The sequence below is a fragment of the Stenotrophomonas sp. AC248 genome, assembly GCF_979258185.1.
On record NZ_OZ409840.1, the window covers coordinates 1 to 115343 of the forward strand.

Annotated in this window: 95 protein-coding genes and 1 pseudogene (1 of these 96 running past the window's edge); 60 read left to right on the forward strand and 36 right to left on the reverse strand. The window is 68.0% G+C overall.

From position 1 onward, the window contains the following. The 5 genes from ACZ0AE_RS00005 to ACZ0AE_RS00025 all read left to right on the forward strand — a co-directional run. A partial coding sequence (locus tag ACZ0AE_RS00005) for a type VI secretion system Vgr family protein (protein ID WP_463600076.1) occupies positions 1–2461 on the forward strand: 2461 nt, incomplete at its 5' end. After that, the gene (locus ACZ0AE_RS00010) at positions 2458–3363 is read left to right on the forward strand and encodes a hypothetical protein (protein ID WP_463600077.1); all 906 of its coding nucleotides are present in this window, start codon (positions 2458–2460) and stop codon (positions 3361–3363) included. The genes ACZ0AE_RS00005 and ACZ0AE_RS00010, both read left to right, overlap by 4 nt. A gap of 10 nt (positions 3364–3373) precedes the next feature. Next, complete coding sequence (locus ACZ0AE_RS00015; protein ID WP_463600078.1) at positions 3374–6124, forward strand: T6SS effector BTH_I2691 family protein; 2751 nt, start codon at positions 3374–3376, stop codon at positions 6122–6124. Between the two features lie 2 nt (positions 6125–6126). Beyond that, positions 6127–7197, forward strand: a complete 1071-nt coding sequence (locus ACZ0AE_RS00020) for a DUF6708 domain-containing protein (RefSeq protein WP_463600079.1) — start codon at positions 6127–6129, stop codon at positions 7195–7197. A 179-nt stretch (positions 7198–7376) separates the two neighbouring features. Then, positions 7377–8363 carry a hypothetical protein gene (locus ACZ0AE_RS00025; RefSeq protein ID WP_463600080.1) on the forward strand — a complete coding sequence of 329 codons (987 nt, stop codon included), beginning with the start codon at positions 7377–7379 and terminating at the stop codon, positions 8361–8363. Positions 8364–8598: 235 nt separating this feature from the next. On the opposite strand, the gene ACZ0AE_RS00030 is transcribed toward ACZ0AE_RS00025, so the two are convergent. After that, on the reverse strand, positions 8599–9591 hold the full coding sequence (locus ACZ0AE_RS00030; RefSeq protein ID WP_463600081.1) for a patatin-like phospholipase family protein: 993 nt from the start codon (positions 9589–9591) through the stop codon (positions 8599–8601). Positions 9592–9708: 117 nt separating this feature from the next. Further along, positions 9709–10734, reverse strand: a complete 1026-nt coding sequence (locus tag ACZ0AE_RS00035) for a TIGR00266 family protein (RefSeq protein WP_463600082.1) — start codon at positions 10732–10734, stop codon at positions 9709–9711. 224 nt (positions 10735–10958) lie between these two features. Between ACZ0AE_RS00035 and ACZ0AE_RS00040 the strand changes: the two genes are divergently transcribed. Next, entirely contained in the window at positions 10959–13226 is a 2268-nt protein-coding gene (locus ACZ0AE_RS00040; protein WP_448132648.1) for a TonB-dependent receptor, read from the forward strand. Positions 13227–13341: 115 nt separating this feature from the next. On the opposite strand, the gene ACZ0AE_RS00045 is transcribed toward ACZ0AE_RS00040, so the two are convergent. Next, positions 13342–14187: an acid phosphatase gene (locus ACZ0AE_RS00045; RefSeq protein ID WP_447591157.1), complete on the reverse strand. Its 846-nt coding sequence runs from the start codon at positions 14185–14187 to the stop codon at positions 13342–13344. Positions 14188–14445: 258 nt separating this feature from the next. On the opposite strand from ACZ0AE_RS00045, the gene ACZ0AE_RS00050 reads away from it, so the two are divergent. Together ACZ0AE_RS00050 and ACZ0AE_RS00055 are read left to right on the forward strand one after the other, a co-directional pair. Beyond that, on the forward strand, positions 14446–15327 hold the full coding sequence (locus ACZ0AE_RS00050) for a lipase family protein (RefSeq protein ID WP_369970012.1): 882 nt from the start codon (positions 14446–14448) through the stop codon (positions 15325–15327). A 10-nt stretch (positions 15328–15337) separates the two neighbouring features. Beyond that, a complete protein-coding gene (locus tag ACZ0AE_RS00055; protein ID WP_463600083.1) occupies positions 15338–16543 on the forward strand; it encodes a DUF4785 domain-containing protein in 1206 nt (401 codons plus the stop codon). A 183-nt stretch (positions 16544–16726) separates the two neighbouring features. Here ACZ0AE_RS00055 and ACZ0AE_RS00060 read toward each other — a convergent pair whose 3' ends face one another. Beyond that, positions 16727–17557, reverse strand: a complete 831-nt coding sequence (locus tag ACZ0AE_RS00060; RefSeq protein WP_447591161.1) for an ABC transporter ATP-binding protein — start codon at positions 17555–17557, stop codon at positions 16727–16729. A 149-nt stretch (positions 17558–17706) separates the two neighbouring features. On the opposite strand from ACZ0AE_RS00060, the gene ACZ0AE_RS00065 reads away from it, so the two are divergent. From ACZ0AE_RS00065 to ACZ0AE_RS00095, 7 genes are all read left to right on the forward strand, one after another. Further along, a complete protein-coding gene (locus ACZ0AE_RS00065; protein ID WP_038691435.1) occupies positions 17707–18909 on the forward strand; it encodes a DesA family fatty acid desaturase in 1203 nt (400 codons plus the stop codon). A gap of 72 nt (positions 18910–18981) precedes the next feature. Further along, complete coding sequence (locus tag ACZ0AE_RS00070; protein ID WP_463602035.1) at positions 18982–19281, forward strand: EF-hand domain-containing protein; 300 nt, start codon at positions 18982–18984, stop codon at positions 19279–19281. A 45-nt stretch (positions 19282–19326) separates the two neighbouring features. Next, positions 19327–19947: a hypothetical protein gene (locus ACZ0AE_RS00075; RefSeq protein ID WP_463600084.1), complete on the forward strand. Its 621-nt coding sequence runs from the start codon at positions 19327–19329 to the stop codon at positions 19945–19947. Between the two features lie 36 nt (positions 19948–19983). Continuing rightward, positions 19984–20796: a bifunctional DNA-formamidopyrimidine glycosylase/DNA-(apurinic or apyrimidinic site) lyase gene (mutM, locus tag ACZ0AE_RS00080; protein ID WP_463600085.1), complete on the forward strand. Its 813-nt coding sequence runs from the start codon at positions 19984–19986 to the stop codon at positions 20794–20796. A gap of 65 nt (positions 20797–20861) precedes the next feature. Next, positions 20862–21425, forward strand: coding sequence for an ECF-type sigma factor (locus ACZ0AE_RS00085; protein WP_038691429.1), 564 nt, complete (start codon positions 20862–20864; stop codon positions 21423–21425). Between the two features lie 67 nt (positions 21426–21492). Further along, the gene (locus ACZ0AE_RS00090) at positions 21493–24324 is read left to right on the forward strand and encodes a protein kinase domain-containing protein (RefSeq protein WP_463600086.1); all 2832 of its coding nucleotides are present in this window, start codon (positions 21493–21495) and stop codon (positions 24322–24324) included. 95 nt (positions 24325–24419) lie between these two features. Beyond that, complete coding sequence (locus ACZ0AE_RS00095) at positions 24420–26021, forward strand: OpgD/OpgG family glucan biosynthesis protein (protein ID WP_038691425.1); 1602 nt, start codon at positions 24420–24422, stop codon at positions 26019–26021. 51 nt (positions 26022–26072) lie between these two features. Here ACZ0AE_RS00095 and ACZ0AE_RS00100 read toward each other — a convergent pair whose 3' ends face one another. Then, positions 26073–26693: a thymidine kinase gene (locus tag ACZ0AE_RS00100; protein ID WP_038691423.1), complete on the reverse strand. Its 621-nt coding sequence runs from the start codon at positions 26691–26693 to the stop codon at positions 26073–26075. A 130-nt stretch (positions 26694–26823) separates the two neighbouring features. On the opposite strand from ACZ0AE_RS00100, the gene ACZ0AE_RS00105 reads away from it, so the two are divergent. The 4 genes from ACZ0AE_RS00105 to ACZ0AE_RS00120 all read left to right on the forward strand — a co-directional run bounded on the left by ACZ0AE_RS00105 (position 26824) and on the right by ACZ0AE_RS00120 (position 30835). Then, positions 26824–28800: a UvrD-helicase domain-containing protein gene (locus tag ACZ0AE_RS00105; protein ID WP_038691421.1), complete on the forward strand. Its 1977-nt coding sequence runs from the start codon at positions 26824–26826 to the stop codon at positions 28798–28800. Positions 28801–28924: 124 nt separating this feature from the next. Further along, positions 28925–29632 (forward strand): DUF3592 domain-containing protein, encoded by a 708-nt coding sequence (locus ACZ0AE_RS00110; protein WP_463600087.1) that lies wholly within the window; start codon positions 28925–28927, stop codon positions 29630–29632. Between the two features lie 91 nt (positions 29633–29723). After that, on the forward strand, positions 29724–30224 hold the full coding sequence (locus ACZ0AE_RS00115) for a DUF3592 domain-containing protein (protein WP_463600088.1): 501 nt from the start codon (positions 29724–29726) through the stop codon (positions 30222–30224). A gap of 77 nt (positions 30225–30301) precedes the next feature. After that, positions 30302–30835 (forward strand): GNAT family N-acetyltransferase, encoded by a 534-nt coding sequence (locus ACZ0AE_RS00120; RefSeq protein WP_038691419.1) that lies wholly within the window; start codon positions 30302–30304, stop codon positions 30833–30835. Positions 30836–30895: 60 nt separating this feature from the next. Here the strand turns inward: ACZ0AE_RS00120 and ACZ0AE_RS00125 are convergent. Then, positions 30896–31552 (reverse strand): annotated as a pseudogene (locus ACZ0AE_RS00125) (YceH family protein); the annotation flags it as partial. Positions 31553–31663: 111 nt separating this feature from the next. On the opposite strand from ACZ0AE_RS00125, the gene ACZ0AE_RS00130 reads away from it, so the two are divergent. The 5 genes from ACZ0AE_RS00130 (at position 31664) to plsB (ending at position 38336) form a co-directional block, all read left to right on the forward strand. After that, the gene (locus ACZ0AE_RS00130) at positions 31664–32593 is read left to right on the forward strand and encodes a 5'-nucleotidase, lipoprotein e(P4) family (protein WP_463600089.1); all 930 of its coding nucleotides are present in this window, start codon (positions 31664–31666) and stop codon (positions 32591–32593) included. Further along, entirely contained in the window at positions 32590–33321 is a 732-nt protein-coding gene (gene pyrF, locus ACZ0AE_RS00135) for an orotidine-5'-phosphate decarboxylase (RefSeq protein WP_463600090.1), read from the forward strand. Before ACZ0AE_RS00130 ends, pyrF begins: the two co-directional genes overlap by 4 nt. A gap of 264 nt (positions 33322–33585) precedes the next feature. Further along, positions 33586–34413: a S1 family peptidase gene (locus ACZ0AE_RS00140; RefSeq protein ID WP_448132662.1), complete on the forward strand. Its 828-nt coding sequence runs from the start codon at positions 33586–33588 to the stop codon at positions 34411–34413. Positions 34414–34656: 243 nt separating this feature from the next. After that, positions 34657–35634 carry a hypothetical protein gene (locus tag ACZ0AE_RS00145; protein WP_038691411.1) on the forward strand — a complete coding sequence of 326 codons (978 nt, stop codon included), beginning with the start codon at positions 34657–34659 and terminating at the stop codon, positions 35632–35634. Then, a complete protein-coding gene (gene plsB / locus ACZ0AE_RS00150; protein ID WP_463600091.1) occupies positions 35634–38336 on the forward strand; it encodes a glycerol-3-phosphate 1-O-acyltransferase PlsB in 2703 nt (900 codons plus the stop codon). Before ACZ0AE_RS00145 ends, plsB begins: the two co-directional genes overlap by 1 nt. Positions 38337–38477: 141 nt before the next feature. On the opposite strand, the gene ACZ0AE_RS00155 is transcribed toward plsB, so the two are convergent. Continuing rightward, positions 38478–38681 carry a YdcH family protein gene (locus ACZ0AE_RS00155; RefSeq protein WP_038691406.1) on the reverse strand — a complete coding sequence of 68 codons (204 nt, stop codon included), beginning with the start codon at positions 38679–38681 and terminating at the stop codon, positions 38478–38480. 96 nt (positions 38682–38777) lie between these two features. Here ACZ0AE_RS00155 and ttcA point away from each other — a divergent pair, with 96 nt between their 5' ends. The 3 genes from ttcA to ACZ0AE_RS00170 all read left to right on the forward strand — a co-directional run bounded on the left by ttcA (position 38778) and on the right by ACZ0AE_RS00170 (position 41684). Beyond that, the gene (gene ttcA / locus ACZ0AE_RS00160) at positions 38778–39692 is read left to right on the forward strand and encodes a tRNA 2-thiocytidine(32) synthetase TtcA (protein WP_038691404.1); all 915 of its coding nucleotides are present in this window, start codon (positions 38778–38780) and stop codon (positions 39690–39692) included. 46 nt (positions 39693–39738) lie between these two features. Further along, positions 39739–40644, forward strand: a complete 906-nt coding sequence (locus tag ACZ0AE_RS00165; protein WP_038691402.1) for a recombination-associated protein RdgC — start codon at positions 39739–39741, stop codon at positions 40642–40644. A 251-nt stretch (positions 40645–40895) separates the two neighbouring features. Further along, complete coding sequence (locus ACZ0AE_RS00170) at positions 40896–41684, forward strand: M48 family metallopeptidase (protein ID WP_447591185.1); 789 nt, start codon at positions 40896–40898, stop codon at positions 41682–41684. 159 nt (positions 41685–41843) lie between these two features. On the opposite strand, the gene ACZ0AE_RS00175 is transcribed toward ACZ0AE_RS00170, so the two are convergent. Further along, positions 41844–42716 (reverse strand): methylglyoxal synthase, encoded by an 873-nt coding sequence (locus tag ACZ0AE_RS00175; RefSeq protein ID WP_463600092.1) that lies wholly within the window; start codon positions 42714–42716, stop codon positions 41844–41846. A gap of 164 nt (positions 42717–42880) precedes the next feature. Between ACZ0AE_RS00175 and ACZ0AE_RS00180 the strand changes: the two genes are divergently transcribed. Further along, positions 42881–43171, forward strand: a complete 291-nt coding sequence (locus ACZ0AE_RS00180; protein ID WP_051598943.1) for a hypothetical protein — start codon at positions 42881–42883, stop codon at positions 43169–43171. 102 nt (positions 43172–43273) lie between these two features. On the opposite strand, the gene ACZ0AE_RS00185 is transcribed toward ACZ0AE_RS00180, so the two are convergent. From ACZ0AE_RS00185 to ACZ0AE_RS00195, 3 genes are all read right to left on the reverse strand, one after another. After that, positions 43274–44719: an FAD-dependent oxidoreductase gene (locus ACZ0AE_RS00185; RefSeq protein WP_463600093.1), complete on the reverse strand. Its 1446-nt coding sequence runs from the start codon at positions 44717–44719 to the stop codon at positions 43274–43276. Between the two features lie 125 nt (positions 44720–44844). Continuing rightward, positions 44845–49299 (reverse strand): glutamate synthase large subunit, encoded by a 4455-nt coding sequence (gene gltB, locus ACZ0AE_RS00190; protein WP_463600094.1) that lies wholly within the window; start codon positions 49297–49299, stop codon positions 44845–44847. A gap of 177 nt (positions 49300–49476) precedes the next feature. Then, entirely contained in the window at positions 49477–49878 is a 402-nt protein-coding gene (locus tag ACZ0AE_RS00195; protein WP_081797291.1) for an I78 family peptidase inhibitor, read from the reverse strand. Between the two features lie 136 nt (positions 49879–50014). On the opposite strand from ACZ0AE_RS00195, the gene ACZ0AE_RS00200 reads away from it, so the two are divergent. Beyond that, entirely contained in the window at positions 50015–51079 is a 1065-nt protein-coding gene (locus tag ACZ0AE_RS00200; RefSeq protein WP_463600095.1) for a DNA topoisomerase IB, read from the forward strand. Positions 51080–51088: 9 nt separating this feature from the next. Here the strand turns inward: ACZ0AE_RS00200 and ACZ0AE_RS00205 are convergent, their stop codons facing one another. Beyond that, complete coding sequence (locus tag ACZ0AE_RS00205; protein WP_463600096.1) at positions 51089–51430, reverse strand: hypothetical protein; 342 nt, start codon at positions 51428–51430, stop codon at positions 51089–51091. 157 nt (positions 51431–51587) lie between these two features. Here ACZ0AE_RS00205 and ACZ0AE_RS00210 point away from each other — a divergent pair, with 157 nt between their 5' ends. Together ACZ0AE_RS00210 and ACZ0AE_RS00215 are read left to right on the forward strand one after the other, a co-directional pair. After that, positions 51588–52697, forward strand: coding sequence for an SDR family oxidoreductase (locus ACZ0AE_RS00210; RefSeq protein WP_463600097.1), 1110 nt, complete (start codon positions 51588–51590; stop codon positions 52695–52697). A gap of 96 nt (positions 52698–52793) precedes the next feature. After that, positions 52794–53189: a hypothetical protein gene (locus ACZ0AE_RS00215; protein WP_447591196.1), complete on the forward strand. Its 396-nt coding sequence runs from the start codon at positions 52794–52796 to the stop codon at positions 53187–53189. Here ACZ0AE_RS00215 and ACZ0AE_RS00220 read toward each other — a convergent pair. Further along, positions 53126–54280 (reverse strand): serine hydrolase domain-containing protein, encoded by a 1155-nt coding sequence (locus tag ACZ0AE_RS00220; protein ID WP_463600098.1) that lies wholly within the window; start codon positions 54278–54280, stop codon positions 53126–53128. The genes ACZ0AE_RS00215 and ACZ0AE_RS00220 overlap by 64 nt on opposite strands. Positions 54281–54482: 202 nt before the next feature. Here ACZ0AE_RS00220 and ACZ0AE_RS00225 point away from each other — a divergent pair, with 202 nt between their 5' ends. Together ACZ0AE_RS00225 and ACZ0AE_RS00230 are read left to right on the forward strand one after the other, a co-directional pair. Beyond that, a complete protein-coding gene (locus tag ACZ0AE_RS00225; RefSeq protein ID WP_038691382.1) occupies positions 54483–54869 on the forward strand; it encodes a BlaI/MecI/CopY family transcriptional regulator in 387 nt (128 codons plus the stop codon). 15 nt (positions 54870–54884) lie between these two features. Then, entirely contained in the window at positions 54885–56675 is a 1791-nt protein-coding gene (locus ACZ0AE_RS00230) for a M56 family metallopeptidase (RefSeq protein ID WP_463600099.1), read from the forward strand. A gap of 60 nt (positions 56676–56735) precedes the next feature. Here the strand turns inward: ACZ0AE_RS00230 and ACZ0AE_RS00235 are convergent, their stop codons facing one another. The 4 genes from ACZ0AE_RS00235 to ACZ0AE_RS00250 form a co-directional block, all read right to left on the reverse strand. Further along, positions 56736–57056, reverse strand: coding sequence for an I78 family peptidase inhibitor (locus tag ACZ0AE_RS00235; protein ID WP_448132673.1), 321 nt, complete (start codon positions 57054–57056; stop codon positions 56736–56738). A gap of 79 nt (positions 57057–57135) precedes the next feature. Beyond that, positions 57136–58023, reverse strand: coding sequence for a ribonuclease H-like domain-containing protein (locus tag ACZ0AE_RS00240; protein WP_463600100.1), 888 nt, complete (start codon positions 58021–58023; stop codon positions 57136–57138). A gap of 226 nt (positions 58024–58249) precedes the next feature. Then, positions 58250–60730, reverse strand: coding sequence for a DEAD/DEAH box helicase (locus ACZ0AE_RS00245; RefSeq protein ID WP_463600101.1), 2481 nt, complete (start codon positions 60728–60730; stop codon positions 58250–58252). 184 nt (positions 60731–60914) lie between these two features. Next, the gene (locus ACZ0AE_RS00250; protein WP_463600102.1) at positions 60915–63050 is read right to left on the reverse strand and encodes an IgaA/UmoB family intracellular growth attenuator; all 2136 of its coding nucleotides are present in this window, start codon (positions 63048–63050) and stop codon (positions 60915–60917) included. Positions 63051–63266: 216 nt separating this feature from the next. On the opposite strand from ACZ0AE_RS00250, the gene ACZ0AE_RS00255 reads away from it, so the two are divergent. After that, positions 63267–63713 (forward strand): hypothetical protein, encoded by a 447-nt coding sequence (locus ACZ0AE_RS00255; protein ID WP_463600103.1) that lies wholly within the window; start codon positions 63267–63269, stop codon positions 63711–63713. A 38-nt stretch (positions 63714–63751) separates the two neighbouring features. Next, complete coding sequence (locus tag ACZ0AE_RS00260; protein ID WP_463600104.1) at positions 63752–64429, forward strand: hypothetical protein; 678 nt, start codon at positions 63752–63754, stop codon at positions 64427–64429. Positions 64430–64489: 60 nt separating this feature from the next. Here ACZ0AE_RS00260 and ACZ0AE_RS00265 read toward each other — a convergent pair whose 3' ends face one another. From ACZ0AE_RS00265 to ACZ0AE_RS00320, 12 genes are all read right to left on the reverse strand, one after another. Next, positions 64490–64906: a hypothetical protein gene (locus ACZ0AE_RS00265; RefSeq protein WP_463602122.1), complete on the reverse strand. Its 417-nt coding sequence runs from the start codon at positions 64904–64906 to the stop codon at positions 64490–64492. Beyond that, the gene (locus tag ACZ0AE_RS00270; RefSeq protein WP_463600105.1) at positions 64848–66692 is read right to left on the reverse strand and encodes an IgaA/UmoB family intracellular growth attenuator; all 1845 of its coding nucleotides are present in this window, start codon (positions 66690–66692) and stop codon (positions 64848–64850) included. The genes ACZ0AE_RS00265 and ACZ0AE_RS00270 overlap by 59 nt, the downstream gene beginning before the upstream one ends. Before the next feature lie 240 nt (positions 66693–66932). Beyond that, positions 66933–67262: a hypothetical protein gene (locus ACZ0AE_RS00275; protein WP_448132678.1), complete on the reverse strand. Its 330-nt coding sequence runs from the start codon at positions 67260–67262 to the stop codon at positions 66933–66935. Positions 67263–67379: 117 nt separating this feature from the next. Continuing rightward, positions 67380–69206, reverse strand: a complete 1827-nt coding sequence (locus tag ACZ0AE_RS00280; protein WP_463600106.1) for a hypothetical protein — start codon at positions 69204–69206, stop codon at positions 67380–67382. Beyond that, positions 69203–71380 carry a hypothetical protein gene (locus ACZ0AE_RS00285; protein ID WP_463602036.1) on the reverse strand — a complete coding sequence of 726 codons (2178 nt, stop codon included), beginning with the start codon at positions 71378–71380 and terminating at the stop codon, positions 69203–69205. The genes ACZ0AE_RS00280 and ACZ0AE_RS00285 overlap by 4 nt, the downstream gene beginning before the upstream one ends. Beyond that, a complete protein-coding gene (locus tag ACZ0AE_RS00290; RefSeq protein ID WP_463602037.1) occupies positions 71380–72501 on the reverse strand; it encodes a BatA domain-containing protein in 1122 nt (373 codons plus the stop codon). Before ACZ0AE_RS00290 ends, ACZ0AE_RS00285 begins: the two co-directional genes overlap by 1 nt. A gap of 2 nt (positions 72502–72503) precedes the next feature. Beyond that, entirely contained in the window at positions 72504–73400 is an 897-nt protein-coding gene (locus ACZ0AE_RS00295; protein ID WP_447591210.1) for a DUF58 domain-containing protein, read from the reverse strand. A 7-nt stretch (positions 73401–73407) separates the two neighbouring features. Beyond that, complete coding sequence (locus tag ACZ0AE_RS00300; protein ID WP_463600107.1) at positions 73408–74391, reverse strand: AAA family ATPase; 984 nt, start codon at positions 74389–74391, stop codon at positions 73408–73410. A gap of 61 nt (positions 74392–74452) precedes the next feature. Then, complete coding sequence (locus tag ACZ0AE_RS00305; protein WP_463600108.1) at positions 74453–75154, reverse strand: DUF4159 domain-containing protein; 702 nt, start codon at positions 75152–75154, stop codon at positions 74453–74455. Between the two features lie 7 nt (positions 75155–75161). Continuing rightward, positions 75162–76496, reverse strand: a complete 1335-nt coding sequence (locus ACZ0AE_RS00310) for a TldD/PmbA family protein (protein WP_463600109.1) — start codon at positions 76494–76496, stop codon at positions 75162–75164. Positions 76497–76517: 21 nt separating this feature from the next. After that, positions 76518–78152: a TldD/PmbA family protein gene (locus tag ACZ0AE_RS00315; protein WP_038691354.1), complete on the reverse strand. Its 1635-nt coding sequence runs from the start codon at positions 78150–78152 to the stop codon at positions 76518–76520. A 134-nt stretch (positions 78153–78286) separates the two neighbouring features. Continuing rightward, positions 78287–79915 carry a TldD/PmbA family protein gene (locus tag ACZ0AE_RS00320; RefSeq protein WP_038691353.1) on the reverse strand — a complete coding sequence of 543 codons (1629 nt, stop codon included), beginning with the start codon at positions 79913–79915 and terminating at the stop codon, positions 78287–78289. Between the two features lie 142 nt (positions 79916–80057). Here ACZ0AE_RS00320 and ACZ0AE_RS00325 point away from each other — a divergent pair, with 142 nt between their 5' ends. Next, positions 80058–80678: a DUF938 domain-containing protein gene (locus ACZ0AE_RS00325; protein ID WP_463600110.1), complete on the forward strand. Its 621-nt coding sequence runs from the start codon at positions 80058–80060 to the stop codon at positions 80676–80678. Here ACZ0AE_RS00325 and ACZ0AE_RS00330 read toward each other — a convergent pair whose 3' ends face one another. The 3 genes from ACZ0AE_RS00330 to ACZ0AE_RS00340 all read right to left on the reverse strand — a co-directional run bounded on the left by ACZ0AE_RS00330 (position 80679) and on the right by ACZ0AE_RS00340 (position 86247). Continuing rightward, positions 80679–82004 carry a type II toxin-antitoxin system HipA family toxin gene (locus ACZ0AE_RS00330; RefSeq protein WP_463600111.1) on the reverse strand — a complete coding sequence of 442 codons (1326 nt, stop codon included), beginning with the start codon at positions 82002–82004 and terminating at the stop codon, positions 80679–80681. It lies immediately after the preceding gene. A gap of 2 nt (positions 82005–82006) precedes the next feature. Then, positions 82007–82264: a helix-turn-helix domain-containing protein gene (locus ACZ0AE_RS00335; RefSeq protein WP_137191396.1), complete on the reverse strand. Its 258-nt coding sequence runs from the start codon at positions 82262–82264 to the stop codon at positions 82007–82009. Between the two features lie 281 nt (positions 82265–82545). Then, the gene (locus ACZ0AE_RS00340; RefSeq protein ID WP_463600112.1) at positions 82546–86247 is read right to left on the reverse strand and encodes an indolepyruvate ferredoxin oxidoreductase family protein; all 3702 of its coding nucleotides are present in this window, start codon (positions 86245–86247) and stop codon (positions 82546–82548) included. A gap of 194 nt (positions 86248–86441) precedes the next feature. Between ACZ0AE_RS00340 and ACZ0AE_RS00345 the strand changes: the two genes are divergently transcribed. Then, on the forward strand, positions 86442–87071 hold the full coding sequence (locus ACZ0AE_RS00345; RefSeq protein ID WP_463602038.1) for a tetratricopeptide repeat protein: 630 nt from the start codon (positions 86442–86444) through the stop codon (positions 87069–87071). 104 nt (positions 87072–87175) lie between these two features. Further along, entirely contained in the window at positions 87176–88090 is a 915-nt protein-coding gene (locus ACZ0AE_RS00350; protein WP_463600113.1) for an AEC family transporter, read from the forward strand. Between the two features lie 430 nt (positions 88091–88520). Here ACZ0AE_RS00350 and ACZ0AE_RS00355 read toward each other — a convergent pair whose 3' ends face one another. Continuing rightward, positions 88521–90005: an AAA family ATPase gene (locus ACZ0AE_RS00355; protein ID WP_448132685.1), complete on the reverse strand. Its 1485-nt coding sequence runs from the start codon at positions 90003–90005 to the stop codon at positions 88521–88523. A 130-nt stretch (positions 90006–90135) separates the two neighbouring features. Here ACZ0AE_RS00355 and ACZ0AE_RS00360 point away from each other — a divergent pair, with 130 nt between their 5' ends. From ACZ0AE_RS00360 to ACZ0AE_RS00400, 9 genes are all read left to right on the forward strand, one after another. Then, a complete protein-coding gene (locus ACZ0AE_RS00360; RefSeq protein ID WP_463600114.1) occupies positions 90136–90768 on the forward strand; it encodes a ParA family protein in 633 nt (210 codons plus the stop codon). 17 nt (positions 90769–90785) lie between these two features. After that, a complete protein-coding gene (locus ACZ0AE_RS00365) occupies positions 90786–91262 on the forward strand; it encodes a SixA phosphatase family protein (RefSeq protein ID WP_038691340.1) in 477 nt (158 codons plus the stop codon). 3 nt (positions 91263–91265) lie between these two features. Then, positions 91266–91856 (forward strand): YceI family protein, encoded by a 591-nt coding sequence (locus ACZ0AE_RS00370; RefSeq protein WP_354283197.1) that lies wholly within the window; start codon positions 91266–91268, stop codon positions 91854–91856. After that, positions 91853–93907: a phospholipase D family protein gene (locus tag ACZ0AE_RS00375; protein ID WP_463600115.1), complete on the forward strand. Its 2055-nt coding sequence runs from the start codon at positions 91853–91855 to the stop codon at positions 93905–93907. The genes ACZ0AE_RS00370 and ACZ0AE_RS00375 overlap by 4 nt, the downstream gene beginning before the upstream one ends. A gap of 25 nt (positions 93908–93932) precedes the next feature. Further along, positions 93933–94370: a hotdog fold thioesterase gene (locus ACZ0AE_RS00380; RefSeq protein WP_428711521.1), complete on the forward strand. Its 438-nt coding sequence runs from the start codon at positions 93933–93935 to the stop codon at positions 94368–94370. Positions 94371–94551: 181 nt separating this feature from the next. Continuing rightward, positions 94552–95343, forward strand: coding sequence for a lysophospholipid acyltransferase family protein (locus ACZ0AE_RS00385; RefSeq protein ID WP_038691332.1), 792 nt, complete (start codon positions 94552–94554; stop codon positions 95341–95343). Positions 95344–95399: 56 nt separating this feature from the next. Next, positions 95400–96389 carry a YheT family hydrolase gene (locus ACZ0AE_RS00390; protein WP_463602039.1) on the forward strand — a complete coding sequence of 330 codons (990 nt, stop codon included), beginning with the start codon at positions 95400–95402 and terminating at the stop codon, positions 96387–96389. Between the two features lie 58 nt (positions 96390–96447). Then, complete coding sequence (locus ACZ0AE_RS00395) at positions 96448–98517, forward strand: tetratricopeptide repeat protein (RefSeq protein WP_463600116.1); 2070 nt, start codon at positions 96448–96450, stop codon at positions 98515–98517. Between the two features lie 10 nt (positions 98518–98527). After that, positions 98528–99139 (forward strand): YbhB/YbcL family Raf kinase inhibitor-like protein, encoded by a 612-nt coding sequence (locus tag ACZ0AE_RS00400; RefSeq protein WP_448132689.1) that lies wholly within the window; start codon positions 98528–98530, stop codon positions 99137–99139. Between the two features lie 239 nt (positions 99140–99378). On the opposite strand, the gene ACZ0AE_RS00405 is transcribed toward ACZ0AE_RS00400, so the two are convergent. Further along, positions 99379–100218: an META domain-containing protein gene (locus ACZ0AE_RS00405; RefSeq protein WP_448132690.1), complete on the reverse strand. Its 840-nt coding sequence runs from the start codon at positions 100216–100218 to the stop codon at positions 99379–99381. A 72-nt stretch (positions 100219–100290) separates the two neighbouring features. Next, on the reverse strand, positions 100291–101085 hold the full coding sequence (locus ACZ0AE_RS00410; RefSeq protein WP_463602040.1) for an undecaprenyl-diphosphate phosphatase: 795 nt from the start codon (positions 101083–101085) through the stop codon (positions 100291–100293). A 221-nt stretch (positions 101086–101306) separates the two neighbouring features. Between ACZ0AE_RS00410 and glnA the strand changes: the two genes are divergently transcribed. The 12 genes from glnA (at position 101307) to ACZ0AE_RS00470 (ending at position 114006) form a co-directional block, all read left to right on the forward strand. Next, positions 101307–102716, forward strand: a complete 1410-nt coding sequence (glnA, locus tag ACZ0AE_RS00415; protein WP_038691327.1) for a type I glutamate--ammonia ligase — start codon at positions 101307–101309, stop codon at positions 102714–102716. 437 nt (positions 102717–103153) lie between these two features. After that, positions 103154–103492, forward strand: a complete 339-nt coding sequence (locus ACZ0AE_RS00420; RefSeq protein WP_026070924.1) for a P-II family nitrogen regulator — start codon at positions 103154–103156, stop codon at positions 103490–103492. An 18-nt stretch (positions 103493–103510) separates the two neighbouring features. Then, positions 103511–104947: an ammonium transporter gene (locus tag ACZ0AE_RS00425; RefSeq protein WP_463600117.1), complete on the forward strand. Its 1437-nt coding sequence runs from the start codon at positions 103511–103513 to the stop codon at positions 104945–104947. A gap of 272 nt (positions 104948–105219) precedes the next feature. Next, on the forward strand, positions 105220–105960 hold the full coding sequence (locus ACZ0AE_RS00430) for an N-acetylmuramoyl-L-alanine amidase (RefSeq protein WP_463600118.1): 741 nt from the start codon (positions 105220–105222) through the stop codon (positions 105958–105960). A gap of 321 nt (positions 105961–106281) precedes the next feature. Next, on the forward strand, positions 106282–107433 hold the full coding sequence (gene mltA, locus ACZ0AE_RS00435; RefSeq protein ID WP_463600119.1) for a murein transglycosylase A: 1152 nt from the start codon (positions 106282–106284) through the stop codon (positions 107431–107433). Between the two features lie 92 nt (positions 107434–107525). Then, the gene (locus ACZ0AE_RS00440) at positions 107526–108431 is read left to right on the forward strand and encodes an NAD(P)/FAD-dependent oxidoreductase (protein WP_463600120.1); all 906 of its coding nucleotides are present in this window, start codon (positions 107526–107528) and stop codon (positions 108429–108431) included. Between the two features lie 81 nt (positions 108432–108512). Further along, positions 108513–108863, forward strand: coding sequence for a VOC family protein (locus ACZ0AE_RS00445; RefSeq protein ID WP_463600121.1), 351 nt, complete (start codon positions 108513–108515; stop codon positions 108861–108863). Between the two features lie 6 nt (positions 108864–108869). Further along, a complete protein-coding gene (locus ACZ0AE_RS00450; RefSeq protein WP_463600122.1) occupies positions 108870–109352 on the forward strand; it encodes a hypothetical protein in 483 nt (160 codons plus the stop codon). A gap of 797 nt (positions 109353–110149) precedes the next feature. Continuing rightward, positions 110150–111223 carry a two-component system sensor histidine kinase NtrB gene (locus ACZ0AE_RS00455; RefSeq protein ID WP_463600123.1) on the forward strand — a complete coding sequence of 358 codons (1074 nt, stop codon included), beginning with the start codon at positions 110150–110152 and terminating at the stop codon, positions 111221–111223. Beyond that, positions 111213–112661 carry a nitrogen regulation protein NR(I) gene (gene ntrC, locus ACZ0AE_RS00460; RefSeq protein WP_463600124.1) on the forward strand — a complete coding sequence of 483 codons (1449 nt, stop codon included), beginning with the start codon at positions 111213–111215 and terminating at the stop codon, positions 112659–112661. The genes ACZ0AE_RS00455 and ntrC overlap by 11 nt, the downstream gene beginning before the upstream one ends. 92 nt (positions 112662–112753) lie before the next feature. Further along, a complete protein-coding gene (locus ACZ0AE_RS00465) occupies positions 112754–113320 on the forward strand; it encodes a superoxide dismutase family protein (protein WP_038691308.1) in 567 nt (188 codons plus the stop codon). Between the two features lie 50 nt (positions 113321–113370). After that, positions 113371–114006 (forward strand): superoxide dismutase family protein, encoded by a 636-nt coding sequence (locus ACZ0AE_RS00470; protein ID WP_038691306.1) that lies wholly within the window; start codon positions 113371–113373, stop codon positions 114004–114006. A gap of 134 nt (positions 114007–114140) precedes the next feature. On the opposite strand, the gene ACZ0AE_RS00475 is transcribed toward ACZ0AE_RS00470, so the two are convergent. After that, the gene (locus ACZ0AE_RS00475) at positions 114141–115028 is read right to left on the reverse strand and encodes a hypothetical protein (RefSeq protein ID WP_038691305.1); all 888 of its coding nucleotides are present in this window, start codon (positions 115026–115028) and stop codon (positions 114141–114143) included. A gap of 92 nt (positions 115029–115120) precedes the next feature. Between ACZ0AE_RS00475 and ACZ0AE_RS00480 the strand changes: the two genes are divergently transcribed. After that, on the forward strand, positions 115121–115343 hold the beginning of the coding sequence (locus tag ACZ0AE_RS00480) for an acetyl-CoA C-acetyltransferase (RefSeq protein ID WP_123731054.1). The gene runs 1073 nt beyond the window's last position; the window shows 223 of its 1296 coding nt (coding positions 1–223); its start codon is at positions 115121–115123; its stop codon lies beyond the right edge, outside the window.

Here is a 115343-nt window from a genome sequence, read left to right on the forward strand (position 1 = left end):
GCGCCCCTTCCATGGACGCATCACTGCTGTCGAACGCATCGGCAGCAATGGCGGGCTGGCGCGCTATCGCCTGCGCCTGCAGCCCTGGCTGGCGTTCCTGGGCCAGCGCGTGGACAGCTACGTGTTCCATGACGCCAGCGTGGTCGACATCGTCGAAAACGTCTTCGCCGACTACAGCGGCCTGGTCCCGGCATGGCGCTGGGACCTGACCAATCGCAGCCTCTACGCCAGGCGCAGCCTGACCACGCAGTATCAGGAAACCGACCTGGCCTTCGTGCAGCGCCTGCTGGCCGAAGAGGGCATCTATTACTGGTTCGAGCATGCGGGCGAGCCGGCCAGTGCGTCGTTGGGTGCGCATACCTTGGTACTGGCCGACCACCAGCATGCGGCCGCGCAGCTGGGGCCGGTTCGCTTCCATCGCGGGGATGCGTCCGAACGCTCTGACAGCGTGCAGCAGTGGTCGGTGTCGAAACGTTGGTGTACTGCGAAGGTGACCCGTACTACCTGGGACCATCGCAGTCTTGAACTGCGGCACGCCAGTGCCGAAGCACTGACGCCCTATGAGGGCATCGGTGAGGACGCCGACACCTGTGGCCCGTACGGCTGGCAGGACAACACCCGTGGCCAGCGCCGCGCCCAACAGCATCTGGATGCGCTGCGCGTGCGCGCGCACACGATTGAAGGGCAGGGCAAGTGGCGGCGGCTCACCCCCGGGGCGCAGTTCCAGTTGGGCCAGCATCCGGGCGTGGATGCCGGCACCGCCTTCCTGTGCCTGTCGGTGCAGCACCAGGCGCGCAACAACTTCGAGGCCGATGTGTTCGACGCACTGGAGCAGCAGCTTGGGCCGGCCGCGCAGGCGCCACTCAGCTTGCCGGGCGCTTTGACGGGCTTGTCCGTGACCAACACCGCGCCGGACCTCACCACCACCTTCTACGACAACCGCTTCGTCGCTATCCCGGCCGACGTGGTGTACCGCCCGCAGACCGAGGACGGCCACGGCACGCGTTTGCATCCGCGCCCGTCGATCACCGGCACGCTCAGCGCCATCGTGGTCAGCGACGGCGAGCCGCTGCAGTCCGATCGCGACCACCGGATCAAGGTGCAGTTCCCGTGGCAGCGCGGCGGTACATCGAGCACCGGCTTGGCCCATCCCGGCGGTGACGACAACGCCCCGGCCAACGGCGGTGCCTGGACCTGGGTGCGCGTGATGACCCCCTGGGCCGGCGACAACTGGGGCGGCGTGGTGCTGCCCCGTCGCGGCCAGGAAGTGCTGGTGGCCTTCCTTGAGGGTGACATCGATCGCCCGGTCGTGGTCGGCGCGGTGTACAACGGCCGCGGCCAGACCGACGCGGCCCATAACCAGGTCGCCAGCGGCGGTGCCAACGCCACCGGCAATGCGCCGGCGTGGTTCCACGGCAACGAGCACGCTGCTGTCTACACCGGCTTCAAGAGCCAGGCGCTGGCCGACAGCCAGGGCGGGCAGGGCGGTTACCAGCAGATGCGCCTGGATGACACGCCCGGCCAGGGCCGCGCGCAGCTTTCCACCACCCAGCACGCCACCACGCTGACACTGGGTCACCTGAAGGGCGGCGAAGACAACGTGCGCGAAACCGAGCGCGGCTTCGGCGCGGAACTTTCCACGCAGGCCTTCGGGTCCCTGCGTGCCGGGCAAGGCTTGCTGCTCAGCACCGAGCCTGGCGAACTCCAGCTGGCCGCCAACCAGGCACTGACCCAACTGCAGGAAAGTGCCGAGCTGCTGCAATCGCTCAACGAATCGGCAGTGAACCAGCAGGCGCAACTCCCCGAGGAACCGACCAAGTTGCAGGCCCACGACGCGCTGGAACAACTGCAGGAAAGCCTGCGCGCCACCCAGAGCGGCAGCGCAGCGGGCAGCATCAGCGGCGGCGACGGCGATGCCCCGGGCTGGGACAAGCCGGTGCTGATGGGCAGCGGCGTGGCCGGTGTGATGAGCCTGACCCCGGCTGATCAGGTCTGGGTCAGCGGCACGCACACCACGCTGGCCTCGGGCGTGGCGCTGAACTGGCTGAGCCAGGGCTCGATCACGATGGCGGTGGCCGGCGGGCTGGTCCTGTACACCGCCGGCGCCGAGCCGAAACCCGAAAGTCCGAATCAGGAACGTGGGATTGCGCTGCACGCCGCGCAGGGCAAGGTCAGTGCGCGCGCGCACAAGAACCAGGCAATCCTGGCGGCCAAGACCAACGTGAAGATCGCCAGTACCCAGGCCGATGTGCAGCTCTCGGCGCCAAGCAAGCATTTGCTGGCGACGGCGGCCGGTGCTTACATCCGGATCGAGGGCGACAACATCGAGCTGGGCGCGCCCGGGAAGGTGGAGTTCAAGGGGGCGCAGCGGGAATGGGCAGACGCCGCATCAGAGGCCTGCGAAGTTGACATCAGTGCCGGCCAGCTTGGTGGCTGCGAATTCAAGGACAATGTCGGATGACCCGGGAAGGCGAACGATCAACCGATCGGTCTGAGGCAAGGGCAATCGCAGATACCTGCTACTTGCTGCGCCACGCCGAGCATGAGGCAGGCCAACTGTATGTAGTCCTCGATGCCACTGTTGGAACCAGCTCCCTCTTCCATGCCAGGCCAAAGGAAGAGCGGTTGGAGATCCGCGTTGAGGGCTTCGGTAAGGCGGCGCTTCACATACTGATGGTTGGTTCCGGTCAGGAAGAAATGCTCAGAGCGTCGGTTGAGCAGTACCGGCTGGCACGAAGGGAGCACCGTCGATCCCAAGTAGCTGCATGGGTCAACACGCCACTGGGTATCGATCACGTGGGTATGACGCTGCGTAGGCTGCTGGAGAACGAGAAGCGCAGTGGCTCGAAGGACCCCGTGCGATGCCTTGACTCCATGTCAATTCCGCACTGGCCCCACGCATTGTCCGAGCAGCAGCGACACATGCTCTCGCGCTCACTGCCAATGATTGCGTGCCTGAGCCTCAACGCAGACCTCAGCTGGATATTGCTGCCCGATGTCGACAAAGATTCGCTGCAGATGCATGCGCGCGGCGCAATGAAGCAGCACAGCGTCTCACTCGTGAACGAGGCCGCCAAGGTGCTGCAGCGAATTGGCGTGCACGATATTGATCTTGAAAGAGCTCACCTCTTTGCAGAATCCATCAATGCAAATGTGCGCAGACGCAACATCCTGGATCGAACGATCCTGTTGGCGCACGACATGCTTCTGGATTGCGATTTTCATTCGTCGCCGACCATCAGACTACTGCTTGACGAGACACCGGAGCACGAGATGGCGTTGGCACAGAAGATCGGCGAGCTGGGTGAGTTGGAGTTGGAACGCATCAGGGACGAAATGTCTGGCCAGCAGGGAGCACGCTGAAGTGTGGTCGATGAAAAACAAGATAGCCGCGTCAGCCGTTAAATCGGTATCGCCGTGCGAACAGGGAAGCTGCAAGAACTGCGACAAACCAGGTCTGCTTGTTCATCCTTTCCGCTACTCCGCGTTCTGCAGCGATGAAGAATCAATCCTGGAGAGGATCCCGGCGCTTAGACCGTCGTCGGGTGACTCGCTCCCGGAGCTGACTCAAAGCAAGTATGCGCTACGAATGATGAGAGAGGGATACATCTATGTCGTACTTGTGCGCAACGGCCTGAAGTACATCGATAGCTACTATGTGAGACCCAGTGGCCGCTTGATGCGATTCCGGGAGACGCCGCCAGAACGGAAGACATCCGATATGGCGTGTCAGAGAATGGCCAACTCGCCGAACGCACTGATGGTCGCCATCGATGCGCCAGAAGAAGTCAGCATGACCTACTGGTTGTTCACCCCGGATCCGTTGTCCAACAATAAGGAACAGGAGCTGTTGTCAACGGCCGAGGAGCTTCTTTCATCCGGGTCTCTGCAAGGGTTCAGTCCTCAAAAATGGATCAACCAGCGGGAAAGCGAGCAGTACATGTTGTCCCCTGCAACGATCTCGTACTTTGTACTTGAGTACATGGTTGCGAGTCAGATTGCGGGCTATTCGGTTGGCCAAGTCCCGATGATCAGAGCACTTGACGAACAGCCCTTTCCTGCTTTGTGCGACTCGCAGGATCCACCGCTGCCACCGGCTTTCACGGCGGATCAGCTTGGGCCGTTCTATCAGTCTCGACTGAACGCTTCTCTGCCAGTGCTCAGGGAATCAGTTGAAATGCTTCGAAGTCAGGATGGGCTAGGGATTGCTCTCCAAGATCCAATTGGCATCACTCAAGAGCTGAACGCGTGGCGGAATCGGGCCATGGAGGGACTTGAGGAGTGGATGCATACCGTTGATAAGTTCGGCGTGGACAATCAATGGAAGTATCTAGCCGCACGTCAGTACGCTGACATTCGGGAGGGTGTACTCGCTGGGCGCATACGAGTGGCAGAGAAAAATGCTGTCGATGCGTCAAACCATCATATAGATCAGACGCTGCGAGAGCTGGAGGCGCTGAGGGGACAGCAAGGCACACTAGATCCAGGCGCTGTAATTGAAGCTGGCAAGATGATGCGTGACCAAGATCCACTTGGGATCCGCAGAGCTGCCATTGAAGAAGCGCGAATCAAGACGCTTGAGAGCTTCAAGAGAATGGAATTAGCGCTTGATGGCAACCAAAACTCGATCCTTTGGGAATTCGAGACCCTTGCCGGTCCCTGCGAAGTGGCCATGAGATTGCGCGCCTCGGATCACCTGCTCTGGCTCGCGACCACCATGTTCAAGGCAGCATTGCGCTTCTACGACAAGAATGACTTGACCTATGGCTGGGCATTCGCGGTGCAGATTGGATTGTCCACCAACGGCATGGAGGCTGATGAGACGTCGAGTCAGGTCATAGATGAGTGGTGGAGTGAGCTTGGCGCGCGCAGAGCGAAGAATGAGCATTCGGATGAACTGAACTTCGCCTGGCGGGTCTTCACGCTCAATCAGATTTCGCTGGAAGAGCATGTTACGGCTGCTCTTGCAGATCAAAGCGCCCTCCAGGATGAGGAGGAGGTCTGGGAGACAATTGCAGCGACCAATGAGGCTGCCGGCAAGGCGGTAGAACTATTCGACAAGGCAAATGCAGCTCTTCGGGCGTGTGAAGAAGCGGGCCAGGTTGCATGGTTCAAGCGTAGTCTGCTCGGCGTCTCAATGTCGTGGTACGCGCAATGGGGACGTGTTCTTTACAGAACGGCAACAACCTCAAAGTTTGATCAGGTATACATGAATGTGCTGATCAAGCTGATGCAGTTGCGGATGGGAGCCAGTGGTCAACATGTTCCAGTTGAGGGACACCTTTTTAGCGCTTCACCCGGGCTTTCCGCACAGTTCTGGCGGGGACAAATGACCAAGGCGATTCGCAGAGGCGTAGAGGCCGAGCTCTCCAAAGGGCGTGCCGGTGGTGTGTATCGAGCTCGAGTCATGTTGATGGCATCAGCATTTGAATCAGTCAACCTAATCGTCAAGGGCAGACGATTGAGCGCAAACGACGTTACGTTGAGGGAGGGGGCGGAGTTCATCGCATCAGGGGTCGCTCTCACTGGTGGTGTGTTGGCCCTGCTGGAGGAGGCGTCGAGCTGGATAAGAAGCGGCTACGGGCCACGATCCTTGATGGGCGGGCAGTTTCAAGTATGGGGTGGGAGACTAGGCATCTACGGCGGCTTCCTTTCGGGGAGCGCTGGTATTGCAATGGCTGTTCTGGACGCGGGGTCGCTCAATGAACGGTTGAGGAAGGAAGATTACGCTCTGGCTGCCGCGTATGGCGCGAGATCCATTGTCTCAGGAACCGCTGCCTTGCTCGGGATCACCATCAGCTTCGCGGGGGCTGCGCCATTTCTCCACGCTCTAATGGTGAATTCGCGCGTGGGCTACATGCGTACCATTCTTAGTATTTCTAGTAGCTTGGCGGCGAGGTTGTACGCACGGCAAGCGCTTATTCTAATGCTTAGGGTGTGGGGGGCTCGCCTTGGTTGGGCCGCAGTCGCACTAACGGTTGTAATTACTTTTATGAGTCTTGATGATTTCAAAATTTGGTGCGAGAAGAGCATTTTCAGAATTGATAAGAAGGGCAGGGGCTACCCCAATAAGGAAGCAGAGATCCTAGCGATTTTGCGTCTAACAAATAATGACGAAGAGTAGAAATGTATCTTCTTGAGATGCTGTACTGGAAATCGAAGACGTCTGAAGATGTCGCCTCGTCGCTTCGCACGGTGGAGCGGGAGGGCGCGGGTTACCCCAATATCGGGCAAAGAGCTGAAGTGCCGCCAGCTGACGGATTCGCGTTTTTTAGTGTTGGCGAGAACTTCATTGACGTTCAGGGTGCTTGGCAGGAAGACAAGCGTGGATTGGTTACGTTCCTGTTCCTTGGTGTGATGGTCGTGCTCCAGTACTACTTTCTCATAGGAGCCGTCGTCCCAGGAGCCAGGAGTCTTGCCTCCGGATTTGGCGCTCTTGGCAACCCCTTGCGTGCCGATGGGTATATATTCATATCCATTATAATATTGATGTGGGCATTCGCTAATATTATATTCTTTAGAACATGTTGGCGGTGGATCCGTCTGGAGATATTTGTCCAGCGCAGAATAATTGCGAGATTCAATAGGGTTACTCGGCAGGTGTATATCAACAGGCCAGCTTATGCAGGGGGGCTCGTGACGCTGCCTTGGGATGCCACCATTGCCGAAGCATCTGGTGGCGATGCTGCTTCTCCGGCCGGTGGGACACTCGCAATGGTCTGGCCAGCCAGCTACAGCGGTTCTGGTTTTGACGACTACTGTCTGATTGGTGGGACCCTCCCAGATCGCGCCAGTGCAGAGGCACTGTGGGAGTACATTCGGCTGTTCATGGAGGAAGGGCCAGACGCGGTACCTCGTCCCGCGCGTCTGAGATCTACATTCCCCTGGCCGTGGGATTCGGTCCGCTCCACATTGAGTTTCCTTGTCCCGTCATGGCGCACAGGCGACAAGGGGCTTTTGCTCACGTTCGCGCTGATCTTGTCGCCCCTGCTGCTGCTCCACAGCATCTGCCATTGGCTCTCGCTGCTTCTGTGCTGGCCTACATGGTGGCCCAGGATCATTCGTCGCGCCGGACTGCCCGGTGCGCCCGTGCCGAAGCTGACTACTGCAGATGACTACGGCCCGGAGATGGCCGCGAAGCTCAGAGCGTCGGCGCTCAAGGTCGTCGACAACAACAGTGCTTCATCAGGACCCTAGCTTCGCTTTGGGTGAGATGGCTAGAGCGCACCTTCTCACTGCAAATGAAGGACGGATCTACAGGGAAGGTATAACTCGACCATCAACGGCGGAAGGCCAGTTTTGTGAAAGAAATTGTTGCAAACGAGTCTGTTGAGTTGGTTGACTTCTCATCCCCTGTTCGTGGGCGGGAGGGGGTCATGTACCCATTGAAACACTGGCGTCCAGAGGAGGTGGATCTCGACTTTGTCATGGACATCGGTGAGGGAGAGCTTGTCGTTGCGCCTAACCTGACAATGCTCTCTGGAGCCAAGGGTGGCGCTCTCTGGATGATTGGTGTCATTTTACTGGTTGATGCTGTTTTTATGCACATAATGATCAAGTTCATTGCGCTGCATAATGACTACGTAGCAGCCGCTATCCCTGGTGCGTTTATCTGCATAAGCATTCCATTTTGTATATGGATACTAAGTTCCATCAGATACAAAAGTCGCATTGAGCCAGTGCTGTTCAATCGGGAAGACGGGACGGTACAGCACTACGGTGCTGACCGTGTCACAACGTTGGATTGGGTAAATCTGAAGCCTTTCATACGCATCGTGCGGGCCGTTGGAACGGCAGGTGGTGCTCAGGTACAACTGCTCATCCTCGCGGAGTTTGACAGCACCTCGCGCAGGGTTGGAAGGGAGGTTGTAGTAGGCCGAGGGGACGTTGTCAGTGCTGGTTCGCTGAGATACGGGTTCCTTGAGGCATACATGGGCAAAACTCTTGAAGCGCTACCCGCGTTCCGATTGGCGTCGCTTCATATGAGCTGGATGCAGCGCATCGCGTCAAGCATCTGGATGGTCCCCGCGTTGGGTGCCAGCTGGCTTGGGGAGAGACCTTGGTCAGGCTGGATAGCGCTGGGCACCATCATCAACACCGTTATTGCGCTTCCTCTGCTGGCTGCTGAGATTGTGGCTGCAAAGATCTCGCTTGGACCCCACGGTGAAGCCGCGTTGGGGCCTTGGAAAAAGCGATTCGCAGCGCTTCCGGAGGAGTCCAAGCTGCGGACACTTGCGCGTCATCGCGGTGGCATGTTCGCACCGGCCAGACGCTGGCTGTTCGCTTCGATAGCGATCGGATGTGTGTTCTGGCTGGCCGTAGGTGCGTTCTGGGTGATGCTGATCACCTCTAAAACGTCCTAGAACCATTTGGAGCATGTTGAGGACCATGACGCATGCCGCGATTAAGACATCGGGTACGCGGCACCGGTTGCACCGTCCAGGCCTCGTTCAATGGCACCTATCGGAACCGGCACTTTGCCGCCGGGTCCGACGGATTGAACGCGGCGAGCGGCAGTGCAGCGTAGGCAGGGGCCGGTGCGATTGCGTCGTTTGGGGGGAGAGCAGCCGGGCAGAGCCCGGCGCTACAGAACCTTGATCAGCACTTTTCCTTGCGCCCCATCAGCCGGCCCACGCGCGACGGTTCATCGCACTTGGGCTTCGGCGGCGGCGGCGCTACCGCAGCCGCACGGGCCCGTTGCAGTTGCTGCACCTTCGCGCGGATCTGCGGCATCGCCGCCATCGCGGCTTTCTCGCCTTCCAGGATCGCGTAGCCGCGCTGGCTGAAATCGGCTGCGCCGATCTCCAGCACCTTGGGGCGGATGATGATGTCCGCGCGGGCCAGTTCCTGCTCGCCCAGGCGCTGGCCCATGATCGAGATGGACTGGTTGACGATGCCCAGCATCCCGGTCGGCGACTTGCCGCTGGCCTTGCTGGAAATGTCCACGGCGATGACGAAGTCCGCGCCCAGCTGGCGCGCGGCATCCACCGGCACCGGGCTGACCACGCCGCCGTCGACGAAGCTGTTCTTGCCGATCTTCACCGGCTCGAATACGCCGGGGATGCTGCTGGACGCACGTACCGCCTGGCCCACGTTGCCGCGCACGAACACGGCGCGGTCGCCGGTGTCCAGGTTGGTGGCCACGGCCGCGAACGGCTTCTGCAGTTTTTCGGCGGGGCGGTTGCCCACCTGCGCGTTCACGTAGTCCTGCAGCTTCTGGCCCTGCACCAGGCCGCCGGAGAACAGGCGCACGTCGCGGATGCTGGCTTCGTCCAGGGCCACGGCCTTGGACTGCATCTGGAACGCGTCCATGCCGCTGGCGTACAACGCGCCGACCACGCTGCCGGCGCTGGTGCCGGCCACCACCACCGGCTCGAAGCCGTTGGCTTCCAGCATCTTGATCACGCCGATATGCGCAAAGCCCTTGGCCGCGCCGCCGCCCAGGGCGATGCCGATCTTGACCGGCTTGGCCTGCACCACCGGGGTGGCCACCGGTGGCGGGGTCGGGCGCACGGGGTCACCGCCGCAGCCGGCGAGCAGGCCGAGAGCGGCAACAGACAGCGTCAGGCGAATACGGTGCAGTGATTTCATCGGCGTGGCAGAAAGTGAATGGGCATCGAGGGCGTCAGCATACCGGTACTGCCGGCCGTTGGTCGGCAATGGCAGGGCGCCGGTTTATATCGGGTTGCCGGCCACCGGCCAGCCCCCTCAGAACCGGTTGTCGCCGTCCAGGATCCGGCCGATGCCGCCCAGCACCGAACCCTCGCCACGGCTCTGCCCGCCGGCCTGGGGCGCGGCCATCCACATGCGCCCGGCCAGGCGCGAGAACGGCAGCGACTGCAGCCACACCTTGCCCGGGCCGGTCAGTGTGGCCAGGAACACGCCTTCGCCGCCGAACACCATGCTCTTGATGCCGGCCACGCGGCGCACGTCCATGTCCACGCTGGCGTGGTAGGCCACGATGCAGCCGGTGTCCACGTCCAGCCGCTGGCCGGCGGCCAGTTCCCGCTCTACCACGCAGCCGCCGGCATGCACGAACACCCAGCCGTCGCCCTCCAGCTTCTGCATGATGAAGCCCTCGCCGCCGAACAGGCCGGTCATGATCTTGCGCTGGAACTGCACGCCGATCTGCACGCCGCGCGCGCCGGCCAGGAAGCTGTCCTTCTGGCAGATCAGGCGGCCGCCGTGCTGGTCCAGCTTCATCGGCAGCACCGTGCCGGGGTAGGGCGCGGCGAAGGCGACCTTGGCCTTGCCCTGGCCGGTGTGCGTGTACAGGGTGGCGAACAGGCTTTCACCGGTGAGCACGCGCTTTCCGGCGCTCATCAGCTTGTCCATGAAGCCGCCGCCCTGGCCGCTGTGCGAGCCGTCGCCGAACACGGTGTCCATCTGCACCGCGGCGTCCTTGAACATCAGGGCGCCCGCCTCGGCGATGGCGCTTTCGCCCGGGTCCAGCTCGATCTCCACGAACTGCATTTCATGGCCGACGATGCGGAACTCGATGTCGTCGGCGCGCTGGCTGCGGCCACCGGGGCCGGGCAGCGGTGGCGGCGCGCCCTGCGGGGCGACGCTGCCGGCCAGCAGCTCGGGCACCTCGCCGATTGCCATCCAGCCGCTCATGCCCTCGCACCAGACCAATGCCCGCGGGTTTAGGTGAGCGTACTGGCGGGCGGCGGCATCGTCGAGGGGACCGGTGCGGTCGGCCTGGCCGGACGTATGGAAATACCACTGGGTCATGGCGGTGTGCCTGGCAGACGGAGGAGGGAGCCAGTCTAGAGCGGCCAGGTAGCAGCCCGAGTGGGCCGGAAGTCGTGACCGGCGTCGGAAAGCGCGATCTGCCTTCACATCCGGGTGGCCGGATCTTGGTAATGAATGACCGGAATTTGCGACGCTGTTGCTGTACTGCAACAATTGTCTGGTAGCGCCGGTCCACCACCCCTCCCAACACAGCCTAAAACGCCATGTTCCCGAACCGCACTGCCCACGGCCGGTTTCCGTCCGTGCACCCGCTCGTCATCGCCCTTGCCGCCCTGCTGCCATTGACGGCCGCAGCCCAGGACGCCCCCGCCACCAAGGATCCGGTCGCCCTCGACACCCTGCAGGTGACGGCCCAGCGCCGTGTGGAAAACGCCAAGGACGTCCCGGTGTCGATCTCGGCCATCCAGGGCGAGAAGCTCGACGTGCTCGGTTCGGCCGGCGACGACATCCGCTTCCTCTCCGCGCGCGTGCCCAGCCTGAACATCGAATCGTCCTACGGGCGTGCCTTCCCGCGCTTCTACATCCGCGGCCTGGGCAATACCGACTTCGATCTCAATGCCTCCCAGCCGGTCTCGCTGGTGTATGACGACGTGGTGCAGGAAAGCCCGCTGCTGAAGGGTTTCCCGCTGTTCGACCTGGCCGGTGTGGAAGTGCTGCGCGGCCCGCAGGGCACGCTGTTCGGGCGCAACACCCCGGCCGGCGTGGTCAAGTTCGATTCGGCGCGCCCGTCGCAGGACGCTGACGGTTACGTCAAGGTGGCCTACGGCAGCTACAACACCTGGAACACGCAGGGCGCCTACGGCGGCCCGCTGACCGACCGCTGGTCGGCACGCGTGTCGGCGCTGTACCAGCGCCGCGATGACTGGGTGACCAATACCCGCGCCAATGCACCGGCGCAGGGCTTTGAAGGCTACGACGAAGCCGCCGCCCGCCTGCAGTTCCTGTACGAAGGCGACGACCTCGAAGCGCTGTTCAACGTGCACAAGCGCAAGCTCAACGGCACCGCGCGCCTGTTCCGCGCCAACATCCTCAAGCCGGGCACCAACCAGCTGGTCGAGAACTTCGACCGCGACGAGGTCTCCACCGACGGCCAGAACTTCTCGGAACTGGAAACCTGGGGCGCCAGCGCGCGCCTGAAGTGGGACCTGGGCCGGGTGACGCTGCACTCGATCACCGGCTATGAAACCGCCGAATCGCTCAACCACGGCGACATCGACGGCGGCTACGGCGCCAGCTTCCTCGGCGCGGGCAACTATGGCCCGGGCAACATCCCGTTCGCCTCCGAGTCGGCCGATGGCCTGCCGCACCACCGCCAGTGGACCCAGGAATTCCGCATCGAATCCAACGAATGGGGCCGCTTCGACTGGCAGGCGGGGCTGTTCTACTTCGATGAAGACGTCACCATCGACAGCTTCAACTACGACTCGCTGGCCCCGGGCAACCCGCAGAACGGCCATGCCGTGCAGAGCCAGCGCAACAAGGCCTGGGCGGCGTTCGTGTCCGGCGATTTCGACGTGACCGAGCGCTTCAAGCTGCGCGGTGGCGTGCGTTACACGCAGGACAAGAAGGACTTCAGCGCCAGCGTGCTGCAGGCCGTGCCGTTCGGTACGCCGGTCAGCGGCCCGTACCTGGCCAACACCGACGTCAACGACGTCAGCTGGGACCTGAGCGGCGTCTACCAGATCACCGACAACCTCAACGCCTATGCACGCGTGGCCAAGGGCTTCCGTGCGCCGTCGATCCAGGGCCGTCTGGCCTTCGGTGGCGTCTCCCAGGCCGACTCGGAAAAGGTGATTTCCTATGAAGCCGGCATCAAGGCCGACCTGTTCGACCGTCGTGCGCGCCTGGGCTTCAACGTGTTCCGCTACAACGTCGATGGCCAGCAGCTGATCGCGGTGGGCGGCAGCAACAACACCGCCACCCTGCTCAACGCCGACAAGACCCTGGGCCAGGGCGTGGAACTGGACTTCGAGGCCTACCTCACCGACCACGTGCTGCTCACCCTGGGCAGCAGCTACAACGACACCGAGATCAAGGACCGCGACCTGGCGGTGGCGATCTGCGGTGGCGGCTGCACCATCACCGACCCGACCACGGTCATCGACGGTTCCACCTACGCACTGGTCAACGGCAATTCGCTGCCGCAGGCGCCGAAGTGGATCCACAACCTGACCCTGCGCGCCGGTTTCCCGATCAACGACGCCAGCGAGCTGTACGTGTACACCGACTGGGCTTACCGCAGTGAAGTGAACTTCTTCCTGTACGAGTCGCCGGAGTTCCGCAGCCGTTCGTCGCTGGAAGGTGGCCTGCGCCTGGGCTACAACTGGGATTACGGCCAGTACGACGTGGCCGTGTACGGCCGCAACCTGACCGACCAGGTGCGCGTGGTGGGCGCGATCGACTTCAACAACCTCACCGGCTTCCTCAACGAACCGCGCACGTTCGGCGTGGAGTTCACCGCGAAGTTCTGAGGGTAGGTACCTACCGTTGGTGGGTACGCACGGCAAACGAAAACGGCGCGGAGAGATCCGCGCCGTTTTCCGTCATACGCGGTAGAGCCGACCGTTGGTCGGCTGCCCAACGCGCCTACAACGCGCTCTCAGGCCGCACCTTCAACACCGCTTCCTCGGCCGCGCAATCGCGGCTGGAATGCAGCCCGGCCTTGCGTGCCGCGGCGATCTCCTTGCGCGCAGCCAGCAGATCTTTATTGAACGCGGCATTGTCATGCAGCCGTGCGACCGCCGCCGCGCCCATGAAGCGCCCTTCCAGAATGTCGCTCTGCCAGTGCACGTTGCACACCAGGCGGCTCTCGCCGTAGTTGCGGCCACGCAGCTGGATTGCATCGGCGCGCTCGGGGGCGATCTCCGACAGGATCAAGGCCCACGCCCAGCCGATGGACGTATGGCCGGACGGGTACGAGCCATTGCCGCGCAGCCCTTCTTCATCGTCGGGCGTGCAGGTGGGTTCGCCGTTGACCATGAACGGGCGCGCGCGCTGGTAGTGCTTCTTGGCGGTGCGCGTAGCCGAGCTGGCATCGATCCGGCTGCGCTCCAGCAGGCGGTACAGCGCGGGCGTCTTTACCGCGTCCACGTCCATGTCGATGGCGCAGGAGAACTGGTTGGCACCGGCCGGGAAGCCGAGCTCGGCATCGATATGGGCCTGCGCGAAGCGGGGGCTGCCACGCAGCGCGCGGGCTTCACGGCTGACCTGTTCGTCCAGCGCGAAGCCTGCCGAACCGGCCGTCGGCGGCGCCGGCACCAGCGCCAGGCTGGCTGGCACCGCGTCGGCCTGCAGGTAACCCACCGCCTTGGTCGTGACCGATGCCTCCACGGCCGTGGTGCGCGGTGCGCCGGTGGTCGTACAGCCGGCCAGGGCCACCAGCACGGCAACGGTCAGCAGGGGGCGCAGGACGGGGGCGGCAGACGACGACATCGGCAGGACTCGCAAAGGGGGAGCCGGCATGATCGCAGCTTCACCCGGCCGCGACAGTGGCCGTTGGTCATGCGGCCAGATCCGGCACGCCCGGCAGTCGGATGACGGAAACCCGCTACTGGTTCACGGAATTGGGCCGCCGCGCGACATAGCTTCGGCGCAGGCGCCATCACTCGTCATATCTCTATGGATAGATGCACTGCATGGCAACGCGGTAGCGCCGGTCATCAGGGGGATCACCTGCAAGGGAGCAAACGGATGCGAAGCAACGCGGGATGGACGGGCGGTGGACTCGCCCTGGGATTGATGCTGGCGTGCGGCACCACGCACGCGGCCGATGTGGTGGGCGTGGCGTTCGTGCACGGCACCGGCAAGCAGACCGACGCACGTACGGACTACTGGCAGCCGGGCATCATCGACACCGTGCGCCAGGGGCTGCCCAACAGCAGCAACTACACGGTCATCAACTGCGATTTCGAGCAGTACATGTGGAAGCCCGAGGCGGCTGGTTGCCTCGCCGGGCAGCTGACCACCTTCATCAACACCAAGGGCATCACCAAGCTGGTGGTGATCACCCACTCCAACGGCGGCAACGTGGTGCGCTGGATCCTGTCCAACCCCACCTACGACAGCCGCTACCCGAAGATCATCCAGACCATCGGCAAGGTCACCGCACTGGCACCGTCGTCGGCCGGTACGCCGCTGGCCGATGCCGCGCTGAACGGCAATACCTTCGAGACCTCGGTGGGCTGGCTGCTGGGCTACAAGAGCGACGCCGTGCGCCAGCAGCAGGTGGGCCACATGGCCACCTACAACGCGCAGAACCTGTATGGCACCGCCGGACGCCCGGCGCTGCCGAAGCCGTTCCGCGCGGTGGTCGGCTCGGATGTGGAGTCGGCGGTGTGGGACAGCAACAGCTACTGCGGCGGGTATGCGCAGAACGTGGGGCTGGAGTTCACCCAGAACTGGTTGAACAGCTGTTCGGACGGGTTCCTGGAGTGCAGCAGCCAGAAGGCTGCCGGCACGCTGTGGTTCACCGACAAGGCGCGCACCCAGGGCGCCGAGCCGCTGAGCCACAACCAGAGCCGCCGCGAGTGCTTCGGCCTGGGCACGATCCTGCGCAACGACCTGACCCTGTGAGGAGCACGCCATGACTTCAAGACTGACGATTGCCGCCGCTGTTGCCGCGGCGCTGGTGGCCCTCCCGCTGCACGCCGCGCAGCCGCTGCTGGCCCGCAGCAGCGACCCGCTGGCGCCGCGCGTGGAAAGCGCGCCCCTGCAGGCCGACGGCATCGAGCGGGCCCCGGTGAGTTTTGCCTGGGCATTGGACCCCGCCGCGACGTTGACCGCGCCTGCGCCTTTCGTGGCCACCAGCCGCAGCTACTGGGAAATGGTGGACGCGGCCACCCTGCAACGCGGCCTGGACCTGCCGCTGACCGCACCGGATGCGGTGATCCAGGTCAGCCCGGCGCCGGGTGCCCGCGCGCTGGCACCGCAGCAGTGGCAGGTGCGCGACCCGGCCGGCACGCTGGCGGTGGACAAGGTGGTGGATGACCAGCAGCTGCGTGCGGCCGGCATGGCGGTGGGGCAGGGCAGCGCCATGGTGCGAACCGGGCGCAGTGCCGCGGTGGGTACCTATCGCCTGCAGAGCGCCCAGGCGCAGGGCCGCTACGTGGTGCAGGTGCTGGAACCCAACAGCACGGTGGCGCTGAAGCTGCAGGCCAGCCGCCAGCAGGTGCTGGCCGGTGGCAGCGTGGAGCTGAGCGCGCGGTTGGTGGATGACCGCGGCACGGCCACGCTGGCCGGCGCCACGGCGGCCGCGCGCACCCTGCCGGCCGGTGGAGAGGCGTTGCTGGTGGCCCCGGATGGCCGCAGCTGGCCGGTGCCGCTGGTGGCCGGCAAGGACGGCCTGCGCGCACGCGTGACGATCCCGCAGGACATCGGCCCGGTGCAGGGGCTGTGGGAACTGCAGGCCTTCGTCAGCGCCAACGGGGTACAGCGTGATGGCAAGGTGGCCTTCGCGGTGGCCCAGCCCACCGCGCGCTTCACCGGCCAAGCTGACGTGGACCTCGCCCGCCGCACGGTGACGTTGCCGCTGCAGATTGGTGCGCCCGGTCGCTACGAGGCGCGCGGCACGCTGTACGCCACCGGCCCGGACGGCCAGCTGCGGCCGGTGGCGCAGGCGCACAGCGCGGCGTGGTTCGACCGCGCCGGCCCGGGCGCCATCGCGCTGCCCTTCGCCAGCGTGGCGTTGCCGCGCGGGTATACAGCCCCGTTCGAGCTGCGCGACCTGCAGCTGCAGGACCAGGGACGGATGGCACCGATCGAGTCACGCGCGGTGGCGTTGAAGTTCTAGGCAAGGCGGGCGACGGAGGCGATACCCTCCGTCGCCCGGCGGTAGAGCCACCCCATGGGTGGCTGCCTTTCATCGGGCACCCGTGCACCGCCAGCCACGCATGGCGTGGCTCTACCATTGGGGGCGCGGACACGGTACCCGTCACGCGCCAAGGTAGCGCCACCCCATGGGTGGCTGCGCGACCTATCCGGCGAACGCGCTCAGCCGGCCCTCGTGCTCCACCACCTGGATCGGGCCGCCGAACACTTCCGACAGCGGCGCGTCGCGCAGCAGGTTGTCGCGCGGCCCATCGGCGATGATCCGGCCACCGCGCAGCAGCACCACCCGCGCGATCTCAGGAATGACCTCCTCGATGTGGTGGGTCACCAGCACCAGGGTGATGCCTTCGGCGGCCAGCCGGCGCATGGTGGCGATCAGGTGCTGGCGGGCGATCAGGTCCAGCCCGGTGGACGGCTCGTCCAGCAGCAGCGCCTGCGGCCGGTTGACCAGCGCCCGGGCGATCAGCACGCGCCGGGTTTCACCGGCCGACAGCTCGGCATACCCCCGCGGCAGCAGCGCCAGCGCACCGGTCAGAGCCAGGGTTTCACGCACGCGCTGGCGCATGTCCTCGGTGACCTCGCGGAAGGCCGGCACCACGAAGCTGGCGAAGAAGCCCGACAGCACCGCTTCCTCCACGGTCAGCCCGGGCATGTCGGCCAGGTTGCTGCTCAGATCGCCGGTGACGATGCCCAGCTGCGAGCGCAGCCGGTCCACCTGCCAGCGGTTCTGGCCCAGCACCCGCACCGCCACGCTGCCATCGGCATGCGCCAGCGGGTACAGCTCGCGGGTGATCAGCTTGATGAAGGACGACTTGCCGCAGCCGTTGGGGCCCAGCAGCGCGGTGTGCTGGCCCTGGGCGATGCGCAGGCTGAGGTCGTGCAGAACCCGGACCTGGCCGCGGATCACGCAGGCACGGTCCAGCTCGATCAGGGGGACGTTGGCGGCCAGGGGCGCCGAAGAGGCTGCGACTGTCATGAATGCGGGGGCATGCTCACGAAGGAGGAAAACAACTGAATGACTGCGCAAAAATCGCACCAGACGGATGAAGTTTGCAACTGCAGGCCCCATCATGTCCGAAGGTGTACCTGTTCCCTTGCTGGCCGTTCGCGGCCCGGAGTCCTGCGATGCTCGATACGCTCCTCAACTTCCTGACCGGCGGTGTCGTCGGCCTCGGCTGGTGGGGCATGGCACTGGTGCTGCTGGTGTTCACCCAGCTCACCATCTTCGCCGTCACCCTGTACCTGCATCGCAGCCAGGCGCACCGTGGCGTGGATTTCCACCCGGTCATCGCGCATTTCTTCCGCTTCTGGACCTGGCTCACCACCTCCATGATCACCAAGGAGTGGGTGGCCATCCATCGCAAGCACCACGCCAAGGTGGAAACCGACGAAGACCCGCACAGCCCGGTCACCAAGGGCATCGGCATGGTGTTCTGGCGTGGCGTGGAGCTCTACCGCGAAGCCCGCGCGATGCGCGCGGACATCGAGCAGTACGGCCGCGGCGCACCGGACGACTGGATCGAACGCAAGCTCTACACCCCGCACGCCAACCTCGGCCCGGTCGCGCTGCTGGCCATCAACAGCCTGCTGTTCGGCCTGCCGGGCGTTGCCCTGTGGGCGATCCAGATGGCGTGGATCCCGTTCTGGGCCGCCGGCGTGGTCAATGGCCTGGGCCACTGGTGGGGCTACCGCAACTTTGAATCGGCCGACACCTCCACCAACCTGACCCCCTGGGCGTTCTGGATCGGCGGTGAAGAGCTGCACAACAACCACCACGCCTTCCCCAGCTCGGCCCGCTTCTCGATGCGCCGCTGGGAGTTCGACATCGGCTGGGCCGCCATCCGCGGCCTGCAGGCACTGCGCCTGGCCAAGGTGCTGCGCGTGGCTCCGTCCATGGACGTACGCCCGAACATCGCCGTGCCGGATGCCGAAACCCTGAAGGCGCTGCTGTCGCACCGCTTCCAGGCCATGACCGACTACCAGCGCAATGTGTTCGTGCCGGCCCTGCGCGAAGAGGCGGCGATGGCCGGCGCCAAGCTGCGCAAGCTGCTGCCGCGCCGCATGCGCCGCGGGCTGGTCAACGACGGCCGCTGGCTCAAGCCGGACTGCCGCGCCCAGCTCAGCACCTGGGTCGAGCAGCGCCCGCGCATCCGCGTGCTGGTCGAACACCGCGCGCGCCTGGCGGCCCTGCTGGAAGCGCGTGGCAACGATGCCGCCGAGCGCCTGAAGCTGCTGCAGGCGTGGTGCCACGAGGCCGAGGCCAGCGGCATCGCCGCGCTGCAGGCCTACGCCGCCCGCCTGAAGGGCTACGCGCTGACGGCGCACTGACCGGTGCGCCCTGGCGTGATGAACCGTGGAAAACGCCGCCTCGTGCGGCGTTTTTCCTGCGTGGCCCTGCTGATGGCCGCCGGCATGGCGCAGGCGCAGGTGGCAGACACCGGCAGCTACCTGAAGCGCATGGATGCCGACGGCGATGGCCGGGTCAGCGTCGAGGAATACGTGCAGTGGATGATGTATGCCTTCGAGCGCATGGACCGCAACGGCGACGGCGTGCTCAGCGCCGATGAACTGCCCGGCGGCAAGGGCGCCCCGATCACCAAGGAACAACAGCGGCAGACCCTGATGCAGCGCTTCCACAAGCAGGACGCCAACGGCGACGGGTACCTGAGTGCGAAGGAACTGGCCGCGCCGCCGCGGTGAGCGTGGTCTGGCCACCAGGTGAAGCGTTGGGCGATCATGCTCGGCATGGACGATCTGATCGACGAATGGTGTGAATTCTGCGCGGGACGCAGCGAACAGGAAACGTGGTACTTCTCGGGCCTGCTGCAGGGCGTTACCGAGGCGGCGGTCCTGACGCAGGTGTTCGCATCCTTTCCTCACGCCGATGCCCTGGAGGCGCGCGCCTTGGACGTGCTCCAGGCCGGTCGCTGGGGCAATCATCTCTACCTCCAGCCCGCCCACGAAGGCAATGCACAGGCCCGAGCCACCGCCGCGCGTGCGTGGCTGGACGAACTGGCGCGCGTTGCCGGCGCGAATGGCGAACCGGCGTTGCAGGCAACGCTGCTCAGCGTCCCGGTTGTCAGCACATCGTCCGACCGACTGGAAGCGGCTCGGTCCACGTCCGAACCGTCGGCCTACCTGCACGATGTGATCTGCGAGGTAGTGAGGAATGCGCGCAGGCTGGACACCGCGCAGGTCGCCGCACTGGACGAGGCGCTGTACCACGTCGCTTCGGATCTGTACCTGGGCTGGTACATCTCGCAGCCGCTGGCACCTGACGCCATCGATTTCGCGCCCTATCTGGCGCTCTGGCGTTTGGGGGGATGTAGCGCGCTGGTCGAGGATGCATTCCTGGTCCAGGAGTGAACGGAGCGCATGCGACTCGTTGAGTAGAATTTCCCCATGCCTGAACTGCCCGAAGTAGAAACCACCCGCCGCGGCCTGGCCCCGCACCTGGAAGGCCGCCGCGTGCATGGCGTGATCCTGCGCCGGCCGGACCTGCGCTGGCCCATTCCCGATGAGATCGGCGCGCTGCTGCCCGGGCAGGCGATCGAGGGCGTGCGCCGCCGCGCCAAGTACCTGCTGCTGGATACCGCCATTGGCAGCGCCCTGCTGCACCTGGGCATGTCCGGCAGCCTGCGCGTGCTGCCCGGCGATACCCCCGTGCGCGCGCACGACCACGTCGACATCAGCCTGGACAACGGGCGCCTGCTGCGCTTCAACGACCCGCGCCGGTTCGGCAGCCTGCTGTGGCAGCCGGCCGGGGAAACCCATGCACTGCTGGCGGGGCTGGGCCCGGAGCCGCTGGAGGAGGCCTTCAACGGCGATTACCTGTTCCAGCGCAGCCGGGGGCGCAAGGCACCGGTGAAGACCTTCCTGATGGACCAGGGCATCGTGGTCGGGGTGGGCAACATCTACGCCGCCGAAAGCCTGTTCATGGCCGGCATCAACCCGCTGCGCGAGGCCGGGAAGATCTCGCGCGGGCGCTACCAGCGCCTGGCCGATGCCGTGAAGCAGATCCTGGCCTACGCCATCACCCGCGGCGGCACCACCCTGCGCGATTTCATCAACCCGGACGGGGCGCCGGGCTATTTCGAGCAGGAACTGCTGGTCTACGGCCGTGAAGGCGAGCCCTGTCGCAACTGCGGCCGGCTGCTGCGGCACGCCACCATCGGCCAGCGCGCCAGCGTCTGGTGCGGCTACTGCCAGCGCTGAACCCTCGCACGCCCGTCGCCTTGGCGGCGGTATAGTCCGCCCAACGTCACCGGCGGGGGTGTGCGATGGACGAAGCACCGGATATCACCGTATGGCTGGATTCAGCCCGCGCGGGCGACCGCGCCGCCCTGGACCGGGTGCTGACCCTGCTCTACCAGGAGCTGCACAGCATGGCCCGGCGCCAGTTGGCCGGCCAGCAGGGGCGCACGCTGGATGCCACCTCGCTGGTCCACGAGTCCTACCTGAAGCTGCTCGGCGCACGCGGTGCGGCCCGTTTCGAAGACCGCGCGCACTTTTTCGCCTATGCCGCCTCGGCCATGCGCAGCGTGGTGGTGGATTACGCGCGCAACCGGCTGGCGCGCAAACGCGGGGGAGACCTCAAACGGGTGGACCTGCCCGAGAACAGCAGCAGCGGCGTGCGCCTGGATGAAGACCTGCTGGCGCTGGACGTGGCCCTGGCCCGGCTGCAGGCCGTGGACGGCCACCTGGCCAAGGTGGTGGAGCTGCGCTATTTCGCCGGGCTGTCCGAACAGGAGATCGCCGATCTGTGCCAGCGCTCGGAGCGCAGCATCCGCCGCGACTGGCAGAAGGCGCGCATGTTCCTGCTGGCCTCGGTGCGCGACGACTGAACGCGGCGGGCAATGACGGTCCCGCGTGGCGGCGCGGGCGGTGGTACATCGTTCGGGGAGCAGATCGATGGAAGCGTCGCGCTGGCGGCAGGTGTCTTCGCTGCTGGACCAACTGCTGGAACTTGCCGACGGGCCGCGTGCGCAGCGGCTGGCGCAGCTGCGCCTGGCCGATCCGACGCTGGCCGACGACCTGGAACGCCTGCTGGAACACGAGCGCGACAGCCACGAGTTCATGGCCCAGCCGTTGTGGACCGCCGCCCCGCAGGACAGCCGCGCCGGCACCCTGATCGGGCCCTACCGGTTGTTGCGCGCGCTGGGCGAGGGCGGCATGGGCGAGGTCTGGCTGGCCGAACGCGCCGATGGCCTGTACCAGCGCCAGGTGGCCCTCAAGCTGCTGCGCAGTGGCTATGCCGACCCCGGCCTGCGCCAGCGCTTCAGCCGCGAGCGCGAGATCCTGGCGCGGCTGCAGCACCCCAACCTGGCCGAACTGCTTGATGCCGGCGTCGATCTGCAGGGCCAGCCTTACCTGGCGCTGGCGTATGTGGAAGGTGAGCCGATCACCGACTACTGCCAGCAGTTGCAGCTGCCGCTGGAACGCCGCCTGCAGCTGATGCTGCAGGTGTGCGCGGTGGTCACCCACGCGCACGCCAACCTGATCGTGCACCGCGACCTGAAGCCCTCCAACATCCTGGTCACCGCCCACGGTGAAGTGAAGCTGCTCGACTTCGGCATCGCCAAGCTGCTTGACGACCCGGAGGCGCGCGACAACGCGCAGCATCCGGCCACCGAGGCGCGCGCGTTCACCCTCCACTATGCCGCCCCCGAACAGGTGCGCGGCGAACCGGTCACCACGCTCACCGATGTGTACTCGCTGGGCGTGGTGCTGTTTGAAGTGATCACCGGGCGCAAGCCCTACCGGTTGCGCCGGCACAGCGATGCCGAATGGGAGCGCTCGATCCTGGAGGTGACCGCACCGCGCGCCTCGGCGGTGGTGCTGCGCGGCAGCGCCGGGAGCTCGCCCACGCTGGCCGATCGGCGGCTGGCCCGGCGCCTGCGCGGTGATCTGGACACCATCCTGCTCAAGGCCCTGCAGAAGGAACCGGCACAGCGCTATGCCTCGGCCGAAGCGCTGGCGCAGGACCTGCGCCGCTTCCTGGAGGGCCGGCCCATCCATGCGCGGCCGCAGCGCACCCTGTACCGCCTGCGCAAGTACATCGGCCGGCACCGCTGGGGCGTGGCGGTGGGCTCGCTGGGGGCCGTGGCGCTGGCTGGCCTGGCGGTGGTGGCGCTGTGGCAGATGCAGCAGGCACGGCGCGAAATCGCCCGCGCCCAGGCCATGCAGGAATTCACCGTGGGCCTGTTCGACCGCGCCGCCGGCGTGCGCCATGGCAGCTTCGACGTGCGCCAGCTGCTGGCCACCGGGCAGCAGCGCGGCGAAGCCGAGCTGGCCGACCAGCCGTTGTCGCTGGCCGATCTGCAGGGCGTGATCGGACGCCTGCGGATCGGCATGGGCGACTATCAACTTGCGCTGCAGACGCTGGACCGCCAGCGCGCACTGCTGGAGCAGGCGGGCGAGGTGCCACCCCCGTTGCAGCTGGAAGCGGTGACCCAGCGCGGACGCGCGCTGCGCATGCTGGGCCGCTCGCGCGAGTGCGTGGCGCACATGACCCCGATGCAGTCGCTGGCCGCGCAACAGCGCAGCGCGCTGCCCGGCCTGGTGGCCGAGTACCACGCCCAGCTGGGCCGCTGCCAGCAGCTGTTGGGCTACCGCGATGAGGCGCGCGCGGCCTTCGCGCTGTCGCTGGCCGTGCGCCGCGACGTCCTGCACGACACCGCCGGCACCGCCGAGAGCCTGTCCGACCTGGCCGCGCTGGACAGTGACGACGGCCGCCCGCAGGCGGCCCTGGCCGGCTACCAGCAGGCGCTGCAGCTGCTGCAGCTGCGGCCCGGCGAGCGCCAACCGCAGCTGATCGTCCTGCGCCGCCACCTGGGCGAAACCCTCGCCGCGCAGGGTGACCTGGCGGCCGCCGAGCAGACCCTGCACATCGCCTGGTCCGATGCGGTCAGCCTGTATGGGCCGGACCACCCGGAGACTTTGTCGATCCGGCGCCTGCGTGGCGTGCTGGCCCTGCAGCGCGGTGACCTGCGCCAGGCGGACGCGACCCTGCAGCAGGTCCATCGCCTGACCCGGCTGGCGCTGGGCGAGCAGCACCGCGACACCGGCCTGAGCTGGCACGCGCTGGGCCTGCTGGCGCTGGAGCGCGGTGACAGCAATGAGGCCGTGGTCGATTTCGAGCATGCCGTGGCGATCTGGCGGCAACCGGACTGCGTGCGGTTGCTGCCGCAGGGCCTGTACGACTACGGCAGTGCCCTGGCCCAGGCCGGGCGCTGGCAGGCCGGGTTGGCCGCCCTGCATGAAGGCCGCCAATGGCAGGCCGCGCAACGCGGCGACCACGATCCGTCGGTGCAGCAGGCCGACCTGCGGATGGCCGAGATCACCAGTGCCTACGGCGACCCGCGCCAGGCCGGCGACCAGCTGGCGCAGTTGATGCTGCGCCACCGGCAGGGCGGTGCCGAGGCCATGGCCGGGCAACAGGCCCTGCAGCTGGCCTGGGGCCGCAACCTGGCCCGCATGGGGCAGGACGTGGAGGCCGAGCGCGTGCTGTTGGCGGTGGCCGACAGCCGCGCGCCGGACCCGGCCAGCACCGCCGTGCGCTGGCAGGCGCGCACCCGCCTGGCCGCGCTGCACTGCGCGCAGGCGCCGCTGCGTAGCCGCGAGGCGCTGCTGCGGCTGCAGGGCGAGGCCCGGGTGCAGTGGCCGCAGGGCGGGGCCGCGCTGCGCGACATCGACCAGGCGCTGCAGGCCTGCGCCACCGCCACGCTGGCTACCACCCGCTGAGCGGCGGGCTGGCTGAACGCCACGCGCGCGCCACCTCGGCGATTTAACGTTCGCCTGCCTATGATGGCCGGCCCTTTCCTGCCAGTGCTGCCTGCATGCAACGTCGCGACTTCATCCGCAATGCCTCCCTGGCCTTGGCCGCGATCGGCTTCCCGGCGCTGCCGGCCTGCGCCGCGCAGGGCAGCCAGGTGGGCCTGCGCCGGCTCGGCCAGCCGCAGCCGTTCGATTTCGCCACCCTCAAGGGCCAGGCGCGCGCGCTGTCGCAGGCCGCCTACCAGACCCACAAGCGCACGTTGCCCGGGCCGCTGGAAGCGTTGGACTGGGACCAGTACCAGTCCATCAGCTACCGCCAGGACCATGCGCTGTGGGCCGACAAGCCCGGCAAGTACCAGGCCAAGTTCTTCCACCTGGGCCTCTACTTCCATTCCCCGGTGCGCATGTTCGACGTGGTCGACGGCACCGCGCAGGAGCTGGCCTACGACCCGGCCGCGTTCGATTACGGCAAGAGCGGGCTGAAGGGCAGCCACCTGCCGGCCGACCTGGGGTTTGCCGGCTTCCGGCTCAACACCCGCCAGGACACCAACCGTGATTTCGCCGCGTTCCTGGGCGCCAGCTATTTCCGCGCCGTGGGCAAGGAGGGCCAGTACGGCCAGTCGGCGCGTGGCCTGGCCATCGACACCGGCATGGGCAAGCCCGAGGAATTCCCGGACTTCATCGCCTATTACCTGGAACAGCCGGCGGCCGACTCCAACACCCTGGTTGTCTATGCGCTGCTGGACTCGCCCAGCGTGGCCGGCGCGTACCGGTTTGCGATCACCAACGGCGACACCCTGCTGATGGACATCGACTGCGCCCTGTACCCGCGCAAGGCCATCGAGCGGTTGGGCATCGCCCCGTGCACCAGCATGTACCAGGTGGGCGAAAACGACCGCCGCATGGCCTGGGACTGGCGCCCGGAAATCCACGATACCGACGGCCTGTCGATGTGGACCGGCAGCGGCGAGTGGATCTGGCGCCCGCTGTGCAACCCGCACAACCTGCGCTTCAACATGTTCGTGGACAACAACCCGCGCGGCTTCGGCCTGCTGCAGCGCGACCGCAACTTCGACCACTACCAGGACGACGGGGTGTTCTACGAGAAGCGCCCCTGCCTGTGGGTGGAACCGAAGGGCCAGTGGGGCAAGGGCTCGGTGCAGCTGGTCGAGATCCCCACGGTGGATGAAACCTTCGACAACATCGTGGCGTTCTGGAACCCGGAGGCCAAGCCGCAGCCGGGCCAGGAGCTGTTGCTGGGCTACCGCCTGTACTGGGGCGCGCAGCCGCCGGCCCGCACGCCGCTGGCGCATTGCGTGGACAGCCGCACCGGGTTGGGCGGGGTGATCGGCAAGAAGCGGGCGTACTTCTCGTGGCGCTTCGCGGTGGATTTCGAAGGCGGCGAGCTGGCCGCGCTGATCGACAAGGGCGAGGTGGAAGCGGTGGTCCAGGCCAGCCGAGGCCGCGTGGAGATCGTGTCGGCGCGCCCGCTGCGCGAGATCAAGGGTTACCGCGCCATGTTCGACCTGGTCCCGCCGGACGATTCCACCGACCAGATCGACATCCGCCTGTACCTGCGCAGCGGCGGCAAGACCCTGACCGAAACCTGGCTGTACCAGTACAGCCCGCCGCCGAAGGGCGCGCCGGAGCGCACGCTGTACTGAGGGGCAGGCGAACCGTTCCAGACGTAGCGCCGGGCTCTGCCCGGCTGCTGCTCACATCGGCAACTGCGCCTGGGCCGGTTCGATCTTGCCCTCGCCCCGCGTGATCTTCTTGAACTCGGCCCGGCTCACCGACACGTAGCGCTCGTTGCCGCCAATCTCCACCTGCGGGCCGTCCTGCACCGCATGGCCGTGCTCGTCCACCCGCACGGTCATGGTGGCCTTCTTGCCGCTGTGGCAGATCGTCTTGATCTCCTGCATCTCGTCGGCCCAGGCCAGCAGGTACTGGCTGCCTTCGAACAGCTCGCCGCGGAAATCGGTGCGCAGCCCGTAGCACAGCACCGGAATGCGCAGCTGGTCGACCACCTCGCTGAGCTGCCAGACCTGGCTGCGGCTCAGGAACTGCGCCTCGTCGACCAGCACGCAGCCGAGCTTCCCGTGGGCGTCCAGGTCCTGCGCAATCAGTCGCTGCAGGTCGGTGTCGCGGTCGAAGGCCACGCCGTCGGCCTTCAGCCCGATCCGTGAAGCCACCACGCCCCGCCCGGCGCGGTCGTCCAGGCGCGGGGTCAGGATGGCCACGCGCATGCCCCGTTCCCGGTAGTTGTGCGCCGACTGCAGCAGCGTGGTGGTCTTGCCGGCGTTCATCGCCGAATAATAGAAATAGAGCTTGGCCATCGGCCAATTCTAGACGCCCGGCCGGCTCCCGTGGCTGCCCGGCGGGGCCGGCGGACGCAATCGTCCGCCGCGGCCGGGCCCTCCGACCCGGCCGGGCGGCCCGGTACAATGCTCCTCCCCCGGAGATGGCATGCACGGTCTCAATCCCCCCCAAAGCGCTGCAGTGCTGCACTGCGAAGGTCCTCTACTGGTGCTCGCCGGCGCCGGCAGCGGCAAGACGCGCGTGATCGTGGAAAAGATCGCCCAGCTGATCGCGACCAAGCGCTACCCCGCGCGGCGCATCGCGGCGATCACCTTCACCAACAAGTCGGCCAAGGAAATGCGCGAGCGCGTGGCCAAGCGCCTGCACGGCGGGGATGCCGAGGACGTCACCATCTGCACCTTCCACGCGCTGGGGCTGAAGTTCCTGCAGATCGAGCACGCCGCGGTGGGGCTCAAGCGCGGCTTCTCGATCTTCGATGCGGACGACGCCACCTCGCAGGTCAAGGACCTGATGTACGGCGCCAAACCCGACGACATCGAGGACGTGAAGAACCTGATCTCGCGCGCCAAGAACGCCGGCCTGTCGCCCGAACAGGCCATGGCGGCGGCGCGCAGCACCCGCGAGAAGGAAGCGGCCAGTGTCTATGAGCGCTACCAGCTGCGCCTGACCGCGTTCAACGCGGTCGACTTCGACGACCTGATCCGGCTGCCGGTGCAGGTGCTGGAAGAGAACCCGGAGATCGCCGTGGCCTGGCGCGAGCGCATCGGCTACCTGCTGGTCGACGAATGCCAGGACACCAACGATGCGCAGTACCGGCTGCTCAAGCAGCTGGCCGGCAGCAAGGGCAACTTCACCTGCGTGGGCGACGATGACCAGTCGATCTACGCCTGGCGTGGCGCCAACCCGGAAAACCTGCAGCAGATGGCGCGCGACTACCCGGCGCTGGAAATCATCAAGCTGGAGCAGAACTACCGCTGCTCCAACCGCGTGCTGCGCGCGGCCAACGCGCTCATCGCCAACAACCCGCACGAGCATCTGAAGAAGCTGTGGAGCGACCAGGCCGACGGCGAGCGCATCCGCGTGTGGGAGTGCCGCAACAGCGAGCACGAAGCGGAGAAAGTAGCCGCCGAGATCTCCTTCCTGGCGACGTCGAAGAAGATTCCGTGGAGCGATTTCTGCATCCTGTTCCGCGGCAATTTCCAGTCGCGGCCGCTGGAAAAAGCGCTGCAGCTGGTGCGCGCGCCGTACCACATCACCGGCGGTACCGCGTTCCTGGAACGCCAGGAAGTCAAGGACACGCTGTCCTGGCTGCGCCTGCTGGTGAACCCCGACGACGATACGGCGTTCATGCGTGCGGTGCAGTCGCCCAAGCGCGAAGTGGGTGCCGGCACCCTGGCCAAACTGGCTGAACTTGCCTCGGAGAAAGAGCTGCCGATGGCGCACGCGGCCGAAGCCATTGGCGCGTTGTCGCAGCTGCCACCGCGCGCGGCCAACGGCCTGAGCCGCTTCACCGACATCCTGCGCGACCTGCGCGCGGAGATGCCCAAGCTCAGTTCCGGCGACCTGGTGCGCAAGCTGGTGAAGGAATCCGGGCTGGTCTCCGAACTGCGCAGCGCGTGCAAGGAAGAGTCGGTCTACCAGCGCCGGCTGGGCAACCTGGAAGAGCTGGCGCAGTGGTTCGAAGGCGGCCCGCGCGGCGCCACCACCGCCGACCTGGCCGCGCAGCTGGCGCTGTTGTCGCGCAACGACAAGGACGACGGCGGCAACCAGGTGCGGATGATGACCATGCACGCCTCCAAGGGCCTGGAATTCCCGTACGTGTTCATCATCGGCTGCGAGGATGGCGTGCTGCCGCACCAGGTCAGCCTGGACGAAGGCAACCTGCAGGAAGAACGGCGCCTGCTGTACGTGGGCATCACCCGCGCCAAGGTGCAGCTGTGGATGAGCTACAGCAAGCTCACCCGCAAGTTCGGCGAGCACGTGCGGCTCAAGCCCAGCCGGTTCTTCGACGAGATTCCGGCCGAGGAAATGCAGCGCGACGGCGCCGATCCCGTCGCCGACGCCGCGCGCAAGAAAGAGCGCGCCAGCGCCGGGTTGGCGGCGATCCAGGCGTTGTTTGACTGAGCCTTACTGAAAAAACCTGCCACGATAATGTGAAATGACCGGCCCTGACGGTTTCAGCCTTGATTCGTCAGCACATCTGGATTAACTTGCGCGCCCTCAATCTGCTGCTGCGTAATACATCCTGTTGAATAAACTGCCTGCTGTATTCAAAATCACATTCCTGGGGATTGGCCTGGTGATACTAGCCATCGCCGCATTCACCTATGCCGATACGCGGCGCTTCATGGCCTCGGCAATTGCGGTGCAAGGGACGGTGGTTGGTGCGCAGGCTGTTCGCGTACAGCGCGAGAAATCCCAGCGTTCCGACGTGAAGTACATTCACTACATACGCTTCGTCACAGCCGAAGGCCAGCGGTTGGTTTTCAGATCCGAGCCGCGCACGACGCGCCTGGATGCTGGTAAGACGGTTGATATTCTGTATCAACCCGACGACCCAACCAATGCCCTGTCGAGAGAATTCACTTCGCCGTGGGCTATCACCGGGTGGCTGGTATTCATGGGTGGCGTGTTCGCGTCGTTAGGAGGCACGATTTTCTTTCTGGAAGCACGAACCAGTCGCAGGAAAGATCATCTCAAGCGTCACGGCGTCACGGTGAAGGCTGCGTTCAAATCTCTAGATATCAATCGAGGACTGACAGTTAACGGAGAGCATCCGTTCAACATCATCTGCGCCTGGCGCGATCCCGCCACGTCAAAGCTGCATGCGTTCCGTAGCGGAAGCATATGGGGTGATCCATCTCCGTATCTCCGTGGAGGCGAGCTGGATGTTCACATTGCACCGGGTAATGCACGGAAGTACCACGTCGACCTTTCATTTCTGCCAGGGCATTGATCGACCGCATATCATTCGCCGTGCCGTGTGCACATCCCCTGTTTCAGCGCCGGCGCGTAACGCCCGTCGCTCCTCTGCGTAGTTCCAAGCCATGCCCCCTGTTGTGAAATGCGTCATCCTTCCGTTCTTCGCCCTTCCCTTCCTGCTCGGCGGGGCCGTCGTGAGTCTGTTGGCGGCGTCGGCACTTGTGGATGCTCTTGATTTCGCCCGGAAGTCCACGACTGCACCCGGGACGGTTATTGCGATTCAGCAGAGCCAGAAGCTCATTGAGCTGGAGGGATTTCCCGCGCGCGAAGCCACGATGCACCGTCCTGTCATTCGCTTCCAGGGCGTCGACGGCGCGCCGATCGAATTCGCTTCATCGTTTGCAAGTGGCTCACCCCGGTACGAGGTGGGTGACACGGTGGACGTGCGCTATGTGCCCGGTGACTCCACCCGTGCGGAAGTCAGCAGCTTCTTCCGGCAATGGGGCCCCCCCATGACGCTGGCGGCGATTGGCGTGTTTCTTTGCCTGTTCTCCGGCTTTGTCTATTGGCTCTGTTCGCGCCTGTGGTCCAGATGGTTTGGGCAACGCCGCCAGATTGAGCGATAGAGCCGACCAACGGTCGGCTCTACCGTGTTCGGGGCGCGCATTGCACAATCGGCGTATCGCCTTCCACCGGTACCCGCATGTCCGCCGTGATCCAGACCGAACGCCTGCACCTGCGCCTGATCGATCCCGATCACGATGCGGCCGACATGCTGGCCCTGCTCAACGAGCCGGGCTTCATCCGCAATATCGCCGACCGCGGCGTGCGCACCCTGGCGCAGGCGCGCGACTACACCGCCGAGCGCGTGCTGGGCAGTTACACCCTCAATGGTTTCGGCATGTACGCGATCATCCGCCGCAGCGACGGCGCGTGGCTGGGCAATGCCGGACTGGTGCGCCGCGACGGCTTGCCCGCGCCCGACATCGGCTACGCACTGCTGGCCCAGTACGAGGGCAACGGGTACGCCTTCGAAGCCGCGCGCGGGGTGATGCACTACGCCCGCGACGTGCTGGGCCATACCGATCTGTACGGCATCGTGTCGCCGGACAACCTGCGTTCGGCTGCGCTGCTGCGCAAGCTGGGCATGGAAGACCGCGGCGACCTGCTGCTGCCGCCACCGCACGGCGGGGATGTAGTGCTGCTGTTCGCCACCCCGGGCGCCCCGGCCCCCTGACGCCGACAACCGGGCACGCAACACAGGGTAGAGCCGACCGTTGGTCGGCTGCCCCTCACCCCCCAACTGCGCGCGCAACTCCGCCAACTGCGCCTGCAACTCCGCCACCGTGGCCTCCAGCTGCTGCACGCGCGCTTCCAGCGCCGGGCTGCCACCGCCACCGCTCGACGAAGACCCCTTGTAGCTCTCCGCCAACGCCTGCACGTCCACCGGGCCACCCAGCAGGTGCATGTACCGGTCCTCGCGCTGACCGCTGGCGCGCGGCAGCTGCACCGCCATACCGCGCTGGATCATGCGTTCGATGTGGTGGCGCACTTCCTCGGCGTCCTGGAACTGGAACAGGCGCTCGCTGCGGGTGAGCAGCTCGTTCACCGTCTGCGGGCCGCGCAGCAGCAACAGGCCCACGATGGCCAGCTGTTGCCGGGTCAGATCCAACGCACTGCCGGCGCGGTGCTCGTAGCGCTCGGCCCGCGAGGAGAACTGCTGGCGCGCCAGGCCCAGGCTTTCCAGCTGGCGCAGCGCGTGGTGCACATCACCGGCCGACAGCGCCATCACCGGCTCGCGCGCGGTCTTCTGGTTGGCGGCCACCTGGGCGGCATTGACCGTCAGCGGGTAGGCGTCCGGGGTGGTCGCCTCCTTCTCGATCAGGCAGCCCAGGGCGCGGGCCTGGGCCGCGCTCAGCACGGGCAGGGCGGGGGTCTGGGTGTCGTCGGTCATGGCGCGCTCCGGGGTGTTTCAGGGGCGTGCAGCATAGCCGAGCCCCGCCGATGGCATGAACCGGGCCGGACAAGCCGGTAAACTGGCGCGACTTTGTTGCTGGTGACCCCGATGCGTCGTACTGCTGCTGTTTCCCTGTCCGTGCTTGCCTGCGCCGTGATGGCGTTGAGTGCCTGCAAGCGCACCGAAGCCCCGGCCGATGCCGCCCCGCCGGCCGCCGCTGCGGCCCCCGCCGGCGCGCCCGCTGCCAGCGCCGATGCCGCCGTGTCGGCCAACGACAACCTCAACGCGGTGCTGTGGATGCAGCGCGCGCAGGAATACCGGGCCATCACCGAGCAGACCTACCGCGCCGCCGCCGACCACCTGGACAAGGCGCTGAAGGAACCCAACTGGGACGCGCTGGTGTCCGAAGAGCGCGGCAACGCCGCCAAGGGCCTGAAGCCGGCCGTGGTGCTGGACGTGGATGAAACCGTGCTGGACAACTCGCCCTACCAGGCGCGCCTGGTGCGCGACGGCAAGGAATACGACGAGATGACCTGGGACCAGTGGGTGGCCGAAAAGAAGGCCAAGGCGATCCCCGGCGTGGTCGATTTCGCCAAGGCCGCCAATGCCAAGGGCGTGACCCTGCTGTACATCTCCAACCGCGCCGTGCACCTCAAGGAGGCCACCCTGGCCAACCTGCGCGCCGAAGGCCTGCCGGTGGCCGACGACAGCGTGTTCCTGGGCCTGGGCACCGTGGTGGAAGGCTGCGAGCAGGCCGGAAGCGAGAAGAACTGCCGCCGCCGCCTGGCCGGCCAGAAGTACCGCGTGCTGATGCAGTTCGGCGACCAGCTGGGCGACTTCGTGGAAGTCACCGCCAACACCAACGACGGTCGCGACGCACTGCTGCAGCAGTACCACGACTGGTTCGGCGAGCGCTGGTGGATGCTGCCCAACCCGACCTACGGCGGCTTCGAGCCGGCGCAGTTCAACAACGACTACAGCCAGTCGCGCCAGGCCCGCCACCACGCCAAGCGCGCCGCGCTGGACTACGCGCCGTGAGCCGCGCCCCGCTGCCGCTGCGCGATGACGAGCGCCTGATCTTCGCGCTCGATGTGCCGGGCCGCGACGAAGCGCTGGCGTGGGTGGACCGGCTGGGCGACAGCGTGTCGTTCTACAAGATCGGCATGGAACTGCTCGCCTCCGGCGAGTACTTCCAGGTGCTCGAGACGCTGGCCGCGCGCAACAAGCGCGTGTTCGTCGACCTGAAGTTCTTCGATATCCCGGCCACCGCCGCGGCGGTGATCAAGCGCCTGTCGCAGTGGCCGGTGAGCTACGCCACCATCCATGGCTGGCACCCGGCCATGATGGCGGCCTGTGCGGCCGCCAACGGCAGCGACATGCGCCTGCTCGCGGTCACCGTGCTGACCTCGATGGGCCATGAGGACCTGCGCGGCATGGGCATCGACCGCGAACCGGTGGACGTGGTGGTCGAGCGTGCACTGGCCGCCCAGGCAGCCGGCATCGACGGCGTCATCGCCTCCGGGCAGGAAGCCGGGCCGATCCGCGCCGCCACCGGTGCCGGTTTCTCCATCGTGTGCCCGGGCATCCGCCCCGGCGGCCCGGTGGGCGACGACCAGAAGCGCACCGTGGGCGTGGCCCAGGCGTTCGCCGACGGCGCCGATGCCATCGTGGTGGGCCGCCCGATCCGCCTGGCCAGCGACCCGCGTGCCGCCGCCGAGGCCATCCAGCTGGAAATCGCCACCGCCTGGCGCGCCCGCCAGGCCTGAGCCCGCGTGCCCGCCCGACCCGTCGCCGCGACGTTGTGCGGCGGGTGGGCGACCACCCGCCGGGCACGCCGCACGTGCGATGGCGGCATGACCCCCGAACAACGCCGACGGCCTTCCCGGACGCCGCGCCCACGCATCAGGAAACGCCGCACTCCCGGTGAACTGGGATTACGCACCCGTTCCGCTGCCCCTCCCTGCGATGGAATCGATCCTGCCGGTGCATTCCTGCCCGGCCTGTTTCCATCAACGCAATGGAGGTGCCGCATGCATGTCTTCCCCCGACTGGCCCTGGCCGCCGGTTTCCTTGCCCTGTCCCTTGCCGCACACGCAGCACCCGCGCTGCCCGGTGGCGAGCCCGTGCGCCCGCTGATCATCGGCGGCGAAGACGCACTGCCTGGGCAATATCCGTTCATGGTCAGCCTGCAGCGGCTGGATTTCGGCGACTCCGACCACACCCGGCACTGGTGCGGCGGCACGCTGATTTCCCCGTCCTGGGTCCTCACCGCCGCCCACTGCGTCGAGGGTGCCCAGCCCGCCGGGTATGCGGTGCTCGGCGGCGCCACGACGCTGGACGCCACGGCCCGCGAACGGCCGTCCAACATCCGCGCCATCCACGTGCATCCCGCGTTCGACAGCAACACCCTGGTCAATGACGTGGCGCTGATCCAGCTGCGCGAACCCCTGGCCGGCGTCACCCCGGCGCAGATGCTGGAGGGCAGTGATGCCGGTTACCTGCGGGCCGGGCGCCGGTTCGATGTGATCGGTTGGGGCGACACCGGGCTGGAGGGCGACGCTGCCTCGCCCACCGTGCTGCAGACCGTCAAAACGCCGTTCGTGTCGTTCCGCACCTGTCGGCAGGCCTATCCCGGGCTGCAGGCGGGTGCGGTCATCTGCGCCGGGGAAGAAGGTATCGACAGCTGCCAGGGCGACTCGGGCGGGCCGTTGCTGGTGCAGCGGCGCGGCGCCTGGACGGTGCTGGGCGTGGTCAGCTGGGGGCAGGGCTGCGCCCAGGCCGGCTACCCGGGCGTGTACGCGCGGCTGGGCGATGGCTACATCAAGGACTTCATCGCCGCGACCTGGCTGGGGGACTGACACCGGCGGGAAACACGCGGCGCGGTACTGTGGGCCGATGTACCGTGGCAGTGGGAGGGCGACGCAGCGGCGTCGCCCTCCCGCGTGTTCCGGCACGAAGAGCGCCTGATCGCCACGGATTGCCACTGATCGAACCCCGTTCGGTTCCATTTCAGGGGGGCTGGGCCGGGTTGGCCGGTGGGTGGCTTGCCGCGTCAGGGGCGCAGGCCGCAAGATGCGATCCGGTCCGGGGAGTCCGAATTCATGTCCATGTCGTCCAAGTCGTGGCAGTACCGGGGGCAGGCAATGGCCCTGGTCCTGTGTGGGGCGCTGTTGGTGGGGGCCTGCAAGCGGGACCGGATCGATCCGGATGCGCCGGCCGCCGAACCGGTGGCCGCACTGCAACAGCTGGCCCGGCACGTGGCCGACAACGACCTGCTCGGCTACGCCCGCGCGTCGGTACCGCCGGCCCACTACACGCGCCTGCAGGCCGCCTGGGCGCAGGGGCACAGCCGTTGGCCGCTCACCGAGCTGCCGCTGGATGGCCAGCTGTTGCCGATGCTGGCCTCGCTGTCGCGACCGGACGCACCGCAGCGCCTGCAGCGCTCGTTCGATACCCAGATTGCCGGCCAGGCCACCGGCGTGCGCCAGGCGGCGCACTCGATGGGCCTGTTCGGCGTGCAGTACCTGCGCAACCAGAGCGACTACACCGATGCCCAGCGCGCCCATTACAGCCAGGTGGTGGACGCCCTGAGCAAATGGGCGGCGGCCGCGCCATTGACCGACAAGCAGCGCGCCCGCACCACCATCACCCTGCTCACCGCCACCGCGCGCACCGCCGGGTTGTCCACCGATGCGCAGCTGCAGGCGGCTGGCATGGAGGAGTCGCTGCGCCGCCTGGCGCCGTTCTTCAAGGCGTTCAAGACCGCGCTGGCCAGCTACGGCCTGGCGCTGGATGAGGCCTTGATCGGCCTGCGCGGCGAGCTGGTGTCCGAACTGGGCAACGACGCGGTAGTGCGGGTGCAGTACCCGCTGGCAGGCGAGCAGATCGAGGCGCAGGTGCGCATGACCCGCCGTGATGGCCATTGGTACGTGGCCCGCACGCTGGAACAGGCTGACGCGCTGCTGCAGGCCGCCGACGCCGCGCAGGCCGCGCAAGCTGAACATGACGCCGCCGAGGCGGCCAAAGCAGAGGCCGCCGCGCAGGTCAAGGACGGTGCTTCTGCACCGGCTAAGCCATAATGAAGCCGATGCCGAACCAGAATCCCCTGCCTTTCCCCGGCGAAGAGCCGCCCAAGACCCCGGACGCTTCGTCCGCGTCGCCCGACAGCGTGGCCGCCACCGGCGCCCCGGCCGATCCCGGCCAGGCGACGGCTGCCCCCACTGCAGAGGTCGACCCGGCCGGCGTCGCGCCCGCCGCGATCGTGCCCGGCACCCGCGCCCCGGTTGGCCGCCGCCCCTGGTGGGCGCGCCTGCTGGGCCGCCTGGTCGAGCCGTGGCTGTCGCTGAAGATCGAACCCGAACACCCCGGCCAGTACAACGACGGCCGCCCGGTGGTCTACGTGCTGGAAGACTACGGGTTGTCCAACGCGCTGATCCTGGACAAGGCCTGCCGCGAGGCCGGCCTGCCGTCGCCGCTGGTGCCCATCGCCGGCGACCCCACCGGGCGCAAGCGCGCCTACGTGGCGCTGTCGCGGCGGAGCAGCAGCAACTCGCTGATTCCCGAGCAGCGTGGCGCCAAGACCCATTCCGATTCGCTGGCCAAGGTGCTGCAGGCCCATCGCGCGCGCGATGAGCTGGACGTGCACCTGGTGCCGGTGTCGATCTTCGTCGGCCGCGCCCCGGACAAGCAGAGTGGCTGGTTCGCGGTGCTGTTCTCGGAAAACTGGGCGCTGGTGGGCCGCTTCCGCCGCCTGCTGGCCGTGCTGCTCAACGGCCGCAGCACCATCGTGCGGTTCGCCCCGCCGATCTCGCTGCGCAGCACGATCGACGAGGGGCTGGACCCCGAGCGCACCGTGCGCAAGCTGCAGCGTGTGCTGCGTACCCATTTCCGCCGCATCCGCGAGTCGGTGATCGGGCCGGACCTGTCCACCCGCCGCCTGCTGGTGGACAAGGTGCTGGACGCCGATACCGTGCGCGAGGCGATCGCCTCGCAGGCCAAGCGCGACAACTCCAAGCCGGCCGATGCCTGGAAGAAGGCGCATGCCTACGCCTGGGAAATCGCCGCCGACTATTCCAGCCCGGTGGTGCGTTCGGCCAGCTTCATGCTCAGCCATGTCTGGAACCGTATCTACGCCGGCGTGCTGGTCCATCACCTGGACAAGTTCAAGGCGGCCGCGCCCGGGCACGAAGTGGTCTACGTGCCCAGCCACCGCAGCCACATGGACTACCTGCTGCTGTCCTACCTGCTGTACGACCGGGGTATCGTGCCGCCGCACATCGTGGCCGGCATCAACCTGAATCTGCCGGTGGTCGGCACGCTGCTGCGCAAGGGCGGTGCATTCTTCATCCGCCGCTCGATCCGCGGCAATGCGCTGTACTCGGCGGTGCTCAGCGAGTACGTGGCCCAGCTGGTGGCCGGTGGCTATTCGATCGAGTACTTCGTCGAAGGCGGTCGCTCGCGTACCGGGCGCCTGCTGCAGCCCAAGGGCGGCATGATCTCGATGACGCTGCGCGCGTTCCTGCGCCAGCCGCGCAAGCCGGTGCTGTTCCAGCCGGTCTACATCGGCTATGAAAAGCTGATGGAAGGCGGCAGCTACCTGGACGAACTGTCCGGCCGGCCGAAGGAAAAGGAATCGATCTGGTCGCTGCTGTGGTCCATTCCCAAGGTGCTCAAGCAGAACTACGGGCAGGTGGTGGTCAACTTCGGCGAGCCGATCGCGCTCAACGACGTGCTCGCCCAGCAGGCGCCCGACTGGAACGGCCAGCCGGTCAGCGAAGACGAGAAACCGTCGTGGCTGTCGGGCACCGTCGACCACCTGGCCGAACGCATCCAGGTGCACATCAACGGCGCCGCCGACGTCAATCCGATCAACCTGCTGGCGCTGGCGCTGCTGTCCACGCCCAAGCACGCGATGGGCGAAGCCGACCTGATCGCGCAGATCGAGCTGTGCAAGACCCTGCTGGTTGAAATGCCGTACTCGGACCGGGTCACGGTGACCCCGCATTCGCCGGACCGCATCATCGCCCACGCCGAGGAAATCAACGTCCTCACCCGCATCAAGCATCCGCTGGGCGACGTGCTCAGCGTCAGTGGCGACACCGCGGTGCTGCTCAGCTACTTCCGCAACAACGTCATCCACCTGTTCACCGCGTCGTCGTGGGTGGCGTGCTGCTTCCAGAACAACCGCCGCATGAGCCGCACCGGCCTGGTCCAGCTGGGCCGCACGGTGTATCCGTTCCTGCAGGCCGAGCTGTTCCTGCCGTGGACCGAGGAAGAGTTTGCCCAGCGCATCGAGCAGACCATCAACGTGTTCGTGCGCGAAGGGCTGCTGCAGAACGTCAACGACGACGACGGTGGCATCCTGGCGCGCAATACCGGGCAGACCGATGAAGTGTTCCGCCTGCGTGCCATCGGCCATTCGCTGCAGCAGGCATTCGAGCGCTATTACATCGCCATCTCGGTGCTGGTGAAGAACGGCCCCGGCACGCTGGGTGCTGCCGAGCTGGAAAGCCTGTGCCAGCAGGCCGCCCAGCGCCTGAGCCTGCTCTATGCCCCGGCCGCGCCGGAGTTCTTCGATCGCACGCTGTTCCGCGGCTTCATCCAGAAGCTGCGCGAACTGCGCCTGGTGTGGCCGGACGAGAACAGCAAGCTGCTGTTCGACGACCGCCTGGACGCGTGGGCCAAGGACGCCAAGTTCATCCTCGGCCGCGAGCTGCGCCACACCATCGAACGGGTGAGCCCGGAAGCGGCCAAGCCGGAAGAACCGGTCAGCACGGATTGACGGAAGCGGATGCGCCGAGGCGCATCCATCCGACCGCACCATCGGCGGGCATCGCGACGGACCGCAGCCGACCAACGGTCGGCTCTACCCCCGGAACATGGGCGGTGATCGGGACCAACCGCAGCCGACCAACGGTCGGCTCTACGCGGGTTCGTCTGGAATCAGCATGTCCGCCAGCTTGGCGATGCAGTCCTTCAACTGCAGCTTGCGCCGCTTCAGGCGCTTGGCTTCCAGTTCGTCTTCGCCGTTGGCGGCCATGCGCTGGATCTGCTCGTCCAGCACGCGGTGTTCCTGCCGGAGTTCGGCAAGACGGACGCTGATCTGCTCGGGTGTGAGGGTATCCACAGCTGTCGAGCATACACATCTGCGATGACGCCCGGGAGTGAACGCAGTCACGTCGGGGTCCCTGTGAGGGTGCCCCCCAGCCGGTAGAATGACACCATGCATTCCGCCGTCATCCGCCTGCCCGATCCCGTCCCGCGCGCCCGCGATCCGCGCGCGGCCGACGCCGTGCAGGACAAGCTGGCGCGGCGCCTGCGCCGCCAGGTGGGCCAGGCCATTGCCGACTTCGGCATGATCGCCGACGGCGACAAGGTGATGGTGTGCCTGTCCGGTGGCAAGGACAGTTACACCCTGCTGGACGTGCTGCTGCAGCTGCAGAAGAAGGCGCCGGTGCGCTTCGAGCTGGTGGCGGTCAACCTGGACCAGAAGCAGCCGGACTTCCCCGCGCACGTGCTGCCGCAGTACCTGGAATCGATCGGCGTGGCCTACCAGATCATCGAGCAGGACACCTATTCGGTGGTCAGCCGGGTCATTCCGGAAGGGCGCACGATGTGTTCGCTGTGCTCGCGGCTGCGGCGCGGCGCGCTGTACCGCCACGCGGCGGAAAACGGCTTCAGCAAGATCGCCCTGGGCCACCACCGCGATGACAGCGTGGCCACCTTTTTCCTCAACCTGTTCCACCACGCCAAGCTGTCGGCCATGCCGCCCAAGCTGCGCAGCGACGACGGCCAGCACGTGGTGATCCGCCCGCTGGCCTACGTGGCCGAGGACGACATCCGCGCGTATGCGCAGGCCCGCGCGTTCCCGATCATTCCGTGCAACCTGTGTGGCAGCCAGGACAACCTGCAACGCCGCCAGGTGGGCCAGATGCTGCAGCAGTGGGAGCAGCAGCACCCCGGCCGCATCGACCAGATCGCCCGCGCGCTGGGCACCGTCGAGCCGTCGCAGCTGGCCGACCCGGCCCTGTTCGATTTCATGGCGCTGGCCCGAAGCCCGGCCACCGCCGTGCCGTCCCCGCCGTCGGCCTGGGCCGACGACACCCCCGACATCGGCGGCGCGCCCGGGCCGGCCTGAGCCGCCCACCGCCCCGCCTTCCCTTCACGACCTACTTCGGACTTCCATGTTCTTTCGCAACCTGACGCTGTTCCGCTTCCCGACCGCCACCGACTTTTCCGAAGTAGACACCCTGCTGCCGCAGGTGCTGCTCAAGCCGGTGGGTCCGCTTGAAATGAATTCGCGTGGCTTCATCTCGCCGTTCGGCCGCGAGGAAAAGACCGTGTTCTCGCACCGCATCGGCGATGCGCTGTGGCTCACCGTGGGCGGCGAGGACAAGATCCTGCCGGGCGCGGTGGTCAACGACCTGCTGGCGCGCAAGCTCGAGGAGATCGAAGAGAAGGAAGGGCGCAAGCCCGGCGGCCGCGAGCGCAAGCGCCTCAAGGACGACCTGCTGCACGAACTGATGCCGCGCGCCTTCGTGAAGAGCTCGCGCACCGACGCCCTGATCGACCTGACCCACGGCTACGTGGCGGTGGACAGTTCCAGCCGCAAGACCGGCGAGAACGTGATGTCCGACATCCGTGGCCTGCTCGGCAGCTTCCCGGCGATGCCGCTCAACGCCGAAGTGGCCCCGCGCTCGATCCTGACCGGCTGGATTGCCGGTGAGGAACTGCCCACCGGGCTGAGCCTGGGCGAAGAGTGCGAGATGAAGGACCCGGCCGAGGGCGGTGCGGTGGTCAAGTGCCAGCACCAGGAACTGCGCTGCGACGAGATCGACAAGCACCTGGATGCCGGCAAGCAGGTGACCAAGCTGGCGCTGGTGTTCGAGGACAACCTGTCCTTCGTGCTGGGCGACGACCTGATCGTGCGCAAGCTGAAGTTCCTGGACGGCGCGCTGGACCAGCTCGAACACGCCGACGACGACGGCCGCCGCGCCGAACTGGACGCCCGTTTCGCCCTACAGAGCGGCGAAGTACGGCGCCTGTTCCTGCTGCTGGAAGAGGCCTTCAAGCTCAGCAAGGCCGACTGAGCCACCGGCGCCATCGCGTAGAGCGGGGCTCTGCCCCGCTGCTTCACGCACGTGGTAGAACGGGGCTCTGCCCCGCTGATTCCGCCCGGTACCAGAACAGGTAGAGCGGGGCTCTGCCCCGCTGCTTCACGCACGTGGCGCCCGCCCCGACCAGGCAGCGGGGCAGAGCCCCGCTCTACGTCTGGGTGCCGGGTGGCGCCCTGAACAGCGCGCAGTCATGCGCCGGTCACTGCCGGCGCTATGCTGTACCCATGTCCGGATTCCTCCGCCGCCTCATTTCGCCGGCTGCCCCCACCCTGCAGCGCGACACGGTTCGACTGCGGCTGGAAGATGCCGAGATCGACGTGCTGCGCGTGCGCGATCCGCGTGCGCGGCGGATCAAGCTCAGCGTCGACGAGCGGGGCGTGCGCCTGACGCTGCCGCCGCGGGCCAGCCTGGTGATGGGCGAGCGTTTTCTCGAACAACACCGCGACTGGTTGTCCACGCAGCTGCGCAGCTACCAGGCGCAGAACCTGCCGCCGCCGCTGGTGATCGGCGAGCCCGGCGTGTTGCCGTTGCGCGGTGCGTTGCTGCCGCTGCGGTGGGAAAGCGGTCGCTTCGCGCACATGCGCGTGGACGGCGAGGGCGCCTGCCTGCACTGGCCGGCGCGCGGTACCGACGCCACGCTGCGCCGCACCCTGCGCGAATTCTACGAAGCACAGACCCGTGCCGATGTGGGCCAGTGGCTGCCGCGCTACCTGCCCGCGCTGCCGCGCGCACCGGCACGGCTGCGCCTGAAGGTGATGTCCTCGCAATGGGGCTCGCTGGCGCCCGACGGCAGCATGGCCCTGGACCTGGCGCTGGTACTGGGCCGGTCATCGGCCTTCGAGTACGTGCTGGTGCACGAACTCTGCCACCTCATCCAGGCCAACCACTCGCCGGCCTTCTGGGCCGAGGTGGAGCAGCGTTTTCCGGCGTGGCGGCAGGAGCGCGATTATTTCCAGGCCGAAGGACGGCGGTTGAAGGCCACGCTGCGGCAACTGCTGACCCCCACCCCGTAGAGCCGACCGTTGGTCGGCTGCGCAGCCCGGTGGTAGAGCCGACCGTTGGTCGGCTGCGCGTGACATCCAGGCCCGCGAGGTTGCCGGCCAGCGGCCGGCACTACCGGTATCTTCCGTACCGACCAACGGTCGGTACCTACCGGGTGGCGCGGTCGGTACCTACCGGACGGCGCGGGCGGTGGCGGCCTGCGCCCAGCGGGCGGCCACGCGGGGGGCGGTGATGCACACGGCCTGGTCGGTGACGGTGGTGACGGCGCGTTCCAGCAGTTGGATGTCGGCCTCGTGCTGGCGCGCCACGTGCGGGTCTTCGAAGAAGATCGCGCGCTGGCAGTGGCCTTCCAGCACGCGGTCAGCGATCTGCGCGTCGCCGCCCATCGGGCCGCTTTGGTAGCGCTGCACCCAGGCCTGGTCCTGCGGCCAGCCGCGGCTCCAGGCCAGCTCGTTGAGGCGCTGGCCGGTGGTGCCGGTGCCCACGCGGTGGGCGAAGCGTGAGAGCAGGTCGAAGTGCTCGTCGGCAAAGGCCAGGATGGCCGGCTTCATGGCGTCGTGCGCAATCAGTGCCAGGGTCTGCTGTTCGAACGCATGCAGGTCGTCGGCGCCCGGATCGGGTGCCAGCCCGGCGTGCACGCGCTCCACTTCCACCCAGTCGCGCGCGGTGGCCACGGTGGAAATGAACGGCTTGCCGTGGATCACGCATTGGCGCTTGAGCGCGGTGGCCTCGGGGAAGATCGACGACGGGTCCACCGGATCCATCAGGTAGATCGCCCCGTCCAGGGTGCGCTCGGGCGAGCCCATCCCGACCACTTCGGCCACCAGCTTCATCAGGCCGCCCTCGCGCCCGTTGGGATAGCGCTGCAGCGGGGCGAAATCGGGCAGGAAGCCCAACCGCTGGATCGCATCGAAGGTGCGCCCGACCGCATGCAGCTCCACCCCCAGCTCGCGCAGGCCACCGTCGCAGGCGCGCAGCCAGCGGAACAGGGCGGCGTGCTTGTCGTGGTGGTGCAGGCGGTTGGCGGCCAGGCCGATGCGCATGGGGATCATCCGGTAGGGAGGGCAATCGGCATTCTATGTCGCTTCCCGTGCTGCGGAACTGCGAACCCGGGCACGCGTCTTCACGCATTTTCGTATTAGTTGCATAGCCCGGCAGCGGGCCATAACCGACAGTGGAGGTCGTCAGTCAATCAGGAAAACCCGCCATGGCTCTCTCCCAGGTTCCCAAGGACATGTCGGTCCAGTCCCTTGCTGCGGATCGCAGTGCCCGCATCCGCGCGCTGGGTAGGCTGCTGCGGCATGCCGCCAGCGGCGATGCCGACGTGCTGCTGGTCGGGCTGGCACGCATGCTCGACGCGCACATCGACAACGATCATGCCGATGACGCCAGCAATGGACGTATCCGCGACCAGCTGGACGAGATTGAACTGCTGCTGGCGCTGGAAATCGAGCGGGCCGGGGTGCGTGCGGCCCCGCCGTTGTCGAACGCGGCGTAAGGGCAGCCGGGCAGAGCCCGGCTCTACGGCGCCGCGCGTTTCGTGGCCTGCCGGGCCACGTTCGGCAACCGCGCGCAGCGCGGTCGCCCCATCCCGCCGACGTCAGACCGCCAGCAGCTGCGCGATGCTGGCCGCCGCATCGCGGCCCTCGGCCACGGCGGTGACCACCAGGTCGGCACCGCGCACGGCGTCGCCGCCGGCGAACAGGCGCGGGTGCGCGGTCTGGAACGGCAGGCGGTCCTTGCCACCGGCGATGATGCGGCCGTTGTGGCCGGCTTCCACGCCGTGCTCGGTCAGCCACGCCGGGGTGCTGGGCGAGAAGCCGAAGGCGATGATCACCACGTCCGCTTCCAGCAGCGATTCACTGCCTTCGATCGGCACCGCGTTGCGGCGGCCCTGCGCGTCGGGCTCGTCCAGGCGGGTTTCCACCACCATCACCCCGATCACCTCGTCATCCGCGCCGGCTTCAATGGACAGCGGCTGGCGGTTGAACAGGAAGCGCACGCCTTCCTCGCGCGCGTTGGCCACTTCGCGTGCCGAGCCGGGCATGTTGGCTTCGTCGCGGCGGTAGGCGCAGGTCACCTTGGCCGCGCCCAGGCGCACCGCGCTGCGCACGCAGTCCATGCCGGTGTCGCCGCCGCCCAGCACGACCACGCGCTTGCCCTCCAGGTCGGGCAGGGCGATCTGGTCTTCCCAGCCGGCAATGGGCCGGCCGTGCGCGTCGCTGCCGCCGACGATGCGGCTGTTCTGCACCAGGAACGGCAGCGCCGGCAGCACGCCCTTCAGGTCCTGGCCGAGCAGGCCGCCGTCGGTATAACGGTAGGCGCCGGTACCGACGAACACCGCGTCGTACTCGGCCAGCAGCTGGTCCACGCTGACGTCGCGGCCGATCTCCACGCCCAGCCGGAACTGCACGCCCATGCCTTCGAGCACGTTGCGGCGGCGGCTGATCACGGCCTTGTCGAGCTTGAAGCTGGGGATGCCGAACTGCAGCAGCCCACCGATCTGTTCGTAGCGGTCATACACCACCGCCTGGATGCCGGCATGCGCCAGCTTGTCGGCACAGGCCAGCCCGGCCGGGCCGGCGCCGATCACCGCCACGCGCTTGCCGGTGGGTTCCACGGCGGTCATGTCCGGGCGCCAGCCGGTGGCCAGCGCGGTGTCCACGATGTACTTCTCGACCGCGCCGATGGTGACCGCGCCGAACTCTTCCAGCGTGCAGCTGCCTTCGCACAGGCGGTCCTGCGGACACACCCGGCCGCACACTTCCGGCAGCGGGTTGGTGGAGTGGCAGAGCGTGGCCGCTTCGTGGATGCGGTTTTCCTGCACCAGCTGTAGCCACTGCGGGATGGCGTTGTGCACCGGGCACTTCCAGCTGCAGTACGGGTTGCCGCAGTCCAGGCAGCGGCCGGCCTGGAACTGGGCGTCTTCCTTGCCGAACTTGCCGTACAGCTCGCCCCAGTCGCCGGACGTGCGCAGTTCGACGGGAATGCGCTGCGGCATGGTCCGGGGCAGGTCGAGGAACTGGAAGGCTTGCTTGCGGCTCATGGGTGGGCCCTGCGTTGTTCGGTCGCCGGGCAGAGCCCGGCGCTACGGAATGTTCGGGTTGCCGGGCAGAGCCCGGCACTACGATTTTTTGGGTTGCTGGCCAGCGGCCGGCACTACGTGGACGGTCAGGCGGCGCGGCGCAGCGAGTCGGTGAGGGATTCGATGCTGGCGGCCTTGGGTTTGACCAGCCAGAACTTGCCTACGTAATCGCGGAACTCGTCGAGGATCTGCTGCGCCCAGATGCTGCCGGTCAGTTCGCGGTGGCGGCTGATCAGCGTATGCAGGTGCTGGCGATGGTTCTCGAAGCCCTCGGCGGAAATGCGGTGGATGTCGATGAGTTCGTGGTTGTAGCGGTCCACGAAGTCACGGTCGATATCCAGCACGTAGGCCAGGCCGCCGGTGAAGCCGGCGCCGAAGTTCAGGCCCACCTTGCCCAGCACCAGCACGATGCCGTCGGTCATGTATTCGCAGCAGTGGTCGCCGGCGCCTTCGATCACCGCCAGCGCGCCGGAGTTGCGCACGCCGAAGCGCTCGCCGGCACGCCCGGCCGCGAACAGCTCGCCGCCGGTGGCGCCGTACAGGCAGGTGTTGCCGATGATCGCGGTGTTGCGTGCTTCGAAGCGCGCACCACGCGGCGGGCGTACCACCAAACGGCCGCCGGCCATGCCCTTGCCGACGTAATCGTTGGCTTCGCCTTCGACCTCCAGCTGCAGGCCACCCACGTTGAACGCCCCGAAACTCTGCCCGGCGGTGCCGCGGAACCGCAGGGTCAGCGGCGCATCGCTCATGCCCTGGTTGCCGTGCACGCGGGCGATCGCACCGGACAGGCGGGTGCCGATCGAGCGGTCGGTGTTGTGGATCAGGAAGCGGTGTTCGCCGCCGAGCTTGCCGGCAATGGCCGGGGCCAGCAGACCGTCCATCTGCGTGGCCAGGCTGTCCGGCGATTCGTACAGGCGCTGCGCGGCGCAGTGGCTGCCTTCGTACCGGGCCGGGTTGAGCAGGCGCGACAGGTCGACCTTGACCCCGGGGCGCGGTGCTACCTCCAGCTGTTGCAGCAGGTCGGTGCGGCCGACGATCTCGTCCAGCGACCGCACGCCCAGGTAGGACAGCCAGCCCCGTACTTCCTCGGCCAGCAGGCGGAAGAAGTTCTCCACGCGCTCTGGCAGGCCGGTGAAGTATTGCGCGCGCAGGCGCTCGTCCTGGGTGGCCACGCCGGTGGCGCAGTTGTTGAGGTGGCAGATGCGCAGGTACTTGCAGCCCAGCACGATCATCGGCGCGGTGCCGAAGCCGAAGCTGTCCGCACCCAGCAGCGCGGCCTTGATCACGTCCAGGCCGGTCTTCAGGCCACCGTCGGTCTGCAGCAGGGTGCGCCCGCGCAGGTCGTTGGCCACCAGTGCCTGGTGCGATTCGGCCACGCCCAGTTCCCACGGCACGCCGGCATAGCGGATCGAGCTGACCGGGCTGGCACCGGTGCCGCCGTCATGGCCGGACACGGTGATCAGGTCGGCGCCGGCCTTCACCACGCCCGCGGCGATGGTGCCGACACCGGCATGGCTGACCAGCTTCACCGACACCAGCGCGTCGGGGTTGACCTGCTTGAGGTCGTAGATCAGCTGGGCCAGGTCTTCGATGGAGTAGATGTCGTGGTGCGGCGGCGGCGAGATCAGGCCGATGCCCGGCTTGGCATAGCGCAGCCGTGCGATCAGTTCGTTGACCTTGTGGCCGGGCAGCTGGCCGCCTTCGCCGGGCTTGGCGCCCTGGGCGACCTTGATCTGCAGCACTTCGGCGTTGACCAGGTATTCGGCGGTGACGCCGAAGCGGCCCGAGGCCACCTGCTTGATCTTGCTGCGCTTCTCGGTGCCGTAACGCACCGGGTCTTCGCCGCCTTCGCCGGAGTTGCTGCGCCCACCGAGCCGGTTCATGGCAATGGCCAGCGCTTCATGCGCTTCGGGCGACAACGCACCCAGGCTGATGGCGGCGGTGTCGAAGCGACGGAACAGGTCTTCGGCCGGGGCCACCTCGTCCAGCGGCGTGGGCGTGGGCGCGGCCTTGAGCTGCAGCAGGTCGCGCAGCGCCGACACCGGGCGGCCGTGCACGGCCTCGCAGTAGCGCTGCCAGTCCGCGGCATCACCACTGCGCGCGGCGCGCTGCAGGGTCATGACCACGTCCGGGTTGTACATGTGGTATTCGCCGCCGTGCACGTACTTCAGCACGCCGCCCACGTCCGGGCGCAGCAGGTCGTTCCAGGCACGCACGGTGAGTTCGCGGGCTTCGTCGTCCAGGCGCGCAAAGCCCACGCCGGCCACGCGCGAGGCGGTGTCCGGGAAGCACAGATCGACCACCTCGTCATCGAGGCCGACGATCTCGAACAGCTGCGCGCCGCGATAACTGGCCACGGTGCAGATGCCCATCTTGGAGATGATCTTGGACAGGCCCTTGTAGATGCCCTTGCGGTAGCGGCGGCCGATCTGCGACTGCTCGCCGCCCTTGCTCAGCTGCAGGATGCCGCGCCGGCCGAGGTCGAACAGGGTCTGGTAGGCCAGGTACGGGTACACCGCGGTGGCACCGAAGCCGAGCAGGCAGGCCATGTGGTGCGCGTCGCGCGCGGTGCCGGTTTCAAGGATCAGGTTGACGTCGCAGCGCAGCCCGGCGTTGGACAGGTGGTGGTGGACCGCGCTGGTGGCCAGCAACGCATGCACCATCGGCCGGTCGGCGACCGGGTAGCGGTCGCTCAGCAGCAGCATCACGATGCCCTCGCGGGCAGCCGCCTCGGCCTCGGCGCAGATGCGCTCGATGCCGGCCTTCAGGCCTTCGTCCAGGCTGTAGGACAGGTCGATCAGGCGGTTCTTCTCGACGTACTGCTCCATCTTGATCAGCTGGCGCAGCTTGCGCTGGCTGAGCACCGGCGAATTGAGGATGACGTGGTTCACCGTCTCCGCACCGGCATGGAAGATGTTGGTCTCCTTGCCGAGCTGGGTGGTCAGCGACATGACGCAGTCTTCGCGCAGCGGGTCGATCGGCGGGTTGGTGACCTGCGCGAACGCCTGGCGGAAGTAGTCGTACAGCGGGCGGCTGTGCTGGCTGAGCACGGCCATGGGCGTGTCGTCACCCATGGAGCCGGTGGCTTCCTGCTCGGTCTCGGCCAGCGGCCGCAGGATCTGCTCGACTTCTTCGGTGCTCAGCTGGAACAGCTTGTGGTAGCTGCGCAGGGTGCGCTCGTCAAACGGTTCCTCGACCAGCGAAGGATCGATCAGCTCGGTCTGCAGGTAGGTCACGCCCTGTTGCAGCCACTGCTTGTACGGGGCGCGGCCGCGGTTGATGCGGTCGATGGCATCGGAGTCGAGCAGGTCACCGCGCTTGAGGTCGATGGCCATCATCTCGCCCGGGCCCAGCTTGCCCTTGCGCACCACGCGCTCGGCCGGCACTTCCCACACGCCCGCTTCGGAAGCGACCAGGAAATGGCGGTCGGAGGTGAGCATCCAGCGCGCCGGGCGCAGCCCGTTGCGGTCCAGCGTGCAGGCCGCATAGCGCCCGTCGCAGGCGACGATGCCGGCCGGGCCGTCCCACGGCTCGCTGTTGAGCCCGTAGAACTCGTAGAACGCGGCCAGGTCGGGGTCCTTGAACTCCAGCGACTGGGTGGCCGGCGGCACCAGGATGCGCAGCGCCTGGATCAGCTCCATGCCGGCGCTGACCATCAGCTCCAGCATGTTGTCCAGGCTCTGCGAATCCGAGCCGTGCATGGAGATCACCGGGTCGAACTGGCCGATGTCGAAACGCGGGGTCTTCCACACCTTGCTGCGCGCCTGCGCCCAGCGGCGGTTGCCCTCGATGGTGTTGATCTCACCGTTGTGGGCGAGCATCCGGAACGGGTGCGCCAGCGGCCAGCGCGGCAGCGTGTTGGTGGAGAAGCGCTGGTGGAACACGATGGCGCTGGAGGCCAGGTCGTTGCGCTGCAGGTCCACGTAGAAGCGGCTCAGCTTGTCCGGCAGCACCATGCCCTTGTAGCTGATCGCGTTCGGGCTGAGCGTGGTGACGTAGTAGTCGGCGTGCTCGCGCAGCTGCTGTTCGCTGCGGCGGCGGGCCAGGAACAGGGCCAGGGTGAAGGTGGCCTCGTCCTGCTCGGCACCGGCATCCACGAACACCTGTTCGATGCGCGGCAGGGTGTCGCGGGCCAGTTGCCCGCACACGCTGGGGTCGGTGGGCACCAGGCGCCAACCGACCGGTCGACAGCCGGCATCGCGCAGCTGCTGTTCCAGGGTGTCGCGGCAGGCCTGGGCGGCCGCTTCGTCGTGCGGCAGGAACACCACGCCGGCGGCGAAACGCGCCCCCAGGCTGAGCCCGGCTTCGGCGGCGAGTGCCTTGAGGAACACGTCGGGGCGGCGCAGCAGCAGGCCGCAGCCGTCGCCGGTGATGCCATCGGCGGCCACGCCACCACGGTGGGTCATGCGCGAAAGTGCCGCAATGGCGGTGTCCACCAGCAGTCGGGACGGCTGGTCATCGAGCTGGGCAACCATGCCGAAACCACAGGCATCGCGCTCATCTTGCGGGTCGTAAAGCCCTTGGCGGTTGCGGGGGGCCATCTCTGCCTCAATGTCGGGTGAGCGGCGACACTCGTCCCCGCTCAATCCGTTGAGCGCATCTGGAGGCACCGGATGACTCGACTAGATCACAGTTGCTGCAACGCCGCAATACACGGTTGCAGGCGCAACCAAACCCCTTCAAAAACCGCCTGGAACCAGGGTTCCAGGCGTCCCTGTTCAGCCGCAGCGCAGGCCGCTGATGGCGCCCTTTTCGTCCACTTCGATGTTCAGTCGTTCACCGACGAACTCCATCGTGGTCATGTCGTTGGGCTTGAGCACCCGCAGCTGCTTGGCGCTGGCGTCCTGCTGGGCCTGGCTGCCTATTTTGTCGGTATAGGCCTGGCCGACCAGGCTCTGCACCTGGGTGGCATCGCAGTTGCCGACCGGCGGCGCTTCCAGCGCCTTGCCTGTTTCATCGGTCGGGGCCGCAGCGGCTTCGGCGGCCTTCTGGGCATGGGTGCCCACGGCTTCCTGCTCGTCCATGGGCGGCGCCTGGCAGGCGGCCAGTACGAGCAGGGCGGGAATGACGGCCACAAGGCCAATGGAACGCCGCAGGCGGCGGAACGACAAGGACGGCATCGAGACTCCAGACATCGAACCAGGGAAACCTTGGAGGATATCGCCAAGCGGGGCGTGAGGTGTTCGTGTTGTGTTATTGACGCGCCCTCGCACCCGCACCGGGTATCACTGCAGGCCCTTACCGCCACGTCCTCCGATGAGCCCCAGCCGTCGCGTCACCCCCGAAGTCGCCGCCGCCCGCGAGGCCGGCCTGCGCTATGTCAGCGATGAAATGCCGGGCCTGCAGCGGCGCCGTGCCGGCAAGGGCTTCAGCTACCGCGACGCCGATGGCGCGGCGGTGCGCGATGCCGCCACCCTGGCCCGGATCCGCGCGCTGGCGATTCCGCCGGCCTACACCGACGTGTGGATCTGCGCGCTGCCCAATGGCCACCTGCAGGCCACCGGGCGGGACGCGCGCGGGCGCAAGCAGTACCGCTACCACGCCGACTGGGCGCGGGTGCGCGGCGACGGCAAGTTCGACCGCATCATCGCCTTCGGCACTGCACTGCCCGTGCTGCGCCGCCGCCTGCGGCGCGACCTGAAGCTGCCCGGCTTCCCGCGCGACAAGGTGCTGGCCATCGTGGTCGCGCTGCTGGCGCAGACGCTGGTGCGGGTGGGCAACGAGGTATACGCCCGCGACAACCGGTCCTACGGGTTGACCACGCTGCGCAACCGGCACCTGGCGCTGGTCAAGGGCGGGCGTGCGCAGATGCGCTTCCGCGGCAAGTCCGGACAGGCGCATGAGGTGGACGTGGATGATCGCCGCCTGGTGACGCTGATCCGTGGCTGCCAGCAGCTGCCCGGGCAGGCGCTGTTCCAGTACCGCGATGATGAGGGGGCGGTGCAGCCGGTGGATTCGGGCATGGTCAACGAGTACCTGCACGACGCGATGGGCGAGGATTTCAGTGCCAAGGACTTCCGCACCTGGGGTGGGACGCTGGAAGCCATCCGCCAGTTGGCGATCACCGAGCTGCCCGAACCCGCCAGCGAACGTGCGCTGGCGGCGTTGCAGAAGCAGGTGGTGTGCGAGGTGGCGACCCTGCTGGGCAATACGCCGTCGGTGTGCAGAAAGTCCTACATCGATCCGTGCGTGTTCGACGGCTGGCGCGCCGGCTCGCTGAAGGCGCTGGCAGGCCTGCGCGGCGAGCGGCAGTGGGAGCAGGCGACGTTGAAGGTGCTCAAGGCCGCACGGCGCACGGTCAAGCGTGCGCGGGCGGCCTGAGCGGGTCCATCAGCCGCAGTAGAGCGCGGTGATGTTGTTGGTGCGGCCGGTTTCGATGGTCAAACGCTCGCCGCCGGTTTGCGCGCCCGGGGTCGGGTTGGCCGCGCCACTGGCGGTGGGGCCGCTCTCGGCGCGCTGCCCGCGCACCACGTTCACCTGCAGGCTGTCGCTGTCCACGCGGGTGCGCTCGATGGTGGCCGCCGATGCGGCCAGGCCCACCGCACCGCGCACCTTGTCCACGTGGCACTGGCCGGAGATCACCCCGTCGATGGGTTGCACCTGCGCCACCGGGGTGCTGCTGCAGGCGGAAAGGGTGGCCAGGGCGGCCGCCGCGAAAAGGGTGCGGTACATGGGTGACTCCAGCAGGTTTTCCGGCCTGCAGCGTGCCGCGTTTGACGTATGCAGCGGATGAAGCCTGCACGGATTGCCCACATCGCACTCACTTTGCGTGGCCGCCCGGTTGGCCACACTGCCTGTGCACTTGAACGCTTTCGCAAAGGAGCCGCAGATGGCCACCCGCAAGACTCGCACGCCCACCTCGCCCGCCGCCGCTGACAAGGCCGCCAAACCCCTGGCCGAGCGCACGCCGGTGGTGAAGACCGCCACCCGCAAGGCGGCGGCGAAGGACCCGCGCGCCGCCCGCGTGGCCGCGCGCCAGCGTCGCCTGCAGGACCAGGAGAAGGCCAAGGATGCACGCGTAGCCAAGCAGGCCGCCAAGAAGCAGGTGGCGAAGAAGGCGACCAGGAAGGCGACCCAGGCCGGCGCGCGCAAGCAGCCGGAGACGATGCCGGCGCAGCAGATCGCCAAGCCGGGCAATGAGCACGAACTGGCGCTGGCGCCGCGCTTCCTTGCCCCCGATTACAAAGGCAGCGGCAAGCTGGCCGGCAAGCGCGCCATCATCACCGGGGCCGATTCGGGTATCGGCCGCGCGGTGGCCGTGCTGTTTGCCCGCGAAGGCGCCGACGTGGCCGTGCTGCACCTGGACGAAGCGGCCGACGCCAAGGTCACGCGCCAGCATGTGGAAGCCGAGGGCGGCCGCTGCCTGGTGATCGCCGGTGATGTGCGCGATCCCGCGTTCTGCAACAAGGCGGTCAAGCAGGTGGCCAAGGCCTTCGGCGGGATCGACATCCTGGTCAACAATGCCGCCTTCCAGCTGCATTGCGAGCGCCTGGAAGACCTCGAGGACGCGCACCTGCAGGAAACCCTGCAGACCAACATCGGCGGCTATATCCAGATGGCCCGCGCGGTGCTGCCGCACCTGCAGGAAGGCGACTGCATCATCAACACCGGTTCGGAGACGGGCCTGTTCGGCAGCAAGGGGTTGATCGACTACTCGGCCACCAAGGGCGCCATCCATGCCTTCACCAAGGCGCTGGCCAGCCAGCTGCTACCGCGCGGGATCCGGGTCAACGCGGTGGCGCCGGGCCCGGTCTGGACACCGCTCAACCCGGCCGACAAACAGGCCGCCGACGTGGCCGAGTTCGGCAAGGACAGCGACATGGGCCGCCCGGCGCAGCCGGAGGAGTTGTCCCCGGCGTATGTGTTCCTTGCCTCGCCGGTGACCGCCAGCTATATCAGCGGGGTGATCCTGCCGGTGATGGGCGGGCCGCGCGGCTGAGCGCGGCGCGGTAGCACGGCAGGCTGACGCGCGCGATCTACGCCGCGTCAGCCGCCGGTGGGCGGAGTGGGACGGACAGGGACAAGGAGTGCAACGATGGGTGTCGCCGCAACCGGGTTGGGACTGCTGCTGGCGGGCGTGGCCGCCGCGCCGCTGACGTCGATAACCACCGAGGACGGTGTGACGGCCACGCACTACGTCTCCCGCCACCAGCTGCACTGCGGTGACAGTCGCTTCGACATCACCGTGGAGGCGGGGCAGGCCGCGCCGGTGACGGCGTTCACGGTCAACGACGTGGCGCTGCCGCCGGAGCAGGTACGGCAGATCAATGATCAGATCGGTGCGCGCTCGGGCTTTCTGGGCCTGCGCAGTTCCTGCACGCGGCAGCGCCAGGCGCTGACGCTCCAGTTCACCTCGCCGACGCGGACCTACGGGGTTGCCGTGCGCTTCGTCGATGGTCGGCTGGCATCGGTGGCGGGCGCAGCGCCGTAGAACGCGGCGATCGGGGCGATGAAGTCCTGCGGGTTGGCGCCGACCAGGTTGGTCAACACGACCACCGCCAGCCGGCGTTCGGGATAGACGATGAACGCCGCGCGTGCGCCGCCCATGCCGCCGACCTGCAGGTCCGGGGCCGTACCCATGATGGGCCAGCCGGCCGACCAGGCGCCGGACTCACCGTTGTTCAGGCGTTCCGGCGTCCACATGCGGCGCACGCCGTCCGCTCTGAGCAGCTGCCCCTGCGACATCGCGATGATCCAGCGGCCTACGTCGTCGGCGGTGGTGAGCATGCCCGCACCGGCCCACAGACCCGGTGACAGGTCGTAGAACCAGTGCGACAGCCGTTGCGGTGCATCGGCGGCGTCGGTCTTGCGGGGGAACCAGCTGTAGATGGTGGCCGCGTCGGCGACCAGGTCGTAACTGTCGCCGAAGGTGGTGCGTGGCATGCCCACCACGTCGAACTGATGCCGGGCCATGTACTGCGGATACGGCATGCCGGCCTGCCTGGCGATGATCCGCGCCAGCAGCACGTAGTTGGTCTGGTTGTACCGGAAGCGCTCCCCCGGCGCTGCTTCCACCGGCATGGCAGTCACCTGCGTCCACGCCTGCTCTTCGGTGCCGCCGCCCAGCAGGCCCTGCGCATCGAGGATGTCCGGCAGGCCGGAGGTATGGGCGAGCAGCTGGCGCACCTGCACCTTGCCCCACGCCGGCGGCAGATCATCCAGGTAGCGCGACACCGGTGCCTGCAGATCCACGCGCCCGGCTTGGGCCAGCTGCGCCATCGCGACCCCGGTAAAGGACTTTGTGGCCGAGTTGAGCGGGAAACGCGTGTCGCGCGTGGCGGCCACGCCGTTCTCGACATTGGCCAGTCCATAGGCCTCGGACAACACCAGCTGGCCGTCCTTGACCACCGCGATCTGCAGGCCCGGAATGCGCCGGGCCTGCATCGTGTCCTGCACGAACCGGCGCGCCTGCGCGTTGGCGGTATCCCAGGCGGTGGAAGGGGCGGAGGGAGCGGCGAAACACGCCAAGGGCACTGCGAGCGCGGCCAACAGGACGGGGGTGCGGAGGGCACTGAAACGCATGCAGCTTTCCTTGGGCGGGTGCACCGGTCGCCGCGCGCCGGTGGAGCGGCGGACAGTCCGGGCTCGCAGGCTTGGATGCGGCGGCGGGCGAAAAGGTTTAACCGGCGCGCAGGCGACCGTTCGTCGGCGCGCGCCGTCCGGCACTTGACGACAGTTGTAGTCACTGGCACGGTGACGACACGTGTAGTCATCGGAGTGTGTCATGCGCGGCAAAACCATCGGGGACCAGGAACTGGCCCTGTTGCAGTACGTAGCAGAACAGGGCGGCGCCACCGTCGGTGAAGTGGCGGCGGGGTTTGGCGAAGAACGCGGGCTGGCCCGCTCGACCGTGCTGACCATGATGGAACGCCTGCGCGGCAAGGCCTACCTGCAGCGCAAGCAGGTGCAGGGCGTGTACCGCTACGCCGCCACCAGCGGCCAGGACAGCGTGGTGCAGGGCGCGGTGGCCAGCTTCGTGGAAAAGACCCTGCAGGGCTCGGTATCGCCGTTCGTGGCCTTCATGTCGCACAAGGCCGAGGTCAGCGACCAGGAACTGGCCGAGCTGGAAGCGCTGGTCGCGCAGTTGCAGTCACGCAAGCGGGAGGGCTGAGCCATGGAGACGCTGATGATGGAACTGCTGGTGCGGCTGGGCTGGACCAGCGTGCAGAGCGCGGTGCTGGTGGGCCTGGTGTGGGGCGTGTGCCGGCTGCTGCCGGGCCTGCCGCCGTCCACGCGGGTGCGTTTGTGGTGGTTGGTGGCCCTGCAGGCGGTACTGGGCCTGGTCTGGAGCAGTCCGCTGGAGCTGGCGGTGTTGCCCGCGCCCGCGGCGCAGACCACGCAGGTGATCGCACTCCCTGCCATGGACGCCGCCGTTGCGGTGGCACCTGCGGCCGCCGACACGGTTGCGATGGCGGCGCCGGCCTCGGTGCTGTGGTCGTGGCCTGCCGTGCTGCTGGCGATGTGGGCGGCGGGTGTGCTGGTGATGCTGCTGCACAGCCTGCGTGGCTATCGCCACAGCCGCGCGCTGGTACGCGATGCAGTGGAGTGCACCGATGCCTCGCTGCAGGACGCATTGCAGCTGGCGGCCGAAGCACACGGCCTGCGCCGCGCGCCCGCCTTGAAGATCTCCGCGCAGATCCGCTCGCCGCAGCTGATCGGACCGTGGGCCCCGGTGCTGCTGCTGCCGGCGCGGGAATTGCCGGCGATGGCCGCCGATGACCTGGACATGGCGCTGACCCACGAGCTGGTGCACCTGCAGCGCCGCGACCTGTGGTGGGGCTTGCTGCCTGCGTTGGCGCAGCACCTGTTCTTCTTCCATCCGCTGGTGCATCTGGCCGCCCGCGAATATGCGCTGGCCCGCGAAGAAGCCTGCGATGGTGCGGTGGTGGCCGGGCATGGTCACTGCCGGCACGACTACGGCCGGCTGCTGGTGCAGCTGGGTGTGGCCCCGCGCCCGGCGGTGGGTGTGGCCAGTGCGTCGCCGAATTTCCGCAGCCTCAAACGTCGCCTGCTGAGCCTGCAGCAGACCCGCCGGTTCCCGCGCATGGCGGCCGTGGCGATCACTGCGGTGTTCGTGCTGGTCGGTGTGGCGCCGCTGCGGCTGGTGGCTGCGGTTGCGCCACCCCCGCCGCCGCCGGCTGCACCACGCGCCCCGTCCACGCCGCCGCCTGCGCCCTCCGCGCCGGTCCCGGCGCTGGCCCCGGAACCGATGACGGCCCCTGCGGCGCCGTCGCCGCCGGCACCGCCGATGGCACCGCAGGCGCCGCGCGCGCCGGCCTCACCGCAGGCGCTGGACGATGGCATGCCGCTGGTCACCCACGGCCAGCTCACGCTGTCCCGGCAACCGGCGCAGGCCTTCGTGCTGATGGGGGACGGCGACAACTTCGTGAATGCCTCGCTGGCCGACCTCAAGCAGGCGCGGCGCGACGCCCGCGATGGCGAACCGGTGCTGTGGGTACGGCGCGGGCAGGCCCGCTACCTGATCCGCGATCCGGCCGTGCTGCGGCAGCTGGGACGCAGCCAGAGCGAAGTGGCCGCGCTGGGTGAAGCCCAGGCGGACCTGGGCGATCGCCAATCGGAGATCGGCGAGCAGATGGCCAGGGTGAGCATGCAGGTCACCGCCGACGTCATGGCGCATCTGGATGTGGACGCGGTGACCCACGCGGCCGCGCAGCACGCCACCCTGGACGCGGCCGCCGAGGCCAACCAGGCGGCACGTCAGGCGCGCAAGGCCTCTGCCAAGGCCGTGGATGCGCAGCAGCTCGCCCGGGTGGCCCGCGAACAGGCCGAACTTGGCCGCGAGCAGGCGCGCCTGGCGCAGCAGCAGAGCCTGGCCTCGGCCCGCGCCGCACGTGACGTGCGCGCGGCGATCGACCAGGCACTGTCCAGCGGCAAGGCCGAGCGCCTGCGCGACTGACCGTATGGCAACGGCGGCCTGCGCAGCGACGCAGGCCGCCGCCTTCATCGGCTCACGCGATCAACCGCAGTTGGCGCGGACGATCTTGTTCTGTTCGTCCACTTCGATGCTGACGCGGTCTTCGCGGTAATCCATGGTCATGGCCATGCCCGGCTTGAGCACGCGTGCATGGCGGGCGCCGCTGTCCTTGACCGCTTTGGCGAGCACCGCCTCACTGGCGGTCTGGCCCACCAGGCCATTCAACTTCTCCGCATCGCAGCGGGCGGCACTGTCGGCACCGGCGGCCATGGGTTCGGACGTGGGGGCGTTGGTTTTCGGCGGCTGGCTGCAGGCGGCCAGTGGCAACGCACAACCTAGGGTCAACAACAGGGCAAGGCGCATGCGGTACTCCTCCCGGGGTCAGTAGCGGGCAGTGTGGTGGGTGCGTGCTTCACATCGCGTCAAAAGCCCATCGCCGCGTTCATTCACCCTGCAGTGCCAGCGTTTCCCGCGCGCGCTGTTCCTCGGCCACCAGCCGCAGCATCAACAGCGACAACGTCACCACGTCCTGGTGGTTGTGCTCGGCCACGCGGCGCAGGTTCACCGCGTTGCCCCCGCGCAGGTAGTTCAGCCATGCCGCCGGCGCTTCCGAACCGGGCAGGTCGTCTTCGCGGACGATCTGCAGCAGCTGCCGTTCGATGGTGGCCAGCCGGCAGTTCTCCCAGGTGCCGCGGTAGCGGCGGCGGGTCGGGAACAGCAGGTCCACGTGGTCCAGCGGGGTGATCGGGCAGCGCTGGCGGGCCAGCCGGTAGCGGGTCTTGAGCAGGGGCGCGTCGTAGCAGCGGCCGTTGTAGCTGGAGAACACGGTGGTGGGCTGCAGCCAGCCGGCGAACTCGCGCAGCATTGCGGTTTCGGCGGCCATGGTGGTCATCAGCAACTGGCGGATGCGCAGGCCGTCGCCCTGTTCGGGATGGGCATGCCAGTCGGCCGCCCCGATCATGAAAGCGCGGGTGCCGGTACCGCCGGCCAGGCCGGTGGTTTCGGTATCGAAGAACATCAGGTCCTGCGGCTGCACCTGGTCGCCCTCGCGCTTGGCGAAGGCCAGCGACAGCGGTTGGGTGGGAATGGGCTGGGGCAGGAACGATTCGATCAGGAACAGCCCGGGCGCGATCTCCTCGCCGGGCACATGGCGGTCCTGCGCGTTGGCACGTGGCGCGGGCGCGGCGGCGCTGCCCCGACCACGCAGGCCCAGCAGCCGGTGCAGGCTGCCCACGTCGGGCGTGCGCAGCGCCGGTGCGGGCGCTGCGGGCGTGCTGCTGGCCGCACCGGTGGGCTTGTGGCGGATTTCCTGTTCGACCCAGGCAAACACCGAGGCCGGCGCGGGGGAGCGTGCGCGCGCATCGTTGGCGGCGGCGGGGAGCGCGGCGGCGTGTGTCGGCCGACGGTCGGCGCCGACCGTTTCGTTGGGGGCTGCGCAGCGCCCGTGTCAGCGGCGGGCGGTGCACCCTCGCTCGCCTTCGTCCGCTCCCCCGCAGGCGCGGGGGTGGCGTCACCGGCCTGCCGGCGCAGCAGGCGCAGCTTGTCCAGGCTCAGGCTCACTGCGGCACCACCTCGGCATGCACGCGGTCCTGCGCGTCGGCGCCGGGCAACGCCGGGGCATCGAACAGGTCCAGCACCTTCAGCGCCAGCGCCCGGGGCGTGGTGGCATCGTCTTCCTGCCCGGCCAGCACCGGACCCACGCAGGCCGGGCAGCCGGCCTTGCAGTCGCAGCGCTGCACCAGCTCGCGCGCGCGCTGCAGCAGTTCGCCCTGGCGCAGCCACAACGGCTCGCTCAGGCCCACGCCACCGGGGAAGTTGTCGTACAGGTACACGGTGGGCACGAACTGCTGCTGCAGTTCGATCGCGCTGGCATCGAACTCGGCCCCGCGCAGCTGCCCGCGGCCGCTCTGGTCGGCCACCGCGAACCAGGCGCCATCGCCGTTGCCCACCGCCTTCTGCAGGTCGCGCGCGTCGGCCATCACCGCCACGGTGGCCACGATGTGCAGCGCATACGCCGCGCCCAGGAAACCATCCAGCGCTTCCTGCTTGCTCTCGAACGCGGTCAGCAGCAATGCCTGCGGCAGCTGCCACCACACCGCGGTGGTGTGCAGTTCCTGGTCGGGCAGGTTGACCGGGCCGTAGCCGATGTTTTCGTGGGTGTAGTAGCGGATCTTCTTGTAGCCGGCCACGCGGCGCACCACGTGTACTTCGCCATGGTGCGCATCGCCCTGCCCGGCAATGCAGCCGTCGAAGCGGTCCAGCACCTTGAGCTTGGTGAAGTCGATGCTGTCGGTGTAGTAGTCCACGTGGGTGCGGGTGACGTAGGCCTTGCGGCCGTCCCAATCCAGCCGCTCCACCTGGTACGGCGTGGACTGCACCATGTGGATGGCGCCTTCATACAGGGTGAGCGCGGCCGCCGAGTAATCCACCTCGGCGATGATCTGCTGCTTGCCGTCGCTGCGGTCGACCACCACGAAGTTGCCGTCGGCCACCGAACGCAGGCTCACCGCGTTGGCCGGGTAGCTGTCGGCGATCCACTCCCAGCGGTCGCCTTCGCGGTGGATCACCTCGGTTTCGGCCAGCGCTTCCAGGAACACCAGCGGGTCGATCGGTCCGAACGGGTCGCCGGCCAGGAACGGCAGTTCGAAGGCGGCGCAGCGGATATGGTCGAACAGGATCAGCGGCTGGTCCGGGGCGATGCGCGCGTGCTCGGGCGAGGCGTCGGCGAAGAAGTCCGGGTGGCGCACCACGTACTGGTCCAGCGGCTGCGAGCTGGCCACCATCACCCCCAGCGCGGGCTGCTGGCGGCGCCCGGCACGGCCGAAGCGCTGCCAGGTGGCCGCCACGCTGCCGGGGTAGCCGTTGAGCACCACCACGTCCAGGCTGCCGATATCCACGCCCAGCTCCAGCGCCGAGGTGCTGACGATGCCGTCGATCAGCCCGGCCCGCATGGCACGCTCGGTCTCGCGGCGCTCGGTGGGCAGGTAGCCGCCGCGGTAGGCGCGGATGCGCGCGGGCTTGCGCGGGTCGTGGTCGAAGATGTCCTTGAGGTACTTGGTGAGTACTTCAACCATCAACCGGCTTTGCGCGAAGATCAGCGTCTTCAGCCCGGACTTGATCGCGATGCGGGCGATGCGGTTGCTCTGCGAACGCGCCGAGGCACGCAGGCCCAGGTCGGCGTTGACCACCGGCGGGTTCCACAGCAGGACATGCTTCGGCCCGCTGGGCGCGCCGGATTCGGTGATGGCGGTGACCGGGGCTTCGATCAGCGCCTGCGCATGCGCCTGCGGGTTGCCGATGGTGGCCGAGCACAGGATGAACTGCGGCTCCACCCCGTAGAACGCGCAGATGCGCTTGAGCCGGCGCAGCACGTTGGTGACATGGCTGCCGAACACGCCGCGGTAGGTGTGCACTTCATCGATGACCACATAGCGCAGGTTCTCGAAGAACTGCGCCCACTTGGTGTGGTGCGGCAGGATCGCCTGGTGCAGCATGTCCGGGTTGGAGACCACGATGTCGCCGTGCAGGCGGATCGCCTGGCGCGCATCGCCGGGCGTATCGCCGTCGAAGGTGAAGGCTTTCACGCCCAGGTCGCCGGCGCGGTTGAGTTCCAGCAGCTCGGCCACCTGGTCCTGGGCCAGCGCCTTGGTCGGGAACAGGTACAGCGCCTTGGCCTTGCCCTGCATGGCCGCACTCACCACCGGCAGGGTGTAGCACAGCGACTTGCCGCTGGCGGTGGGGGTGACGATGGCCACGTGCTCGCCGCGCTGGGTGGCATCCCACGCCTCGGCCTGGTGGCTGTACAGCTGCTCGATGCCGCGCGCCTTCAGGGCGGCGGTGAGCGCGGCCGGCACGTCGGCCGGGATCGGCGCGTAGCGCCCTTCGCGGCCGGGGATGGTGAAGCTGCCGGTGATGCGGTCGGCGTAGCGCTGCTGCAGGCGCGCGGTGAGCAGCGCGCCGTTGCGCGAGGGCAGCCCGTCGGTGGTGGACAGGCGGCGCTCGGCATCTTCGGTGCGCTTGGCGAGTTCGTAGGCCATGGGAACAACGGTCTGCAAAGGACGCCATGGAACCACAGCGGCGTCTCAATGTTTGAGACACACCGCGGGTGGTGGGTGAATGATTCAGCGCGTGGGTGCGGGACGTGTGGCCAGCGCGGCCACCGCAGCGTCTAGGCAGCCAGCACCGCTGCCAGTATCACCAGGAGCAGGCGTACGCCCGGCGTCATTGGTGCTGCCGGGTCTCGGCATCCACGGAGGGAGCCCATGTGGCGTGATGGAAGTGCGTCTGGCGGGTGCAGCGCAGCAGCAGCAAGGTCTGTACGCCCAACAACAGCACTGCCAATGCACGCCAGACACTGTGGACAAGTGCCGCGGTGAAGGGCGAGGCCTCTGATCGGGTATCGATGTGCAGGCGCAGGCCGTGGACGTCGTGCTCGCGCCCGACCACCCAACCGCGCAACGCGAACGGGCGCTGCTGGCTCACCTGGTCGCGGGTGTGTTGCCAGTGCTCCAACGGTGCCTCCACTACCGAGGGACGGATGTCAGCGGCCCGATGCACGTCGATCAGCACCAGGCCGTCGGTTGGCGTTGCCAGCGCGATCGAACCGATGTCCGCCAGCTTGTGCTGGGCGAACTCACGCACAATGGCCAGCTGGATCTCGTACAACGCTTTCAGGTCCGCTCCGCCCAGGTACACCGTGTCGTCGTGGGCCTGCGCCAGGCCCCGGAGGGTGTCGGAAAGATACTCCCAGCGGTTGCCATCGACGCGCGGCACGCGTCCGCCCGCTTTTTCCTGAAGCGCTGGCAGCAATAGCTCCAGTAGGCGGTCACGCAAGGCGTCGCAAGCCACAACACCCTCCAAGCACACCCGTTCAAGTGCCTCCACCAGCGGTGCCACGCCGAGGATCCGGTTGCGGTGGCCTGCGGTGGACCGGCTCGGAAAGGTCGACTGCAGCGCCAACAGTTCGAGACGACTTATCTCCACGCGCATGGCATCGTCGCGGTCCAGCAGGTCCAACGTGGGGGGCAGCACGATCCCAGGAAGCTCGATCGCCGGGCCACCCCACAGCGTCTGCCGACAATCGGATTGCGCCAGGGTATGGCCGGCAGCCAGCAGCGCAGCGATACCGCAGGTGCCGTCACCCTGCAGGCTGACCCGATCCCCTGGTCGCGGCGGAGCGGCCAGTACGGTGGCTGGCGTGGGGTCGCTGCGCAGGGCCGGGACATGCAGCGCATGACGGGCAATGCGCAGGTCGTCAAAGACGGCGTTCCCGGCCTGCAGCGACCACAGCGTGGCCAGCATTGCCGTCCCCAACCAGACCAGGTGGCGGCCCAATGTCGACGGGGGCAGGCGGCGTGCCTCTTCGACCAGCGAACGGCCGGGATTCAGCGACAACAGATACCGATCAGCAGTGCGAACCTCGGCAATCACTGGTTGCCCCAGCGGAAGTGCATGGCCGGTGCACCAGTGGCGCGGCGCATTGACTTGCACATTGCCGATCTCCAGGACAGGGGTGTCGATTTCGACCTGGCCAATGGGCTGCGGGCGTGGCTCCCCAAGGGTGCCTTTGAACTGGTTGACGGTACCTGCCGCAGGCAGCGGTCGGCGACGCGGGCGGGTGAGTGCCACGCCGACTGACGCGCTTACGATGCCGGCCACCAGCATCAACCAAGGCAGGTCCAGCACGCGCATGGTGCCCAGCCACAACAGCAGGCAGGCCAGCAAGTAGCAGCCGGCGCTCGGCAGACCCAGCCACTGCGGCTGGCGGAGGGCCCGTTCCTCAGGGGTTTCCTCCCGCTGAGCAGGCAGGTCCGAGGAGCAACAATCGATTTGGGGCCCGGCTACCGGAGCCAAGCCCTGCCCCTGGGCCGCATCATCGACAGGAGGTGCGGGCGTGGTCTGCCGTTCTGTGGCCAACCATGCATAGTGCTCTGCCTTTGCTACCTGTTCGCGCACCAGTCCTGCGGCTATGTCGAACCCGTTCATGCGCACGACGATCGCTTGCGAATGACCGAGTACCACCTCGGCACGGGGCTGCGCCGGCACGAACTGGCGCGCGTCGTAGGGCAGCACCACCTCCACCTCCCCCAGCCGTTCATGGAGTAGCTGCGCCTCGTCATGCTCGAGGCTGTAGGGACCTGCCAGGTTTCGGACCTCCCGCGATTCAGCCAGCTGCCCGGTCAACCGAAAAGGTTCCAGCGCAGCGAACTCCGCTTCATCCAGCGCGCGCACGACTGGCGTCTTGCGCAGTGCCCTGATCGCATACCGTGCATCGCGACGTCGCCCGGCGTAGATGACTGCGCCCAGCAGCGACAGCAGCAGGATCAGGAGCTTGGCAAACACCAGAAAGGTGAGCATGGGCGGTTCCAGGCACGGGTGAACCGCACAGCGTCGCCCTTGCCGTGCACGGCGACAATGCAACATGTTGCAATGTGGCGTCACACACGGGCTGAACGCCGCTTGCGCCACGCAACGAAATCTGAATCCTGGCACGGTATCCTCGCCGATGAACGCACCGGAGATTGGTAGAGCGCCGTGTCACGACGTGGACCGCAGGGAGCACTTCTGATCAGCATGTTGCTGGCCAGCATCGCGCACGCGCAACAGGCCGCGCCGAGCATGTCGCCCGCGCCGGTGGCGTCGACCGACGTGGCCGCCCCACCGCCGCAGGACAGCGTCACCACGCTGGGCGAAGTACGCGCCATCAAGCCCGATGAAGACGTGCCGCTGGATCTGTACCGGTTCAAGAGCCCGGTGCAGGCCGAAAACAACCGCTTCAGTCGCTCCTGGCGCGAGCCGCCCACTCCAGAGCAGGTGAGCATGAGCGGCGGCTACGTGATGATGGGCATCTACTACGGTATCGCCAAGGCCGCGCAGGGCATCCATACGATCACCGGCGCACCGGACCAGATCCAGTCGGCCATCGCCCGCCCGCCGCCGCAGCTGACCGAACAGCAGCAACTGCGCGCGCTGCAGTTCTGCGATCCGCAGCAGGGCTGCGTGGCACCGCCGCAGAAGTGACCGGCTATCCTGTCGCCCCGCCACGCCCGCTTACCGCCATGTCCCTGCGCTCTTTGTTCCTGCTTGCCGCACTGCTTCCCGTCACGGCCATGGCCAGTGGCAGCGCCGACGATGGCAGCTGCCGCAACGGCGCCTTTCCCTCGGAACAAAGCGGCTTCGCGCTGGCCAAGGTGGTCGGTGCATCGCGGCTGTACCTGTTGAGCGACACGGAGGGCTGCCCGGCGCGCGGTGAACCGGCGTGCCGCCAGCGCAGCTACGTGGTGCCCGGCGATACGCTGATCACCGGGCGCGACAACAGCGGGTACCGCTGTGCGTTCTTCCCCAACAAGGGGGGCGGCAGTGCGGGCTGGGTAGCCAGCACGCGGCTGCAGCCGCAGCCGCTGCCACCGCCGACGCTGCAGGCATGGGCCGGCGACTGGCGCGATGGCGATGACCAGCTGGTCATCGGCGTGCGGGGTGGCCAGTTGCACGTGGAGGGCGATGCCTACTGGCCGTCGGCCAATCCCACCCCGGAGGTGCGCCCGTACGGGCCGAACATGGGCCAGGTGGAGGCGCTGGCCGCGCCGACGGGGAACACGGTGGCGTTCCAGGACGCCACCTGCACGCTGCGCGCCCACCTCCTGGGCGACTACCTGATCGTGGCCGACAACAGCGAATGCGGTGGCATGAACGTGCGCTTCAACGGTGTGTACCGGCGTACCCGCCCGCAGCGGTAACACCGGACAGGGCCCGGCGCGAGGGTGGCCGGCCGGGCCAGGACACGACAACCACGTGCGTCAGGCTGCCAGCCCGGGTACCGGGCGGGTCTGCATGTCCGCGTCCAGCGCGCGGCGGCGCGCCCGGGCCCGGGCCACCCCGCGCCACAGCAGCGCGGCTTGGCCCAGTGCCAGCGCACTGGCCAGCAACAGGGCCAGGGTGCTGGCAGCGGCGGCCACGATGCGGCGCTGGTCGGCATCGGTATTCACCTCCAGGCGCAGCCCGGCGGCGTCTTCGTGGCGGTCCACCACCAGGCCGTCCACCGTGAACGGCACCGGCGTGGCCAAGGTGGTCATCGCCTGCTCCCAGCGATCCAGCACCGATTCGGCACGCACGTCGGCCGCATCGAGCCGCACCGCGTCGGTATCGCCCCGCAGGTCATGCGGGGTGCGCCAGCACCACGCCGCCCTGCTGCAGCGACAGCAACTGCGGGGCAAGCGTCTGCAGCTGCCGCGCGATGGCGATACCGGCATGGCCACGGGTAATGTCCTGCAGCGCGCTCAACTGATGCGATGGCATCAGCATGCCGTCGTTGCCTTCCTCGACGGCACGGCGCAGTTCGCGGGCCAGGAGTGGCCAGCTGTCCAGGGCGAGTTCCTGGCCGTCCACGTCTGCCGTGGCGGCAAGCTCGTCCACGATCTCGCGCTTCAGCGCGTCGCAGTCCTCCAGGCCGGCGGCGCACGCCTGTTCGACGACCTCCACCAGGTTGCCCATGCCACTCACGATCTTGCCGCCGCTATGCTGCGCCGACAGTGCGGCCTGTGCGTAAGGATCGCTGCCGGCCTGCTGCAACATCAGCAGGCGCAGCATGGCCGACATGTTGTCTTCGCGGACGCTGACATAGTCGCCGCGATACAGCGACAGCAGCGCGTCGGGCATCTGCAGCCCGGGCAGCCTCACCGGCGTGCCACCCCAGCGCACGCGGCTGCAATCGGGCAGCACGATGGCCGCATCGATGTCCTGCAGGGGAGTGAGGGCGAGTTCGCACTGGCCTTCGCCGCGCAGCCTGACCCGGTCGCCACCGCGGGGTGGCCGCTGCGCCAGCGAAGCCGCAGTGGCATCGCTGCGGGTCTCTCCGCCACGCACGCCCTGCCACGCCAGCGCCATGTCGTCGGTGACGCCATTGCTGTTGAGCAGCGCGGCCAACAGTGCCACCAGCCCCACGGCCAGCAGCACCACATGATGGCCCCAGCGCGCCGCCGGGAAGCGACGTGCTTCGTCCACCTGCGACCACGCGCTGCCCATCGCCAGCACCTCGCCGCTGGTCGCCAGGATCTCCACCTCCACCGGCTGTCCGAGCGGCAACCGGCCGGAGCGCTGCCAATGCGCCGGCATCTGCACCTGCAATGCATCGCCAAGGAAGTAGTGATAGGTGCGCAGGGCTGCATTGGTCGGATTGGGCAGCTCCACCAGGCGCAGCGGCCCGTGGACGCGGTTCACCGCCAGCGGCTTCGCCGGCGCGGCCGGGGCGGGGCGCCGCCACTGCCACCACACCGCTGCGCCGGCCATCGCCAGTGCCGCCAACAGCAGCGGCACGCGTGCACCGCCGAGATCGGCATTGGCCACTACCAGCATCAGGACGAACGCGAGCACCCAAAGGCCGGCCATCTTCCACACGCGCGAGATGGGCTGGCGCAGTGCCGCTTCCTCGGGCGTTTCCACGCGCCGTTCCCGTACCTCCACGGGCGTTTCTGCGATCTGTTGCACGGGCCTGCTGAGCGTGGCGTCGGCATCCGCAGGGTCCTTCTGACCCGGCAGGGGCGGCGGCAGTTCGTCGTCGGCGTGGGCGCTTGCCTGCTGCAGGGTGCGGGCACGGCCGTCCACCACGGTGAAGCCGTTGAGCCGCACCACAATGGCCTGTTTGGCGCTCAGCACCACTTCGGCATCGTTGTCGTCGTCGTGCAGGAACGCCGGCGCGTCGTAGGGCAACAACACCTCCACGTTGCCCAGCGTGTCGTGCAGGGTCTGGGCGCCGTTGACCTCGAGGCCATGGCGGCTGAAGCGTCCACGCAGCGCCCGTACCTCCGGCGTCCAGCTTAGTCCGCCGGCCACGCGCAGCGGCTCCAGCGCCAGTGCTTCGTCGGGCGTCAAGGTGCGCAGCACGGGTGCTTCGCGCAGCTGCGCCAACGCACCGTGATTGTCGCTGCGACGCGACTTGTAGGACAGGAAGCTGAAAAGGGCCACGCCCAGCAGCACCAGTTTCAGGATGATCCAGAACGTCATCGCGTTGCTCCCGCGCGTGTGCGGTTGGGCCCGGACGGATCGGGCAGGAAACGCGTGCGATCGGCGCACGACATCATGTCGTTCATGGCTCCCTCCATTGGAGCGGCATTTGGCGGGCGCTAGTCTGCCGCGCGCGGCCGGATAGGGCAAATGGCATGCCTGCGTTTCTTGCGTGAGGCCGCTCGCGGTGCAGCGGCGACAGCACGCCGACCGCTACGAATACCGGGCGTTGTAAACGCGTCAGCGCGGCGGCGGTGGCGGTGGGCTGTACCCGGCATCGGGGGTGACGGTCACCGCCTGCAACGTCATCGGCTCGGCATCGGGCTGTTCAACTGACGCGATCGGCGCGGGCTGTGCAGCCGCTTCCAGCGCCTGGATGATGGCCTGCTGGCGTCGCTGGCCGTCGGCCACCTGCATCGCCATCATCTGCGCAGCGAATTCACGCTGACGCTGCTTGGCCACGTGGTCGCGCAGCAGCAGCCCGCCCACCAGCAGCAGTGGCACGGAAAGGAGCAGCACTGAGGCGATCAGCTGCGTGCGCTGGGAGGGGGTGTTCGACGGCTTTTCCATGTATGCGTGACCTGTCCTTGGTGTGCAGTGCGCAGGTAGTTTGCACGAGGCAGTCATGGCATGCAGAAACGGAGCGCACGTTGTGATGAATGGTGGCTGTGCGGGCAGCGTGCCGGGTTACGGTGTGCCGCGCGGGCGCCAACGCTCCAACCACCACAGCAGGCCGGCCACCACGAGGAAGCCAAGCAGCCACGGCCAGCGCGGGCCGGGCGCGGGAACGACCGCGGCGGTCGATGCGGCGGTGGCAGTGCCCAGCCGCAGCGCGGTGGCATCGCGGGTCTGCTGGCGGTGCATGGCCTGCGCGCGCGCCGGGTCGAACACGTAGAACGCCTGGGTGCGCGTGCCGATCTGCAGGTGGTGCCAACCTGCCTGCTGCGGCCAGTAGCCGGCACAGTGATCGCCCGCGGTATCCGGGTCGATGTGCAGCGCTACCGTGGTGCCCTGCGGGCTGCGCACGGTGGTGCCGTCGGCCAGCGCGCACAGCGCGATGCGTTCGCCGGCCCAAGCCGTGGCACTGCCCAGGCGCACCGATGCAGGGGTCGCCAGCGGGCGCGCCAGCGTCGCCACCACGCTGCTCCACAGCTCGGCATGACGATCGTCGCGGCCGGCCAGCACCAGGCGGTAGCTGTCGGTGACGGGCAGCAGCGCGAGGCGACCACGGCCCACATCGCGCCAGCCGCCCAGCGCGGCACCGTTGGCATCGCGCAGCAGCGGCGTGGCATCCAGGGCGCGCTGGTTGAACTGCTCCAGCGCAGGCAACGGGGCGTTGTGCGAGGTGCTGTCCGCTTCGTCGATGGCGGCGGTGGGTGCGCTGGCCGCGCGCTGCGGGCCACGCCGCGCCTGCAGCAGCGCAGGATCCGGATCGGCGGCCAGGCGCAGCGGCAGGCTCTGGTTGCTGCCGCTTGTCGCCAGGCCCCAGTTGCGCAGTGTCTGCCGCGTGCCATCAGTGAGCGGGCCGCTGCTGCGCACCAGTACGCCGAGGCCATCGCGCAGTGCCTGCTGCACGACCGCGCGCTGGGGCGGGCCAAGCGCGGCCACGCTGCGCTCATCGAGGATCAGCACATCGGTCGCGGCCAGACGCGCGGCGGTCAGGGCCACGGGTGCGTCGCCGAGCACCACCCCGGCGCCCGCACTGGCCTGGGCGTGCAGCTCCAGGCCGGTATCGGATGCCCAGCGGCGCAGGTATTTCAGCTCCGGCGTGGGGGCGCCGGCCAGCACCAGCACCCGCACGCCGGGGGCGTCGTCGGTCTGCAATGGCACGGGCACGGTATCCACCACGTGCCTGTCGGCGTCGAGCAGGCGCAGGCTGAATTCGCTGCGGCCGCTGGCACGGGCAACGCCGTCCAGCGCGACGCTGCCATCGCGGCCGGGCGCGGCGCGGTCCACGACGATGCCGGCCGGATCAAGCAGTTCGGCGCGCGCACCGGCCACGCCCTGGGCCCGCGCCCGCACCGTGAACAGTGCGCCGGGAACGGTGATGGCCGGTGGTTCCAGAGCGACCCAGCCGCGGGGCGCGGCGGCAGGCTGCAGCGTGACCTGCCGGGGCAACGCGATGTCGCGGTCACGCGCCACCAGCCCATCGCCCTGCAGTAACAGGGCCTGCGTGCCGGGGTGCTGGCGCAATGCCGTGGCCAGGTCGGGCGCGACGCGGGTGCCGCTGCGCGCCGCGGCTTCCGGCAGTGCAATCACGCTGGCGTCGCCGGCTGCGTTCGGTGTGGCCGCCGCGTGGCCGGTCAGGATGGTCAGGCGCTGGGCTGCGATGTGCACCGGCGGTGGCAGCAGGGTGAGGTACAGCAGCGCGGCCGCGCCGACCTGCAGCACCAGCAGCGCGACGATGCGCGCGGTACCGTGCGTGGGGTTGCGACGCTGCTGCAGCAGCGTGCGAACGCTGCCGATCAGCACGATGGCCAGCAGTGCCGACGCGATCCAGACGGCGTCATTCATCGCGGGGCCTCCAGGGCATCCAGGTAGGTCTGGCCCATGCGATCGGGAGGCGTGCGCCGCGACACCTGCGGACTGGGCCGCGACAACGCCCGCCACAGGCGCGCGCGCAGCACCGCACGGCACTCGCCGCAGTCCGGTGCAACCCGCAGCTCTTCGATGGCCGCGGCCAGGCTGAGCGGATCGGGCAGGCGGCTGTCGTTGCGCTGCAGCCACTGCGCGATGGCATCCAGGTCGGGCGTGCTGGCCGGATCGGCAAGCTGTTGCCAGGCGCTCACGATCGCCGGCTCGGGGGCGGGCACGGCGGCGATGGGCAGGGTGCGGCTGCCGAGGTCGGTGCGGTCGCCGCTGAGCCGACGGCTTTCATCGATGGGCGGCAGTTCCGGACCCACCCGCGCCAGATAGATGCGCTCGGCCTGCTGCACCTGCTTGATGAAGGCCAAGGCCTTGTTGGCGTAGGGCAGCGCGGCGTCGGGCCGGCCCTGGCGCAGTTCGCCTTCGGACGACCACATCTGGTCCAGGGCGGCTTTCAGCGTGGCGCGGGTCTGCGGGTCGAGCAGGGTGGCGGCTTCGGCGTGGTCGTGGGTGTGGCCGTACTCGGACAGCACGTCGGTGGCGCTGCCGAACACCGGCGGTGCCTCCGGCGTGGCGCCTGCATGGTCATGGCCGTCATGGCCGGCCTGCGCGGGGTCGCTTTTTTCGGCCTGCGCATGGGCGTGTGCATCGGTGTCGTCGTGCGCATCGGCCGTGGGGGTGTCGCTGGTGGGCAGCGCGTCGCTGGTCGGCGGCGGCTTGGCGCCGCCTTCGCTTTCCTCGCCCAGGAACTGGCCGTAGCGCAGGCGCAGGATGCGCTGGTCCACGCCGATGGCATCGGCGCGCTTGATGAATTCTTCGGCAGGCAGCTGGCGACGCAGTTTGATCAGCGCCTCGGCGTCGATGATGATCTGGCGCTGGCTGCGGAAGTAGGCGGGCAACGTCTTCTTGACCATGCCTTCCAGTTCCGCGCCCTGCACCTGCTCCACGCTGGGCAGGCGCAGGATCACGCTGGTGCTCTGCGCGGTCTGTGGCGTGGGCACACGGTTGTCGCGCACCTGCAGTTGGGCGATCACATCGTTGCCCGGCTCGGCACCCAGCGCGGCCAGGTCCAGCGTGCGCGCGAAGCGGCGCAGCGTGGGCGTGCCGCTGCTGGCCAGAGTGAGGGTGTGTTCGCGGAAGGTGATGTTCTCGCCGCTGCCCTGGGCCAGGGTGATCTTCAGCTGGGCATCGGCAGCCACGCCGTGGTCGTCGCTGGCCTCGAACTGCAGCACCCACTGCCGCTGCCCGGGCGTGCCCAGTACCAGCGTGCGGTCCGGGGCGAGCACGCGTACGCGCGGCGGCTGGTCGGGCAGCACATCCAGGCGGTACAGGCGTGGCCCTGCCAGCGCCGGTACGGTGACCACGCGGTACAGCGCGGGGCGGTCGGCGGTCCATGTGCCGGTCCAGGTGTCGCCCGCGCGACGCAGGGCGACACGGCGGCCATCGTGGAACTGCAGCACGGCCTCGCTGGGCTGCGCGCTGAAGCGCAGCGACCACTGCAGCGCGCTGCCCTGCGCGACCTTTGCATCCAGTGTGCTCTGTACCCGGGCCGGTTGCCCGGTGTAGGCCGGGGCGTTGATTGCCAGCCGGCTGGACTGCAGGCGCGGCGGTTGTGCGGGCGTGGCAAGTGGGGCGGTGACCGGCGATGGCCGCGCGGTGCCGCCGCTGGTACGCGGCCATCCCAGTGCCAGCGCGATCAGCACCAGCGCACCCAGCCAGGCCACCAGCAAGGCGCGGCGCGGCCACGCCGCGCGCAGGTCGGGCGTTCGCGCCTGCAACGCGGCGTGGACATGCGCGCGCTGCCGACGCTGCAGGGGGTTGAGCGCATCGTCGGGCGCGAACAGCAGGTCGGCGCTGTCCTGCAGTGCGGCGTGGCGGTCGAGCTGGCGTACCAGCCAGCGCCGGTCCAGCTGGCGGCTGCGCCAGGTGGCCAGTGCCACGCCGGCCAGCAGCGCCACCAGCAGCACCACCGTGGCGATATCGAACCCGCCCAGGCGCAACGCCACGGCCGTGGCGCCCAACGCGAGCGGCAATGCCAGCAGCAGCGTCGACCACCACCGGCGTCGGCGTGCCTGCCGCCAGCGCTGCTGCAGGGCGGGGATCATGCCGTCCCCCCACGCCGGGGCGATGTGGCCAGCCAGCGTTCAAGCGCGAACAGCAGCACGGTCAATGCCAGCAGCCACGGTGCAAGGTCGAGCGGCTGCGGCGTGGGCGCTCGGGCACCCTGCAACGGCGCGTGCGCGCGCGCGGCTACCCACTGTGGCGCGGCGACCGGACGAACCAGCTGCAGCAGCCGTCGCGGGAACTCCGGGTCGCGCAGGCCCGGCGACGCGGTCGGCGACACCGCCGCGTGGAAGCGCAGCAGACGCCCGCTGCCGACCCGGTACTCGCTGAGCATCGCCGCGCCCTCCGCATCGCGCAGCACCACGACTCCGGCCGCACCGGGCGGCGCCGGTGCGCTGCCCAGCACTGTGCCGCCGCCCGCCAGCCAGGCCTGCCAGGCCGGTGGCAGCGGGGCGGTGGACGGCCACACGCCGATCTCGTCGTTGCCGGGCACGGCCGCGTTGGCCGCTGCGATCGGCGCGGCGCTCCAGGCGCGTTGCACCGCATCGAACACGCGCTGCGCCTGTGCATCGGCATCCACGCCCAGGTGCAGGCGCGGCGCGCGTGCCGTCGGCTGCGCCGCGCTCGGCTTGGCCACCGCCAGCGGTTGCCACTGCACGGTGCGCGACAGTCGCGGGCGCTCGGCGTCGGCGCCCGGCATCGGGTCGGGCACGTAAACGGTCAAGGGGGTGCCGGCAGGCAATTGCTGGTCCAGCTCGCGCAGCAGGCTGGCCAGCGGCTGCGCGCCGGTGGGGGCGGCCTGTTCCAGCGGCGGGAAGCCCGGTGCCAGCCAGCGCCAGTCGGCGTTCGGCTGCTGTGCATGCTGCGCGGCGACATCCAGCCCGGGGGCCACCGCAACCACCGGATGCGTGTCGGCAGCGCTGCCCTGCAGTACCGGGCGCGCCAGCAGCAGCGCCAGGGCGGCCAGCAGCGCCAGGCGCACCAGCAGCAGCGGCCACTCGTCGAAACGAACGCGTTGGCGCGGCCGTACCTTGGCGCGCAGCCAGCGCAGGGCGGCAAACTCCAGCGGTGCGTACTGGTGGCGGCGCGCCAGGTGGACCAGCAACGGCACCAGCCACGCAGCCAGCGCCAGCAGGCCCAGCGGGAACAGCAGCGCCAGGCTCATGCGCCGCCGCCCGGCCCGAACAGCTGGCGCAGCGGTGCATCCAGCGGTTGGTCCAGGTAGCCCACCGCATACGCGATGCCGCTGGCGTGCAGGCGTGCCTGCAGGTCGCGCTGGGCCTGGGCGAAGCGGACCAGGTAATCGGCGCGGATGGCACGCCCGTCACCCAGCAGTTCCTCGCCGGTTTCCGGATCGCGGAAGCGGTGGCCGTCGGTGAACGGGAAGTCGCGTTCGTCGGCCCCCAGCAGTTGCACCTGCAGCACCTCGCGGCGCGCGGCGGCCAAGCGTTCCAGCAGCACGGTGCCGGCCGCGTCGAACCCATCGCCGAGGGCCACCAGCAGGTCGCCGGGCTGCACGCGCTCCCATACCGGGCGCAGCTTGTCGGCAGGTGGCCAGCCGCCGTGGGCCTGCAGCTGGCGCAGCAGCAGGTGCACGCGGTCGCGCTGGCGCGGGCCGCTGCCGGCGGGTATCAGCTGCACACCGTGGCCGTTGACGGCGATCACGCCGAAGCGGTCGCCCTGCTGCAGGGCCAGTTCGACCAGACAGGCGGCCGTGGCGCAGGCGTGGTCCAGGCGCGACCAGCCCGGGCGGGCGCGGTCGTGCTGGGCGGCCGAGGCGCTGGCGTCCACCAGCACCCAGCTGGTGATCGGGCTTTCGCGTTCGGATTCGCGCACGAAGAAGCGGTCCGAGCGGGCGTACAGCTTCCAGTCGATCTGGCGCAGTTCGTCACCCGGCTCGTAGGCGCGGTACTGCGCGAACTCCAGCCCGGCACCGCGGCTGCGGCTGGCATGCTGGCCGATGCCGTGCGCACCCCGCGCACGCCGCGGCAACAGACGCAGCGCCTTCAGGCGGCTGCGCACGTCGGCGGGAATGGCGATGGGGGCGTGCAGCGTCACGGCGGGCTCAGGCGGGGAACGGCACGGCCTGCAGCAGCGCGGCGATCACATCGTCGGCACTCTTCTGCTCGGCCTCGGCGGCGAAGGACAACAGCAGGCGATGGCGCATCACCGGTGCCACCAGCGCCTGCACATCCTCACGGGTGGTGGCGAAGCGGCCCTGCAGCAGGGCGCGCGCCTTGGCGGCCAGCACCAGCGACTGCCCGGCACGCGGGCCGGCGCCCCACTTCACCCACTGGTTGATCGCCTCCGGCGCGGTGGTGCCCGGGCGGCTGGCGCGCACCAGCCGGGTGATCCAGGTGAGCACGTCATCGCTGACATGCACCTGGCGCACGGCGGCCTGCAGGGCCAGCACGTCGTCGGCGTCCATCACCTTGGGTACGCTGCCGGTCGCGCTGCCGGTGGTCTGCAGCAGGATGTCGCGCTCTTCCTGCTCGGTGGGGTAATCCACGCGCACGTGCAGCAGGAAGCGGTCCAGCTGCGCTTCGGGCAACGGGTAGGTGCCGGCCTGCTCGATCGGGTTCTGCGTGGCCAGCACGAAGAACGGGGCAGGCAGGGTGTAGGTGGTACCGGCGTAGCTGACCGTGCGCTCCTGCATGGCTTCCAGCAGCGCGGCCTGGGTCTTGGGCGGGGTGCGGTTGAGCTCGTCGGCCAGCAGCAGGTGGGTGAAGATCGGGCCCTGCTGGAAGCGGAAGTGGCGGTGCCCGGTGCCGTGGTCTTCCTCCAGCAGCTCGGTACCCAGAATGTCGCTGGGCATCAGGTCCGGAGTGAACTGCACCCGGCGGAACTGCAGTTCCAGCGCCTGGCCCAGCGACCGCACCAGCAGGGTCTTGCCCAGCCCCGGCGCGCCTTCGAGCAGGCAATGGCCGCCGGCCAGCAGGCCGATCAGCAGCTGTTCCACCACCGCGTGCTGGCCAACCACGGCCTGGCCCAGCGCGCTGCGCAGGTGCTGCAGTTTGGGTAGAAGGGCATCAAGGCGGTCGGGGGTCATAAGGCACTCGCATCAATCGATGTAGAGCCACGCCATGCGTGGCTGAAGAATCAGGAATAAACTAGTTGTTCAACGCGTACATCACGATGTTCACCGCGAAACGGGTGTTGTCTTCGGCCAGGAACCGCTTGTTGCGCCAGTCGTAGTCCCACTCGCAGCCGTAATCCTTGTTGCTGTAGAGCAGGCCCAGCCGGCCGTCCACCTCGATGCCCTTGAGGTAGTCATGCACCAGGTCATCGCCCCAGCCATTGAGCTCGAAGCCGGTGGCGGGCGGCCCGTCGGGGAAGCGGAAGAAGCTGCGGTACAGCGCGTGGCTGTTGGGCAGTTTGTTCAGCGCCTTGGGGCCGAACAGCTTGGCCATCTGTGCCTCGAACGACTTGGCAAACAGGCCGTCGATGTCGTGGTTGCAGTCATCCACGAACACGAAGCCCCCGTTGCGCACATAGCGCACGAAGTTCTGCCGCTCGACGGCGTTGAACTCCACCAGCTTATGCCCGGCCAGGTAGCAGAACGGGGCTTCCAGCATGCGTGGATCGGACAGGGCGATGACATGCTCGGTCGGGTCCACGCGCAAAGAGGTGTAATCGATCAGCGAGGTGATCACGTTGGACGGCATGCGCGCATCCACGTCCCAGTCGCCGGAGTCGTACTTGAGGCGGGTGAACCAGAAGTCGTAACGACCGGCCTGGGCGCGCGCCAGTGAGGGCAACGCCGCGAATGCGGCGCTGCCCAGCAGCAGGCGCAGGAACTGCGCGCGGTTCATCCGTGCATCAGACCGCGTCGGACAACGAGGTGAAGGTGAAATCGCGCAGTTTCATCGGCGGAATCATCATCACGAAGTTCGACTCGTCACCGGCCACGCGCACCGGCTTGCCCAGCTCTTCGATGTTGTTGAGCATGATCACCGGCGACTCGTTGAAGCGGAAATTCTTCACCGGGTACTTGATCTGGCCGTTCTCGATGTAGAAGGTGCCATCGCGGGTCAGGCCGGTCAGCAGCACGGTCTGCGGATCGACCATGCGGATGTACCAGGTGCGGGTGACCAGGATGCCCTTCTGGGTGCCGCGCACCAGATCGGCGGTGCTCTTGTCGCCGCCGCTCATCAGCAGGTTGCCCGGGGTGGCATTGGCGGTCTTGCCCTGCTTCTGCGCCCAGAACCGGGTGTACTCCAGGTTGGCGACCTTGCCGTTCTCGATGATCGGCAGCTTGCCGCGCGGCATGCCTTCGCCATCCCACGGCAGCACCGGCGCTTCGGGGTGCCACGGGTCGGCATGCATGTTCACGCGCGGGTCGTAGACCTGCTCGCCCAGCTTGTTGCCGCCGCCCTTCTTGGACAGGAAGCTGCGGCCTTCATCGGCCGAGCGCGCGCTGAAGAAATTCATCATGAAGCTGATCAGGCCCGCCGCGGCGGCCGGCTCCAGGATCACCGTGTACTTGCCCGGTTCCAGCGCCTTGGCTTCCTGCGATTCGGTGGCCTTGCGCATCGCGATCTGGATGTCCTGGTCGGCCTTGAAGTCGGCGGCATCCTTGAGGTTGCGACCCACCCAGCCCGAACCGCGGCCATCTTCAGTGCGCACGGTGCAGGTGTAATCGAAGTTGGTGCTGCGCTGGTAGCCGAAGTTGCCGTTGCTGTTGGCGGTGGCGTAGAAGCCCTGGCCGTCTTCCAGGAAGCCGGCGGCGATCAGGCCCTTGCCGCGGCACGGGGCGATCGAGTCGGCGGCGACCTTGGCGCGGAACGCCGGGTCGATGGCGGCGGTGGACGCACTGAAGGTGGGGCTGGCGGTGTAGGCCTGCTTGCCGATGGCCGGCATGAACTCCGGGTTTTCCGGGGCCAGGCGGGCCAGGTCTTCGGCGCGGCGCACCACGCGTTCCAGCGCGGCATCGTCGAACTCGTTGATCGAGGCGGTGCCCACGCGCTTGCCAAAGGCCACGGTGACGGCCAGTTCGGTGTTGTCCACGATGCCGCTGGTGGAGACGTTGTTCAGCGCGAAACGGATGTTGCCGTTGATCGAGCCGGCCAGCACGGCGGTGCATTCATCGGCCTTGGACAGCGCGATGACCTTGTCGAGGATGGCCTTGGCTTGTGCTTCGGTGAAGATACTCATGATTCGTAGGCTCCTGACCGGTCAGCCGAGGCTGCGCGCGGTGTTGATGACGTTGATGCCGTTGAAGCGCGCGGTGGACGACCCGTGCGAGACCGCCGAGACCTGGCCCGGCTGGCCCTTGCCGTCGAAGAACGAACCGCCCAGGCGGTAGTCGCGTTCATCGGCCACGGCGCTGCAGGCGTTCCAGAATTCCGGCGTGCGGATCTGGTAAGCCACGTCTTCAAGCATGCGGGTGATCTTGCCGTTCTTGATCTCGTAGAACAGCTGGCCACCGAACTGCGCGTTGTAGCGCTGCTGATCGATGGAGAACGAGCCGTCACCGATGATGTAGATGCCGTTTTCCACGTCCTTGACCAGGTCGGCCACGCTCAGCGGGGTCTTGCCCGGCGCCATCGACACGTTGGCCATGCGCTGGAACTGCACGCTGGACCAGGAGTCGGCATAGCAGCAGCCGTCCGAGGCGGTCTTGCCCAGGATGTGGGCCTGGTCGCGGATGGTCTGGTAGTCCACCAGCTTGCCGTCGCTGATCAAGTCCCAGCGCTTGGTCTTGACGCCTTCGTCGTCGTAGGCCACCGCGCCCAGGCTGCCCGGCTGGGTCTTGTCGGCGAAGATGTTGACCTTGTCGCTGCCGTACTGGAAGTGCTGTTCGCGCTTGTCCAGGGTGGCGAAGCTGGTGCCGGCGTAGTTGGCTTCGTAGCCAAGCACGCGGTCCAGTTCCAGCGGATGGCCGACCGATTCATGGATGGTCAGCCAGGTGTGCGAGGGGTCCAGCACCAGGTCGTACTTGCCCGGCTTCACCGACGGTGCTTTCAGCTTCTCCTGCGCCTGCTTGGCCGCCGCGATGGCGTCTTCCTTCATGTCGTAGGAGGAGCTGTAGTTGACCACCCCGTTGGGGGTGAGCACCTTGCCGGCGGCGGCGCCATCGAGGTACTCGTAGCCCATGCCCATCGGCGCGGACAGGCCTTCGCGGGTGCGGAACTTGCCGCTGGCCTTGTCGATGGCGGTGATGGTCATCGGGGCCCAGATGCGGTGCACGTCCTGGTCGATGTAGGAGCCATCGGTGGAGGCGAAGTACTTCTGTTCGTTGACCAGGAACAGCATCGAATTGACGAAGCTGGCGCCGGCGGCCATCGCCGCGGCGTTGACGTCCAGCAGCAGGTCCACCTTCTCCTTGATCGGCACGTCCATCGCATTCTTGCGGATGGGGGTCTTCCAGCTCACTTCCCCCACGCCGGGTGCGGCGGCCAGCTGTACCGGCGCGGTCTGCACGCCCGAGTTTGCCTTGGCGATGGCGGCCGCCTGCTGCGCGGCGCGCGCCACGTCGGCGGTGCCCAGCTGGTTGGTGGCGGCAAAGCCCCAGGCGCCGTTGACGATCACGCGGATGCCCACACCGGTGGATTCGGTGTTGACCACGTTCTGCACCTTGTCCTCGCGGGTGATCACGAACTGGCGCAGGTAGCGCCCGATGCGGACGTCGCAGTAGGTGGCGCCGGCCTGGCGGGCAGCGGCCAGCGCGGCGTCGGCCAGGCGCTTCTTCAGCCCCAAGTCCAGCGTGCTGTGCAGCTGCTCGGCGGCGATCACCTTGCCGAAGAATGACGGCACGATCAGTCCGCCAGCGGTAAGCCCGGTGAGGGCGAGGAAGTCACGTCTTTGCAAGGCAGCTCTCCACGTCGGTGTGGGGGTGGCAGGGAAACGGCGACATCACAGCGACCGCCGGGGCGGTGGCCCCGATTCTTGCGGCCATCGGAAGGGGGCGTCAAATGACGAAATGCACGGTGGGCAGGGCATGCTCATCCCAGGCTGCGCGCGGTGTTGATGATGTTGATGCCATCAAAGCGCGTGGTCGACGAGCCATGCGACACCGCCGATACCTGGCCGGGCTGGCCCTTGCCGTCGAAGAACGAGCCGCCGAAGCGGAAGTCGCGTTCATCGCAGATCGCGCTGCAGGCATTCCAGAATTCCGGCGTGCGGATCTGGTAAGCCGCATCTTCGACCATGCCGGTGATCTGGCCGTTCTTGATCTGGTAGTACAGCTGGCCGCCGAACTGCGCGTTGAAGCGCTGCTGGTCGATGGAGTACGAGCCGCGGCCGTGGATATAGATACCGTTCTCCACGTCCTTGATCATGTCGGCCACGCTCAGCGGAGTCTTGCCCGGGGCCAGCGAGACGTTGGCCATGCGCTGGAACTGCACGCTGGACCAGGAATCGGCGTAGCTGCAGCCGTGTGATTCGGTCTCGCCCAGGATGTGCACCTCGTCGCGGGTGGCCTGGTAGTTGACCAGGATCCCGTCCTTGACCAGATCCCAGCGCTTGGTCTTGACCCCCTCGTCGTCGTAGCCCACCGCGCCCAGGCTGCCGGGGGCGGTCTTGTCGGCGAAGAAGTTGACCCGCTCGCTGCCCCAGCGGTAGCCGGCGTCGCGCTTGTCCAGGGTGGCAAAGCTGGTACCGGCGTAGTTGGCCTCGTAGCCCAGCACACGGTCCAGCTCCAGCGGGTGGCCGACGTTCTCGTGGATGGTCAGGAACAGGTTGGACGGGTCCAGCACCAGGTCGTACTTGCCCGGCTTGACCGACGGGGCCTTGAGCTTCTCGCGCGCATGCCGCGCCGCGGCGATGGCATCTTCCACCGGGTCGTAGGAATCACGGTAGGCGGTGATGCCGCCGGGCAGGGCGATCTTGCCGCTGGCGTCGCCATCCAGGAATTCGTAGCCCATGCCCATCGGCGAGGACAGCCCGGCGCGCGTGCGGAACTTGCCGCTGCTCTTGTCGATCGCGGTCGCGGTGAACGGCAGCCAGATGCGGTGCACGTCCTGGTCGATGAAGGAGCCGTCGCTGGAGGCGAAGTACTTCTGTTCGTTGACCAGGAACAGGGTGGAGTTGATGAAGTTGGCGCCGGCATTGAGCGCGGCGGCGTTCAAGCTCAGCAGCAGGTCGACCTTGTCCTGGATCGGCACGGCCATCGCGTTCTTGCGGATGGGCGTCTTCCAGCTCACCTCGCCCACGCCCTGCACGGGTGCCAGCTGGACCGGACGGGTCTGGATGCCGGCGTTGGCCCGGGCGATGGCGGCCGCCTGTTCCACCGCGGCCTTCACTGCGGCCGGTGTCTGCTGGTGCGTGGCGGCAAAGCCCCAGGCGCCGTTGACGATCACCCGGATGCCGATGCCCGACGATTCGCGGTTGGTGACGTTCTGCACCTGCGCCTCGCGGGTGATCACCGACTGGTTGAGGTAGCGGCCGATGCGTACGTCGCAGTAGCTGGCCCCCAGCCGTTTGGCGGTCGCCAGTGCCGCGTCGGCCAGCGCCTTCTTGCGGGCCACGTCGCCCGGCTCGAGCAGCTGCTCGGCGGCGATCAGGCGGGAGTGCGGCAGCATCAGGCCAGCCAGGCCCATTCCAGACAGCGTCAGAAACTCACGGCGTTGCACAGCTTGCGATTCCCCGGGTACGGTCGCGGGCAAGGCGCCGGCGACAGTGGACAAGTCCTCGACTTTCGGTGGCAGGCGGCAGTGGCACAAGTGACTGCGGTCATGGTTGGATGTGTCTTGTCCAATTCATCTTGAGCATTGCATGAGCCAGCAACGTTGGTCCGAGGCCTGCGAACGCAACCGTGAGCCGATTCTGGCGGTGCTGCAGCGGCACCTGCACGACCGCACGCGCGTACTGGAGATCGGCAGTGGCACCGGGCAGCACGCGGCGTACTTCGCCGCACAGCTGCCGCACCTGCAGTGGCAGGCCAGCGACCACCCGGACTACCTGCCGGGCATCGCCGAGCGCCTGGCGCAGGCCGCGCTGCCCAATGCGCCCGCACCGTGGTCGCTGCAGGCGGTGCTGTCGCCCCGGCCGGGCCTGGGCCCGCTGCCGGAGGCGCCGCGGGGCTTCGATGCGGTGTTCAGTGCCAACACCCTGCACATCATGAGCTGGGCGCACGTGCAGGCGTTGTTCGCCGGGTTGCCGGCGGTGATGGCGGACAACGCGCTGCTGTGCATCTACGGGCCGTTCAATGACGGCGGTGCGTTCAGCAGTGACAGCAACCGGCAGTTCGATGCGTGGTTGAAGGCGCGCGATCCGGACTCGGGCATCCGCGATGCGGAGGCGGTGGACGCGTTGGCGGCGGCGCAGGGGTTACGGCTGGTGGAGGATGTGGCGATGCCGGCCAACAACCGGTTGCGGGTGTGGCGGCGGGGGTGATCAGGCGGTGGTGGACTGCGCGGCCAGCCGCGAGGCGGCAGTGCGAAGTCCTTGGAAGATCGGTTCGGCAACCTGCATCGGGAAGCCGTCCGGGAGCATCCCGCCGACGTGCCGGATGGCGGGTTCAACCTGAGCCAACAGTTCCTCGATCCACGGCTCGGCCCCGGCCGCAATGCCTGCGGTACGGGCGGTTTCATTCCAGTGACGACGGAGAATGGTGAGCAGCTTCCGGTGCCGGTTCTTGCCCCGCACCGACATGGCCAGCTGGGCATCGTGCGGATCCAGTTTCCCCGGACCGCGGCCCAGGATGGGATAGACCGAGAGCACGTCGTAAACCGGTGTGAGGCGGAACCTGCCCCCGGCGTGAATGTGGACACTGAAATTCTTGGCATGACCATCGGTGGCGGCCAGCATCCAGAACAAAAGCTGCGTCTTGAAGAAGTGCTCGCGATCCTGTGCGTGGTCCGATTGCCTCAACAGCGCCAGGATCTCGAGCATGCCGGGGCCGCCATCGGATTCGTACTTCTTTGCGCTGGGGAGTCCAAACACCTGACACATGTCTTCCTGTGGAAGCCGCAGCCACCACTGCCCGCTACGTGCCAGACGCCGATCGAAGCGTTCGACGATGAGCGCACGCTGGTCCTCGAAGCGGCCCATCTCCGTGTGCGCCGTCGGGATGTTGAACGCGCCGATCAGCTGCATGCAGAGCCACTCGTTCTCTACCGACAGCTGCATGTCGGCGCGCATGTTGCCAACCAACCCAAGCGGCAGTTTGAAGATGTGGGTGGTGGGCGTGCTGCCCGCTGGCAGGCACCATGTGCCACCGTGCCAGAGCAGCGCGGTCTTCTCCTGCGCCCCCGCGATGGAGATGCGGAAATCATCGGCCTGGCGTGGCGAAGTGCCAGGCACGGGTAACCTGGTCACCCCACGCAGCACATCGGCAACCTCTGCGTCGGAGAGCGGCCGGCACTGGATACTGTGCAGATCCGCAGGGCGCGTGCCATCGGGCAGCAGTTGCACCGCGCCCACGCAATCGCGGCCAATGGCCTGAAGCAGGTCGAAGGTTCCTGCGGTGTGCGTGCCGAAGCGGTCACGCAGGCGATTGCGGATGCCATGGTTGTCGGGGAGCAGATTGTCAAAGTAGTCCGAGACGACGTGACCTCGGTGGCTTGCCCCTGCAGGCAGCAGGGGCAGGGACAAGGACAACGGCCGTGGCGATTCCGACTCCAGCCAGGACGATGCGTAGGTCAGTTCCGCGGGCGCGTTGGCGCTATGGCGCCACGTGGCCACCTCGCTTCCGTTCATCCAGACCTTCAACGCTGCCATCGCTACCACTCCATCTCTGGCGGCTGTGCGGTGGGTGTGGCGCGCTGGAGCGACACCTCAAGACCCAACACGGCCCACACCTTCATCAGCCGCTCAAAGGTCGCGGCTTCGGGTTCGCGCTCAAGCGCGGTGATGGCCTGACGCGACACCCCCAACCGTTCGGCAAGCGCGGCCTGGCTGTAGCCCGCCTGTTTGCGAAAAGCGCGCATCAATGCGCCCAGTTGATGAGGCGTGCGTACGACGCGGCTGTCATTGCTCATGGGTGTCTGCTCTGCTGGACGACGAGTGCCGCCAAGCCACCGGGTGAACCATATCCGGGGTTCGACGCGCCGGTTGGGACCGCAATCCCGCTATGAAGGAAATCAATCGCAACCTCTTCGCAACCTATAGGTTGCTTGGGCCAAATGCAACCCATACATTGCATTTACGAAATGCAATGTATACGTTGCTTTTCCCGTGGTGAGACGGGTCTCACTCTGGCAATGTTCCTACCGGTGTAGCCGAACGCTGACATCACACCCGATGCCAGCGTTCGCTTACCTCATGCCACCTGCACGATATGCAGGGCGCGTGGGTTCTTCCACTGTGCCAGCAAGGTGGCTTCGCGTGCCTTGGCCTTGTGCAGGTGCGCTTCCTTGACGTGCCCGTAGCCGCGGATGTGTTCGGGGATGCTGGCGATCTCCACCGCCAACGCCACGCGGTCATCGCGCAGCCCCTCCAGCAGCAGGGCCACGGTCTGTTCGTAGTCGGCGATGAGCTGGCGTTCGCCACGGCGTTCGGCGGTGCGGCCGAACACGTCGAAGGTGCCGCCGCGCAGGAACTTCAGCTTGGCCAGCAGGCCGAACGCCTTGAGCATCCACGGGCCGTATTCCTGCTTGATCAGGCGGCCCTGCTCGTCCTTCTTGGCAAACAGCGGCGGGGCCAGGTGGAAGCGCACCTGGAAATCGCCCTCGAACTGCTGCTGCAGGCGGCGCTGGAATTCGCCGCTGGTGTACAGCCGTGCCACTTCGTACTCGTCCTTGTAGGCCATCAGCTTGAAGTAATAGCGCGCCACGGTTTCGGTCAGCGCGGTGCTGCCCACCGCGTCCCACTCGGCGGCCCGCACCTTGTCCACCAGCGCGCGGTAACGCGCGGCGTAGGCGCTGTCCTGGTAGTCGGTGAGGAAGCGCACGCGGCGTTCGACCATCTCGTCCAGCGAGCGCGACAGGCGCTCGTCGTCCAGCGGCAGGAACGCCACATCCTCGCCCACGCCATGGCCGGGCAGACCACGCAGCTCGCGCTCGTCGCCGGTATCGCGCGGGGCTGCGTTGGCGCCCCATTCGTTGCCTTCCCACTCGCCCGGCGGCAGGTCGTGCAGCGGGCCGGGCGTGCGCTCGGCATCGGTGTGGCCGTTGCGCACCAGGCCGGCGGCCTGCTGCACGGCCTGCGGGTCCACGGCGGCCAGGCGGCCCCAGGCGAACGCCTGCTGGTTCATCTGCACGGCCGCGCCGTTGAGTTCCACCGCGCGCATCAGCGCCTCGAACGAGATCGGCACCAGCCCCTGCTGCCAGGCATAGCCCAGGATGAACAGGTTCGACGCGATCGCATCGCCGAGCAGGGCGGTGGCCAACTGGGTGGCATCGAGCAGCAGCGGCTCGCGCCCGCCCAGCGCCACGCGGATGCCGGCGATGATGTCGGCCGCGGGGAACTGCATGTCCGGGCGCGTGGTGAAGGTGCCCGGCATTGCTTCATAGGTGTTGAGCACCACCTGCGAGCGCTCGGCGCGCACCTTGGACAGCGCCCAGTAGTCGTTCACCACCACCATGTCGCAGCCCACCACCAGGTCGGCTTCGCCGGCGGCGATGCGTACCGCGTGGATGTCTTCGGGCGTACGTGCGATGCGGATATGGGTGGTGACCGCGCCGCCCTTCTGGGCCAGCCCGGTCTGGTCGAGCACGCTGGCGCCCTTGCCTTCCAGGTGCCCGGCCATGCCCAGCAGTGCGCCGATGGTGACCACGCCGGTGCCACCGACGCCGGTGATCAGGATGTTCCAGGGCTGGTCCAGGGTGGTGCGGAAGGTCGGTGCCGGCAGGTTGTCCAGCAGCGCGGTCTTCGAACTGCGCGCGCCCTTGCGCGGCTTGCCGCCGTGCACGGTGACAAAGCTGGGGCAGAAGCCGGTGGTGCAGCTGTAGTCCTTGTTGCAGTTGGACTGGTCGATGTCGCGCTTGCGCCCGAACTCGGTTTCCTTGGGCAGCACCGACACGCAGAAGCTCTTCTGCCCGCAGTCGCCGCAGCCTTCGCACACCAGCGAATTGACCACCACCCGCTTGGGCGGATCGACCAGCTTGCCGCGCTTGCGGCGGCGGCGTTTCTCGGTGGCGCAGGTCTGCTCGTAGATCAGGATGCTGGTGCCCTTCACCTCGCGCAGCTGCTTCTGCACCGCGTCCAGCTCGGCGCGGTCATGGAACTCCACGCCCTCGGGGAACAGCTCGCGCTTGTTCCACTTGCCGATCTCATCGCTCACCAGCACGATCGTCTGCACGCCTTCGGCACGCATCTGGTGGGCGATCTGCGGCACGCTCAGGGTGCCGTCCACCGGCTGCCCGCCGGTCATCGCCACCGCGTCGTTGTAGAGGATCTTGTAGGTGATGTTGACCCCGGCCGCGATGGCCTGGCGGATTGCCAGCGAGCCACTGTGGAAGTAGGTGCCATCGCCGAGGTTCTGGAATACGTGTTCGGTGTCGGTGAATGCGGCCTGCCCGGCCCAGGTGACACCTTCGCCGCCCATGTGGGTGAAGGTGTCGGTGCTGCGGTCCATCCAGGTGACCATGTAATGGCACCCGATCCCGCCCAGCGCGCGCGAGCCTTCCGGCACGCGGGTGGAGGTGTTGTGCGGGCAGCCGGAGCAGTAGTGCGGCACGCGCGGGAAGCTGGCGCGCGGCAGGGCCAGCTCGGCTTCCTTTTCGTCCATCCAGCGCAGGCGCTGTTCGATGGATTCATTGGTGAAGAAGCGTTGGATGCGGCGGCCGATGACGCCGGCGATGGTGGCCGGAGTCAGCTCGTTGGTGGACGGCAGGATCCAGGTGCCCGCCTCGTCGTACTTGCCCACGATCGACGGGCGCGGGCCGGCACTGGCCGGCCAGTTGTAGAACTGCTCCTTCATCTGGCGCTCGATGAAGGCGCGCTTTTCCTCCACCACCACGATGTCTTCCAGGCCCTGCGCAAAGCGCGCGATGCCCACCGGCTCCAGCGGCCAGGTCATGCCGACCTTGTACACGCGGATGCCGATATCGGCGCAGGCCTGCTCGTCCAGGCCCAGGTATTCCAGCGCCTGCAGCACGTCCAGGTAGCTCTTGCCGGTGGTGACGATCCCCAGCCGCGCACGCGGGGAGTCCATGACCACCCGGTCGATGCCGTTGGCACGGGCGAAGGCCTGCGCGGCGGCAACCGCATAGCGGTGCAGGCGCATTTCCTGGTCCAGCGGCGGATCGGGCCAGCGGATGTTGAGACCACCGGCCGGCATCTCGAAGTCCTCGGGCAGCAGGATCTTCCGCGCGAACGGGTCGACCTGCACCGAGGCCGAGGATTCCACGGTCTCGGCAATGGTCTTGAAGCCGATCCAGCGCCCGGTATAGCGGCTCATTGCCCAGCCGAGCAGACCCATGTCCAGGATGTCCTGCACACCGGCCGGGTTGAGCACCGGCATCATCGCGCTGACGAACTCGTCCTCGCTGCCATGCGGCAGGGTCGAGCTGCGGCAGGCATGGTCGTCGGCGGCCAGCGCCAGCACGCCCCCGTGCACCGAGGTGCCGGCCGCGTTGGCATGCTTGAACACGTCGCCGCAGCGGTCCACGCCCGGGCCCTTGCCGTACCACATGCCATACACGCCCTGGACCTTGGCGCCCGGGAACAGGTTGGTCTGCTGGGTACCCCAGACCATGGTGGCGCCCAGGTCCTCGTTGAGGCCGGGGGTGAACTTCACCCGCGCCGCCTCCAGGTGCTGGCGGGCCCGCCACAGTTCCAGGTCGAAGCCGCCCAGCGGGCTGCCGCGGTAGCCGCTGATGAAGCCGGCGGTGTCCAGCCCGGCCGCCTCGTCGCGCAGGCGCTGCATCAACGGCAGCCGTACCAGCGCCTGTACCCCGCTCAGGTAGATGCGGCCATCGGTACGGGTGTACTTGTGGTCCAGCGTATAGCTGGCGTCCAGGCCACCGGCGTCGGGCTGGTTGGCGGAGGAGGGCGAGGTGAGTTCGGCGGTACTGGTCATGGCTGGCCCGGGAAGTCGGCTGGCACGGTCGCAGCAAACACGACCGGAAAGGCGCGGATTGTAGCAGTGGCGCCGAAATGGACCTCGGGCACTCGCATCCGGGCGCACGCTGGGGTTAGGATCGGGATGGGAGGTTGTTGTGACAACCCGGGGGAGTTTGCATGGCAGTGGCAAGACAGGGGCGCGCCGGCGTGATGCGGGCGGCTGGTTTGGCTGCGGCGTTGATCGCCGCAATGACGACATTCGGGGTAGCGGCGCAGCCGCTGCCCGCGTTGCAGGAGTTCTACTTCGACACCGATCCCGCTGCCGTTCCGATGGTGGTGGTGCCGGCCGGCAGTGGCGACCTGGTGGACCAGCTCATGAAGCAGCGCGAGCGCGGGCGCAAGGCGCTCGATGCCACCGTGCAGCTGGCGGGCGTGGCGTTCTCGCAGGGGCGTCCGGAGCTGGGCCGCACGCTGTACGCCGAGGCAAGCAGCAGCGCGCCGCCGACCACGGCGACGGGGCGCGCGGTGCGCTGGAACTACGGCTGGGACCTGTTCCGGCTGGGCGAGGCGGAGGCGGCGTTGGCGCAGTGGAGCACGGCCCAGGGCGGCATGCGCGGCAACCCGTCCTGGGTGCCGGCCACCTACGCGCTGGCGCTGTGGACCTTGGGGCGCAAAGACGAGGCCGTGCAGTGGTACGCCGCGGCGGTACGCACCGAGCCCCAGCAATGGAGCAGTTCGGCACGCTACGCCGACCTGCTGCCCAGCTGGCGCGACAGCGAGCGCGCCACCCTGGCCGAGGTGCAACAGGCCTGGGCGGCACAACCGCCGGCCTGGCCCTGAGCCACCGGGCGCTGCCTGTGGCGGCCGCCCGTACCGGACCTGTGGTACCTCGCTTCGACCAAGGTCGGAGCGGCGGCGGCCTGCGCATCGGCTAGGCTGTTGCGATGGCTTTCGATGCGTTCGCCCTGATCCTGACCATGCTTGGCCTGGGCATGCTGTTTGCGCGCCTGCGCGCGCTGCCCGAGACCAGCGCCGAGGTGCTCAACCGCGTGGTGCTGTATGTGTGCCTGCCTGCGGCGGTGCTCACCTACGTGCCGCGGCTGCACCTGGATGCCAGTCTGATCGGGCTGATGGCCACGCCCTGGCTGCTGATGCTGGCCAGTTGGGCGCTGGTGTCGCTGGCCACGCGCGTGTGCGGCTTTGCCCGCGACGTGCACGCGGTGCTGCTGATCTGCGTGACCCTGGCCAACTCCAGCTTCATCGGCTACCCGATGGTGCGCGCCCTGCTGGGCGACGCCGCACTGCCCTACGCGGTGGTCTACGACCAGTTCGGCACGTTCCTGCTGCTGTCCACCTTCGGCCTGTACGTGATTGCCCGTTACAGCGGCGACACCCCGCCCACGGCGGCCCAGGTGCTGGCCCGCATCGCGCGGTTCCCGCCGCTGTGGGCGCTGCTGTTCGCACTGCTGCTGATGCCCGAACAGCCGCCTTCCTGGATAGGTAACGGCCTGAAGCAACTGGCCGATGCGATGCTGCCGCTGGTGATGCTGGCGGTTGGCCTGTCGATCCGGCTGCGGCTGTCACGCCAGGAACTCACCCCGCTGGGGATCGGGCTGGCGCTGAAGCTGCTGGTGATGCCCGCCCTGGCGGTGCCGATCTCGTGGCTGCTGGGCCTGCAGGGCACGATGCTGCAGGTGAACGTGCTGGAATCGGCGATGCCGACCATGATCACCGCCGCCGCCCTGGCGATCTCGCACCGGCTGGCACCGCGGCTGGCCGCAGCGATGGTGGGGTACGGCATTCTGTTGTCGCTGGTGACGCTGCCCGCGTGGGTAGCCGTGCTGCAACAACCCGCATAAAAACCGGTAGAGCCGAAGAACCGGTAGAGCCGACCGTTGGTCGGCTGCTCTACCAGGGCCACCGACACCGCCCGCGCGCGTCAGCCGACCAACGGTCGGCTCTACGTCGGCGTGTCGGCGGACGTTTACCTCATAGGAACCGGTAGAGCCGACCGTTGGTCGGCTGCTCTACCCAGGGCCACCGACACCGCCCGCGCGCGTCAGCCGACCAACGGTCGGCTCTACGTCGGCGTGTCGGCGAACGTTTACCTCATAGGAACCGGTAGAGCCGACCGTTGGTCGGCTGCTCTACCAGGGCCACCGACACCGCCCGCGCGCGTCAGCCGACCAACGGTCGGCTCTACGTCGGCGGGTCGGCGAACGTTTACCCGCAGCAACCCGAACAAGAATACGTCGGCGGGTCGGCGAACGTCGGCGAGGCGCCGAACGTTTAACCGTCGGCGCTTACCGTGCGGCCGCGCGCCCATTCGCGCAGTGCGGTGACCTGTTCGGCCATCAATACCGACAGCGGCCGGCTGCTGCGGATCTCGGCCATCAGCAGGTCGGTATCCAGCACGCGTTCCTCGGCATGGGCGGCGTACAGCCCGGCCACCACGGCCTGTTCGATCTCGGCACCGGAGAAGCCGTCGGCGGCGGCGGCCAGGGCCGGCAGCGCGAAATCGTCGGCATTGAGCTGGCGCCGGCCCAGGTGCAGGCGCAGCAGCTCCACCCGGGTGTTGGCATCGGGCAGGTCGACGAAGAAGATCTCGTCGAAGCGGCCCTTGCGCAGCAGTTCGGCGGGCAGCTCGTGCACCTGGTTGGCAGTGGCCACGATGAACACCGCGCCCTTGCGCTCGGCCAGCCAGGTCAGCAGGTAGCCCAGCACGCGCCGTGACACCCCGCCGTCCTCGCCACCGCTGGCCAGGCCCTTCTCGATCTCGTCGATCCACAGCACGCACGGCGCCAGCTGCTCGGCCGAGGCCAGGGCGTCGCGCAGGTTCTTCTCGGTCTCGCCGTGGTACTTGTCATACAGGCTGCCGAAATCCAGCCGCAGCAGGGGCACCCCGAAGCCGGCGGCGGTGGCCTTGGCCAGCATCGACTTGCCACAGCCCTGGACCCCCAGCAGCAGCATGCCCTTGGGCGGGTCCAGCCCGGCGGGGCCCTGGCCCCCCAGGAACACCGGGCGGCGCTGGTTCACCCAGCGCTTGAGCCGGTTGGCCCCGGCCACGTCTGCAAAGCGGGTGGTGTCGTATTCGAAGTGCAGGTGTCCGGCACGGTTGAGCAGCTCGAACTTGAGCCGGGCCAGTTGCGGCAGGTCGTCCTGGCTGAGCGCGCCGTCGGCGAAGATCAGCTGCCGGCCGATGCGTCGCGCGTCCACCATGCTCAGGCCGCGCAGGTTGTGCAGGATCTTCTTGACCGCCTCGTTGTCCACTTCGACCCGCCGCCCGCCGTTCTCGCGGGCATAGGCTTCGGCCTCTTCGCGCAGCATCTTCAGCAGCGCGTTGAGGTCGGGCAGGCGCGGGTTGAAGCGGGTGGCCAGGGCTTCCAGTTCGGCCGGCAGCTCGACCTTGGCACCGATCAGCACCAGCACGTGGGCTTCGCAGTGGCGGCGCTGGATCAGGTCGCGCAGCGCGCGCTGGTGGCTGGCATAGCCCAGGTAGGGATGGAAATCGAGCAGCAGGTAGATGCCGCGCTGCTCGGCCTGGCGGATCATCTGCAGGGCCGAACTGGCATCGGGCGGGCCAACCGCGTCGTCCTCGCGGTCCATGTCGATGCGGCGCAGGCCCTCGGTGATGGACCAGCGGTGCAGGGCCCGCCAGACATGCATCAGGGTCTGCCGGAACAGCTCCACGATGCGACCCTCGTCCTGGGTCTCGATGATGATCAGCGGGGTGTTGGCGCGGATCAGCGCGCTCAGGTCCTGTAACTCGCTCATGCCGGCTTGCAGTCCATTGGATCGCGCACGATAGCAAAGCGCCGGCCGGTGCAGGGGTTCAGCAGTGCGACTATCTCCGTCACGGACGGCGGTGTACGCTGCGACGACGTTCCCCGGAAGCGAGGCTGGCATGAAGACGATCCTGGTAGCCGGTTCCAAGGGTGGGGTGGGCAAGACCACCGTCGCCACCCACCTGGCGGCGCATGCCGCATTGGACGGCAAACGGACCGTGCTGGCCGACGCCGACCCGCAGGGCTCCAGCACCCGCTGGGCGCAGCGCCGCGCGGTGCTGGAAAGCGCCGTGCTGCCGGTGGACGTCTACCGCAAGAAGGCCTGGGAGAAACTCATCCCCGACGGCACCGACGAAGTGATCATCGACGCACCGGCCGGGGCATTGGCCGACGATCTGGGCCACTTCCTTGACATTGCCGATGCCGTGGTGGTGCCGGTGCTGCCCTCCGCGCTGGACATCGAAGCCATCGTCGGCTTCCTCAACAGCCTGTCCAAGGTGCCGCGCGTGCACCGCCGCGCGCTGCCGGTGGGGCTGGTGCTCAACCGCACCAAGCCGTGGACCCAGACCTCCCAGCAGGCCATCCAGATGCTGGCCGAGTGGCCGTATGACGTTGTCGCGCAGCTGCGCGACAGCCAGAGTTACGTGGTGATGGTCGGGCTGGGACGCAGCCTGTTCGATTACCGCTCCGCGCAGGTGCGCGAGCACCAGAGTGACTGGGAGCCACTGTTGAAGTGGCTGAAGAAAGCCTGATCCGGAAGAGAGCCTTTATGCGAGAACTGATCCTGCTGCGCCATGCCCACGCCGAAGCCGCCAGTACCGGCCAGGCTGACCTTGACCGTCCGCTGTCACCGATCGGCCTGGCCGAAGCGGAAGCGGCCGGCCGCTGGCTGAAGGAGAACAACCTGCTGCCCGATTGCGTGCTGTGCTCGCCGGCGCGGCGCACCCGTGAAACCCTGGAGGCCGTGCTGGGCATCACCGGTTTTGTCGAAAAGCGCCTGGAAGATGCCGTATACGACGCCACCCCGGGCACCTTGATGGGCCTGATCGAGGCCCGTGGCGATGTCGACCGGCTGCTGGTGGTCGGGCACAACCCCGGCCTGGAACAGCTGGTGGCGCTGCTCAGTGAAGGCACCAGCAGCGATTACCGCGGCATGCCGCCGGGCGGCATCGCGGTGCTGTCGGTGGACGGCAAGGCCAGCATCGAGCCCGGCGTGGCCACCCTGACCGCGTTCTGGTGGCCGTAGCCCATGGCGGTAGTGCGCGTGTTGTTGGGCTGCCTGCTGGCACTGGCAGCCGAAGCGGCCTGCGCTGAACCACCGGCGCCTGCCCCGCGCCAGGTGCTGGAGTTCGATACCGCGCGCTCGCGCTTCGGTTTCGAGATCCGCACCCGGCTGGGGCAGCGCATCGAAGGGGTGTTCCCGCGTTTCGAGGGGCGTATCGAGGTGCTGTCCGACGGGCGCCACCAGGTGCACCTGCGGATGTTCACCCGCTACGTGGAAATCCCCGGCAAGGCCCGCTACACCGGCTGGATGCGCGGCGAAGAGTTCTTCGATTCGGCGCGCTACCCGGTGGTCGAGTTCGACTCGGTGCCCTACTGGCCCGAGGTCGTGGACAAGGGCGGCGGGGTGGAGGGCAGGCTGATCCTGCGCGGGGTAAGCCACCCGGAGACCCTGCGGGTCGAACCGGCGGAGTGCCCCCGGGCCGGGTATGATTGCGACGTGGTCAGCCGCGGCAATGTGCAGCGAGGCCGGTATGGAATGGACAGCTGGCAGCTAGCCTTGAGTGATCGAGTGACCTTCGTATTGCGAGCGCGTCTGAGCGAGGCGCCGAAACCGTGAACCCATTGTTGAAGATCGTGCTGCTGGCACTGCTGTTGCTGGTCAGTGGCTGTGCGTCGCTGTCCAACGCCGAGCGTGAGCGCGCGGCCGGCATTGCCGTGCAGGCCCGTTCAACCGTGGTCGAGTGCAACCAGCCGGACCGCTGCGCGCTCGATTCGCCGCTGCGTGGCCTGGGCGGCAAGGCGTTTGCCGCCTCCACCGAGGCCGCCCCGCAGCACTACGCCACCATCATCGATGAGGGCGAGGTGTCGCTGGTGGCACGGTTGAACCTGATCCGCAGCGCCACCCGCAGCATCGACCTGCAGACCTACATCTTCGACAAGGACGACAGCGCCCGGCTGGTGCTGGACGAACTGCTGGGCGCGGCCCGGCGCGGGGTCAAGGTGCGGGTGCTGATCGACCAGCTCTCGGCGATCTCGGACCTGGAAATCCTCGGGGCGCTGGCCAGCAGCCACCAGAACTTCGAGCTGCGGGTGTACAACCCCACCTTCGGCAAGGCGCGGTTGAACTACTTCGATTACGCCGGCAGCGTGCTGTGCTGCTTCCGTCGCTTCAACCAGCGCATGCACAACAAGCTGCTGGTGATCGACGATGCGCTGGGCGTGGTGGGCGGCCGCAACTACCAGGACGACTATTACGACTGGGACAGCGAATACAACTTCCGCGACCGCGACGTCCTCGTGGCGGGCCCGGAAGTGCGCGAGATGGCGGCCAACTTCGACGCCTTCTGGCGCGCGCCGCGCAGCGTGCCGGCCGAACGCCTCAACGATGTCGGCGGCCTGCTGCTCAAGAACGGTGCGCCGCCGATGCCGCCGGCCGAGTTCCGCCACCCGCAGCGGATCGCGCGGGTCAGCGCCGAAGCCGACGACCCGGCGTATGTCACCCGGGCGTTTGTCGACACCGCGCTGCCGGTGGCATCGGTGCGCTACGTGGCCGACCTGCCGCGCAAACACCGCCGCGAACGGGCCAGCCAACCGGCCAACGGCCAGCACGTCACCGAGCCGCAGCTGGACGCGCTGATTTCCAGCGCGCAGACCGAAGTGCTGCTGCAGACCCCCTACCTGGTGCTGTCCAAGCCCGCCCGCAAGCTGTTCTCCGACCTGCGCAAGCGCCCCCAGCCGCCGCGCATCGTGGTGTCGTCCAACAGCCTGGCGGCCACCGACAATCCGATCGTCTACGCGCTGTCCTACAAGTACAAGCGGCGCAACCTGCGCGAGCTGGGCTTCAACATCTACGAATACAAGCCGTTCCCGCTGGATGCCCCGGTGGATTACCGCAACCTGCTGCCGGCCCCGCTGGGCGAGGCGCCGCCGTCGGACGGCAAGCGCAGCAGCCTGATTGGCGGCAGCGCGGCCGGCAGCAACGCCCGCGGCAGTGCCGGCAACGGCGAGCGCCGGCGTAGTGAGCCCGACGCGGACACCACGGCCAGCGCCACCCCGCGCCAGACAACCCCCGGCCCGGCCGCACGCCGCCGCACCGACGGCAGCGTGGTCGAGCGCCGGGTGCTGCGCGCCGAAACCCGGCCGTCGTTCCTGGGCACCAAGGCGGTCAACAAGCCGTTGCCGGTTACCCGCACCGGTGCGCGCATGGGCCTGCATGCCAAGTCGATGGTGGTGGACCGCCGCATCGGCGTGATCGGCACGCACAACTTCGATCCGCGCAGCGAGAACTACAACACCGAAGGCGCGGTGATCATCGACGACCCGGTGTTTGCCGAAGCGCTGGCGCAGAGCATCCTGCGCGACATCCACCCGCAGAACTCGTGGGTGGTGGCGCCGCGCACCAAGCCGCCGGTGTTGTCCGGCTTGAACTACAGCGTCGGCAAGGCATCCGAAGCACTGCCCGTGCTGGATTTCTGGCCGTGGCGCTACGCCACCGATTACGAATTCAAGCCCGGCCCCGACTGCCCGGCGCCGCTGCGCCGGCAGCACGAGGATTTCCATAAGTGCTACGTGGCCGTCGGCGACTTCCCCGAGGTCAACGTCGGCCCGAAATGGCTGCTGGTACGCATGCTGACCGCCTTCGGCGCCGGCCTGGTGCCGATCCTGTAAACCCTTGGTTCCACGGAGCTGCTGCATGTCCCAGGTATTCCGCGAGGCGGTGTCGATCGAGGCACTCAACGCACTCAGCCGCAACACCCTCATCGACCACCTGGGCATCGTCTTCACCGCCGCCGGTGAGGACTGGATCAGCGCCACCATGCCGGTGGATGCGCGCACCCGCCAGCCCTACGGCATCCTGCACGGTGGCGCCTCGGTGGTGCTGGCCGAAACGCTCGGCAGCAGCGCCGGCAATCTGTGCGTGGACACCACCCAGCAGGTGTGCGTGGGCCTGGAGATCAACGCCAACCACATCCGCGCCATGCGCGGCGGCGTGGTCACCGGCACCGCGCGTGCGGTGCACGTCGGCCGCAGTACCCATGTCTGGGACATCCGCATCGAAGACGAGGGTGGCCGCCTGGTGTGCACCTCACGGCTGACGCTGGCCGTGGTTCCGGCGGTCGCCCCGGTCTGATCGCTGCACTGCATGGATGCTGTGTTGCGTCGGTCGCCACAGTGCGCCGGCGCACTGTCGGTGCGCGCGCTGTGCCGCAACCGGGCAGCGGCTTGACCCCTTGCGGTCACTGGCCCTCCCGCGTTATCGATTTGGCCGTCTGCGGCTGGCAGACCCTGCGGCGCTCGGGTATCGTGCGCGGATGAATTCCCCCACCCCGGCCTCACGTGGCGGCGTGGCGCGTGTGTGCCGTTACCTGTACCGCGTACCGCTGCTGCTGGTCCACCTGTTGCTGTTCCTGCCGATGCTGCTGATCGCCATGCTGCCCCCGTGGGGCGTCATGCGCGTGGGCAACCGTCCGTTCGAGCACGTCGCGGTCAATGCATGGTCCAGCGGCCTGATGTGGATCTTCGGCTTCCGCCTGCACCGGATCGGTACGCCGCTGCCGGGTGCGGTGCTGTTCGTGGCCAATCACGTCAGCTGGGTCGACATCAACATGCTGCACAGCCAGCGCATGATGGGGTTCGTGGCCAAGCGCGAGATCGCCAGCTGGCCGGTGGTGGGCTGGTTGGCCGCCCGCGGCCAGACCATCTTCCACCAGCGCGGCAGCACCGAGTCGCTGGGCGGGGTGATGCAGGAAATGGTGGTACGCCTGCGCGAGGGCAAGGCCGTGGGCGTGTTCCCCGAGGGGCGCACCCGCGGCGGCCATGAAGTGGGCCCGTTCCACGCCCGCATCTTCCAGGCCGCGGTGGAAGCCCAGGTCCCGGTGCAGCCGGTGGCGCTGCGCTATGGCTGGCGCGGCGACGCCCAGACCATCGTGGCGTTCGGCCCGGGCGAGAGTTTCTTCGCCAATTTCCTGCGCCTGCTCGGTGAGCCGGCCCGCCGCGCCGAGGTGCATTTCCTCGCGCCCATTGGTACGCACGACCTGGAAGGCCGTCGCCGCATCGCTGAAACTTCGCGGACGCGCATCCTGGCGGCGATGAACGCCGAGTAGCGCATGTCGGCTCTTCACGCGCCAGCGTCGCAACCGGGAGCAGGCTGCCGCCCATGTTGACCGCTGCCGACTACCGCCCGCCGCGTTGGCTGCGCAATCCGCACCTGCAGTCGATGCTCAGCTCCAGCCGCATGCGCATGCAGCGCGGCCTGATGCTGCTTGCCGCCACCGGGGCGATGACCGACGAGCTGATCCTGGACGGCGGGCAAGGTGTGCGCCTGCAGGGCTGGCACAGCCACGTGGAAGGCCGCGAGCCGATCGGCATGGCGCTGCTGCTGCATGGCTGGGAAGGCAGTGCCGAGTCCAGCTACATGCGCATGACCGCCGCACGCATGCTGGAGGAAGGGTTCGACGTGGTGCGGCTGAATTTCCGCGACCACGGCAACACCCACCACCTCAACCCGGGCATCTTCCACTCCAACCGCATCGACGAAGTGGTCCAGGCCGCCGGCGACATCGCCCAGCGCTGGCCGCAGTTGCCGCTGGTCGCGGCCGGGTATTCGCTGGGCGGCAACTTCGTGCTGCGGCTGGCGCTGCGCGCGCCGTCGGCGGGGGTGCCGCTGCGCCGGGTGGCGTCGGTGTGCCCGGTGCTGGACCCGGCCATCACCATGGAGAGCATCGAGAACGGCCCGGCGATGTACGACTGGTATTTCCGGCGCAAATGGGCGGGCTCGCTGCGCCGCAAGCGTGATCTGTTCCCCGAGCTGAGCGACTGGGACGACCGGGTGCTCAAGCTGGACATCCGCGCCCTCACCGCCTGGCTGGTCGAGCACCACACCGATTTCGGCTCGCTGCAGGCGTATTTCGACGGGTACTCGATTGCCGGTGACCGGCTGGCCGGGCTGGCCGTGCCGGCCGACATCCTGATGGCCCAGGATGACCCGGTGATCCCGTTCGCCACCTTCGACGGCTGGCGCCTGCCGGCCCACGCCCACCTGGAAATCGCCCCGTGGGGCGGCCATTGCGGCTTCCTGGAGAACTGGCGCGGCGACGGCTTCTCCGAACGCTGGGTCTCCCAGCGGCTGCGCGCCGAAGCCGTGCGCTGAGCGAGCTTGGCCCGGCGGGCGTGCTCTACAATCGGGGTTTGACCCACGCTGGACCGTCATGCAAGACAAGATCCTCCAAGCCCTGCGCCGCAATGCGGCCGACGATGCCGTGCAGCTTGCGCGCCAGTGGACCGCCGACGAGCCGGAGCAGCCGCAGGCGCACCGCTGGCTGGCGCTGTCGCTGCAGCAGCAGGGCCAGTACGACGCCGCCCTGGAGAGCCTGCAGCAGGCCCTGGCGCTGGCGCCGGACAACGCCGACCTGCACCTGCAGCACGCTGGCCTGCTGTTGGCCCTGCGCCAGTTCGACGCGGCCGGGTCGGCGCTGGACCGCACCGCGTCGCTCAATCCCAATGAGCTTTCGGCCTACCTGATGCAGGCGCACATGGCGCTGCTCCGCAACGACGTGGACGAAGCCGAGCGCATCACCCGCACCGCCGCCCGCCTGGACGAGGACAGCCCCGAACTTGCGGCGTTGAACGGCATGATCGCGCTGCGCCGGGGCGAGGGCGACCGCGCGCTGGCCTTGCTGTCGGCCGCCGCACGTGCGCTGCCGGATGACGCGCGGGTGCTGTACGCGCTCGGGTTTGCCTACATGAGCAAGGACATGCTGGCCTTCGCCGAGCAGGCGTTCCGGCGCGTGATCGAGCTCAATCCGGCCGTGACCTCGCTGCGCGCGCTGCTGGTGCAGCTGGCGCTGCGCCAGGGCAACAGCGAATCGGCCGCGGCCACGCTGCGCCAGGTGCTGGCCGAGCCCGACGGCGACACCCCGGCCACGCGCCGCCTGGCCGGTGAGCTGGAACTGCAGTCCGGCCAGCCGCTGCAGGCGCTGGAGCACCTGTTGCCGGTGCTGGAACAGACGCCCGCCGATCGCCACACGCTGCAGCTGCTGCTGATGGCCTGGCAGCGCCTGGGTCGCGAACAGCAGGCCCGCGACACCCTGGACGCGCTGCTGGACACCCACCCGCAGCTGCACGACCTGTGGCTGGCGCGGCTGTCCATCGAAGTGGTGGGTGCGGCCGAAGCGGTTGCCGTGGGCGAGCGCTGGCTGCAGGCCATGCCCGAGCACCTGCCGGCGTTGGAAACCCGCATGCGCCTGCACGACATGGCCGGCGAAGGCGAGGCCGCCGAGGCGATCGCACGCCGCATCGTGGCGCTTGAGCCGGGCCGCGCCAGCGGCGAGACCCGCATCGTGGACGCCCTGCTGGCACGCGACCCGCAGGCGGCGGTCGCCCATGTGCAGGCCATCCATGACAGCGCACCGGACGCGGCCAAGTCCACCCTGCGTACGTGGCTGGGCGCCGTCCAGGACCAGGCCGGGCAGCATGCCGACGCCCTGCGCAGTTGGGTTGGCGCGCACGCCGCAGAAGCCGGCCAGCGCCTGCCGCTGCCGCCGCAGGCCAAGGCGCCGCTGAGCTGGCCGGAGATGGGCACCATTGCCGAGGACGCCGTGGCCCGCCCGATGCTGGTCTGGGGTGCACCGGGGTCGGGCGTGGAGCGCGTGGTCGCGGCCATCGCCGCGGCCAGCAACGTGCTGCGTGGCGACCGTTTCGGCCAGAACCCGCCCGACGATGCCTTCCAGAGCTACCACACCCTGCAGAACCTCTCGACCGGCACGCTCAGCCCCGAGCAGCTGGTGGCCCAGTGGCGCGAACAGCTGCCCTCGCGCGGGCTGGCCGACGCCAATGTGATCGACTGGCTGCTGTGGTGGGACAACGCGCTGTTGTGGGCGCTGCGCCCGCAGCTGCCCGAAGGCCGCCTGCTGGTGGTACTGCGCGACCCGCGCGACATGCTGCTGCACTGGCTGGCGCATGGCGCACCGGCGCCGTTCGCGGTCAACGGCATCGACGAAGCCGCCGAGTGGCTGGCGCGTTCGTTGGCCCAGGTGGCCACCCTGCACGAGCAGGACCTGTACCCGCATGCGCTGGTCAACATCGATGGCATCGGCAACGACCCGGCCGTGATGGCCGAGCACCTTGGCCGTCTGTTCGGCATGCGCTTCCCGCCGGCGCCCACGCTGGGTCCGGCGCGCCTGCCGGCCGGCCACTGGCGCCAGTACCGCGAGGTGATGGCCGCGCCGTTTGCGCTGCTGACGCCGGTCGCGGTGCGCCTTGGTTACCCGGAAGAATGAGGAGTTCCGCATGCGCCTGAGCAGCACCCGCCTTCAGAATGGCCAGCCGATCGCGGCGGAGTTTGCCGCCGGTGACGCCGCTGGCTTCGCCCCCAACCGCAACCCACCGCTGGCCTGGAGCGAGGTGCCCGAGGGCACCCGTTCGTTCGCCCTGCTGTGCATCGACCCCGATGTGCCGACCGTACCGGAGACGGTGGGCCGGCAGGACTGCACCGTGCCCCGCGACCAGCCGCGCGCCGACTTCGTGCACTGGGCCATGGCCGACATTCCGGCCACGTTGCGCGAGATCGTGGCCGGCAGCTGCAGCGAAGGCTTCACGGTCAAGGGCAAGACCGCGCCGGCCGGACCGGCCGGGTCGCGTCAGGGCCTGAATGACTTCACCGGCTGGTTTGCCGGCAACCCGGACATGGCCGGCCAGTACCTGGGTTACGACGGCCCGTACCCGCCGTTCAACGACGAACGCGTGCACCGGTATTTCTTCCGGCTGTTCGCGCTGGACGTGGCGCAGCTGGACCTGCCGACGCCGTTCACCGCCGCCGATGTGCACCGGGCGATGCACGGCCATGTGCTGGCCGAGGCCGCGTTGCACGGCACGTATACGTTGAATCCAGCGCTGGGTTGATCAACCCAGCCGCCCCGATCCGGTAGTGCCGGCCGCTGGCCGGCTCCCCATGGGCCCTTCCGAAGGTTCATGAGGAGCTGGCCAGCGGCCGGCACCCCATGGGCCCTTGCGAAGGTTCATGAGGAGCCGGCCAGCGGCCGGCACCCCACGGGCCCTTCCGAAGGTTCATGAGGAGCCGGCCAGCGGCCGGCACTACCTGTAGAAAGAAGAAGGGCGGCCTCTGGCCGCCCTTCCGCGTTTCAATTCTTGACCGTTTCCGACTCGACCACCATGTCCAGCACGTACGCCAGCGACGAGGCGTCGGCCGGCGGGTTGGCGATCTTGTAGCGCTTCACACGCACCACGTTGCGCACGCCGTCTTCGTGGGTGTAGCCCTCGATGGTGCCGTAGAAGTTCTCGAACGCGCCCGGGGTGCCCTGCTTGAGGCCCTTGTCGTCAAAGGCCACTTCGCGGGTCTGCAGGCACTGCATATCCGGGATCATCGGGTGCGAGCACGGCTTGGTCTTCGCGGCCACTTCCAGGAACACCGTCTCGCCTTCGCCGCCGTAGCGGGTTTCGGCGGTCGGTTCGGGGTTGAAGACCAGCACGTCGCCGGCGGCGGTGCGCAGGGTCAGCTGGCCCTGGCCGGCCAGTTCAGCCTTGAGTGCGCCTTCCAGTCGCGAGCCCACGGCCTGGTCCAGCGCCATCAGCGCCTTGTCGGTGCAGGCCATCATGGTCGAGGCCATCGGCGACACGGTCAGGGTGCCGTCGGCCAGCGTATAGCCGCCGCCCATGCGGTTGCAGGTGTTGCTCACCGACAGGCGGCCGTCGTTGAAGTCCAGCGTCACCGGCTTGTCGGCACGGGCAAACAGGGCGTCCACGCGCTTGCCGCTGGCATCGGTGGCGCTGTCCAGCAGCCAGTGGTTGCCCTGCAGGCGCTGCACGTCCAGCTTGGCGGCGGCCTGGGTAGTGGCGGCGGCCGTCGGCGCGGGGGCGAGGTCATCGCTGCCGGTGCCGGCCGGTGCGGTGGTGGACGGGTTGCTGCAGGCGGCCATCAGGGCCAGCGGCAGGATCAGCATCAGGGTGCGGGTGCGGTTCATGGACATCTCCTTGGGAACCCGGGGAAAAACGGTGCAGCGTACGAAACGGGGTCAGGCAGGTACCGGCGGTGTTCAGTTGCCAGCAGGCAACCACAGCAGCAGTGCCGCGCCCAGTGCGATGCGATAGAACGCAAACGCGGTGAACTTGTGGGACTTGATATAGCCCAGTAGCCACTTCACTACGACGAAGCCGGTGACGGCGGCGGCAAGGAAGGCCACGCCCACGTCGGTCCAGTTCTCGTTGCCGAGCTTGCCGTCCTTGGCCATTTCCAGGAACGCGTAGGCACTGGCGGCGAACATGGTGGGAATGCCCACCAGGAACACGAACTCGGTGGCCGCCGCGCGCCGGCTCAGGCCAAACAGCATCGCGATGAAGATCGCCGCCGCCGAACGCGAGGTGCCCGGGAACACCCCGGCCACCACCTGCGCCAGGCCGACCAGAATGGCCACCTTCCAGGTCACCTCGTCGCGGTCGGGCAGGCGTGCGCTGTAGGTTTCCACCAGGATCATCCAGATACCGCCGATGATCAGCGCCCAGGCCACCGGGGTGACCGTCTCGGGCAGCTCCCAGCCAGCCAGGCGTACCGGCAGGCCCACCACGGCGGTGACCAGGAAGGCGGTGCCCAGCTTCATCACGTAGTCGCGGTTGGTGCGCTCGTGCAGGCCGGTGGCCAGCGTCCACAGCCGCTGGCGGAACACCAGGGTGATGGCCAGGATCGCGCCGGCCTGGATCACGATGTTGAAGAAGTCCGAGCGCGCGCCCAGCCAGTGCTGGGCAATCAGCAGGTGGCCGGTGCTGGAGATCGGGAGGAATTCGGTAAGGCCTTCGAGGATGCCCAACAACAGGGCAGAGAGCAGGTCGGACATCGGGTGCTGGGACTCGGAATGGATGAAATCGCGGTAAAGCATAAAACATCAAACGCCGCACCAAATGTGTGCGTGGTGCGGCCGTTGCACCGTTGTGGTGCGGCGGCTTCCGCGGCGGGAAGGGTGCGCGGCCAATGAAATCAACAACTTGTGAAGAGTGAAAAGTTGGCACGGCGATTGCTCTACTCACCTACGCAATCATCCATCCGAGGGTTTCACCGATGTCCGTGGAAAACGTTGAGAAGCTGATCAAGGACAACCAGATCGAGTTCATCGACCTGCGTTTCGTCGACATGCGCGGTATCGAACAGCACGTCACCTTCCCGGTGAGCATCGTCGAGCCGTCGCTGTTTGAAGAAGGCAAGATGTTCGATGGCAGCTCGATCGCCGGCTGGAAAGGCATCAACGAATCGGACATGGTCCTGCTCCCGGACCCGGCCAGCGCCTACATCGACCCGTTCTACGCCGACCCGACCCTGGTGATCAGCTGCGACATCCTCGACCCGGCCACCATGCAGCCGTACGGCCGCTGCCCGCGCGGCATCGCCAAGCGCGCCGAGGCCTACCTGAAGTCCTCCGGCATCGCCGAGCAGGCCTTCTTCGGCCCGGAGCCGGAGTTCTTCATCTTCGACTCGGTCCGCTTCGCCAACGACATGGGCCACACCTTCTTCAAGATCGATTCCGAAGAAGCCGCGTGGAGCACCGGTGACAAGTACGACGGCGCCAACAGCGGCTACCGTCCGGCGGTGAAGGGCGGTTACTTCCCCGTGCCGCCGACCGACTCGCTGCACGACCTGCGCGCTGAAATGTGCAAGACCCTGGAACAGGTCGGCATCGAAGTGGAAGTGCAGCACCACGAAGTGGCCACTGCCGGCCAGTGCGAGATCGGCACCAAGTTCAGCACCCTGGTGCAGAAGGCCGACGAACTGCTGCGCATGAAGCACGTCATCAAGAACGTCGCCCACCGCAACGGCAAGACCGCCACCTTCATGCCCAAGCCGATCGTCGGTGACAACGGCAGCGGCATGCACGTGCACCAGTCGCTGTCCAAGGGCGGCACCAACCTGTTCTCCGGCGACGGCTACGGCGGCCTGAGCCAGATGGCGCTGTGGTACATCGGCGGCATCTTCAAGCACGCCAAGGCCATCAACGCCTTCGCCAACTCCGGCACCAACAGCTACAAGCGCCTGGTTCCGGGCTTCGAAGCCCCGGTGATGCTGGCCTACTCGGCCCGCAACCGCTCGGCATCGTGCCGCATTCCGTGGGTGTCCAACCCGAAGGCGCGCCGCATCGAAATGCGCTTCCCCGATCCGATCCAGTCCGGCTACCTGACCTTCACCGTGCTGATGATGGCCGGCCTGGACGGCATCCGGAACCAGATCGACCCGGGCGCACCGAGCGACAAGGACCTGTACGACCTGCCGCCGGAAGAAGAGAAGCTGATCCCGCAGGTCTGCTCCTCGCTGGACCAGGCCCTGGAAGCGCTGGACAAGGACCGCGAGTTCCTGAAGGCCGGCGGCGTGATGAGCGACGACTTCATCGACGGCTACATCGCGCTGAAGATGCAGGAAGTGACCCGCTTCCGCGCCGCCACGCACCCGCTCGAGTACCAGATGTACTACGCCAACTGAGCAACCGGTGACGATGACGAAGGCCCTCCCTCCCACCTTCGTCATCGTCACTGCTTTTCCGGCTGGGGAGCCGGCAAGGCACGTGTAAAACGGACCGCCGGTCCGTTATGTGCGGTAGAGCGGACCGTTGGTTCGTTATACCCGGTAGAGCGGACCGTTGGTCCGCTGCAAAAGGTAGACCAGACCGTTGGTCCGCTATGAAAGGTAGAGCGGACCGTTGGTCCGCTGCACCACCAGGGGCAAGAGAGACCGGACGCGTGCCATGGGCCCCTCCTCCCTCCCGCGTCACCGCTACCGTTGCCCGCAAGGGCCCCGGCAGTGGCGAGGCCCATGCATCGTTCGGCGCACCAGGGGGCGGCCATGTGCAAGTGGCCGCCCGCTGACCTGACACCGGCCAGCAACACACCGCCGGTTCCATCCACCATCGGGACATGCGCATGAAACTGATCTCCGCCATCATCCGGCCGTTCAAGCTCGACGAGGTCCGCGAGGCCCTCTCCGATGCGGGCGTGTCGGGCATCACCGTGACCGAAGTGAAAGGCTTCGGGCGCCAGAAGGGCCACACCGAGTTGTATCGCGGCGCGGAGTACGTCGTGGATTTCCTGCCGAAGATCAAGATCGAAACGGTGGTCACCGACGACCGCCTGGACGCGGTGGTCGAAGCGATCCAGAACGCGGCTGGCACCGGCAAGATCGGTGACGGCAAGATCTTCGTGACCGCGGTCGAACAGGTCGTTCGCATCCGCACCGGCGAAATCGGCGCTGACGCGCTCTAACCCTACTCGGAGCCCACAATGAAGACCTCTTTGTTCACCGGGTGGCAAGCCCGGTTCCATGCCGTGTGCCTGTTGATGCTGGTCAGCGCACTGGCCGTTGGCGCGTTCTCCAGCACCGCGCAGGCCCAGGCGCAGGTCACCCCGGCACCGTCGGAGACGGTCGCGGTCGAGCCGCTGCCCGTTGCCGCCGCGCCGGCCGCACCGGCCGCCGAGGCTGCCGTCGCTGCCGCGCCCAGCTTCGATCACGGCGACGTGGCCTGGATGCTCACCTCCACCCTGCTGGTACTGCTGATGGTGGTACCCGGCCTGGCCTTGTTCTATGGCGGCCTGGTGCGTTCCAAGAACGTGCTGTCCATCCTCAGCCAGATCCTGGTGGTGTTCTCGCTGATCCTGATCCTGTGGGTGGCCTACGGCTACAGCGCGGTGTTCAGTGAAGGCAACGCCTTCTTCGGCTCCTTCACCGAGTTCGCCTTCCTCAAGGGCTTCAGCCCCGACTCGGTCGGCAACACCCCGATCAAGGGCCTCCCCGACTATCTGTTCGTCGCGTTCCAGTCGACGTTTGCCGGCATCACCACCGCGCTGATCGTCGGTGCCTTCGCCGAGCGCATCAAGTTCAAGGCAGTGCTGCTGTTCTCCGCGCTGTGGTTCACCCTGAGCTACATCCCGATGGCCCACATCGTGTGGGGCGGCGGTTACCTGGGGGCGATGGGCGCGATCGACTTCGCCGGTGGCACCGTGGTTCACATCAATGCGGGCGTGGCCGGCCTGGTCGGCGCGTACTTCGTCGGCAAGCGCATCGGCTACGGCCAGACCGCGCTGAAGCCGCACAACGTACCGTTTACCTACATCGGCGCGATGCTGCTGTGGGTGGGCTGGTTCGGCTTCAACGCCGGCTCGGCCGCCGCCGCCGACACCGTGGCGTCGCTGGCCTTCCTCAACACCATCCTGGCCACTGCCGCGGCGGTGCTGGGCTGGACGCTGGTGGAAGCGGTGAGCAAGGGCAAGCCGTCGGCCCTGGGCGCGGCGTCCGGCGCGGTGGCCGGCCTGGTCGGCATCACCCCGGCTTGCGGCACCGTGGGCCCGCTCGGCGCGATCGTGATCGGCCTGGTGGCCGGCGTGGTCTGCGTGTGGGGCGTGACCGGTCTCAAGCGCCTGCTGCGCGTGGATGACACCGCCGACGTGTTCGGCGTGCACGGCATCGGCGGCATCGTCGGCGCGTTGCTCACCGGCGTGTTCAGCGCCCAGTCGCTGGGCGGCACCAAGGCCGATCTCGACATCGGCCACCAGGTCTGGGTGCAGCTGGTCAGCGTCGGCTTCACCATCGTCTGGTGCGCCGTGGTCACCGCGGTGATCCTGCTGGTGGTCCGCATGGTGTTCGGCCTGCGCGTCACCGAAGAAGCCGAGCGCACCGGCCTGGACGTCACCTCGCACGGCGAATCCGCCTACGAGGCCTGATCGCCCGCAACGTAATGCCGGGCTCTGCCCGGCAACCAGCCAACCGTAGTGCCGGGCTCTGCCCGTCAACGCAACCAACCGTAGTGCCGGGCTCTGCCCGGCAACGAAAGAAACAAGAAAAGCGAGAGAGAAGCAGTACCTTCGCCGGCGGCCTTCGGGTCGCCGGCTTTTTGTTGGGCGTCTGCAATCAGCCACGCATGGCGTAGCTCTACCGCCCACGCGTACACACCCGCCCGCCGGCACCCGCGCACAGAATCCCGCACAATGATCGGATGCGCCCCATCCGCACCGTACTGCCGCTGTTCGCCTGCCTGCTGCTCGCTGCGTGCGCCAGCACCGGCATTCGCAGCCCACTCGCCAGCTGGGTGCCATCGCCCAACTACAACGCGCGCAGCCCGGTCATCATCGTGCTGCACCACACCGACCAGCACTCGGTCCAGGAAAGCCTGGACACCCTGCGCAGCGCCAACAGCGGGGGCAAAGTCAGCGCGCACTATCTGGTCGGTGCCGACGGCCACATCTACCAACTGGTGGGCGACGACCGCCGCGCCTGGCATGCCGGCCCGGGCCGCTGGGGCACCATCACCGACCTCAATTCGGCCTCGATCGGCATCGAGATCGACAACGACGGCGACACCCCGTTCGCGCCCGCGCAGATCGACGCCGTGATCCGCCTGCTGGACGACCTGTGCACGCGCCTGCGCATTCCGCGCACGCAGGTCATCGGTCATGCCGACCTCGCGCCCACCCGCAAGCAGGACCCCAGCCGCTTCTTCCCATGGCAGCAGCTGGCCCAGGCCGGCTTCGGCGTGTGGCCGCGCGACAGCGACGGCGCCGCACCGGCAGGATTCGATGCGTACCTGGCGCTGCAGACCTTCGGCTACCCGCTGGACGACCGCGATGCCGCCGTCGGCGCATTCCATCGTCGCTTCCGCGGCCGCGACGACCTGCCCGCCACACTGGATGCCGAAGACGCCCGCATCCTGCATTCGCTGCTGCGCCAGATGCCATAACGGCCGCGCGATCCCAGGACCAATGACGATCCCACGCCTCACCGCCGCATGCCGATGTCCTGTGTCACCGCGCATGGGCCGGGCCCTCACGCGCACCCGTGAACCGGTAGAGCCGACCGTTGGTCGGCTGCTCTCCCTCACACACCGCGCGTGGTCGCACCGCCAGCCGACCAACGGTCGGCTCTACGATTCCAGCTGCGTCAGCCGGCCAACGGTCGGCGCTACGATTCCAGCCGCGTCAGCCGACCAACGGTCGGCGCTACGATTTTCAGCACCGCCAGCCGACCAACGGTCGGCTCTACCATTTCAGGACCCTCGCCCATGACGATCACACGCCTTACCGCCGCATGCCGACTTCCGGCGGCACTGCTCATGGGCCTGGCGCTGCTGACCAGCTGCGCCGTGTCCCCGCAGCGCCCCAGCGCGCCCGGCAACACCTACGTCAAGGCCGCCTGGACCGCGTTGCCCGCCGTCTCCGATGCTGACCTGCAGGCCGGCTTCGCCGCGTGGCGCAGCAGTTGCCCGCGCCTGAAGACCGACACCACCTGGGCATCCACCTGCACGGCGGCAGCGACGGTCGACACCACGCCGGCCGCTATCCGCCAGTTCCTGCAGGAGCGCCTGGACGTTTACGCGTTACGCGCCGCCGGCAACCGCGCTGATGGCCTGATCACCGGCTACTACGAACCCATCTACCCCGGCAGCCTGACCCGCACCGCGCAGGCCACCGTGCCGGTCTACGGCGTGCCCAGCGACATGGTCAGCGTGCAGCTGGACAGCCTCTACCCCGAGCTCAAGGGCAAGCGCCTGCGCGGCCGCGTCGACGGCCGCGTGCTCAAGCCCTACGACGATGCCGCGACGATTGCCGCGCAGGGCGTCAAGGCACCGGTGCTGGCCTGGCTCACCCACCCGATGGACCTGCAGTTCCTGCAGATCCAGGGCTCGGGCCGCATCGTGCTGGCCGACGGCCGCCACCTGCGCATCGCCTACGCCGACCAGAATGGCCACCCCTACCGCCCGATCGGACGCTGGCTGGTGGAGCAGGGCGAGCTGAAAAAGGACGACGTCACCATGGACGCCATCCGTGCCTGGGCCATCGCGCATCCGGCCCGCGTGCCCGAGCTGCTGGCCAGCAATCCCAGCTACGTGTTCTTCACCAAGGGCCCCGACGGCGACGAAGGCCCGCGCGGTTCGTTGAACGTGCCGCTCACCGCCGGCTACAGCGTCGCGGTGGACCGCAACGTGGTGCCGCTGGGCAGCCTGCTGTGGCTGTCCACCACGCGCCCGGACGGCAGCGCGGTGGTGCGCCCGGTGGCCGCGCAGGACACCGGCGGCGCGATTGCCGGCGAGGTGCGTGCCGACCTGTTCTGGGGCACCGGCGACGCCGCTGGCAAGCTGGCCGGTGACATGAAACAGAAGGGCTTCATCTGGATGCTGTGGCCCAAGGGCGCGGCGTTGCCGAGGGCGGAGTAGGGACCGGTGCGTGAGGCCTGCTTCACGCACCGGTCCTATGCTCGCCGTTCGCATCCCGTTGCGGATGCTTCCTGGCAAGGTGACTCGACTCAATGAGCGCATTCCCCGACCGTTTCGACGTCATCATCGTGGGCGGCAGCTATGCCGGCATGTCCGCGGCCCTGCAACTGGTGCGGGCCCGGCGCAGCGTGCTGGTGATCGACAGCGGCACCCCGCGCAACCGCAACGCGGTGGTCGCCCATGGCTTTCTGGGCCGCGAAGGCATGGCCCCGGCCGAGATCGCCGCGCAGTCGCGTGGCGAACTGATGCGCTATCCCACCCTGGCCTGGCTCACCGGGCGCGCCATACGTGCCGAGGTCCTGGGCGGCGGCAAGCACTTCGACATCCATTGCGAAGGCGGCCAGCACTTTTCAGCTCGCCGGCTGATTCTTGCCTACGGCGTCACCGATACGCTGCCCGCCATCGACGGTCTCGCCGAGCGCTGGGGCAGGAGCGTGCTGCACTGCCCGTATTGCCACGGCTATGAGCTGCAGGAAGGCCGCATCGGGGTCGTCGGCTGCTCCGATGACGGCGGGGCAGGGCAGGCGCTGCTGCTGTGCGACTGGGGCAATGTCACCCTGTTCTGCAGCGATGCCGCGCGCATCGATCCGGCGCAGAAGGTGCGGCTGGACGCGTGTGGCGTGGTCATCGAAACGACGCCTGTGCTGCGCGTGGATCGGGAGGCCACCGTCGTGCTTACCGATGGGCGCCGCGTCGTCACCGATGCGCTGTTCGTCGCCCCGGTGTCGCGCCTGTCCTGCGACTTGGCCCAGCAGTTGGGGTGTGAGTTGCAGGACGCCGGCTGCATCACCGCCGATTCGGCCAAGCAGACCACCGTGGAAGGCGTGTTCGCCTGCGGCGACGCGGCCCGCATGGCGGGCAACATCGCGCTGTCGGTCGGCGAGGGCGCGCTGGCCGGCGTGGCCGTGCATCATTCGCTGGTGGGTCTGCTGGACTGAGGGGCCATTGGCGCTACATTCGCGCAAGCGGCCCCTGCAACCGCGCATGTCCGGCCGACAAAAAAATGGAAGGGAACGTCCATGCAGGTCAAACGCATCATCGCCAACATCCGCACCGCAGACCCCACGCTCGCCGATCGGTTCTACCGGGACATCCTAGGTCTGGAGCTGGCGATGGACCATGGCTGGATCCGTACCTATGCCAGCCCGAACCACATGACCGTGCAGCTCAGCGTTGCGCAGGAGGGCGGCTCGGGGACCGACGTGCCCGACCTGTCCGTGGAGGTGGATGACCTGGAGGAAGCGCTGCGCAGGGTGAAGGCAGCCGGCATTCCACTGGTCTACGGGCCGACCCGCGAACCCTGGGGCGTGCGACGGTTCTACGTACGCGACCCGTTCGGGCGGTTGGTCAACATTCTGCAGCACGCGTAGCTCGTCATGGACGCGACGTATCCGACGTGCCTGGACACCGCCGATGACGCCACTGCCTGCGCCTTCTTCTGGACGGGCCTGGCGCTGGACATCCTGCACGTGGATGCCAGCAAGGAATGGGCATACGCCAGGATCGACGCGCGGGACGCGCCGACCATCGAGATCATCGAGATTGCCACGGCGCGTGACCGCAATGCGGCCATGGACGCGCTGCAGCTCGCTACGGGTGACGCGGATTGGCAAACCGCTGGACGCTGGCTTTTACGGGAGCTGCTGGTGCAGTTCCGGTCGGGTGGGCTTTCAGCGCACGAAGCATCCCTCACTGCCATGCGGGTAGCAAGCACCGCCCGGCTTCCCGCGGAGGTCTACTACGCCTTCGACGGTCTCGATGACGAACGGGTGCTGGTGGCCAATGGCATCTTTGGCACCGCTGCGGGATTTGAAGCTGACCTTGTTGAGGCACTTGAGCGGTATTCGTGCACTGCCTGACAGATATCGCATCTGTCGGGGCCGTTGGCGCCCTGCACCCGAGCCACGCCGATCCTCCGCATTCTCTTCCTCAATGGATCATGCAAGGAAATTCACGAACGCGAAGTGCTGGTTGGCGGGAAGCGCCCGATCTCAAATCAACGTCCGCGGCGTCTGATCCCGATCCCATATCCAGAACGTGTCGCCGTAATCCGACTTCACGATCTGCGGGAACACCTCACCCTGTTTGAAGTAGCGGCGTGAGTCGACCTTCGCCGGGGTGTACCACCACCTCTGAAACCAGCAACCGATCCCGAACGGCTACTGCCGGCCCGTGAGATGGAAGACGGTCGTGACCGTGATCGTCAATGTGGGTGAGGCGAAGTGAGTGAATGCTCTCAACTAGGGGGCGCATGCTTCCTCTCGTTGTATCGAAACAGATATACGCGGCTATCGACCGTCCGCTACGCCACTGCGCTTGGGCGGGTCGGTGGTGACCGTGGCAATGCCGCTAGTCAGCGCCTTACCCAATTGTAGGTAGGTCACGTGGCGTAAACAGGGCTCGCGCCGCTGATCCAACTGTGCTTCGGGGATCTTCCCGACATCGGACCTGGAGCAGCCGACCAACGGTCGGCTCTACCGGGATGCTGTGTAGCCGACCAACGGTCGGCTCTACCGGGACGTTGTGTAGCCGACCAACGGTCGGCTCTACCCCGCCGGCTGACCAGGATGAATGGAGACGCGTGAGACGCGGTGCCGTCCCCGGTTGCCCGCTGTTTGTGATTCAACCCCCTTCGCTTTTGCACTACATTGGTGCAATGACCTCCGCACTTGCGCCCCCCGCCCTCGACGTCCTCGGCACCCCGGTTGCCTGGGCCGACGCCAGCGGCCGCGTGGTGGGCTGCAACCCGGCGTTCGCGCGCTGGCTGGGGGTGAGCGTGCGCCGCCTGATCGGTCAGCCGCTGGCCTCCCTGGAAGTGCAGGGCGAGGCGCTGGCGCACTTCCTGGCCCGTGACGAGCGCGACACCCTGCGCCTGCATCGGCTGGCCCTGGCCTTGCCGGGCGACGCCCCGCGTTTCGCCGAAGGCTGGCTGAGCCGGTGGGACGAAGGCGGGTGGCTGCTCGAAGCGCATCCGGTGGACGAGTTCCCCGGCCTGGACCCGACCCAGGCCCTGCCCAGCGCGCTCAGTGCAGCGCTCAAAGGCCTGGCCCACGAGCTGCGCAATCCACTGGCGGGGCTGAAGGGCGCGGCCCAACTGCTGGCCAAGCGCAATGCGCAGCGGGCCCCCGATGAGCGCGACCCGGACGAGCGCGAGCTGATCGAGTTGATCGGCTCGGAGATCGAGCGCCTCAACGGCCTGCTCGAACAACTGCTGTCGCCGGCCCCGGCCGCGCCGCACGCGCCGCTCAACATCCACGCCTCGCTGGAGCGCGTGCTGCGCCTGGCCGAAAGCGAAGGCGGCTGGGCGGTGCGGCTGCAGCGCGACTACGACCCCAGCATTCCCGAATTCGACGGCGACGCCGACCGCCTGACCCAGGCGGTGTGGAACCTGGTGCGCAACGCGATCCAGGCCGGCGCCGGCAGCGTGACCCTGCGCACCCGGGTAGAGCACGGTGTGCGCATCGGCGACCAGGTGCACCCGCTGGCGCTGCGCCTGGAGATCGCCGACGACGGCCGCGGCGTACCCGAGCAGCTGGCCGAGCACCTGTTCCTGCCGCTGGTGAGCGGTCGCGCCGAAGGCACCGGGCTGGGCTTGGCGCTGGCCCAGCAGGTGGCGCGCGAACACCGCGGCACGCTGACCTACCGTTCCCGACCGGGGCATACCGTCTTCACCGTGCTGCTGCCGATCGGCCACGGCACGCCCGCCGAGGAGGCCGCCCATGGCGGATGACACCGACAGCACCGCGCAGCGCGTCTGGGTGGTCGATGATGACCGCGCGGTCCGCTTCGTGCTGTGCACCGCGCTGCGCGACGCCGGCTACCGCGTGGAAGGCTTCGACGGCGCCGCTTCGGCGCTGGCCATGCTCGATACCCAGCCGCCACCGGACCTGCTGTTCACCGATGTGCGCATGCCCGGCGACGATGGTCTGGTGTTGCTGGACAAGCTCAAGGCCGCGCACCCGCAGCTGCCGGTGATCGTAATGTCAGCCTATACCGACGTGGCCAGCACCGCCGGCGCGTTCCGCGGCGGTGCGCAGGAATTCCTGTCCAAACCGTTCGACCTCGACGATGCGGTGGCGCTGGCCCAGCGCGTGTTGCCCGCGCCCGATGCGCTGGCCGATGCGCCGGCACCGGCTGCCGTGGAGCCCATGCCCGACCAGCGCCCGCAGCTGGTGGGCGACACCCCGGCCATGCGCGCGCTGTTCCGCGCGATCGGGCGGCTGGCGCAGGCGCCGCTGTCGGTGCTGATCAATGGCGAAACCGGCACCGGCAAGGAACTGGTCGCACATGCGCTGCACCATGAATCGCCGCGCGTGCAGGGGCCGTTCGTGGCGCTCAACACCGCAGCCATTCCCTCCGAATTGTTGGAAAGCGAACTGTTCGGCCACGAGGCCGGCGCGTTCACCGGTGCGCAACGGCGCCACGTGGGCCGCTTCGAGCAGGCCAACGGCGGCACCTTGTTCCTTGATGAGATCGGTGACATGCCGCTGCCGCTGCAGACGCGGCTGCTGCGCGTGCTGGCCGAGGGCGAGTTCTTCCGCGTGGGCGGGCGCGAGCTGATCCGGGTCGACGTGCGCGTGATCGCCGCGACCCACCAGGACCTGGAGTCGCTGGTGGCACAGGGCCGCTTCCGCGCCGACCTGCTGCACCGGCTGGACGTGGTGCGGCTGCGCCTGCCGCCGCTGCGCGAGCGTCGCGACGACATCACCCAGTTGGCCGATACCTTCCTGGCCGCGGCGGTGCGCAAGCTGGATACGCCGCCCAAGCGGCTCACCGCGGCTGCGCTGCAGGCGCTGCGCGAACATGACTGGCCCGGCAACGTACGCGAGCTGGAGAACGTGTGCTGGCGCATGGCGGCCCTGGCCGCCTCAGACACCATCGGGGTGGCCGATGTGGACAGCGCGCTGCATCGCGGCGGTGGTCCGCGCACCCGCGCGGCGGGCGATCCGGGCCAGTGGGAAACCCTGCTGTCGGCCTGGGCGCGCCAACGCCTGGCCGAAGGCGCCGAGGGCCTGCACGCGCAGGTGCGCGACCGGGTGGACCAGGCACTGCTGGAAGCGGCGCTGCAGATCACCCACGGGCGCCGCGCCGAAGCGGCCGCGCGCCTGGGCATGGGCCGCAATACCCTGACCCGCAAACTCGGCGCCGGGCGCCGTCGAGGCGGATGAACCAGATGTCCACGGCATGTGTGCACGGCGTCCGTGCCGCTTTCATGGTGTGTGGACGAGCACGTCGTTAGTTTGCAACCAAGGAGTTTTCCATGCGCAGTTCTTCCATCGTCCTCGGTGCAGCGGTTGCCCTCGGCCTGGCCGCCTGCGGCAGCACGCCGCCACCGCGCCCCACCGCCCCGCCGGTGCCGCTGGTGAGCACGGCAAAGATGGCCGAAGCCAACCTGTCATCGGCGTCGGCCAGCCTGGTCAGTGGGCGCCTGGCGTTGGTGCCCGACGCGCAGGGCGTGCACATCACCGGCGTCATCGGTGGCCTGCAGCCGTTGCAGACGGCAGCGTTCCACGTGCATGAGCGCGGCGATTGCAGCGCGGTGGATGCCAGCAGCGCGGGCGGACATTTCAATCCGGGCGCGCAGCCGCATGGCCGCAACAGCGCCGGCGCGCACCACGCCGGCGACATGGACAACCTGCGCGCCGATGCGCAGGGACGTGCCAACGTGGATGTGCGGCTGCCAGCGGTTACGCTTGGCGGCGGCGCAGCCACCGATATCGCCGGGCGTGCACTGGTGGTGCATGCCAACGCCGATGATTACCGCAGCCAGCCCGCCGGCAATGCCGGCGCCAGAATCGCCTGCGGCGTCATCCGGGTCACGCGCTGATCGCGCAGCCCGACGCCGCTTTTTCCATCGCTACCCGCAAGGAGTTCCACATGCGCCTGATCCACACCTCGCTGTTCGCCGCCATCGCCGCGCTCGGCCTGACCGCCTGCAACAAGCCGGCCGACACCACCCCGGAAGCGACCCCGGCGGCTGAAGCCACGGCCGCCCAGCCGACCGCCGAATCCACCCCCGACGCACCGCCGGCCATGACCAGCGAAGCGCACGCCAACCACGGCGCCGCCGCCGAACTGGCCCCCACCAAGGACAGCACCGTCAAGGGCAACGTCACCTTCAGCGTGGTGGACGGCAAGGTGCATGTGAAGGGCGAGGTCAGCGGCCTCAAGCCCAACACCGAGCACGGCTTCCACATCCACGAGAAGGGCGATTGCAGCGCACCGGACGGCGCCAGCGCCGGCGGTCACTTCAACCCGGGCAAGGAAGACCACGGCAGCGTGGCCGCCACCCCGCACCACGGCGGCGACATGCCCAACATCAAGGCCGACGCCCAGGGCAACGCCGTGGTCGACGCGGATGTGTCCACCAACGTCAACATCGGCAAGGGCGATGATTTCGACATCATTGGTCGTGGCCTGATCGTCCACGCCGACGCGGACGACTACAAGACCCAGCCGACCGGCAACGCCGGTGCGCGCCTGGCCTGTGCGGTGATCAAGGCCGCGCCGTAACCGACGCGGTGCAGAACGAAAAACGCCGGCGATTGCCGGCGTTTTTTTGGGACGCGCGCGTAGAGCAACGCCATGCGTGGCTGCCATGATCGCTATCGATGCCCGGAGGAGCCGGCCAGCGGCCGGCACTACCGTTAGCGGGTGAGCAGCTCGCGCGCGTCCTGGCCGGCTTCGCAATGCACGAACAACACCGGCAGGCCATGCGCTTCGAGCACGGCGGCCATCTGCCGCTGGCGCATCAGGAACTGGTCGTAGATGCCCTGCAGGCGCTCGCAATCGCCGGTGCCGTGGTTGTAGAACGCGCACCAGCCGGCGGGATCGAACAGGGCCATACGCACTTCGCCATCAGCGTATCGAAGCAGCGGCTCCGGTGCGGCATCCAGCCATTCTTCAACGTGCGGCGCCATCAGGGCGGTTTCGATCACCGGCCACAGGGCGGCCAGGCCCTGATTGTCGTACTGCATCGACATCATCGCGGCGAGATCGTTCACCGTGAAGAAGCGCGCGTGCTCGATCTGCGCACCGAAGGCCGTCTGCGCCAGCAGCGCCGTGTCCGGCTGGGCCATGCCCTGGGCCAGCAGCACCTCTTCCAGCGCCTCGGCCACGGCCTGGGTCTGCGCCACTTCGGTGCCGGTCAGCAGGAACGGCACCACGCGCAGGCCACCGCCGGTCAGCGCGGCCTCGGCCTGGAAGGGCAGCGGCACATCACCATCGGCACCGGCACCGAATGCCAGCATGCGCGGGCCCTGGCTGCGGCCGGGGGCGCGCATCTGCAGTTCTTCCAGGCGGCGGTGCACGGGCCAGCCGGGGCGCAGCACTTCGGCTGGATCGAAATGCGCGCCGGCGAACACGAAGTCCAGCCCGCTGACGCCGGGGACCAGCTTGGCCAGGTCGCGGCCGACGCGTTCGGCCAGTTCGCCAGCCTGTTCGGAGGACAGCGCGGCATGGCGCGGCGCGTCGCCGCCGGCCAGTTCCAATGCCAAGACGCCAAGGGCATTCATGCCGGGGTCGGGTTTGCTCATGGTTTCACGGTTGGCCCATCACAGGGCGGCAGCTACACTTGCCCCCATTATGCCTGCTCCTTCGTGCAGGCCATGTTGCAGACACCCCTCCCATGCCAGGTATCTCCATGCCCAACGCCCGTCCCGTCGCCATCCTCGGTGGCGTCCGCATCCCGTTCTGCCGCCAGAACACGGCCTATTCGGACGTCGGCAACCTCGGCATGTCGGTACGCACGCTGGGGGCGCTGGTCGAGCGCTTCGGCCTGCACGGCCAGCAGCTCGGCGAAGTGGCGATGGGCGCGGTGATCAAGCATTCCAGCGACTGGAACCTGGGCC

What these genes read in the sequence shown, in the direction of transcription:
- ACZ0AE_RS00330 (WP_463600111.1), bottom strand. Translation starts at nt 82,004, where the DNA reads ATGGCAGCGTTGAAGGTCTGGATGAACGGAAGCGAGGTGGCCACGTGG.
- ACZ0AE_RS00455 (WP_463600123.1), top strand. Translation starts at nt 110,150, where the DNA reads ATGACCTCCGCACTTGCGCCCCCCGCCCTCGACGTCCTCGGCACCCCG.
- ACZ0AE_RS00030 (WP_463600081.1), bottom strand. Translation starts at nt 9,591, where the DNA reads ATGAAATCACTGCACCGTATTCGCCTGACGCTGTCTGTTGCCGCTCTC.
- ACZ0AE_RS00085 (WP_038691429.1), top strand. Translation starts at nt 20,862, where the DNA reads ATGGACGAAGCACCGGATATCACCGTATGGCTGGATTCAGCCCGCGCG.
- ACZ0AE_RS00470 (WP_038691306.1), top strand. Translation starts at nt 113,371, where the DNA reads ATGCGCCTGATCCACACCTCGCTGTTCGCCGCCATCGCCGCGCTCGGC.
- ACZ0AE_RS00140 (WP_448132662.1), top strand. Translation starts at nt 33,586, where the DNA reads ATGCATGTCTTCCCCCGACTGGCCCTGGCCGCCGGTTTCCTTGCCCTG.
- glnA (WP_038691327.1), top strand. Translation starts at nt 101,307, where the DNA reads ATGTCCGTGGAAAACGTTGAGAAGCTGATCAAGGACAACCAGATCGAG.
- ACZ0AE_RS00440 (WP_463600120.1), top strand. Translation starts at nt 107,526, where the DNA reads ATGAGCGCATTCCCCGACCGTTTCGACGTCATCATCGTGGGCGGCAGC.
- ACZ0AE_RS00370 (WP_354283197.1), top strand. Translation starts at nt 91,266, where the DNA reads ATGGCGGTAGTGCGCGTGTTGTTGGGCTGCCTGCTGGCACTGGCAGCC.
- plsB (WP_463600091.1), top strand. Translation starts at nt 35,634, where the DNA reads ATGAAGCCGATGCCGAACCAGAATCCCCTGCCTTTCCCCGGCGAAGAG.
- ACZ0AE_RS00185 (WP_463600093.1), bottom strand. Translation starts at nt 44,719, where the DNA reads ATGAGCCGCAAGCAAGCCTTCCAGTTCCTCGACCTGCCCCGGACCATG.
- ACZ0AE_RS00205 (WP_463600096.1), bottom strand. Translation starts at nt 51,430, where the DNA reads ATGTACCGCACCCTTTTCGCGGCGGCCGCCCTGGCCACCCTTTCCGCC.
- ACZ0AE_RS00100 (WP_038691423.1), bottom strand. Translation starts at nt 26,693, where the DNA reads ATGGCCAAGCTCTATTTCTATTATTCGGCGATGAACGCCGGCAAGACC.
- ACZ0AE_RS00395 (WP_463600116.1), top strand. Translation starts at nt 96,448, where the DNA reads ATGCAAGACAAGATCCTCCAAGCCCTGCGCCGCAATGCGGCCGACGAT.
- ACZ0AE_RS00450 (WP_463600122.1), top strand. Translation starts at nt 108,870, where the DNA reads ATGGACGCGACGTATCCGACGTGCCTGGACACCGCCGATGACGCCACT.
- ACZ0AE_RS00310 (WP_463600109.1), bottom strand. Translation starts at nt 76,496, where the DNA reads ATGAGTATCTTCACCGAAGCACAAGCCAAGGCCATCCTCGACAAGGTC.
- ACZ0AE_RS00230 (WP_463600099.1), top strand. Translation starts at nt 54,885, where the DNA reads ATGATGGAACTGCTGGTGCGGCTGGGCTGGACCAGCGTGCAGAGCGCG.
- ACZ0AE_RS00275 (WP_448132678.1), bottom strand. Translation starts at nt 67,262, where the DNA reads ATGGAAAAGCCGTCGAACACCCCCTCCCAGCGCACGCAGCTGATCGCC.
- ACZ0AE_RS00195 (WP_081797291.1), bottom strand. Translation starts at nt 49,878, where the DNA reads ATGCCGTCCTTGTCGTTCCGCCGCCTGCGGCGTTCCATTGGCCTTGTG.
- ACZ0AE_RS00070 (WP_463602035.1), top strand. Translation starts at nt 18,982, where the DNA reads ATGGCCGCCGGCATGGCGCAGGCGCAGGTGGCAGACACCGGCAGCTAC.
- ACZ0AE_RS00260 (WP_463600104.1), top strand. Translation starts at nt 63,752, where the DNA reads ATGTCCCTGCGCTCTTTGTTCCTGCTTGCCGCACTGCTTCCCGTCACG.
- ACZ0AE_RS00325 (WP_463600110.1), top strand. Translation starts at nt 80,058, where the DNA reads ATGAGCCAGCAACGTTGGTCCGAGGCCTGCGAACGCAACCGTGAGCCG.
- ACZ0AE_RS00350 (WP_463600113.1), top strand. Translation starts at nt 87,176, where the DNA reads ATGGCTTTCGATGCGTTCGCCCTGATCCTGACCATGCTTGGCCTGGGC.
- ACZ0AE_RS00010 (WP_463600077.1), top strand. Translation starts at nt 2,458, where the DNA reads ATGACCCGGGAAGGCGAACGATCAACCGATCGGTCTGAGGCAAGGGCA.
- ACZ0AE_RS00465 (WP_038691308.1), top strand. Translation starts at nt 112,754, where the DNA reads ATGCGCAGTTCTTCCATCGTCCTCGGTGCAGCGGTTGCCCTCGGCCTG.
- ACZ0AE_RS00015 (WP_463600078.1), top strand. Translation starts at nt 3,374, where the DNA reads ATGAAAAACAAGATAGCCGCGTCAGCCGTTAAATCGGTATCGCCGTGC.
- ACZ0AE_RS00060 (WP_447591161.1), bottom strand. Translation starts at nt 17,557, where the DNA reads ATGACAGTCGCAGCCTCTTCGGCGCCCCTGGCCGCCAACGTCCCCCTG.
- ACZ0AE_RS00065 (WP_038691435.1), top strand. Translation starts at nt 17,707, where the DNA reads ATGCTCGATACGCTCCTCAACTTCCTGACCGGCGGTGTCGTCGGCCTC.
- ACZ0AE_RS00340 (WP_463600112.1), bottom strand. Translation starts at nt 86,247, where the DNA reads ATGACCAGTACCGCCGAACTCACCTCGCCCTCCTCCGCCAACCAGCCC.
- ACZ0AE_RS00345 (WP_463602038.1), top strand. Translation starts at nt 86,442, where the DNA reads ATGCGGGCGGCTGGTTTGGCTGCGGCGTTGATCGCCGCAATGACGACA.
- ACZ0AE_RS00120 (WP_038691419.1), top strand. Translation starts at nt 30,302, where the DNA reads ATGTCCGCCGTGATCCAGACCGAACGCCTGCACCTGCGCCTGATCGAT.
- ACZ0AE_RS00380 (WP_428711521.1), top strand. Translation starts at nt 93,933, where the DNA reads ATGTCCCAGGTATTCCGCGAGGCGGTGTCGATCGAGGCACTCAACGCA.
- ACZ0AE_RS00075 (WP_463600084.1), top strand. Translation starts at nt 19,327, where the DNA reads ATGGACGATCTGATCGACGAATGGTGTGAATTCTGCGCGGGACGCAGC.
- ttcA (WP_038691404.1), top strand. Translation starts at nt 38,778, where the DNA reads ATGCATTCCGCCGTCATCCGCCTGCCCGATCCCGTCCCGCGCGCCCGC.
- ACZ0AE_RS00200 (WP_463600095.1), top strand. Translation starts at nt 50,015, where the DNA reads ATGAGCCCCAGCCGTCGCGTCACCCCCGAAGTCGCCGCCGCCCGCGAG.
- ACZ0AE_RS00280 (WP_463600106.1), bottom strand. Translation starts at nt 69,206, where the DNA reads ATGAATGACGCCGTCTGGATCGCGTCGGCACTGCTGGCCATCGTGCTG.
- ACZ0AE_RS00050 (WP_369970012.1), top strand. Translation starts at nt 14,446, where the DNA reads ATGCGAAGCAACGCGGGATGGACGGGCGGTGGACTCGCCCTGGGATTG.
- ACZ0AE_RS00405 (WP_448132690.1), bottom strand. Translation starts at nt 100,218, where the DNA reads ATGAACCGCACCCGCACCCTGATGCTGATCCTGCCGCTGGCCCTGATG.
- ACZ0AE_RS00055 (WP_463600083.1), top strand. Translation starts at nt 15,338, where the DNA reads ATGACTTCAAGACTGACGATTGCCGCCGCTGTTGCCGCGGCGCTGGTG.
- ACZ0AE_RS00270 (WP_463600105.1), bottom strand. Translation starts at nt 66,692, where the DNA reads ATGACGTTCTGGATCATCCTGAAACTGGTGCTGCTGGGCGTGGCCCTT.
- ACZ0AE_RS00040 (WP_448132648.1), top strand. Translation starts at nt 10,959, where the DNA reads ATGTTCCCGAACCGCACTGCCCACGGCCGGTTTCCGTCCGTGCACCCG.
- mltA (WP_463600119.1), top strand. Translation starts at nt 106,282, where the DNA reads ATGACGATCACACGCCTTACCGCCGCATGCCGACTTCCGGCGGCACTG.
- ACZ0AE_RS00130 (WP_463600089.1), top strand. Translation starts at nt 31,664, where the DNA reads ATGCGTCGTACTGCTGCTGTTTCCCTGTCCGTGCTTGCCTGCGCCGTG.
- ACZ0AE_RS00210 (WP_463600097.1), top strand. Translation starts at nt 51,588, where the DNA reads ATGGCCACCCGCAAGACTCGCACGCCCACCTCGCCCGCCGCCGCTGAC.
- ACZ0AE_RS00300 (WP_463600107.1), bottom strand. Translation starts at nt 74,391, where the DNA reads ATGACCCCCGACCGCCTTGATGCCCTTCTACCCAAACTGCAGCACCTG.
- ACZ0AE_RS00475 (WP_038691305.1), bottom strand. Translation starts at nt 115,028, where the DNA reads ATGAGCAAACCCGACCCCGGCATGAATGCCCTTGGCGTCTTGGCATTG.
- ACZ0AE_RS00090 (WP_463600086.1), top strand. Translation starts at nt 21,493, where the DNA reads ATGGAAGCGTCGCGCTGGCGGCAGGTGTCTTCGCTGCTGGACCAACTG.
- ACZ0AE_RS00020 (WP_463600079.1), top strand. Translation starts at nt 6,127, where the DNA reads ATGTATCTTCTTGAGATGCTGTACTGGAAATCGAAGACGTCTGAAGAT.
- ACZ0AE_RS00225 (WP_038691382.1), top strand. Translation starts at nt 54,483, where the DNA reads ATGCGCGGCAAAACCATCGGGGACCAGGAACTGGCCCTGTTGCAGTAC.
- ACZ0AE_RS00095 (WP_038691425.1), top strand. Translation starts at nt 24,420, where the DNA reads ATGCAACGTCGCGACTTCATCCGCAATGCCTCCCTGGCCTTGGCCGCG.
- gltB (WP_463600094.1), bottom strand. Translation starts at nt 49,299, where the DNA reads ATGGCCCCCCGCAACCGCCAAGGGCTTTACGACCCGCAAGATGAGCGC.
- ACZ0AE_RS00180 (WP_051598943.1), top strand. Translation starts at nt 42,881, where the DNA reads ATGGCTCTCTCCCAGGTTCCCAAGGACATGTCGGTCCAGTCCCTTGCT.
- ACZ0AE_RS00335 (WP_137191396.1), bottom strand. Translation starts at nt 82,264, where the DNA reads ATGAGCAATGACAGCCGCGTCGTACGCACGCCTCATCAACTGGGCGCA.
- ACZ0AE_RS00305 (WP_463600108.1), bottom strand. Translation starts at nt 75,154, where the DNA reads ATGAACCGCGCGCAGTTCCTGCGCCTGCTGCTGGGCAGCGCCGCATTC.
- ACZ0AE_RS00245 (WP_463600101.1), bottom strand. Translation starts at nt 60,730, where the DNA reads ATGGCCTACGAACTCGCCAAGCGCACCGAAGATGCCGAGCGCCGCCTG.
- ntrC (WP_463600124.1), top strand. Translation starts at nt 111,213, where the DNA reads ATGGCGGATGACACCGACAGCACCGCGCAGCGCGTCTGGGTGGTCGAT.
- ACZ0AE_RS00175 (WP_463600092.1), bottom strand. Translation starts at nt 42,716, where the DNA reads ATGCGCATCGGCCTGGCCGCCAACCGCCTGCACCACCACGACAAGCAC.
- ACZ0AE_RS00400 (WP_448132689.1), top strand. Translation starts at nt 98,528, where the DNA reads ATGCGCCTGAGCAGCACCCGCCTTCAGAATGGCCAGCCGATCGCGGCG.
- ACZ0AE_RS00255 (WP_463600103.1), top strand. Translation starts at nt 63,267, where the DNA reads ATGTTGCTGGCCAGCATCGCGCACGCGCAACAGGCCGCGCCGAGCATG.
- ACZ0AE_RS00385 (WP_038691332.1), top strand. Translation starts at nt 94,552, where the DNA reads ATGAATTCCCCCACCCCGGCCTCACGTGGCGGCGTGGCGCGTGTGTGC.
- ACZ0AE_RS00115 (WP_463600088.1), top strand. Translation starts at nt 29,724, where the DNA reads ATGCCCCCTGTTGTGAAATGCGTCATCCTTCCGTTCTTCGCCCTTCCC.
- ACZ0AE_RS00360 (WP_463600114.1), top strand. Translation starts at nt 90,136, where the DNA reads ATGAAGACGATCCTGGTAGCCGGTTCCAAGGGTGGGGTGGGCAAGACC.
- ACZ0AE_RS00365 (WP_038691340.1), top strand. Translation starts at nt 90,786, where the DNA reads ATGCGAGAACTGATCCTGCTGCGCCATGCCCACGCCGAAGCCGCCAGT.
- ACZ0AE_RS00170 (WP_447591185.1), top strand. Translation starts at nt 40,896, where the DNA reads ATGTCCGGATTCCTCCGCCGCCTCATTTCGCCGGCTGCCCCCACCCTG.
- ACZ0AE_RS00025 (WP_463600080.1), top strand. Translation starts at nt 7,377, where the DNA reads ATGTACCCATTGAAACACTGGCGTCCAGAGGAGGTGGATCTCGACTTT.
- ACZ0AE_RS00420 (WP_026070924.1), top strand. Translation starts at nt 103,154, where the DNA reads ATGAAACTGATCTCCGCCATCATCCGGCCGTTCAAGCTCGACGAGGTC.
- ACZ0AE_RS00165 (WP_038691402.1), top strand. Translation starts at nt 39,739, where the DNA reads ATGTTCTTTCGCAACCTGACGCTGTTCCGCTTCCCGACCGCCACCGAC.
- ACZ0AE_RS00355 (WP_448132685.1), bottom strand. Translation starts at nt 90,005, where the DNA reads ATGAGCGAGTTACAGGACCTGAGCGCGCTGATCCGCGCCAACACCCCG.
- ACZ0AE_RS00235 (WP_448132673.1), bottom strand. Translation starts at nt 57,056, where the DNA reads ATGCGCCTTGCCCTGTTGTTGACCCTAGGTTGTGCGTTGCCACTGGCC.
- ACZ0AE_RS00105 (WP_038691421.1), top strand. Translation starts at nt 26,824, where the DNA reads ATGCACGGTCTCAATCCCCCCCAAAGCGCTGCAGTGCTGCACTGCGAA.
- ACZ0AE_RS00035 (WP_463600082.1), bottom strand. Translation starts at nt 10,734, where the DNA reads ATGACCCAGTGGTATTTCCATACGTCCGGCCAGGCCGACCGCACCGGT.
- ACZ0AE_RS00430 (WP_463600118.1), top strand. Translation starts at nt 105,220, where the DNA reads ATGCGCCCCATCCGCACCGTACTGCCGCTGTTCGCCTGCCTGCTGCTC.
- ACZ0AE_RS00220 (WP_463600098.1), bottom strand. Translation starts at nt 54,280, where the DNA reads ATGCGTTTCAGTGCCCTCCGCACCCCCGTCCTGTTGGCCGCGCTCGCA.
- ACZ0AE_RS00410 (WP_463602040.1), bottom strand. Translation starts at nt 101,085, where the DNA reads ATGTCCGACCTGCTCTCTGCCCTGTTGTTGGGCATCCTCGAAGGCCTT.
- ACZ0AE_RS00145 (WP_038691411.1), top strand. Translation starts at nt 34,657, where the DNA reads ATGTCCATGTCGTCCAAGTCGTGGCAGTACCGGGGGCAGGCAATGGCC.
- mutM (WP_463600085.1), top strand. Translation starts at nt 19,984, where the DNA reads ATGCCTGAACTGCCCGAAGTAGAAACCACCCGCCGCGGCCTGGCCCCG.
- ACZ0AE_RS00445 (WP_463600121.1), top strand. Translation starts at nt 108,513, where the DNA reads ATGCAGGTCAAACGCATCATCGCCAACATCCGCACCGCAGACCCCACG.
- ACZ0AE_RS00215 (WP_447591196.1), top strand. Translation starts at nt 52,794, where the DNA reads ATGGGTGTCGCCGCAACCGGGTTGGGACTGCTGCTGGCGGGCGTGGCC.
- ACZ0AE_RS00045 (WP_447591157.1), bottom strand. Translation starts at nt 14,187, where the DNA reads ATGTCGTCGTCTGCCGCCCCCGTCCTGCGCCCCCTGCTGACCGTTGCC.
- ACZ0AE_RS00250 (WP_463600102.1), bottom strand. Translation starts at nt 63,050, where the DNA reads ATGCTCACCTTTCTGGTGTTTGCCAAGCTCCTGATCCTGCTGCTGTCG.
- ACZ0AE_RS00425 (WP_463600117.1), top strand. Translation starts at nt 103,511, where the DNA reads ATGAAGACCTCTTTGTTCACCGGGTGGCAAGCCCGGTTCCATGCCGTG.